We start from the raw sequence: 115,343 nt of genomic DNA, 5'->3' as shown, positions 1-115,343 counted from the left end.
GCATGGGGCTCTTCGCGCCGGAGTGCAGCACGACGTAGTTGCCCTCCGCCTCGCACCAGTCCAGCTCGGCGACGGGCACGACGACCACCTTGCCGTCCGTCTTCACCGCGATGCGCTCCAGGTACTGTCCGGTGTCCGCGGGCGGCGCGTTGGCCGGCGTGTAGCCCGCGAGCAGTGACGACAGTCGCTCGAGGAGCGCCCGCTCCCGGCCCTGCTCACGCTGCTTGCGTGCGCGCGAGAGCGCCTCCTGGAAGCGGGCCGCGCTGAAGGGCTTGAGGAGGTAGTCGAGGGCGTTCGCCTCGAAGGCGCGAACGGCGTGCTGGTCGAAGGCGGTGACGAAGATGACCGGCGGCATCAGCTCGGGCCCGACTTCGCGCAGGACGTCGAAGCCGTCGACCTCGGGCATCTGGACGTCGAGGAACACCAGGTCCGGCCTCTCTCGGAGGATGACGTCCACCGCGTCGCCTCCGCTCTCGCATTCCCAGAGCGCCGTGACGTCGGGGGCACGGGACAAGAGGTGGCGCACGTTGTCGCGGGCCAGCGGCTCGTCGTCCACCACCAGCACCCGCCAGCCTGCCTCGCTCCCCTCACCCATTCGCTGCCCTCCCCTGCGGTGACGGCTCGACCGTGGACACCTGGAACGGAAGCTCCACGCGGGCCAGGGCGCCACCGCCCGGTGCGTCCTCGAGGGTCACACCATAGCCTTCGCCATGGAGTTGCTGGATGCGCTCGCGGGTATTCGCCACGCCGATCCCCGTTCCGGGTGTGCTCCCTGGACGGAGCCCGGGGCCGTCGTCGCGGACCTCGAGCACCAGCCGTTCGCCCTGTCGCAGGGAGCGGACCCAGATGTTCCCTCGGGCCGCGCGGCGGGAGGTGCCGTGCTTGATGGCGTTCTCGACCAGGGGTTGAAGGACGAGCATGGGCACGCGTGCCCCCAGCGTCTCCGGCTCTGCTTCCAGGTGGAAGCGCAGGCGACTGCCGAAGCGGAGCTGCTCGATGCCGAGATAGCGGCGGACCAGGTCCAGCTCCTCGGACAGCGCGATGCCCTGCTCGTTGCGTCCGTCCAGGCTCGCCCGCAGCAGCGAGCTCAGCTCCACGAGCGCGTCCTCGGCCTCCGTGTTCCGTGTCTGTCGGACGAGGGAGACGACGGCGTTCAACGTGTTGAAGAGGAAGTGCGGGTCGAGCTGCGCCCGGAGCGCTTCCAGTCGTGCCTCCGCCAGACGTGCCGCGAGCCGAGACTCCCCCAGCTCCCGCTCACGGGCCCGGCGGAACGCGCCCAGGGTCGCCCAGGCCGCGAGGAACAGCAGGTACTCGAAGGACCCGAGCACGCCTCGCTCCAGCAGGAGCCTCCGGAACCCGTCGGTGAACGCGAGCCCGCGAGCCGACCAGGACTCCAGCACCGAGAGCCCCAACGCGAGGAGCGCCGAATGGGCCAGGACGAAGCCGCCCCCCAGCGCGATGAGCCATCCCCCGGTCCGAGCTTCGAGCGGCGCCTCCCGTGACACCCGCCGGAACGTCGCCAGCAGGAGTGGCGCGAGCAGGGCCCAGACACTGTAGGGAATCAGGGCCAGCACCAGCGCGGAGACGAAGCCTTGCTGGTCACGAACCTGAGCGGTCAGCGCTTGCGGCAACGCCGCGAGCAGGCCGAGTCCCATCCCCAACCACCAGGCTCGGCTCACGGTGCGACCCCCTCTCTGCTCCAGGCTGTGGCAGGGCGCACGCGACTTCACCACACCTCTCGTCGGTTGAAGACGCCCATCGCTCGCGGTGCCCTGGGGGGGCGAGCGGACCTCGTGAGCCGCTCCTCCGAGAAGCGGGCCCAAGCCGCGGCCCTCCTATGATGGAGCGACGCCCCCGGCCTGAGCGTGGCATCCCGCCCGGCGGCCGGGCCTAGGGGCTCGTGACGCGCACGAGGCTCGTCATCGCGTCCACGTACAGCGTGGTGTCGTCGGCATACAGCGGCAGCAACGGGGTGACCGCGACCTGGTTCAGCTTCGTCTTGCGGAGCTGCTGCGTGGTCGGGTCCTTGAACACCGCGAACGGGACGTCCTGGATGACGTAGGGCTCGCCATCCACGTGGCCGATGATCATCAAGACATGACCGGGAACGACGATGAGGTCACCCACCTGCGCCTGGGCCACCGCGCGCAGCCGCTCTGCATGCGAGTCGCTCGCCGTGAAGAGTCGGTGGTTCATCGCCGCGCTCTTCCCTTGCATCCCGGAGTTGGGCGGCAGGAACAAGCCCAGGCTGCGGTACACCTCGCTGGTCAGTCCGCTGCAGTCGCGCGCATTGAACTGGTGCCCCCAGCCGTAGCGCTCGCCGAGGAACTTGAACGCCTGACGGAGGATGTTGGCGCGTGTCAGGGGCAGATAGCCCGGCGCGGTGTCGGCGGTACGGCGCAGCAGCGCGCTCTGGAAGGCCAGCGTGCCGTCCCGCTCGCGCACCGGCAGCAGCACCGGCCACGACGCATAGCTGCTGGCGCCGTTGACGGGCTCGCCGGGAGCCACGTCGGCCCGCGGCAACGCGACCCCCATGTCGAGCTCGAGCTCGGACACGCCGGGGGCTTCCGGTGTGAAGACCGTGCGTACCTGGTCGCCCGTGACGACACGTCCGGGCGCCTTCGCCACGTAGGAGAACACCGCGTCCGCCGTGCCCTCCGCCACGTCCGCGCGCCGGACCCACGCGGGCCCCTGGGTCGTCTGGACGAACAGCCAATGCTGGTCCGCGCTTTGGTGCGCGATGACGACGGGCTCGCCCGGGAACAGGATGCCGGCCTGGAGGCTCTCGTAGTCGCGCAGGTTCTCCGCCGCGAAGAACCGCCGGTCGGACGGCAGTGCCCGCAGGGGCGTGCGCCGCACGCTCAGGCCGTAGCGCGCGGGGGCGGCTTCGGGGATGTGCTCGGTCGCGGCGTTCCGGCGCAGCTCCTCGAGCATCGCCTCCGTCACCGGCTGACCCTGTTCGTCGATGATGGCCTGGATGGGCGTCTGCTGCGCATCCTTGACCCAGCCGGCGACCTGCGACCGCGTCAGCGGGGTCGGCATGCGCTTCAAATCGTTCAGCCCGCCATCCGGACCGAACGCGCGCGTACGCCTGGCCGCCACCTGCTCGGCGTCGAGCAGTACCTCGTCGGGAGAAGGTGCGCGGCGGATCCAGAACTCGGGCGACAGCATGTCTTCGCTGAACGCGGGCACCCCGGATGGAGACACGGCGACCGCGGACGGCGCGGCGCACGCGGTAGTCCCCATCACCGCGAGCGACAGCATCCGCAGGCGCCAGGTGCGTGCGCCAGCCCGGCATGTCGTCGCACGTGGCTGGGTGGAGGGGGATGCCAGGCGGCTCATTCGTTGAACTCCCACAGGGGAAGACGGCTCCGTGTCGCGCCGGGGGCTCACCCTCTGGCACAACGAACGCTCGGCGCGAGCTATTTCGCGGGCGCCCGGCGTTTTCTCCGGAGGGCCACCGAGATGTCACGGTTCCTGCTCTTTCTGGGTGGGCATGTTGCGTGAGACCATCCTCGCCACAGCACAATCGGAGGAGAACGCATGCATCGCAGCCTGTCGCTCACCTGTGTGGCGCTGTTCCTGATGGTGTCCCCGCTCGCCGCGCATGCCCAGACGGCGCCCCCGGGGTACGCGCTGGAGTTGGACGAGCAGTTCACGCCTGGGGACATCCAGGACCTGGAGATGCAGGGCTACAATCGCTGTCTCGGCCAGTGCCAGGGATGGACGCGAGTCTTCACCTTCGACTGGGAGTTCGAGGACGCGCCCACGGTGGAGATGGCCGCGCGCGCCATCCAGGCGATGCCGGGCTTCAATCCCAACCTTGTCAGCGCAGGCACGAACACGTACGAGCAGTTCGCGACGCGGCTCTACTACCCCTTCCAGCCGCTGGCCGACGCCTACCTGAACAACTGGTGGGACGGTGAGGAGGAGGTCTTCGTCGCCGCCTACCAGCACTATCGGCTCCCCCGGTACTACCAGGCCTACGTCATCCTCTTCGCCCATTCGGGGACGGTGCTGTTCTACGAGCAGGCCGACTTCGAGTAGCCGCTGAACACGCGAGGCCTGTCCTGGTCCGCATCCGGGCCTCGCGTGGGTGACGGGGCGTTCGGCTATGCTCCTCCGACTCCGTGAACACGACGCCCCCGGGCTCCGCGCCCGATGACTCCCGCTCCCACGTTCCTGGAACCGCTTCCGGACGAGCGCGCACGCTGCCTGTGACGGAAGCGCCCGCGCCCCGCGGTGGGCTCGCGCGGAGCACGGGGACCGCCCTGCTCATCGCCGTGGGGCTCGCCCTTCCGGGAGCCACGGCCTACCTGCTCCGCCCGCGGCCCCCGGCCACAGCGAGCAAGCCATCGCTTTCCGTGACGAGCCCCGTCGCACGCACGGGCCCGGTGAGCATCTGCGTCCTGAAGTTCCGTGACGTCAACGAGGACACCTCACTCGAGCTCGCCCTCGCCGAGGCCGTCATCACGGACATCGGCGCGCATCCCGGGCTTCGCATCGTCGAGCGCGAGCAACTCGACCTCCCGATGAAGGAACAGGACTTCCACCAGTCGGACCGCGTCGACCCGGAGACACGTGCGCGGTTGGGCCGCCTCATCGGCGCCGAGGTCGTCGTGCTCGGCAGCATCCAACGCGCCGGTCCCCTGCTCCGCGTCGCCGCCCGGTTCGTCCACGTGGAGACCGGCGAGGTGCTCGACACCGCGCGCGTCGAGGGCCCCGCACAGCAGCCCTTCGAGGTGCAGGACGCCCTCACCGCACGGGTTCGCACGCTCCTCCCGGCACTGAACGCAAGGCTGCGCCCGTGAGCCCAGCCCGCGCACTCCTGCTCCTCCTCCTCTGCGCCCAGACCGCGCTCGCGGCCACCCCGTCCAAGCCCCCACCGGGTCCCGCCGCGGTGATGCCGTTCCGCAACCTCAACGGCGACACGTCCATGGACTGGCTCGCGCGCGGCATGACGGAGACGTTGATCTCCGACCTGCGCGCCAGCGGACGCGTCCAGGTCGTCGAGCGCGAGCAGCTCGAAGCGGCACTCGCCGAGCTGAGCGCGAAGGACCGACAACAGCTCACCGAGTCCTCGGCCGTCCGCGTGGGCCGGCTCGTCGGCGCCCGGACCCTGGTCCTCGGCAGCATCCAACGCGCGGAGAATCAGGTCCGCATCAACGCGCGCTTCATCGACGTGGAGACGGGCGTCGTCCTGGACACCGCCAAGGTCACCGGCTCCCTGGAGCGCATCTTCGCCCTCCAGGACCAAGTCTGTGGCCGGCTGCTCCGTGAGCCCGTGAAGCCACGCGCGGGACGCCCCTCGGGCAAGGCGGCCGTGCTCGCGCTCGAGACCTACGGCCGCGCCATGGCCACCACCTCGCCCGAGGAGCGCGCCTGGCTCTTGCGCGCGACGCTGTCCGGCTCGCCGGACTTCGCCTACGCCCAGGAGGAGCTGTCCCGGATGGACCAGCGCCTGGCCGATCTCGCGCGCGAGGCAGAGCCCGAGGTGAAGGACGAAGAGGCTCGCCTGCGTGGCGTCATGGAGGACCCGAAGAGCCCCGCGGACGAGCGCTCGGCCGCGGCCCTCCAGCTCCTCAACCTGTCCCGCGCGCGCGGACGCTGGCGCACGCTCATCCGTGATTCCGAGCGCATCCTCGCGCTCGACCTGTCCGCGCATCTCGGTCGCCATCCGTCCGAGGAGGCCTCGCTCTACCGCTTCCAGGCTTTCGGTTACCTCGACGACTGGGAGGCCCAACGTGTCGCGGGCGAGGACTTCCTGCGCCGCTGGCCGCTCAGCCCCCTGGCGGCCTATGTGGACCTGATGCTGCGCACCACCGCGAGCAACGTGGCGGACGGCCAGCGGGCCTTCGAGAAGATGCGCGCGGACCTCGCCGCGGAGGAACAGGCCGTGGCCCTGCGGATCAGCGAGCTCGAGAAGAAGGGCAAGCCCACGCAGGAGGAGCACCGCAAGATCGCGCTGCGTCGGTGCCTGGAGCACAACAACCACCCGCGCTTCCGCGTCCATGTCCTGGCTCCATGCCGCGCGTACTACGAGACCTGGAGCGCCAGCGCGACGACCCCCGCGCAGAAGAACGACCTGCGCTACGCGAGGGAGGCGGAGCTGACCTCCCTCGTCGGCCTGCGCCGCTACGCCGAGGCCCGTGCGCGTCTCGCCGCCTTCCGCCAGGAGGACCCCGACGGCGAGCGCATCAGCCGCGCCCGCGCCGTGGTGCTCAACATCGGTGCCCACGAAGAGGAGTGAGCCTCAAGGCACGATCGCGGGCAGCTTCGTCACGAACCCGTCCGGATTGCCCAGGAGCGTGTTGCCCTCGTAGTTCCCCTCCAGGTAGCCACCCAGGTACAGGTTGTCGTCCTCGTCCAGCACGACGCCCATCGGGTACACCGGCTTCTCCACGCCGCCGAGCACCGCCGGCGCCGTCTGCCGGATCCACTGGATGGCACCCGCGGTGTCCATCTTGAAGACGAACGGATGTCCCGCGCCTCCCGCCGTGTCCGTGGGCGAGCCCACGTCCCCGTGGCCCGTCCCCGCCACATAGAGGAAGTTGTCGAACGGGTTGCTGAAGAGGCTCCAGGCGAAGTTGCCCGCGCCGGAGTCCAGTTCCTTCACCCACTGCCGCGTGCCCGCCGGGCTGTAGCGCGCGACGAAGGTCGCGACCTGGGGCGTGCCCACCGGCAGCCCATCCATGCCGCCGCCGCTGTACCCCGTCACGTAGAGCTGGCCGTTCGTGTCCACCGCCGCGTCCCGGAGGCTCGCGTTCGTGCCCGGCGCCCCCAACAGCCGCGTCCACTGCTTCACGCCATCCGCGTCGTACTTGATGATGAACGCATCCTCCGGACCGGTCAGCACCTGGCCGTCCAGGTTGCCCGCCGTGATGCCCGCGACGTAGACGTTGCCCGAGTCATCCGCGGCGGCCCGATTGGCCCGCGTGCGCTGCCCCGCGACGCCGAACTGCCGCGTCCACAGCAGCGTGCCCGCCGCGTTGAACTTGCTGACGAACCCATCCGCGATGCCCGTCTTCGTATTGCCCGGCAGCGCCCCGTCCGTCTGCCCCACCAGGAACGCGTTGTCGACGTGGTCGAGGGACACGCCAAGCCCCTCCGTCCCCACTCCGGGAGCGCCCACCTGCCGCGTCCAGCCGTGCACGCCCGTGTAGCGGTAGCGCAGCAGGAACGCGTCCTTGGTCCCGATCAGCGGCGCGCCTTGCAGCGAGCCGCTCGTGTACCCGGCGACGTAGATCTCCTCGAACCGCCGATTGCGCGCCACGCTCTCGCCCACGACGATGCCGTTCGGCACGCCCAGCTGCCTATGGAAGCTGACGTTCCCATTCCAGTCCCTCGCGGTGAGGAACGCGTCCATGCCGCCCACCAGCGGCGAGCCATGCAGCCCCACGTTGGTCATGCCCGTGACGTAGGTCCGCGCCGCCGGGTCGCCCGCCATGTCGTGGATCCGGGTGAAGCCGCCCGTGGCACCGACTGTGTTCGTCCACAGGTCATCCACCGACGGGAAGGCCCGGCACTCGTACATCTCCATCAGGTTGAGCGAGATGGTCTCGATGCCCGCGCGGGCGTCGTTGTCGTCCGTCACGTTCAGCCGGTACTTCTTGTAAGCACCCGGGGAGGCCACGTCGAACTGGCGCCGCTCGACGCCCGCCCACCCCGTCTGCGCCGAGCGCGTGTCCACCACCACCCACGCGCTGCCGTTCCAGCCCTCGAACGTCCAGTTGCGTGGCGCCCGCGAGGTGATGCCGCCGTTGTTGTAGCTGAGCGCGTAGCGCCGAACGATGCGCGGCAGCCCCGGGAACTCGTACGCCAGCCACGCGGGCGCGACGTTCTTCGTGGACAGCCAGAAGGCGCTCGTGTTGTCGAACGCCTTCCACGCCTCGTAGATCGTGGGGTTCGACGTCCACCCGCCGGAGCTGGTGACGATGCCCGAGGGGCTGGTGGCGCTCGTCATCACCGGCAGGATGTTGACGCAGTTGTCGAGGGCCTGTGCCGAGCTCGTCAGCTCCTCCTGGGGCCCGTCGGCAGGTGGCTCCCCACCCTGGCAGCCCCCCAGCGCCAGCGCGCCGAACAACGCCCACCCCGCTACCGCGTTCACGCCTCTCATGGTGTCTCTCCTTCGACCCGCCACGGGCCCCGTTGATGGGGCTCCGGGGGTCCACGGAGATACCGGCCCCCCGGGAAACGACCGGGAGGAGAGTGACGAAACCGCCCCCGGGCGGGACGAAACCGCCCCCGCCGGGGATGAGACCTGAATCAAAGTTCATATTTTCCAGCCCCTTGCAAGCGGGCCTCTTTTCCACGCGCTGCGTCGAAAGAATCGGCCTTGCCGCAGGGCGACCCAACCCATTGAATGGTGCTCATGAAATTCCTGCGTGAGCTGCGCTCGGTCCTGAACCTGACGGTGCTGGTGGCGGGGCTCGGCTACTTCGTCGACCTCTTCGACATCACGTTGTTCGGCGTGGTGCGCGCCGCCTCGCTCCGCGACATCGGCATCACCAGCCCGGAGGAGGTGCTGTCGAAGGGCATCCTCATCTACAACTGCCAGATGGTGGGGATGATGGTGGGCGGCCTGCTGTGGGGCGTGCTCGCCGACAAGCGCGGACGGCTCTCCGTCATGTTCGGCTCCATCCTGCTGTACTCGTTCGCCAACCTGGCCAACGCCTTCGCCTGGGACGTGACGAGCTACGCGGTGTTCCGCTTCCTGGGCGGCGTGGGGCTCGCGGGTGAGCTGGGCGCGGCCATCACCCTGGTCGCCGAGTCGCTCCCCAAGGAGAAGCGCGGCCTGGGCACCACCATCGTCGCGACGCTCGGCATGCTCGGCATCGTCGCCGCGGCCTTCGTGGGGCAGCACCTCAACTGGAAGGTGGCCTACTTCACCGGCGGCATCATGGGCATCGCGCTGCTGTTCGCCCGCTTCAAGGTCTCCGAGTCGGAGCTGTTCACCAAGAAGACGGACCCGTCGCGCGCCAATCCGCTGCTGCTGCTGCAGGGCAACCGCTTCCTCAAGTACATCTGCTGCATCCTCATCGGCGTGCCCATCTACTTCACCACGGGCATCCTCTTCACCTTCGCGCCGGAGCTCACCGCGGGCCTCAACGTCCAGGGCACCGTGACGGCCGGCAACGCCATCCTCTACGGCTCCATCGGCCTGACGATTGGCGACCTGCTCGCGGGCCTCTTCAGCCAGTGGCTCAAGAGCCGCAAGCGCGCCGTGGCGCTCAACCTGGTCGGTGGCTTCCTGCTGATGCTCGTCTACGGGCTGGTGCCCGGGCTCACCAGCACCATGGTCTACATCCTCAGCTTCCTCATCGGCATCATGGTGGGCTACTGGGCGGTGCTGGTGACCATGGCCGCCGAGCAGTTCGGCACCAACATCCGAGGCACGGTGGCCACGACGGTGCCCAACTTCGTCCGGGGCTCCGCCGCCATCGCCGCCAGCGGCTTCGCCGTCCTGAAGGGCCACATCAGCGTGCCCGCCGCCGCCCTCACCGTGGGCAGCATCTGCTTCGGCCTGGCCCTGCTGGCCCTCACCCGCATCGAGGAGACCTTCCACCGCGACCTCGACTACGAGGAGACCGGCCCCGACGCGGCCACCGCGCCGAGCGCTGGCCCCCAGGCCTCCTGAAGCGGCCCCTTCAGCCCTGGCGCGCGCGCACCCGCACGGGCATGCCGCGCTTGGGCACGAAGGTCAGCCGCGTCTGCCACTCCACCGGCGTGCGACCCAGGTACTCCACGTCGCAGCGTTGCAGCAGCAAGGCCAGCGTCTGCACCGTGTCCACCTGGGACATGTGCTGGCCCACGCAGATGCGCTGACCCGCTCCGAAGGGCACGTAAGCGCACTTGTGCTGCCCCACCTGCCGCTCCGGCAGGAAGCGGTCCGGGTCGAACGTCTCCGCGTCCTTCCAGTGGTCCGGGTGCCGGTGGATGGCGTACGGGCACATGAGCAGCTGCGTCCCCTTCGGGAGCATGACGCCGCCCACCTCCACGTCCTCCGCCGTCTCGCGCAGGATGGTCCACGCCGGAGGGCTGAGCCGGTTGATCTCCTGCACCACCCGCGTGGTGTACGGGAGCTTCGCCACGTCCTCGTACTTCGGCGCCTCGTCGCCGCACACCTCCCGCACCTCCTCGCGGATGCGGCGCACCACGTCCGGGTACTGGGTGCACGCGTGCACGGCCCACGTGAGCGACGTGGCGATCATCTCGAAGCTCGCGCCGAAGAGGTTCACGATCTCGTCGCGCACCTCCTTGTCGTTCATCGACTCGCCCGTCTCCCGCGCGCGCGACTCCACCAGCATGGACAGCAGCGTGATGTCGCCGTCGCGGGTGCCGCGCTCCCGGCGCTTGCTCAGCCGGCCGTAGATCCACCCGTTGATGAGCCACAGCGCCATGCCCATGCGCGGGGCCTTGGGGTCGAAGCGGGGCAGGAGCTTGTAGAACAGCACGCCCCACGGCGTGTGGCGCCGGCCGAACACGTCGATGGCGTCCATGATGCGCGCGAAGTGCTCCTCGCGGGGGTTCTCGTCGAAGCACGTGCGCCACATCACCCCGAACATCAGGCGCGCGGCCTCCGTGTACATGTCGAAGGACTCCCCCTTCGCCCCCAGCGCCATCCACCGCTCCACCCCCTTGTGCAGCTCGTCCGAGAACAGCCCGGACCACAGGCGCACCTTCTCCTTGCTGAACAGCGGCTGGACCATGTGCCGCTGGCGCTTCCAGTGGTCCCCCCGGCTCACCGTCAACCCATTGCCGTTGAAGGGGTTCTCGATGCGCGGCTTGGGGAACAGCTGCGGCTCGTCGATGAGCACCCGCTTGACGTCCACGGGGTTTCGCAGGAACGCGATGGGGGTGCCGTAGACCCGGACGAGGGACACGTCGCCGTACTCGGCATGGAGCTTGTTCGCGAGCGCCAGGGGCTCGTTGAGCATGGGGAAGAAGCTCCCCAGGACGGGCAGTCCCCGGGGGCCGGCCACGCGGCGCCCGGAGGATGAGTTCACGGAGGTGTCCATGGCCCGATTTGCGCCGGTCACCTCCGGGCCGTCAAGGTGGCCCCACTGACTTGAACCCGACGTCCGCCCTCGGGCCGGTTGCACCGGGCCCCCCAGCCGCCCTATCCCCTGGACCCAAGCCATGGCTCCCTCTTCCATCCGACCCATCCAGAAAGTGCTGTGCGCCAACCGCGGCGAGATCGCCATCCGCGTGTTCCGGGCCTGCAACGAGCTCGGCATCCGCACCGTCGCCATCTACAGCGACGAGGACCGGACCCACGAGCACCGCCACAAGGCGGACGAGGCCTACCTGGTGGGCCGAGGCAAGCGCCCCGTGGAGGCCTACCTGGGCATCGACGAAATCCTCGACGTGGCCGAGCGCGCCGGCGTGGACGCCATCCACCCTGGCTACGGCTTCCTGTCGGAGAACGCTGGGTTCGCCGAGGCCTGCGAGCGCCGGGGCATCCGCTTCATCGGCCCCACCTCCGCCGTCGTGCGGACCATGGGCGACAAGGTCGCCGCCAAGCAGCTGGCGAAGCAGGTCGGCGTGCCCACCGTGCCGGGCACCACGCTGGAGGGCGACGACGCGAGCGTGCTCGCCCAGGCGCGCCGGTTCTTCCAGGAGCACGGCGGCCCGGTGCTGGTGAAGGCCGCCCACGGCGGCGGCGGGCGCGGCATGCGCGTGGTGCGCGAGGAGAAGGAGCTGGAGGCGGCGCTCACGTCCGCGCGCTCCGAGGCCCAGAGCGCCTTCGGCTCCTCGGCGGTGTTCCTGGAGAAGTTCCTGGAGCGGGTGCGCCACATCGAGGTGCAACTGCTCGGTGACCTCCATGGCGGCCTGGTCCACCTGCACGAGCGCGACTGCTCGGTGCAGCGCCGGCACCAGAAGGTCATCGAGATCGCCCCCGCGCCCAACCTGGCCCCCGCCCTGCGAAGCGCCATCTGCGACGCGGCGGTGCGGCTGGCGCGCGAGGCGGGCTACAGCAGTGCGGGCACCGCGGAGTTCCTCGTCTCCGACAGCCACTTCTACTTCATCGAGTGCAACGCGCGGCTCCAGGTGGAGCACACCGTCACCGAGCAGGTGACGGGCGTGGACCTGGTGCAGAGCCAGATCCGCATCGCGGAGGGCTACGCGCTCGGCTCACCCGAGGTGGGCATCACCTCGCAGGCGTCGCTCCAGCCGCGCGGCTACGCGGTGCAGCTGCGCGTCACCACGGAGGACCCGTCCAACAACTTCATGCCGGACGCGGGCATCATCACCGCGTGGCGCGCGGCCACCGGCTTCGGCATCCGCCTGGACGGCTCCAACGGCTACACCAACGCGCACATCTCGCCGTTCTACGACTCCATGCTGGTGAAGGTCATCGCCTACGCGCCGACCTTCGAAGGCGCGGTGATGAAGGGCCAGCGCGCGCTGCGCGAGTTCCGCATCCGCGGCGTGAAGACCAACCTGCCCTTCCTGGAGAACGTGCTGCGCCACCCCGCCTTCCAGGCCGGTGAGACGTACACGCGCTTCATCGACGAGACGCCGGAGCTGTTCCAGCTCACGCCGCGCAGGGATCGCGCGAGCAAGCTGCTCACGTACCTGGCCGAGGTCATCGTCAACGGCCACCCCACCATCAAGAAGCACCAGCGGCTCAAGCCCACCCAGTTCATGGAGCCCCGCGTGCCGGTGGCGCCGCCCGGCCCCGTGCCGAAGGGCACCGCGCAGATCCTCGCGGAGAAGGGCCCCCGGGGGCTGGCCGAGTGGGTGCTCGCGCAGAAGCGCGTGCTCCTGACGGACACCACCATGAGGGACGCACACCAGTCGCTGCTGGCCACGCGCATGCGCACGCGCGACATCCTGCGCGTGGCGCCGGCCACCGCGCACCTGGCCTCGGAGCTGTTCAGCCTGGAGAGCTGGGGCGGCGCCACGTTCGACACGTCGTACCGCTTCCTCAACGAGGACCCGTGGGCGCGCCTGCGCTCGCTCAAGGCGGCCGCGCCCAATCTGCTCCTCCAGATGCTCCTGCGCGGCGCCAACGCCGTGGGCTACACCAGCTATCCGAACAACGTGGTGGAGGCCTTCATCGACGAGGCGGCCGAGGCGGGCGTGGACGTCTTCCGCATCTTCGACAGCCTCAATGACCTGGGCAGCATGGAGGTGTCCATCCAGCGCGTGCTCAAGACGGGCAAGGTGGCGGAGGTGGCCATCTGCTACACGGGCGACGTCGCCAACCCCAAGCGCAAGAAGTACACGCTGGACTACTACGCGGACCTGGCGAAGCGCATCGAGGACTCGGGCGCCCACTTCCTGTGCATCAAGGACATGGCGGGCCTCTTGCGCCCCCGCGCCGCGGCCATGCTGATGGACCGCCTGCGCGAGGTGACGAAGCTGCCCATCCACCTGCACATGCACGACACCGCGGGCAACGGCGTCGCCAGCTACCTGGAGGCCATCGAGCACGGCGTGCACATCGTCGACGTGGCGCTGGGCAGCATGGCGGGCCTCACCAGCCAGCCCAGCCTCAACGCGCTGGTCAGCGCCCTGCGCGGCCACCCACGCGAGACGGGCCTGGCCAACGCGCGCCTGCAGCCGCTCGCCAACTACTGGGAGGACGTGCGCGAGTACTACGCCCCCTTCGAGAGCGGCCTCAAGAGCACGACGAGCGAGGTCTACTACCACGAGATTCCGGGCGGTCAGTACTCCAACCTCCGGCCGCAGGTGGCGGAGATGGGGCTCTTGAGCCGGTGGAACGACGTGAAGGACGCGTTCGCGCTGGTCAACGTGCTGGTGGGGGACATCCCCAAGGTGACGCCGTCGTCGAAGATGGTGGGCGACTTCGCCATCTTCCTCCTGAAGAACGACCTGATGGTGCGCGCGGCCACGCTCGCGGAGGCCGCCGCGCTCACCCACCAGAAGCTCATCGCCGAGGCGCCCCGGCTCGACTTCCCCTCCAGCGTCGTGGGCTACTTCCGCGGCGAGCTGGGCCAGCCGCCCAACGGCTTCCCCGAGGACCTGCGCGCCGCGGTGCTCAAGGGCCTGCCGCGCGTGGAGGGCCGCCCGTCGGCGAGCATGCCCGCGCTGGACCTGGAGGCGCTGCGCGCGGAGCTGGCGAAGAAGACGGGCCAGCCCATCTCCCACGCGGACGCCATCTCCAGCGCGCTCTACCCGCGCGTGATGGCCGGGTACCTGGACGACGCGGGCCGGTTCGAGGACGTGTCCATCCTCGACACGCCGAACTACTTCTACGGCATGGAGGTGGGCCAGGAGATCTGGGTGGACCTGGAGCCGGGCAAGACGCTGGTCATCAGCCTGTCCGCGGTGGGCGAGCCCGACGAGGACGGCCTGCGCACCGTCTACTTCGCGCTCAACGGCCACAACCGCACGGTGCAGGTGCGAGACCGGAGCCGCGCCGCGCGCGTGGAGGCCCGTCGGCAGGCGGACCGCGCCAACCCCAACCACGTCGCCGCGAGCATGCCGGGCACGGTCATCGCGGTGCACGTGAAGGCCGGGGCCAGCGTGGAGTCGGGCGCGCCGCTCGTCACGCTGGAGGCGATGAAGATGGAGACGGTGGTGCGCGCGCCTCGCGCGGGCACCATCGCGGAGGTGGCCACCACGCTGAAGGCCGCGGTCCAGGGCGGTGACCTGCTCGCGGTGCTCCAGTAGCGGCGCTTCACGAAACCCGGGCGGAACGTTGAGTGTGGGCGCGGCCTTTGACATGGTCGCGCCCCATGAAGCGTTCACTCCTGTCCTTATTGGCACTGACGTCGTGCGCCACCTCCTCGAGCACCACGGCACCGGGCTCGGACTCCACCGCGTCGCAGGTTCCCGCGTTGCCGGAAGAGGTCCGGCTGGCGGACCTGCGGCAGATGACGTTCGGCGGTGAGAACGCGGAGGCGTACTGGTCGTTCGACGGCAAGCAGCTCTCGCTCCAGGCCCGTCACGAGGGCATGGGGTGCGACCGCATCTACCGCATGGAAGTGGACCCGGCGAGCGGCGCGGCCGCCAAGGTGTCCCCCGTCTCCAGCGGCGAGGGCGCCACCACGTGCGCGCACTTCCTGCCCGGGGACCAGGAGGTCATCTACGCGTCCACGCACCTGGGCGGCGCCGCGTGCCCTCCCAAGCCGGACCACTCGATGGGCTACGTCTGGGCCCTCTACGACTCGTATGACGTCTTCAAGTCGAACGCGGATGGCTCGGGCCTGACGCGGCTGACCCAGACGCCGGGCTACGACGCCGAGGGCACGGTCTGCGCGAAGGACGGCTCCATCCTCTTCACGTCCGTGCGGGATGGAGACCTGGAGCTGTACCGGATGGACCGCGACGGGAAGAACGTGAAGCGGCTGACGCACACGCCCGGCTATGACGGCGGCGCGTTCTTCAACGCGGACTGCTCCAAGATCGTCTGGCGCGCGTCGCGGCCGGCGCCCGGCAAGGCGCTGGACGACTACAAGGCCCTGCTCGACAAGGGGCTGGTGCGGCCGACGAAGCTGGAGCTGTACGTGGCCAACGCGGACGGCTCCGAGGCCAGGCAGATCACCTGGCTGAACGGCGCCGCCTTCGCGCCCTTCTTCCACCCCAACGGCCGACGCATCCTGTTCTCGTCCAACCACGGTGACCCGAAGGGCCGTGAGTTCGACATCTGGGCGGTGGACGTCGATGGCTCCAACCTGGAGCGCATCACCCACGCGCCGGGCTTCGATGGCTTCCCGATGTTCTCGCCGGACGGCAAGTGGCTGGCGTTCTCCAGCAACCGCGCCACCGCGCCGGGCAAGAGCGACACCAACCTGTTCATCGCCCGGTGGGTGGAGGACGCGAAGCCCGTGTCCACCACCGCGTCCGCCGCGGACCGCGTCCGTCAGGACGTCACCTGGCTGGCCGCGTCCGAGCGCGAGGGTCGTGGCATCGGCACGGATGGCATCGAGGCCGCCGGCGGCTACATCGAGAAGCGCTTCCAGGAGCTGGGCCTGAAGCCCGCGGGGGACTCGGACTCCTTCCGTCAGGCGTTCCCCGTCGTCACCGCGGTGAAGCCCGTCGTCGGCACCGAGGTGCGCATCGGCAAGACGGCGCTGACGGGCGATGCGTTCAGCGTGCTCGGCTTCTCCGCGCAGCAGCAGGCGCAGGGCGCGCTGGTGTTCGCCAACTACGGAATCGTCGAGCCGTCGCTCTCCGTGGACGACTACGCGAAGCTGTCGGTGAAGGGGAAGATCGTCGTGGTGCGGCGCTTCGTCCCGGACACGGCGGCGTTCGCCGACACGGACAAGCAGCGGCGCTTCGGTGACCTCCGCTACAAGGCGTGGCAGGCGGCGCAGCGGGGCGCGAAGGCGCTCATCGTGGTGGACTGGCCGCAGGCTCCGACGCCCACGCCCAAGGAGTGGCAGATGCCGCCCGAGGCGACCCTGCCCGCGCTGCACCCCGAGGGTCCTGGCGACGCGGGGCTGCCGGTCGTCGTGGTGAAGCGCGCGGCGCTGGAGCCGGTGTGGGCCTCGCTCACCAAGGGCCAGCGCGTGGACGCGGCGGTCGGCGTGAAGCTGGAGGTCGAGCAGCGCTCGGCGTTCAACGTCGCGGGCCTGCTGGAGGCTGGCGAGGGCAAGGCGCCCGGCGTCGTCGTGGTGGGCGCGCACTATGACCACCTGGGCTTCGGGGGCCGTGGCTCGCTGACGCCGGACCGGCACGAGCCGCACGTCGGCGCGGATGACAACGCCTCGGGCGTCGCGGGCCTGCTGGAGATCGCCCGCACGCTGAAGGAGCACCGCGCCGCGCTGAAGCGCGACGTGCTGTTCCTGGCCTTCTCGGGTGAGGAGTCGGGCCTGCTGGGCTCCACGCACTTCACCCGTCAGCGGGGCGACGCGGGCATGAAGCAGGTGGCCGCGATGCTGAACCTGGACATGGTGGGCCGGCTGCGCTCCGGTGGGCTCTCCGTGCTGGGCGCCGAGTCCGCGAGTGAGTGGGCCCCGCTGCTCACCCGCGCGTGCGCCGAGGCGCGCGTCGCGTGCAACCCGAGCGGTGATGGCTACGGCCCCAGCGACCACTCGCCCTTCTACGCGTCGGGCGTGCCGGTGCTGCACTTCTTCACGGGGACGCACACGGACTACCACAAGCCCTCCGACACGGTGGAGGGGCTCAACGCCGTGGGCACCGCGCAGGTCGCGCAGGTCGCGTCCGGGGTCGCGCTGGGCCTGGATGGTGCCACCACGCTGACGTACCGCAAGGTCCCCTCCCCCACGCCGCGCGGAGATATGCGCAGCTTCAACGCGTCGCTCGGCACGGTGCCGGACTACGCGGGCCCACCGAACGGGCTGAAGGGCATGTTGCTTGCGGGCGTGCGCGCGGGTGGCGCGGCGGACCAGGCCGGCATGCTGCGCGGCGACGTCCTGGTGAAGCTGGGCAAGCACGTCATCGGCGGCGTGGAGGACCTGATGTTCGTCCTCAACGCCTCCAAGCCCGGTGAGACGGTGGAGGCCCGCGTGATTCGCGACGGCAAGGAGTTGCCGCTCGAGGTCACGTTCCAGGAGAGCAAGCGCCCTCGCTGAGTCCTCGCGTCACGCGTCGATGAAGGGCCCACGGGCCCGGGCCACGTCCGTGAAAGGACGTCCCGGGCCCGTGTCGTTCCGGGGGCTCAGCAGCCCACGTTGCCCCAGCAGTACGGGACGATGCCCAGCTCGAACTCCACGCCGCCCAGCGGCGCGAAGGCGAAGTTCCAGGGGTTGGAGCCCGCGCCCCACATGAGGCCCGTCAGCGCCACGCCATTGGCGGTGAAGACGTACACGGGAGAGCCGCTGTCACCGCCCGCGCCATTCTGCGCGCCGCTGGTCGCGATGTAGTTGCAGTAGAACGTGTCGGGCACTCCGCCGCCGTTCACCGTGGCGCAGGCCCACTGGATGGTGCCGCTGGTGGTGCCCGAGGTCCGGCCCGTCTTGAACACCGTCTGCCCCTGCGACGGATAGAGCACCTTCCCCGTCACCTCATTCCAGGCGGAGATGTTCAGGTTGAACGCCCCAGGCGTCTGCACCACGCGGGAGCTGATGGCCGCATCCGCGCGGAAGAAGGCGCTGTCGCTGTAGCGGCAACGACGCCCCGCGGGACAGCTGCCTCCCGTCGCGTAGAACGGGTCCGTCGTCTCCGTCCCCACCTGCCACGGGTACACGGCCTGATAGGCGAGGGTCGACTCCACGCCCCCCTGCACCGTGGTGCAGTGGGAGTTGGTCACGAAGCCCAGCGTCCCGCCTTGCAGCGCCGCGAAGCCCAGCGTGCAGTACTTGCCCGGCGTTTCAATCTGAAGTCCGCCCGCCACGGGCGTCCATCCGCCCTGCACGCTGGCGGGACGGACGGGGCCGACCTCGACCACGTCCACCGCGTCGCGGTCCACCGCCAGCCGCCCGAGCGTCCACTCGACGCGGGCACGCGACTCGGCGCGCTCGATGCCGATGGCCACGCGGTTCGACTTCTCGTCCACGTCCGTGAAGACGGCGCCCGGCAGCGCGAGCACCTCCGGCGTGAGTCGCTCCTGAATCGCCTTCAGCTGGGAGAACGTCCGCGTCGCCGGCTCCGTCACCACGCCCGCCGAGGGAATCTTGTCCACGCCGAACACGGAGGTGATGGCGCCGCGCGCCGCCGGGGCCGCGGAGGCATTCACCAGCCGCACCACCAGACGCCCCTTCTCATCGTGGTACATGCCGGCGAAGCCCGGCGCCGAGCGCTCCACCTCGAGCAGCGCCTCATCCAACGTCCGAGGACGCGCGGCACTGCTACTGCTGGCGGGCTCCGCGGTCGGCCCACCGGCCCACGCCGCATCACTGAAGCCTCCCAGGCACAGCGAGGCACTGCCCACCACGACACGAAGAATCGCTTGCTGGCGCATGACGTTCGCCCCCACGACCACGGGTGATTCCCGGCCGGTCGGTCGCGGACACACGCCGGGCGCTGCGACCCGGGACTCCATCACTTCACGCGGAGGACTTGAAGCAGGATTCTGTGAATTTCCGGAAATATCTCAGGCCAGCAGGAGCTCGCGGATGGCCTCGGCGACCAGCCCCTTCGCCTTGTTCGCGGCCTGCTCCAGCGAGTCCCGGATGCGCCCGAGCGTGGCGGACTCCACGCCCTCCAGCGCGGTGAGCGCCGCCGTGTCCTTCTCCGAGTCCTCCGAGGTGAGCAGCGTCGACAGCAGCGTGGCGGCCTCCAGCGGAGGCGCGCCGACCCGCAGCAGCGCCACCGCGGCGCTGGCGGCCACACGAGGGCTCTCGTCCAGCAGATGCCTGCGCAGCGTGGCCACCGTCGCGAGCGAGGACAGTCGCCCCAGTCCGAGCAACGACACGGACTCCAACCGGATGGGCGCCTGCGGGTCCTCGGCCGACTTCAGCAGCACGGGCTCCAGGGCGGCCAGCTCGGGCGCGGCCTGGCCCTCGCGGCGGTCGTCCTCCAGCAGGCTGCGCAGGGACATCAGCGCCAGGTACTGACGCGTGCCCTCGGCGCGCCCCACCTGGTCCACGAGCGCGGGCACGGCCAGCTGCGGCGCCGCGGGTGCGAGCGAACCGAGCGACTCGAGCGCGGCCCCGGCCACCGGCTCCACATCCTCCAACGCGGTCAGCAGGCGCGGCAGCAGCGACACGGCGGACTCGCCCACGCGGCCCACGACGCCGGCGGCCACGCGTCGGACGGAGGGCCGCTCGTGCCCCAGCGCCTGCTCCAGCGCACTCAATGGCAGGGGTGCCATGCGGTACAGGTTCGCCACGAGCAGCGCGGCGTCGTCCAGCGCGGGCGCCTCGGCATCCATGCGGGACACCGCGGACAGCACCGCCTCCATCGCGGGCTGCGTCAGGGACACGGGCGGTGGCCACCAGGTCGTCTGGAGCAGGTGGAGGATGGGGGCATAGGCCTTCGTCGCCTCCGGACGCTCCAGCTCCTTCAGGAGCAGCCTCGCGACCCGCTCACGGACCTGATGGTCCTCCGCGCAGAGCGCGTCGCCCAGCGTCTCCAGTGCCTCCGACACGCCTCGCGGGTCCGAGGAGGAAAGGCGGGACACGGACTCATCCAACGACGGGGCACGGTTCGCCACGGATCCTCACATCTCGAAGGGTGCCCTGGAATCATCCCGCCGGTGCCGATGGATTCCAAGGCGGGGATTCACCCGCGTTCAAGTGCACGCACCCGGTAGGCCCGAGGTGAAATACCGAACGCTCGCGTGAAGCTCATCGTGAAATGGGACAGGTCACCGAAGCCGGATTCCAGTGCGATGTCCGTGACCCGGGTCCGACTTGCCCTGAGTAGATTCGCCGCCAGGCGCAACCGCATGGCGATGACCCACTGCCGGGGCGTCTGTCCCGTCACCGCTCGGAACACGCGCAGGAAGTGGAAGCGCGTCAGCCCCGCGATGCTCGCCAGCGTCTCCAGCGAGCAGTCGTCCGAGACATGGTCCTCGAGGTAGCGCAGCACGCGCGCCACGCTTCGGGCCTGTCGCTCGGAGAGCTCCACCCGTGTCGCGGCGGGCGCACCGCCCAGGCGCAGCGCGACGTCCAGCACGGACAGCACCACCTCGCGCAGCTCCTCCGCGTCGCCCGGCTCCAGGGCCTGCCGCGCCAGGAGGACCGCCTCCAGCGACCCGAGCGACGCGGGGACGCTCGTCCGCTCGAAGGGGCGCGTGTCCTCCGCCCGCGAACCCAGGAGGGCCTCGTCCAGCATCGCGTCCGAGCACTCGATGACGAGCGAGCGATCTCCTCCGTCATCGACGTGGCGGAACTCATACGGCGCGGCGCGATTGCCGAGCAGCAGCGCGCCCGGCCCCACCACCGCGTCCCCTTCGGGGCCTCGCGCGTGGAAGGCTCCGGACAGCACGACGCTGACGCAGACCCGCGCGTGCGCGCCTTCGACCACGGGGCTGTGGCAGCCCGCGCGACAGACGCAGTCGCTGACGTCGAACGCCTCGCCCTCCCCCAGCACGTGGTAGCCGGGGGCGCGCTCGGGGAGCACGGCAAGATTCCCAAAGTTCCGCGTCATGGGCCGATGCTACTCCGACCTCCGAGGGACGGAACCGTCGGTCAGGAGGAATGGCACATGGTGGGGTCGATGCGCGGCGTGCTGGTGACGTTGGGATTGCTGGGCCTGGGGTGCGGCGCGCACCCAGGCGGTGAGCGAATGACCGCGGCGAAGCGCGCCGACAGCTGCACGCCGGAGCTCTACGGCGCGGGCCTCTTCACCACCGGCGCCTGGGACTTCTTCATGGCCTTCTCGCCGGACCAGCGGCGCGTGCTCTTCGGCCGCGCGGATGACGCCTTCGAGCGCTTCACGATGTACGAGACGCGGCTCGACGCCAAGGGACGTTGGTCGCGGCCGGAGCTCCCGCGCTTCGCCAGGGAGTGGAGCAACGCGGACCCGCATCTGTCGCCGGACGGGCGCACGGTTTTCTTCATCTCGGACCGCCCCGAGCCGGGCGAGCCCGGACCTCGTGCCAGTTACGACATCTGGTCCGCGTCCCTGGGCGCCGATGGTGAGTGGGAGGACGCACGCCGACTGCCCGCGCCCGTCAACGACAAGAGCCGTGACGAGTGGTCTCCGGCGGTCGCCGCGAACGGCAACCTCTACTTCGGCGGAGACCTCCCGGGCACGCACGGAGGCAGCGACCTGTGGGTCTCCCGCTGGGTCGACGGGGCCTACCAACCGCCGGAGAACCTGGGGGCCGCCATCAACTCCTCGATGCACGAGCTGGAGCCGTGGATCGCCCCGGACGAGAGCTACCTCATCTTCAGTGCGTTGCGCCGACCCGATGGATTGGGCCGATATGACCTGTTCCTCAGCCGCAAGGTCGACGGCAAGTGGGAGCCCGCGCGGAGGCTGTGCGCGGGCATCAACACGCGCGACAGCGAGTACAACCACAGCGTGTCGCCGGACGGGAAGTGGCTCTACTTCAGCAGCACGCGGCCGTTCTCCGGAGACGTGGGCGAGCGCTTCGACACGCCCAGGGATGACGCCAGCCTCCAGGGCATCGGCAATGGCACCGGGGACATGTACCGCATCCCGATGAGCGCCATCGGCCTTTGACCTCAGGCCCGGAGCGTGGGCGAGCCCGTCTTCCGGACCGCGCCGGGAGACACGCCCATGAAGCGCTTGAAGGCGCGACTGAACGCGGCCTCGGACTGATAGCCCATGCGCGTGGCGAGCTCCCCCAGTCCGGGGCGCTCGTCCTTGAGCGCCGAGTGCGCGACGTACATCCGCCACCGCGCGAGGTAGTGCATGGGCGGCTCGCCGACCCGCTGGGTGAAGCGCGCGGAGAACGCGGAGCGGGACATGGCCACGCTCGACGCCAGCGAGGCCACCGTCCACGGACGCGTGGGCTCGCGGTGGATGAGCGCGAGCGCGCGGCCCACGTCGGGGTCCTGAAGCGCGCCCAACCACCCTGACTTCGCCTGGGAGTCCTGCGCCATCCACTCGCGCAGGGCCTGCACCACGAGCACGTCCGCGAGCCGCGTGATGACCGTCTCGCCACCGGGCCGCAGCTCCTGGGCCTCCGCGGCCATGAAGCGCAGCGTGCTCTGGAGCCAGTCCATGCGCGGTGAGTTGGACGGCTCCACCAGGATGATGCCCGGTAACAGGGACATGAGGTGTCGCGCGGCGGGATGGTCCAGCCGGACGGCGCCGCAGATGAGCGTCGTGGGCGCGCCACCGCCGCCGTGCCGGAGGATGGAGTAGCGCTCGCTCACCAGCTCCTCGGAGAGCTCCTCGAGCCTGCGCGCGGGGCCGCCGCGCTCGTGCACCAATCGATGTCCCGCGCCATGCGGCACGAGCGCGAACGTGCCCGGCTGGAGCAGCCGCGCCTCCACACCTTCGACCTCGAGCCAGCACTGTCCCGTGGTGACGACGTGGAACATGAGGCTCCCCTCCGTCGCGGGCAGATCGAGCCCCCACGGCGCCGTCAGCTCCGAGCGGCAATAGAACGTGCCGCTCATCCGCAGGAAGTGCAGCGCCTCGCCCAGCGCGTCGACCGGGGGTCTGAGTTCAGCCATGTCGTGACGATGCGCCCTGCCCTCCTCCAAGTCCAGCCCCTCCTGGACGAACGAGCATGAACCAGCGACTTGGTGTCATTGAGAGTCCCGGTCCTGGGCCCGATATTGGACTCCAGGCAAGCCAATGCCGTGGGGCCTCGGGCCCCGGGAGAACACATGCTGACCGTGATGGGAGCGACCGGGAACACCGGCAAGAAGGTGGTGGAGCTGTTGTTGGAGGCGGGCCAGGACGTGCTGGCCCTGGGACGCTCGGAGGAGCGCTTGGGCGAGCTGGCGGCGAAAGGCGCCAAGGTGCTCGCGGGCGATTCGGAGGACTCGGCGTATCTGACGCGGGCCTTCCGTGGCGCCGAGGCCGTCTACACGCTGCTCCCCACGGACCGCGAGTCCGCGAGCTACCACGAAGCCCAGCGCCGCAAGGGCGAGGCCATCGTCCAGGCGCTGCGTGACAGCGGCGTGCGACACGTCGTCGCGCTGAGCAGCCTGGGCGCGGACCTGGCCGAGGGTACGGGTCTGCTCGCCACGCTGCATGCGCAGGAGCAGCGTCTCCGGACGCTGAAGGACACGCACGTGCTGCTGCTGCGTCCGGTGTCCTTCTTCGAGAACTTCCTCGACGCGCTCCCCGTCATCGAGCATGAGGGCGTCAACGCGGACTCCGTCACGCCGGACCTCGCCCTGCCGATGATTGCGTCACGCGACATCGCGGAGGTCGCTGCCCGAGCGCTCGTTCGACGCGACTGGACGGGCGTCGTCGTCCGCGAGCTGCTCGGTCCCCGGGACCTGAGCTACCGCGAGGCCACCCGCATCCTCGGGGAGCGACTGGGTCGCCCCGGTCTCGACTACGTGCAGCTCCCGCCCGAGGCGATGCAACAGGCGCTCATGCAGGCCGGAATCTCCGAGACGTTCGCCGGGCTCTATGTCGAGATGACACAAGCCTTCAACACGGGGCGCATCCAGCCTCGCGCGGGCAGGACTCCCGACAACACGACCCCGACGCGGTTCGAGGACTTCGTCGCCACGCTCCGGTGAACACCATGCTCGAAACCCTGCTGCCCCTCCTGACGTGGGCGTCCCTGCTCGGCTGCGGCCTGATGGCGGGCGTGTGCTTCGCCTTCTCCACCTTCGTGATGAAGGGCCTGGAGCGAGTGCCTCCGGCGACGGGCATCGCCGCCATGCAAGGCATCAACACCGCCGTGATGCCGAGCGTGTTCCTGGGGGTGTTCATGGCCACCGCCCTCGCCTGCGCGGGGCTGGTGGTGTGCTCGGTGTTCACCTGGGCCCAGCCGGCCGCGCGCCTGCGACTGCTGGGCGGCATGCTGTACCTGGTGGGCTGCTTCGGGGTGACGGCCGGGTTCAACGTCCCGCGCAACGATGCGCTGGCGAGGCTCTCCGCACAGAGCGCGGAGGCACCGGCGTACTGGGCGCGCTACCAGTCGGAGTGGACGGCCTGGAATCACGTGCGGACCCTGGCGTGCCTGGGTGCGCTGGTGAGCCTGGTGCTGTCGCGGGACTGAGGCGTCAGTCCACCTTCGCCACGCGGTTGCGGTCGCCGAGGAACTCCTCCACGCCGTGCGCGATGGCCTTGGCGACGTCCGTCTGGTACGCGCCCGAGGCCAGCCGCTTCTCCTCCTCCGGGTTGGACAGGAACGCGGTCTCCACGAGGATGGCCGGCATCTTCACGCCGAGCAGCACGTAGAACAGCGCCTCCTTGTGGCCCAGGCCCTTGATGTCCGAGTACTTGCGGGACAGCTCCGTCACCAGGCTGCGCTGCACCTGGTTCGCCAGCCGCGAGGACTCCTCGGTGTTCGCCTTGGTCGCCAGGTCCGCGAGGATGAACTGCAAATCGCTGATGCCCTTCTCCGACGACGCGTTCTCGCGCGCCGCCAGGCGGATGGAGTAGCGGTCCGCGGACGTGTTCAGCGTGTACGTCTCGATGCCGCGCAGCTTCCGGCTGGTGGCCGCGTTGCAGTGGACGGAGATGAACAAATCACCGCGCTCGGTGTTGGCGAACTTCGCGCGGTCCTCCAGGCGGATGAAGCGATCATCCTCGCGCGTCAGCACCACCTCCAGGCCCTTCTCGCGCAGCAGGTCCGCCAGCTTGAGGGAGATGGACAGGGCCACCTCCTTCTCGCGCGTCCCCTCCTTACCGATGGCGCCCGTGTCGTGACCACCGTGACCGGGGTCGATGATGACGCGGCGGACCTTCAGCCCCAGCTGCTCGGCCAGCGTCAGCTCCGCGCGGCGCGACTGCTTCGCCACGGCCTTGAGGCGCGCCTGCGCGACCTCGTCGTCGACGGGACGGGTGATGGGCTTGGGGGGCTCGACCGGGCTCTTCTGCTCGGCCTTCGGGGCCTCGGCGACCTTGACGGGCTCGGGCTCCGGACGGCGCTCCTGCGCGCGAGGCGTCTCCGACTTCGCCGAGGCGACCTCCACCGGCGCGGACGGCTTCACGTCCACCGCGGGCGTGGGCTGCGACGCCGGCTCGGCCGGCTTCGTCACGGAGGCGACCTTGCCCGTCTCCACCGGCTTCGACGTCTGGGACTCCTTGGCGGCCAGCGCCGAGGCGACGGCGGCGTCGAGGCCGCCCTTGCTCTCACCGGACGGCTCACCGCCCACGGGGGTGGTGGGGTCCAGGCGGGGGATGATCGGGGACGGCTCGCGGGCCAGCTTCTCGATGGCGCCGACGAGCGCGGACGCGGGCTTCTCGGCCGGTGACTCGACGTGGGCCACGGCGGTGCCCTTGTCCTCCTTCGCGGGGACGGGCGTGGGGGTCGGCTTGCGCGCGGGGGGCGGCGTGACCTTGGACGCGGGGAGCGAGGCGAGCAGCGCCTTCATCTCCTTCGTCTGGTCACCCTTGCTGTTGACGGCGAGCATCTCGGTCAGGACGCGACGGGCCTCCTCGGGGCGGTCCGTGCGGTGGACGTGGATGCGCGCGAGCGCCAGGGCGGCGTCATCGGCGAGCCGGTGCTTGGGGTATTCGGTACGCAGCTTGTCGTAGTCCGCGATGGCGGCCTTGAGGTCCTCCTCGACGAAGGAGATGCGGCTGAGTTCCTGGAGCAGCTCGCCCGCGGTGAAGAGGGCATCCGGGGCGCGGTCCGACTTGGGGTGGGCCTTGGCCACCGCCTGGAACTTGTGCACGACGTTGAGCCAGTGGTGGCGCAGCTTGCGCCGGGCGGCGTCGTCCTTCAGCGCGTAGTAGGCGCGCCGGGCTCCCTGGTAGGCGTCCTCGGCCTCGTTCCGCTTCGCGGCGCCCACCGTGCCCGGGACGAGCAGCAGGAGGATCAGCGCGAGCAAAAGGCGTGGGGACATGAAGAACCTCCGGCGGGCTGGGAGCTACAGGCGTGTGTCACACAGCCCCACGTCACCGGCAAATTTTCGACCCCCTCCGAGGGCTCGTCAGCGCAGCCACCCGAGCACGCCGGCCAGGTCCTGGTCGATGACCCGCGCCCAGCCGGGCTCCCGGGGCACCACCGCCGCGAGCACCTTGGTGCCGTTGCGCACCGGCGCCCTGCCCGGCCGTACCCGCGCGCGGACCTCCATCTTCACGTCCTGACGGAAGTAGTGCGCGGGGAAGACGACCTCGCCGCCCTCCTCCGGCAGCGGCCCGTCCGGCGTCAGCCACACCAGCGCGCCCAGGCGCAGGGGCTCCACCTCGGAGCGCACGAGCCGCTTCGCTTCGCGGGTGAAGAAGACTCCAGCGAGGAGCAACCCCAGGAGTACGCCCCAGGGGACCAGGTTGGTGCGCAGGGCCTGCGAACGGGCGAAGCGCTCCTCGCGGGGCTGCCCCGGAGCCGCGGGGTCCACCAGCAGCTTCACTGTCGCGCCCTTCCCGAGGCCCTCGGCGTCCTCGGCGAAGGTCCTGACGCCGGAGACGGAGTGCTCCACGTCCTGGAAGGTGTAGAGCACCTCCAGGGTGGCCTCGGCGCCGACGCGGGCATCGACGGGAGGAAGCCGGGTGGAGACGATGGTCCCGTCGACCTCCTCGGCGCGGGAGGTGAAGCCCTGCTCCTCCACGAAGTGGCGGCCGGCCCACAGGGCCACCGCGCCGAGCAGCGCCACGAAGGCCAGCCCGAGCACGGCGTCACGCGCGAGGCGGCCCACCGCGCCGGGGACCTGCGTCAGACGGACCTTCCGAGGTGCATGAGGGATGGCGAGCTGCATGGCGCCACGAGCCTACACGCGATCCGCCTTGGCGCCAGCCGCTCGCGCACGGGCACGAGCAAAGGAGCCTCAGCGAGGTGCTTGGGTCACGCCCTCGATGCGGGACGGTGAGCCCCGCGCGGCTTTTCGTCGACGCGGTCAGCCCTGCGCGGGGAGCTTCACCCAGACGCCGCGGAAGCGCTTCTTCGCCGGGTCCTTCAGCTTCTTGCACGCGGTGCCATCGACAGGGACGGTGCCGTCGTCGCTGAGCAGGAGGATCTCCTCCGCGTCCTCGGGCGTGAAGAACGCCTCCGGGTTGAAGCCCGCGAGGTCGACGGTGCTCGCGAGCACGGGCGCGTCGTCCCCGCCCAGCCAGGTGAACAGGCGCGAGGTGCCCGAGCCATCCGTGCCGCCGCTGATGATGAGGTACCGGCCGTGCCACCAGGACAGCGAGCGGATGCCCATGCCGCCCAGGTCCACGAGGCGGGGCTCCCCCACGCGCGCGGATTGCCCTTCGAGCACCATCTGCACGGGGTTGAGCACGGGCACCAGGAGCGCCTTGCCCTGCGGTACGGGGCTGCGGAAGCCGACGTAGATGGACGCGCCGTCCGCCATCGCCGTCATGCCCTCGATGTTGAGCCCGCCCTCGGCCTTGGGGGCGAGCGGCTCCGCCTCCGCGAGCCGGAGGCCCGACAGCTGCGGCGCCGCCAGCAGGTCATCGAGGAGCTGCGTATAAGGCCGGCCCACGAGCCGGGGTTTGCCGTCGACCTCCTCGGTGGCGAAGAAGCGCAGCCGGCTGGGGGCCTTCTTCCCGGCGCTGTTGCGTCCGTGAGACGTGAGCCAGAACGAGTACGTGCCCAGCCCCGTCGCCGCCTCGATGTCCGCCTCGGGGGGCTTCTTCTTGTGGGCCGGCAGCTCCAGGTCCGGAGACAGGTCCACGCTCTGCACGGGAGCGCCGCCGCGCCGCGCGTCGTAGACGCGGAGGATGTTGTCCTCGTCATCGCCCACGACGAACAGCGAGCCGCCGAGGGCCACGGCCCCGGAGGCATCACACATGCCCTCGAACACGAGGACATCCCGCCCCGAGCCCCCCTCGGCGGGAGCACTCTCGGACGCCGAGGACACACCACGGGCCGCACAGCCCGTCACGCAGATTCCCAGGATGATGGAGGCCAGCCTCATAGACCCCCAGATCTCGTCACGAGCCGGCCGCGCGGGAAGCCCCCGTGAGGTGAGTGTGGGCTGTGCGACAGTCCCCCGTGCCCCCATTGGGCGTCACCGCGTGACGCGTTTGCGTCTACCTGGGACGCAAGTGCGCGTGCGGCGCTCTGCCGGGCCCCACGGGTGCTGAGCCGGTACGCCCCTTGCTCAAGGGGCCCGCCAGGGTCCCGCGGAGGCGTTCTCGGAGGCCCCACCCCTTCCACGTGAGGCGCTCGCAATGAAGATCACCTTCGACGGCATCGACTACGAGACCGACGACACCTCCCAGAAGGACGCCCTCGCGCGAGCCATCGACACCTGCGCGGAGACGTGGAAGCTCGACCAGGCCATCACCGCGCTGCGCTTCAAGTCCTTCAGCAACCCGACCGTCGTCTCGACGGTCATCGCGTACATGGAGAAGCGGCGCACACAGCTGGATACGCCGCAGCTGACGTTCACCCAGGGCTTCGTCTTCCGGGATGATCGCAAGAAGTGCACGGTGTGCACGACGCCGCTGGAGCTGGAGAAGTACGGGACGGGGAGCGACTGGTTCAGCAGCTCGGACTTCAACCAGTTCATCTGCGGCTCCTGCGCGATGAAGAAGCCCACCGACATCAAGACCTGCTCGACGACGGGCTGCGGCCGGCTGTTCTGGTCCTGCACGCCCCAGACGACCTGCGCGGACTGCTACGCGCGGAAGCATTACGAGGGCCTGGCCTCCGGCACTGCCATCACCATGAGCCAGGTCAAGCTCGACGTCCCCCAGTACCATGGCGGCGTCTATGCGGAGACCCTCTTCCGCAACTTCATCAAGGCGCAGACGAACATCGACTCCATCTGCGTCAGCAGGAACAACGGCATCGACCTGGTCTTCATCACGAACGGCGACGACGAATACGACCAGCTGACGAACTGCATCGGCGCGGCCAAGACGGTCCACGTCAGCACCTCGCGCTACCCCTCCCGGGATCGCAAGTCGCGCATCGAGACCCGGCGCGGCCGCGTCATCCACTGCGTCGAGGTGAAGGTGAACGACGCGCAGTGCTCCAAGGCCCAGCGGAACGCCCAGGAGTTCGTCAATGACCGGATCAAGCGGGCGCTGAAGGGCGAATACGGCGACGACGCCCTGGAAGGCGCGGGGGCGGTCGAGCGGGCCATGAACGGGGGCGCCGAGTTCGAACTGCACCTCATCCGCGTGTCGATGCCCCGCTTCGGGAGCGACGAGTACACCCAGGGCGCGCCCATCACCGCGGTCCGCTACCCCTGGGGCGAGACGCGTGTCACCGGCGGCACCCAGATGACGCTCCTGGCCCAGTGCAACAGCATCACCTACATGGACAGCAGCTGGATTGGAGACATCGGCGAGCGCATCGCGATGCAGTTCCTGGAGCAGCTCGGGTTCGACATCCGGGGGCCGGTGCAGAACAACACCGGCAACGGCGTGGACATCACGGCCAAGCTCAAGCACACGCCCACCAGTCCCCGCTGGGCCTTCTTCGAGGTGAAGGCCAGCACCGCGAAGTTCCAGACGTCGCTGGAGCACGCGGAGGAGGAGCAGTGGATGTTCGTGATGGACCGCTGCTCCAAGGCCGTCATGCACATCCAGAACTACAAGGGCCTGGGCGCGTACCAGGGCAGCTCGGTCCACCCCACCGTCGCGACGGTCAGCGACCTGTTCTGGGACTTCCAGTCACCCGAGCACTGGGCGACCCGGGCCCTGTACTTCCGCGTGGCGGTGCGCCTTCCCAACCCGGGTCAGAACGACGCGCCGCAGGTGAAGCTGCTGGCGTGGGACAGCCCGCGCAGCCAGGGGACGAAGGCGCTGAAGAAGGACCCCATCCCCCAGCCGCTGTTCATCGGCTACGGAGGGTCATCGTTCCCCACGCCGACCACCACCGTGGGCAAGGTGTCGATCCAGACGTTCGCGCCCCACCCGTTTGGTGGACGCTACGACAACGTGCACTCCTGCTTCGTCATGGGCTGTGATTGCTCGCAGTTCGTCGCCTCGAGCCCTTTCTCCAAGACGTGCCAGACCTGTCTGCACGACCACGGGAGCTGAATACACAGTGCCCCCGAGGACTGTCTGCCCCATCCGGGCTCAAGACCGACCGAAATCCTGAACCCAATAGTTGTACGTGCTGCCCGGCGCGATGGCGTTACCGACGCCCGGGTGAGTCCTCTTGGAACGAAAGCAGACTAGTCAACTGTTGCAGCTTTTTGACTCCAAGGGGAGGCCCGACACATCTCGGGCACCCGGAACGCACGTGTGTACTATGGGCGCCCCTATGACCCACCATCGACTCTCGTGGCACCTGAGCATCCCCGCCCTCGCCGCGCTGTTCCTCCTCGTGGCCACGCCCGCCGTGGCCCAGAAGTCGATTCCTCCCGAGAAGGCACCTGCCAGCCCCCTCGCGATGACGGCGAAGATGCTGGACGACAACACCTACGTGAAGGTGACGTACCACTCGCCCCGCATCCAGGACCCCAAGACGGGCGAGAAGCGGCAGATCTTCGGCAAGCTCGTCCCCTATGGCGAGGTGTGGCGCCTGGGCGCGAACCAGGCCACGGAGCTGACCACCACCGGTGACATCGAGCTCGCCGGCAAGAAGCTCGCCGCCGGCACCTACTCGCTCTTCACCATTCCCCAGGCCGACAAGTGGACCCTCATCGTCAGCAAGGACGTGGGCCAGTGGGGCGCGTACAAGTACGACAAGACGAAGGACGTGCTGCGCGTGGACGTTCCCACCAAGAAGTCCGCCGACACCTACGAGGCCCTCACCATCACCATCGATGTGAAGGCCCCCGCGCTCAACTTCGCCTGGGAGAACACCCAGGTCTCCGTCCCCCTGAGCGTCGCCAAGAAGAAGTAGCCACCATCGCCGCGGCGCCGGGCGCAGGTCCGCGAACCTCGCCCGGCCCGCTGCTACTCCAGCTCGCGCTGGAGCTTCGCCAACAGGTTGAGCGCGTCCAGCGGCGTCAGGTTGTTGATGGCCGCTGACTTGAGCACCTCCAGCGCCTTCTGATGCGACGCGGGCAGCGCGGGAGCCGGGGCCACGGGCTCACCGAACAACCCCAGCTGTCCCGCCGCCACGGCCGCCTTCTTCGGGTTCTGCCGCACCGCGACCCGAGGCCGTCCCGCGTCGTCCAGCTCCCCGGACTCCAGGTTCTGGAGCAGCTCGCGCGCCCGACCCACCACCTCCGTCGGCAGGCCCGCCAGCTTCGCCACCTCGATGCCGTAGGAGCGACTCGCCCCGCCCGGAATCAGCTTCCGCAGGAAGATGACCTTGCCGCCCTGCTCCTTCACGGCGATGCACAGGTTCTTCACCTTGGACCGCTCACGCGCCAGGTCCACCAGCTCGTGGTAGTGCGTGGCGAACAGCGTGCGCGCGCTCACGTGGTCGTGCAGGTGTTCCGCCACCGCCCACGCGATGGACAGACCATCGAACGTCGACGTCCCACGGCCAATCTCATCCAGGATGATGAGGCTCTTGTTCGTCGCGTGGTGGAGGATGTGACTGGTCTCCGTCATCTCCACCATGAACGTCGACTGACCACGCGCCAGGTTGTCCGCCGCGCCCACGCGCGTGAAGATGCGGTCACACAGGCCGATCCGCGCGGCCTTCGCCGGAACGAACGAGCCCGCCTGCGCCATCAGCGCCGTCAGCGCCACCTGCCGCATCACCGTGCTCTTGCCCGCCATGTTCGGGCCGGTGATGACCAGCAGCTGCGCGTCCTCCGGGTCCATCCGCACGTCGTTGGGAACGAAGGACTCCCCCGCCCCCAGCATCCGCTCCACCACCGGATGCCTCCCGGCGGTGATGCTCAGCACCTCCGACGCGTCCACCTCCGGCCGCGTGTAGCCGTACTCCGACGCGCACCGCGCGAAGGACAGCAGCGCGTCCGCCGTGGCCACCGCCTCCGCCACGGATCGGATGCGCGGGGCCGCCTGCGCCACCTTCGCCCGCAGCTCCTCGAAGAGCTGCAGCTCCAGCGCGCACCGGCGCTCCTCCGCCGTCAGCACCTGCTCCTCGTGCTCCTTCAGCTCCGGCGTGACGAACCGCTCCGCCCCCACCGTGGTCTGCTTGCGGATGTAGTCCGCCGGCACCAGGTGCAGGTTCGACTTCGTCACCTCCAGGTAGTACCCGAAGACCTTGTTGTAGCGGATCTTCAGCGAGCCGATGCCGGTGCGCTCCTTCTCCCGCGCCTCGATCTTCAGCAGCACGTCCTTGCCGGACGTCGACAGCTCCACCAGGCGGTCCAGCTCCGCGTGGTACCCCTGCCGGATGAAGCCACCCTCCTTCAGCGCCACGGGAGGCTCGTCCACCACCGAGCGCGCCAACAGATTCGCCAGCTCCGGCAACGCCGTCAGCGGCCCCGCGAGAGACTGGAGCAACGGCGCCTGACACCGCGCCAGCGCCGCGCCCAACCGCGGCAGCTGCGCCAACGAAACCCCGAGCGCCCGCAGGTCCCGCGCGTTGCCCGCGCCCAGCGACAGCCGGCCCGTCAGCCGCTCCAGGTCCGCCACCTCCTTGAGGATGCCCGTCAGCTCCTCACGCCACACGCTCTTCGCGGACAGCTCCTCCACCGCGTCCAGCCGCGCGTGGATCTCCGGGAGCGACCCCAGCGGCGAGGCCAGCCAGCGCGCCAGCTTCCGCGCCCCCAGGCTCGTCACCGTCCGGTCCAGCACCCCCAACAGCGAACCCTTGCGCCCACCGTCCCGCTGCGAGCGCAGCACCTCCAGGTTCGCGCGAGAGGACTCGTCCATCAGCAGGCTGCCCGAGCGCTCCTGCCGGCTCAGCCGGTCCACGTGCGCCGCGGGCGTCTTCTGCGTGTCCTTCAGATACCGCAGCGCCGCGCCCGCAGCCCCCGTGGCCAGCGGCGCGTCATCCAATCCGAACGCCGACAGCGACTGCACCGCGAAGTGCGAGCGCAGGTAGCCCGCCGCCCGAGCCGGCTCGAAGGCCGCGACCTCCCCCTCCGCCACCGCCGGCACGCGAGGCAGCCGCGAGCACAGCTGCGCCACCTCCGCCGAGTTGCGCTGCCCCGCGGGCACCAGCAGCTCCCGAGGCTCCACGCGAGACAGCGACTCCGCCAGCTCCGCCGCCGAGCCCGCCTCCATCGCGAGGAACTCGCCGGTGGACGCCTCCAGCAGCGCCCCACCAAAGCCCTTCTCGTTCCAGTACACGGCGGCCAGGAAGTTGCTGTCGCGAGGCTCGAGCACCTCCTCGTCCAGCACCATGCCGGGGGTGATGACCCGCGTCACCTCGCGCCGGACGATGCCCGGCCCGCTGCCGGCCTCCTCCACCTGCTCGCAGATGGCGACCTTCAGGCCCTCGCCGATGAGGCGCGCGATGTACCGGCGCGACGAGTGGTACGGGATGCCGCACATGGGCACCTTGTCGGCGCCCTTGGCCCTGGCGGTGAGCGTGATCTGGAGGATCTCCGAGGCCTTCACCGCGTCCTCGAAGAACATCTCGTAGAAGTCCCCGAGCCGGAAGAAGAGCACCGTGTCCGGGTGCAGCGCCTTCACCTCGAGGTACTGGCGCATCATCGGCGTCAGGGACGCGATCTCCCTCGCGCCCGAGCCTTCGCTCGCCTTGTCCCCGTCCGGCGCGACGTCCTGCGTCGGGTCCACGGGAAGCTCCACCGCTGCTGCCTTGGCTGCCTTCATCTGCTGCGTCACGGCCATCCCCGCCCTTCTCTCATGCCCCCACCCCTGGATCAACGAACCGCTGACCCTACCCGCCCGGTTTCCCTATCATCCACCACCGACATTTCCGCTCGCGCCGTCGCGAAAACGGATGCAGCCGTCCATGGGCGAGTGCATCTTCCGCGCCGCCATGGAGTCGCCTCCCCCCTCGACCGCCCCCAGGACACGCAGCCCGACGCCCGTACCCGCGCTCTTCCGGGTGGCGATTGCTCCGCTCCGGGCCTTCTTCCAGCTCCAGACCAGCAGCGGCATCCTGCTGGCCGTGTGCGCCGTGCTCGCCATGGCCTGGGCCAACTCGCCGTGGGCCGCGTCCTATGAGGGCCTCTTCGACGCCCGGCTGTCCTTCGGGGTGGCGAGCACCCACGCGACCTTCACCGTCCGCCAGCTCATCAACGACGGGCTGATGACGCTGTTCTTCTTCCTCGTCGGCATGGAGGTCAAGCGCGAGCTGAGCGCCGGGGAGCTGCGCACGCCGGCCCGCGCCGTGCTCCCGCTCATCGCGGCCCTGGGCGGCATGGTGGTGCCGGGCCTGCTCTACGCCGTCATCAACGCGGGCTCTGCCGCGCAGGCGGGCTGGGCCATCCCCATGGCCACCGACATCGCGTTCTCCATCGGCTGTCTGTCGCTCGTCGGCTCACGCGTGAGCCACGGGCTGGTGGTGTTCCTCACGGCGCTCGCCATCTTCGATGACATCGGCGGCATCCTGGTCATCGCGCTGTTCTACGGCACCGGCGTGCACGGGGGCTGGCTCCTGGCCGCGGGCGCGGTGGTGGCGGTGCTGGTCGCGCTCAACCGCTTCTATGTCCGCAATGGCATCCCCTGGCTGCTGGCCGGCGCGGCGCTCTGGTTCACGATGCACCACGGCGGCATCCACGCGACGCTGGCGGGCGTGGTGATAGGGCTGTGCATCCCCTCGCGGCCCACGAGGCCCGGGCGCGAGGTGCTCGACGACCTGTCCGTCTACATCCGGGACTGCACCGGGCGCGCCGAGGACGAGTCCATGCGGGGCGCGCAGCTGCTCTACATCGAGGAGCGCCTGGAGGAGCTCGAGCCGCCGCTCAACCGCTTCGAGCACCTGTGGAAGGGCTGGGTGGCGTACGGAATCGTCCCCCTGTTCGCGCTGGCGAACTCGGGCATCCCGCTGGCGGGCATGGGCTGGGGAGACCTGCTGTCGCCCGTGCCGCTGGGCATCATCGTCGGCCTCTTCGTGGGCAAGCAGGTGGGCATCCTCGCCTTCACGTGGGGGGCTGTGCGGCTGGGCGTGTCGTCGATGCCGGGCGGCGGGAGCCTCGCGCAGCTGCACGGGGTGGCGGTGGTGGCGGGCATCGGCTTCACGGTGGCGCTGTTCGTGGCGGGGCTGGCCTTCGGGGACCAGCCCGCGGTGCTGAACGAAGCGAAGCTGGGCATCGTGGTGGGCTCGCTGCTGTCGGCGCTGGTGGGGTATGTCCTGCTGCGCTTCGTGGCGAAGCCGGCGGTCGCGGTCTAACGTCGTCGCGAGGAGAAAGCGTTTCCGTGAACCTCCAGGACCTGAACCGTGTGCGGCAGATTACGGTCATCGCGGCCCGGCATGGCTTCGGCGAGGTGCTGGAGCGCGCGGGGCTGTGGCGCATCCTCGGGCGGCAGGAGAAGGTCGAGGTCTCGCCGGAGGCCCAGCGAGCCTCCACGGCCCGGCGCTTCCGGATGCTGCTCAACGACCTGGGCCCCACCTTCGTGAAGCTGGGCCAGGTGCTCTCCACGCGGGCGGACCTGCTGCCCGCGGAGTTCGTGGACGAGCTGGCGCTGCTGCAGGACAACGTGGAGCCGATTCCACTCGAGCAGGTGCACGCGCAGATTCGCGAGTCGCTGGGCAAGGATGCGCGCGAGCTGTTCAAGCACATCGACGAGGCGCCGCTGGCGGCGGCGTCGATCGCCCAGGTGCACCGGGCGGTGACGCTGGAGGGCGACGAGGTGGTGGTGAAGGTGCAGCGGCCGGGCATCGCCGCGAGCATCGACTCGGACCTGGTGGTGCTGCGCAACCTGGCGCGTCTCTTGGAAGCCGTGGTGGAGGAGACGGGCATCTACACGCCCACGGGCATCGTCGACGAGTTCGACCGGGCCATCCACGAGGAGCTCGACTTCATCAACGAGGCCGCCAACGTCCGCGCGTTCCTGGAGAACCACCGGGAGCGCGCGTACATGAAGATTCCGCGCGTCTACGCGGCGCTGTCGAGCCGGACGGTGCTGACGCTGGAGTTCATCCGGGGGGTGAAGATCAGCCAGGCGGAGCTGTCGGACGAGGACCGGAAGACCATCGCCAACCACATCCTGGAGGCGAGCTTCCGGCAGCTCTTCGACGACGGGCTCTTCCACGGCGACCCGCATCCGGGGAACGTGTTGCTGCTGGAGGGCAACAGGCTGGCGCTGCTGGACTTCGGCGTGGTGGGACGGCTGACGCGGCCGATGCAGGAGACGCTGGTGATGCTGTGCCTGGCGGTGGCGCTGAAGGACAGCGACTCGGTGGCGCGCATCCTCTACCGGGTGGGCGTGCCGGACGCGCGGGCGAACCTGGTGGGCTTCCGCAACGACATCGAGAGCATCCTGGGGCAGCACCTGCCCACGACGCTGGGTCAGGTGGACACGCGCTCGCTGCTGAGGGACTTGCTGGATCTGGCGGTGAAGTACCGCATCCGGATCCCGAAGGAGTACGCGCTGCTCAGCCGCGCGTCGGTGTCCACGGAGGGCATGCTGCGCAGCCTGTACCCGGAGATGAACATCGTCGAGGTGGTGCTGCCGTACGCGAAGGAGCTGCTCGCGGGGCGGTATGACCCGATGCAGTTGCAGGGCGGGCTGATGCGCACGCTCCTGCGCATCCAGTCGATGGCGGCGGACCTGCCCACGCAGCTGTCGCAGATCTTGTTGGACATGGAGTCGGGCAAGTTCACGGTGACGGTGCGGGCGGACCAGTTCGAGAAGCTGAACGAGAACCTGCGCAGCGCGTCGGTCATCATGTTCATGGGGTTGTGCGCCTGCGGCCTCATCGTCGGGGCGTTCATCTCCTTCGCGCCCAAGCCGTGGATGTACGGGAACATCCCGGTGCTCGGGGCCCTAGGCATCGCCCTGGCCGCGGCGCTCTTTGGCGCGGCCATCACCTGGTATCTGTTCGGTGGTCGTGGGCTCGGCAAGGTCCGGCTGAGCAAGTACTTGAAGGGGCCGAAGCGGAAGTAGCACTGGCGCGGGCTCATCCATCTTGCGGCCCCGAAGTTGATCGCGGAACTGCCGCCATGGCCAGCGCTTGGAGCACCCCGCCCCGGTGCATTCCAGTCGTGGTTCGCCTCCCACTCCTCGGGCGACGTGGAGGAACGCACCACACGAGCATCGTGCCCGCAGCTCCAGCGCGAGCACCAGGACTTCGAACCTCACGCTCTCCGTCTTCAAGCACTTCTGGGCCGCGCACTTGAGGAAGGGCCCCCGCTCTCCGATCCAGAGCCGTCGCTCTCCCCGACACGACTGGCACAGGAAGTCTTGAGGCGTCAGCAGGCGCCGTAAAGCGGCGGGGAGCGGATCCTTCTCGGCGAGGGGCTTGTCCTGTTCTCGCGGCACCGCCCTCAAGCTCCCCACCCTGGGCCGCCGGGGAGTGACGACTTGCGCCGCGGGGAGTGGTACCTCGAGCGGCAGGAGCGTCGGAATCTGGTCGGGCACCTCTTCTTCTGGAGTGGCCTCGCTCCTCTTCTTGCTCGGCGCACCACCGCGAGGCGGGCGTCCGACACGGGAGGCGCGCGCCTCTTTCGGAGCCCGGAAGCGCTCGGGTGAGGCCTCCCACTCCCGTGCAATGGCCTCGGCACGGCGCACGAGCTCCGCGCGCAGGGCGTCCTCGACCGGAGCGGCCTCCTCCGGTGGAGCTCCCTCTGGAGGAATCTCCAGTTCCTTCAGCCTCGCGAAGACCGGTCGCATCGCGGCCTCGGGGTCCCGGAAGAACGCGCTGCCTCGAATCCTCACGAACCGCCACCCGAGGCGCTCGAGCAGCGCCTGACGTGCCATGTCCTCCGGGAGCTTCTCGAGGGGATGGTAGCGATCTCCATCACACTCCACCGCCAGCCGGCGCCCTCCCCCCTCGACCACCAGGTCGATGCGGTAGTGTCCCACGCGCCACTGCGGCGTCACCCGATAGCCCGCGCGGACCAGGAGCGCGAGCACCTCCTTCTCGAAGGGAGACTCCGTCTTGGGCTCGGCACGCAGGAGCGCCCGCTCGACCCCCTGCGGCTGCGCGCAATGCTCCAACAGCCTGCGCCTCAAATCCCCGGGCTGCAGGTCGATGGAGGGATTGAGCGAGTGCACGACCCAGAGCTGGTCCCGGGCCCGGCTCACCGCGACGTTGAAGCGCTGCTTGAAGTCCTGCGTCTCCCGTCGACTCAGGGGGCCGTCCCCATCGGGGCTGTCCACCATGGACAGGAACATCACGTCCCGCTCGTCACCCTGGAACTGGGCGGCGCTTCCGCACAATACGCGCCGTCGCTCGTACTCGGCCGGAGACAGGTGCGCCTGAAGCAACGAATCCACCTTCAACGCCTGTTCCTCTCCGACGAGCGAGATGACGCCGAAGGTGCGCCCCGCATAGGCGGGGTGCTCCACGGCGGCGGCGATGAGGGAGGCCACCGCGATGGCCTCCCGCTCGTTGACCTTCGCCTGGGCATGCCCCTCGACCCGATGGATGTTCAGGGGAGCAAGTCCCTTGGCGCTCGCCGCCTCCCGAAGCGGCTTGATGCGCCCCTCGTAGGACAGCTGATTGCTGAACTCGATGATGTCCGGGACGCAGCGGAAGTGCTCCAGCAGGCACACCATGCCGCTGAAGGATTGCCGGGCGAGGTCGTAGACCGACATCTTTCCGTCATAGAGCACGGCGTTGGGGATTCCGGCGAGGTGCTCGGCGATGAGCTGCTCGACCATGCCCACGTTCTGCCCCACCGCAGAGGGGCTCACCTGCTCGTGGTCTCCCACGACCACCGCGCGGTCCGCCAGGTACAGGGAGATGAGCCCCATCGCATCGCACTGGCTCGCCTCGTCGATGATGACGACATCGAACCGGGTCGCCGCCGTGAAGTTCTCCACCACCTGCGTGAGCGGCATGATCCACACCGGCACGGCTCGCTGACACTCGCTCATCAACTGCGCCGCCTGCGCACGCAAGCGAGGCGCCCGGACTCCCGTCCCCTTCCCGATGCGCCGCTGGATGTCCAACCAGCCCACCAGCGCCTGCTGTTGCCCCAACGTCGTCCGATGGGCCTGGGAGGCCCAGGCACGACGCTCGATGAGCTTCGCGGTGCACTTGCGCAGCTCCTCCGACAGCACCTCGATGCGCGACTGGAGGCTGGCCAGTTGCACGCCGCCGCGGCGCTCGAGCTCGTCGTGAAGCTGCCGCCAGCACCACGCGGCCTGGGGTGCTCCCGGGGGCCGCTCCCGCGCGTGGACGCCCCGACGCTCGCGAATGGCGGAGGCCCAACCCGGGGCGGCCGCCTTCAGCCTCGTGAGCAGCTCCTGTCGTCGCGTGAGTGCCCGCCGCTTCTCCAGGATCTCCGTGAGCCCCACGAACGCGCGGGCGTAGAGTTCGCCATCCCGCGCTTCCAGCGCCTTCGCGAGGCTCCGGACGATGACGGAACCCGCGGAGATTCCTCCCCACGCCTCGAGCCGGGCCCGAGCCTGTCGCAGCTTCTCGCGGACCCGTTCCAGTTCGATTTCACGTGCCCGCGCACGCAGGGCAGGCGCGATGCCTCGTACCAATGCGTCGCGCCGCCGCTGGAACATCCCATGGGGCGCTGGATTGATGGGCTCCGCGTCCAACCGCTCCTTCCAGCGCATCCCGCTCGTGCTCAGCGCCTTGTCCAACGGACGCCAGACGGACTCCGCCCAGTCCAGGCACCGGCCGAGTTCATCGCGAAACTCGAGCAGCCGCTCCTCCAGCGCTTCTCCCAGCTCGGACGAAAGCGGCGCGCCCAACGCGGCCATCTGACCATCCCAGCGCCGCGCCAGCACCTGCCGCTGCTTGCGGAGCGAGAGGCACGCGGAGAGCGCCGCGAAGTGGACCAGCTCCCGAGGCGCTCCCGCCTCGACCCGGCAGCCCCGAATCACTCGCTTCCACGAGGAGCGCGTGAGCAGCGTGAACGCCCCCAGCGTCCCTCCCGCCTCGAGGTGCCGCTGGAGCTCCGCGAGCACGGAGAGCTGCTCGTCCATGGACAGATCCTGTGCTGGAACAGGGGCATGCTGGAACAAGGACTCCCGGGTCGCCAGCTCCATGGCACGCACGTCGGAGATGGCGTCGATGAGGGACCGCCAGGGAGCCGCCTCCCGGTCCCCCGCCAGACCCGCTGACACCGCCGCGAGCTTCCAGGGCAGACCGTCCTCGAATGGGTCGAAGGCGCGAAGGCAGCGTCTGGCCAGCTCCGTCAGGTCCACGGTGTCCTCCGCCCGGGCAGGCCCCTGCCAGAGATTGGGAAGAGCGCCCTCCGCCTCCACCCGGAGCGACTTCCGCTTCTCCAGCAATCCCCCAAGCTCCCCAGGGGACATGACCTCGTCGAGCCTCGGGAGTGGACACGCCAGCTCTGTCTCGTGTTGAGGCGTCAGAACGGCGTTGCCGCGATACAGCTCCCGGACCTCGTCCTCCGATAGGGGAAGCGCGGCACCGAGCATCACCGGCCCCGGCAGCCAGAGGTGCTGCGTCGGCTCGGCCGCGACCCGTCGGGCCGCCTCCGAGGGAGACCAGCTCCGCCCCGCCACCACCACGTCTCGATACTCGTCGGAGAGTGCCTGGAGCAGCTCCTGTCGGGCCTGCTGAAGCTCATCCTTCAGCCGCTCGCGATGCTCCGCGATGGAGGACGCCTCCCTGTCCAGCCGCGTGCCATTGCTCACGGACAATCGCTCCGCCATCGCGGAGACAGCGCCTTCGAGCTGGGCTCGGCTGTCGAGGTCGTTGTCGAGGACGCTCACACACAGCGGCTGGAGCTCCGGCACCACCTGGCCTCGAAGCACCCGCAGCGCCTTGGTGGTATGGCTGGTCACCAGGACGCTCTTGCCCTCGGCGAGCAGATGACCAATCAGGTTCGCGATGGTGTGGGTCTTCCCTGTCCCCGGAGGCCCCTGGACGAGGACACAGCCGTTCCGAGCAAGCCGGCTGGCAATCTCCTCCTGCTCCGCGTTGGCTTGTTTGCTCAGCAGGACATCCACGACCTCGCCAGCGTGGCCTCGGGTTCCCTTGGAGCCCGCCTCCTCGCGCGGGCTCGGCACGTCACAGCCCACCACCCGGGCCAGCGCGGACGGCAGGTCCGGGCGCTTCTCGAGGGATTCCAGGATGCCCTCGAGGGCTCTGGCGAAACCGAGGCTGCGGCTGCGGAGCAACAGCACGGGCTCTCGCCCCATGCGCGGCGGGTCGGCGTCTTCGCTCGGCCGGCCATGCTCGAGTAGCTCCCCGCGCGCGGACAGTTGGATGAGCAGACGTCGCAAGAAGCTCGAGGTCTGCTCACCGCCCAGGGGCTTCACCCCGCCGGCCTGGAGCTCCTCGCGACACCTCGCCAGAATCCTCCCGTCGAGTTCCTCCAGGTGGCTGAACAGCTCCGAGTAGAGGTCGACGCCACGCCCGCTGTCGGAGACCGTGAACTCGGGGACCCGGGAGTTGAACCGCAACTGGACGCGCTGGAGCAGCACGGGATGGAACAATCCACCCGTCGTCTGGCGCCAGCTCAGGATGCCATCGGCGACCAGCAACTCGAGCCGCTCTCCCTCTCGTTCGAGTCGGCCATGAAGCTCATAGAGCTGCTCGAAGATCCTCAGCGCCGCGCGCGCCTGCCGCTCCTCACTCGCCCAGGCCGCGTGACGGGGCATCCAGCTCGCAAGGGCCTCGACGCGCTCGGGACGCTCGTCGAACGACACCCTGCGTGTGGCGCCCTGGTCATCCACCTCGTCGCGAGACGCCGCCGTCCCGGGCTCCACGAGTGGGTCATCCCAGGGCGTGGTCAGCCACTCGGCGAGAGGAGGAGGCGGAGCTGGGGGAGGCACCAGCCGCGGGCGGCGCACCCGGAGGATGAGGTCCGCGTCGGAGCCCTCCGTCCCTTCAGCCCCCTCACTCGCGGCGCTCGCATCGCGCACGAACAGGATGGAGGGATGCGCGGGCAGCGTCGCGAGGCTCAGGCTCCACGGTTGATCCCGAAGCTGGCGCGGAGCGGGGTTTCGATGACGGTTCAGCGCCTGGAGATACCGAAAGACTCTCGTGGTCCGCTCATGCGCGACACGAAGAGATTCTGGATCCAGCATGTGCCCCCCTCGGTGAACCCATGGCCAACGCCGCATGGGCAGGCATGGACACCTCATTCATCCTGTCCCGCCGCGACCGACATGACAACGCCGGGCCCCCCGCGACACGATACCGAGTCTCTCGCGCCACCATGGGTGGACATCGACTGCCATTCACGGTCAGGCGCCAATACACAGGCGCCAGTCGGAGCGCTTCCCGCGCTTCCTTGATTTGCTGAAAGTAGTCGGTGGCGGGAGGGGCCGGAATACCACTCCAGAGGTATGGATGACCCGCGGCCGTTCGGCAGGGACCGGCAGCAAACGCCGTCGTCGGCCCCTCGCTTGACGCGCCGCGAGATCCTCAGCCACCTGCACGAGGGCGACCGCCTGCATCGCTCGCTGAGGCGAGTCGTGCGAGAGGTCCTGCGGACGCGGCTCAAAGCGCGAGGGCGAGCACCAGGTCGCGCTGCGGGTCTGTCCCGAGCACGAAGCGCATCTCCCCCACTTCGATGAAACCCCAGCGCGCGTAGAAGGCCCGCGCGCGCGTATTGCGTTCCCACACACCGAGCCACAACACGTCGTGCCCCCGCCTCCTCGCATCATCCAGGCAGCGGCGCATGAGCGCGGCGCCCACCTTCGCACCGAGGAAGGCGCGGTCGACATAGAGGCGCGACAGGTTCACCGGGCGCTCGGCCCGCACACTCGGCTCACGGGCGCCGTCGCAAAGGAGCGCGAAGCCCGCGGGGACTCCGTCGACCTCCGCGAGCAGGTACAGGTTGCGAGGCTCCCGCAGCTCCTCCTCCTGGATCGCACGGCTGTAGTGCGAGGCCAGGAACGCCTCCACGTTCTCCGGCGTGTTCTCGGCGGCGAAGGTGTCCCTGAAGGTCCTCTCCCCGAGCTCCGTCAGCGTCGCGGCATCCGCCAGCGTCGCGGGACGGATGCTCACTCGCGGCGAGCGTGGTGCATCGGACGTCGTCATGGTCGCCCTCTATACAGCTCACGGGCCGAGCAGGTCCTTGTAGATCTTCCCGTCCTTCATGATGACCAGGAAGTTCTTCTCGGGGTTGGCGATCAACTCGAAGTTGGCCACCGGGTCGCCGTCCACCAGCAACAGGTCCGCGAGCGCCCCCTCCTCGACGACGCCGAGTCGACCCTTGTAGGGGCTGCGCTTGCCCGACAGCGCCAGCAGCTCCGCGTTGGTGCCCGTGGCCATCCGCAGGGCCTCCGCCGGCGTGTACCACCGCGTCATCTTCACCAGCTGCGCGCCCTGCCTCGCCGCCACCTTCGGGTCGAACAACGAGTCCGTCCCCCACGCCGTCTTCAGCTTGTACTTCTTCGCCAACGCATAGGCCTTGTCCGTGCCTTGCGTCATCTCCAGCTGCTTCTCCCGATTGTCCGAGCCCTCCGGAAAGGGCGTCGCGTCCTCGTCGTCGAGGAACGGCTGCAGGCTCAGCCAGACCCCCTTCTCCGCCATGAGCTTCGCGGTGGCGTCATCCATCAACTGCCCGTGGTCGATGACCTTCACCCCCGCCCGGATGGCCGTCTGGATGGCGCGCGGCGTGTACGCATGCACGGCCACGTACGTCCCCCAGTTCTCCGCGGCCTCCACGGCGGACCGGAGCTCGGCTTCCGTGTATTGCGACACATCCAGCGGATCGTGGTCCGAGGACACACCGCCTCCCGCCGCCAGCTTGATCTGCGAGGCCCCCAGCATCAGCTGCTCACGGACCCGGAGCAGGACCTCGTCCTGCCCGTCCGCGATGGCCGCCCCACCCACGCGCTCCGCGAACGTCAGCGAGGACATCGCCGTCCGCGGGAGCGCCTCCGCCCGGCGGTAGTCCCCATGGCCGCTGGTCTGCGAGATCATCGCGCCCGAGGGCCAGATGCGCGGGCCCTCGATGAGCCCCTCATCGATGCCCCGCTTGATGCTGAAGACCGGCCCGGCCATGTCGCGCACGCTGGTGACGCCTCGCAGCAGCGTCGCCTTCGCCTCACGCGCGGCCACCAACGTGAGGTACCCCTCCGGCCCCGCCAGCGCCACGGTCAGCGGCACCGAGGCCATCATCATGTGGTAGTGCGCGTCGATGAGTCCCGGCATGAGCGTGCGCCCCTTGCCCTCGATGACTCGCACCTCGCCCGTGCGCGCGATGGGGCTGCTCGAGATGCGCGCGATCTTGTTGCCCTGAACCAGGACGTTGACGGGCCCGGACAGCCCCTTCGACTTGCCGTCGAACACGCGCACGCCCTGGAAGAGGACCGCGCGGGGAGGAGGCTCGCTCACGGGAGGCTGCGCCGACGCGAGGCTGGACAGGAGCAACAGCACCGCGCTCGACCCGGCGCGGATGCAGCGGACGACATGACCCAACCTCGAACGCATGGCGAGTCCTCGATGTGACGGGTGGAGGTGCACCGTGGAACGCCGAGCACGCGGAGGACTTCTCCTCGCCCGTCGACGCCTCACGGGAATCGCGCGGCACACTGACTTCGGGGGCCACCCCCGACAAGCGAGTGCTCCGCGCGGCGACGCCTCCTGAACGCGCGCCTGTGCGCCGATGAACGGCTCGGCGCGCCTCTGCGGGCTCGTGAGCATCGAGGGCGCCACCTGCGTCACGTCCATGACGCACGGCCCTGCGAGACGCTCGACACGTTCACCCTCCATCAAAACGACCGCGCGCCCCGAGGTGTGATTCCCCCGGGACGCGCGGTTGCCACCGTGGATGATGAAGACTCAGCGCGGCGTGAGCTTGAGCACCTTGCCGTTGGTCGCATCGGTGAGCAGGTAGAGCGCGCCCTCGGGGCCCTGCACCACCTCGCGGATGCGCTCGTTGCGGTTCTTGAGCAGGTGCTCCTCGCCGATGACGCGGTCATTGCGAACCATCAGCCGCACCAGCGCCTGGGCCGCCAGCCCTCCCACGAAGATGTTGTCGCGCCACTCCGGGAACAGCGTCCCCGAGTAGATGGTCATCCCCGAGGGGGCAATCACCGGGTCCCAGTAGTACACCGGCTGCTCCATGCCTTCACCCACGGGGCTGTCGTGGATGGGCGCGCCCGAGTACTCCTCGCCGTACCCGATGGTGGGCCAGCCGTAGTCCTTGCCCGCCTCGGGCCGGTTCAGCTCGTCGCCCCCCTGCGGTCCCATCTCCACGATCCACAGGCGGTTCTGCCCATCGAGCGCCGCCGACAGGATGTTGCGGTGACCCACCGACCAGATCTCCGGCTTCGCCTCCGGCGTGTTCACGTAGGGGTTGTCCTGCGACACGGAGCCATCCGGGTTGATGCGGACCACCTTGCCGAAGTGGCTCTTCACGTCCCGCGCCTGCTTGCGGCCGTCGAGGATGGAGCGCTCGCCGAGCGTGACGAACAGCTTTCCGTCGGGCGTGAACACCAGCCGTCCGCCCGAGTGCAGCGTCGACTCGAGCGTGGGCATCATGCGGAAGATGACCTGGACGTTCTCCACCGCCGGCTGCGCGCCGTCCACCAGCTTCGCGCGCGCCACCGCCAGCCCGTTGCCGCCCTGCCGCGGCTCGGAATAGGTCCAGTAGATGAGCCGGCTCTCCGCGTAGTCGGGACCGACCTCCACGTCGAGCAGGCCTCCCTGGTTCCGGCCATCCACCGCGGGCAGGCCCGTGACGGCGGCCGACTTCTCGCCCTGCTGGGTGACGATGAAGAGCCGCCCCGTGGGCTTCTCCGTCACCAGCATGCGCTGGTCGGGCAGGAAGGCGAGGCCCCAGGGATTCCGGATGCCGGAGGCCACCTCGGTGACCTGGAACTGCGTCTGCGACTGGACCGCCGGAGCGCGCGTCTGGCCGGGGAAGGCCGGAGGGAACTCGGGCACGTTGGGCGGCCCCTGCGGAACGGGAGGACCGCTGGGCAGGGGCCCCGCGTCCGGCTCCTGCGTGCCCCCGTCTTCCGGCGGATTGCCCGCGTCAGACTCCTGCGTGCCCGCGTCTTCCGGCGGATTGCCCGCGTCAGGCTCCTGCGTGCCCGCGTCTTCCGGCGGATTCCCCGCGTCCGGCTGTGGGGTGCCCGAGTCCTGCTGTGGCGTGCCCGAGTCAGGTGTCGGCGTGGGATCTGGATCGTCACTGCAACCAACGAGGAGGGCGGCGACGATGAGGGGCATCGACAGGAAACGCATGCGTCTCTCTCCTGAGGGGGGATGGTGCGGAGGGGGAAGTTGCCGCCGTGCGCATGGAGGCGCAACCCTCGTTGCCGCCAGGACGCGATTCAATTCGCGGCCCATGCCCGCCCGGTCATCCCACGGTGGAAAGTCACCGTGTCACGGCCCCACTTCGACGGCACGAGCCTCGCCCGGGGTGAGCCCGAAGGCCGCGTCCACTGGTGGACCGGGCGTCTGAAACCCACGTCCGACTCCCGGGATGTTGCTTGCCGAGACCGGCGATTTCGTCCTGTATACCTCGCGGGTCGACCCACCCGGGAACCCCTCCCCACTTTCCTCCTGAAGCGAGCCGAACATGAGCAACCTCTTCGACATCCCCTTGAAGTCCATCGATGGCGCTCCCAGCACGCTGGGCCAGTTCAAGGGCAAGGTCCTGTTGGTGGTGAACGTGGCCTCCAAGTGCGGCCTGACGCCGCAGTACGCGGGCCTGGAGAAGCTCTACGAGGAGAAGCGCGCGAAGGGGCTCGAGGTGCTGGGCTTCCCCGCGAACAACTTCATGGGCCAGGAGCCGGGCTCCGAGGAGGAGATCAAGCAGTTCTGCGACCTCAACTACGCGGTGAAGTTCCCGCTGTTCTCCAAGATCTCCGTCGTCGGCGAGGACAAGCACCCGCTCTACCAGGAGCTGACCCGCGCGTTCCCGGACGCCACCGGTGATGGCCCGATGCGCGCGCGCCTCAAGGGCTACGGCATCGAGGCGAACCCCATCCCGGAGGTCCAGTGGAACTTCGAGAAGTTCGTCATCGGCCGTGATGGTCGTGTCGCCGCGCGCTTCGCTCCGGACATCACCGCGGAGGACCCGCGCCTGGTGCAGGCCATCGACGCGGAGCTGGCCAAGGGCGCCTGACGCGGAGGATCGACGACGGGGAGGTTTGCAAGGGCAAGCCCCCGCGTCCTCGCGTTCTGCCTCATCCGGCAAGCATCGGCGGAGCGCCGGGGAACATGGGGCCCCCGTGGCGTATCCAGGATGACCGCCCGCACCTGCGCGGGCGGCGCCATCTCCGAGGCTCCCATGACGACTCCCTCGCGCGGAGCACGGCGCTCTCTGTGCGTCCTGCTCCCCTTCCTCCTGTCTGCCTGCGGTGAGTCGCACCCACCCGGGGACTCGGGCACTCCCGATGCGGGGCCGCCATGGGACGGCACCTACACGGAGCTGGAGGACCTGGGGTACTGGGTGGACACCGGCCGATATGACGCGTGCCAGTTCATCGACGCCGACAACCTGGACCCGCAGCTCTGCCAGCGCCCCACGAGCTTCGACCTGTCGAGCTGCTCCTCCGCCCAGCTCTCCACCGTGGAGAACCAGGGCATCTATCAGGTCGTCCTCCGCGCGGAGCGGCGCGTGCGCCCGGACAGACCCACCAGCACGTTCGTCTCCGGTGGGTCGATCAGCTTCCGCCTCAGCGCCGACGGCTCCAAGGATGCGCTGAGCTCCGGGCCCCTGCTCACGCGGGACACCGGGAACGGGTCCTTCTTCTTCTCAGGCCGTCGCACGCTCGCGCTCACCACCGGCAACCTCGTCACCACCGCCGCGTTCGCCGGCTGCCACGTCCCCTCACCCGGCGTCATCACCGGCTGCTACGTGTCCTGCGTCGAAAACCCCGTGACCGGTTACTCGAAGACGCTCGGCACCTTCGAGGCCACCCGGATGACGTGGGCCCCCGGTGAGGGCGAGTCCTCCGGCGGCCTCGCTCGCGTGGGCGAAGCCGCCACCACGATGATCCGCCCCGCGGACCTCTACATCGCCAAGGAGCACGCCTATGTCGTCTCGCTGGACCGCCCGCCCCTCTTGGGCGGCCTCTCCGTCTTCGACGTGAGGGACCGCACGGCGCCCAAGCTCGTCAAGACGCTCAGCTTCCCGGGTGACACCTCTTGGAACGGCGTCTGGGCGAAGGGCGACACGCTCTATGTCGCCAGCAACTCCTCCGGGCTGGTCATCCTCGACATCAGCGACCCGGCCAACCCCACGTTCGTGCGCCGCGCCGAGGGCCCCACCACCGTCCACACCGTGCTCGTCGACGGCGACCGGCTCTACGCCAACGCCCCCGGCACCGGAACCTACGTCTACGACATCACGAACGCCGTGGACCCCACGCTGCTGCAGATCGTCCGGCCGACCGCGGAGGGCGGCTACGGCGATGGTCCCCACGATGTCTTCGTGTACGAGGACCGGCTCTATGTCAGCAACGGAAGCGATGGCTTCCAGATCATGGACGTCGCCGACTTGAACGACGTCCGCCAGTTGGGCAGCTACTTCCTGCCTCGGCTCGCCACCTATGCGCACCACAGCGCGGTGGGCACCTTCGCGGGGAAGACCATCGCCTTCGAGGGCGGAGAGTTCCCGGGCTCCCACGTGCGCGTGCTCGACGTGACGAACCCGGCGGCCCACATCCCACTCATCGGCACGTTCCGCATGCGCGCCGCCACGTCCATGCACAACCTGCTGCTCCGCGGGAACCTGCTCTACGTCGCCTGGTACCACGAGGGCCTGCGCGTGCTCGACGTCTCCAACCCCACGCAGCCCAGGCAGGTCGCGCACTACAACACCTTCCGGGAGGACGACCCGGGGCGCGAGCACTCCGTCTTCGAGGGCAACTACGGCGTGCGCATCCCCGGGGACGGCTACGTGTACCTGGTCGACGCGTCCCGCGGACTCATCATCCTCAACGAGCTGTAGGCGTCGCGCGCGACAGGTCCTCAAGGACCCGAGTCATGGTTGCCGCTGTCCGCTGTCCGAAAACAGCGGCAACCCACGATGGAACCAGGAGCCCGCACTCGCCTATTCGGGAAGGCCGCCCGCACTGTCGCGGGTGGCTCCCGAGGCGCTCCATGAAGCCATCGCCGCATCCGTTGGGACCCTGGCGCTGCATCCCCCTCCTGCTCCTGCTGCTGTCCGCCTGTGACGACTCCCCTTCGGGAGATGACGCGGGCTCGCTCCCGGACTCGGGCTCCGACGCGGGCACCGCGGACAGCGGCCCGCCTCCCGAGGACGCGGGGACGCCCGACGCGGGGACGCCCGATGCAGGCCGTCCTCCCTGGGACGGGACGTACACCGCGCTCGAGGACCGGGGTGATTGGATCGACACCGGTCGCCATGACACGTGCCAGTTCGTCACGCCCGAGGACCTGGACCCGCAGCGGTGTGAGCGCATCGCGGCCTTCGACCTGTCGAGCTGCTCCACCGAGCAGCTCTCCGGCGTGGAGAACCAGGGCATCTTCCAGCTCAACCTCCGCGAGGAAGCGTCCTACTCTTCCACCCGGCCTCCATCGGACTCCGTCTACAACTCCTTCGCCGGCCTGCGGCTCAGCGCGGATGGCACCCAGGACGCGTACGGCCCCGCGCCGCTCATCGCCCGCGTCACGGAAGGCGGCACGTTCTTCCTCGCGGCGAGGAGGACCGCCCGAAGCCCCTGGGGAGACAGCGTCACCACCACCGCGTTCGCCGGCTGCCACGTCTTCTCTCCTGGCGTCATCACCGGCTGCTACGTGTCCTGCAACAGCCATCCGATGTACGGCTTCACCAAGTCGGTCGGCACCTTCAGGACCGAGCGGATGGCCTGGGCTCCCGGCGAGAACGAGGCCTCCGGCGGGCTGGCGCTCGTGGCAGAGGCCTCCACGACCGTCGGCATGCCCGTGGACGTCTACGTCGCCAAGGAGCACGCCTACGTCGTGTCGGTGAGCACTGGGCCCCTGCTCGGTGGCCTCTCCGTGTTCGACGTGAAGGACCGGACGAGCCCCACGCTCGTCAAGACGGTCACCATCGCCGGAGATGGCGCGTGGAACGGCGTCTGGGCGAAGGGTGACGCGCTCTACGTCGCCAGCGACAGCTCGGGGCTCATCGTCTTCGACATCACGGACCCGGCCAATCCCGTCTTCGTCCGCCACGGCGAGGGCCCTGACACCGTGCACACCGTGCTCGTCGAGGGGGAGCGGCTCTTCGCCAACTCACCCGGCACGGGCACCTTCGTCTACGACATCACCTCGCCCCTCGCTCCGACGCTGCTCCAGCTCATCACGTGGGCACCCGAGGGCTACACCGGCGGTCCGCATGACGTCTTCGTGCACGGCGACCGGCTCTACATCAGCAACGACACGACCGGCTTCCACGTCATGGACATCTCCGACCTGGACGACGTCCGGCACCTCGGTGACTACCTGCAGCCGGGATTCTTCGGCATCTTCTCCCACCACAACGCGGTGGGCACCTTCGCGGGGCGCACCCTCGCCTTCGTGGGCGGCGAGTTCTCGGCCAGCCACGTGCGCGTGCTCGACGTGACGGACCCGACGAACATCCCGCTCATCGGCACGTTCCGCATGCGCCCCCTCACGTCCATGCACAACCTGCTGCTCCGCGGGAACCTGCTCTATGTCGCGTGGTACCAGGAGGGCCTGCGCGTGCTGGACGTCTCCCACCCCACGCAGCCCCGGCAGATCGCCCACTTCAACACCTACCGGGAGACCGACCCGCGGCGAGGCAACGGCATCTTCGAAGGCGCCTTCGGTGTGCGCATCCCTGGGGACGGTTTCGTGTACCTCGTCGACTCGTCACGCGGCCTCATCATCGTCAACGAGCTGTAGCGCTGGCCCCGGGCCGTGTCGTTGCAAGGACACGGCCCGGCGGGTCCCGCGGGCGGCGTTCACGGCACGTGGCCGCGATTCCGTCGTCATCCGGCAAGCATCGGGAGCGCGCATTGGCGCAAGGAGCGCGCCTCGCCATTCCTGGAGGCACCATTCACTCCTTCCGGGTGGTCTTCCCGAGGCCTTTCATGACGACATCCCCGTGGCGCTTCCTCTGTGTCCTCCTCCCACTCCTCATCGCCTGCGGAGACTCTGACTCCGGCAAGGACGCGGGCACGCTTCCAGACTCGGGGTCACAGGACAGCGGCCCACCTCCCGAGGACGCGGGCACACCTGATGCCGGTCCTCCTCCCGAGGACGCGGGCACGCCCGACAGCGGACCGCCGCCGTGGGACGGCACGTACACCGTGCTGCAGGACCGGGGCGATTGGATCGACAAGGGCCGCTATGACACGTGCCAGTTCCTCGACGCCGAGAACCTGGACCCGCAGCTCTGCCAGAGCCTGTCGACCTTCGACGTGTCGAGCTGCTCCACCGAACAGCTCTCCGGAATCGAAGGCAAGGGCATCTATCAGCTCACCACCCGCTCGGAGCTGCGCGTCCGCCCGGGCCGCCCCAACTCCACCGCCGTCGGCAACGGGAGCAGCGCCTTCCAGCTCAGCCTGGATGGTTCCGCGGACTCGATGAGCAACGCGCCCCTGCTCGCCCGCGTGACGGAGGGCGGCACGTTCTTCGTCGCGGGCCGCCGCACCCTCCGGACCCCGTCGGGCGACAATGTCACCACCACGGCGTTCGCCGGCTGCCATGTCCCCGCGCCGGGCATCATCACCGGCTGCTACGTGTCGTGCTCCGACAGCCCCATCTCCGGCTACACCAAGACGCTCGGCACCTTCGAGGCCTACCGGATGACCTGGGCCCCCGGCGAGGGCGAGTCCTCCGGCGGGCTCGCGCGCGTGGGTGAGGCCTCCACGCCCCTCGGGCTGCCCGTGGACGTCTACGTCACCAAGGAGCACGCCTACGTCGTCTCGCTGGAGCGGGCCCCTCGGCTGGGTGGGCTCTCCGTGTTCGACGTGAGGGACCGGACGAACCCCACGCTCGTCAAGACCGTCAACATCCCCGGGGATGGCGCGTGGAACGGCGTCTGGGCGAAGGGCGACGCGCTCTACATCGCCAGCGACTCGTCGGGGCTCGTCGTCTTCGACATCACGGACCCGGCCAATCCCGTCTTCGTCCGCCGCGCCGAGGGCCCGGCCCACGTCCACACCGTGCTCGTCGACGGCGACCGCCTCTACGCCAACAGCGCGGGCGTGGCCACCTACGTCTACGACGTCACCACGCCGCTCGCGCCCACCCTGCTCCAGCTCGTCACGCCGACACCGGGAGGCTTCAGCGGCGGCCCGCATGATGTCTTCGTGTACGAGAACCGGCTCTACGTGAGCAACGCGGACTCGGGCTACTCCATCATGGACATCACGGACCTGGACAACGTCCAGCACCTCGGCAACTACACGCCGCCCGGGGGCTTCGTGTATGCGCACCACAGCGCGGTGGGCACGTTCGCGGGCAGGACCCTCGCCTTCGAGGGCGGAGAGGGCCCCGGTACCCACGTGCGCGTGCTCGACGTGACGGACCCGACGAACATCCCGCTCATCGGCACGTTCCGGATGCGGCCGCCCACGTCCATCCACAACATGCTCCTGCGTGGCAACCGGCTCTATGTCGCCTGGTACCAGGAGGGCCTGCGCGTGCTGGATGTCTCCCACCCCACCCACCCCCGTCAGGTCGCGCACTTCAACACCTTCCGCGAGGACGACCCGGGTCGAAGGGCCGGCAGCCTCGAGGGCGCCTTCGGCGTGCGCATCCCCGGCGACGGCTACGTGTACGTCGTGGACGGGACGCGCGGGCTCATCATCGTCAACGAACTGTAGCCCCGGATGGAAGGGGCCCGGCCCCGGGGAGGCTCTCCGGGGTCGGGCCCACGGCGGGGCTACACCGGCCGGCGGAAGCTGTCGGCCAGGTCCGCGGGGAGCTGCGAGGCCACCGCGGCCACCTCGTCCTCGGGGATGCGGTCCCTCACGGCGGTGAACACCACCGTCATCACGCGGAACGCCTGGTCCACCTTGATGCCCAGGTGGTCCGCCACGTCGGAGATGAACTCCTCGCGCTTCATGCGCTTCGCGTGCGAGGGGCCGCGCAGGATGGTGCACTCGCCGATGAGCTCGCCGATGTCGTCGCCGAGCGCGCGCATCAGCTTGACGTCCTCACCGTCCGACAGCCTGCGCGCCAGCGTGCACAGCACGGCGTGAGCGGCGGTCCGGCCGTCCAGCTTGTTGACGCGGACCTCCTGGCTGTTGCCGATTTCGTCCAGGAACGCCTGGAGGTCCAGCGACTCGTCGCGCTCCTTCACCGGGATGATGTTGGGAGGAAGCTCCGTCTCCTGCGCCATGGGGTCGTCTCCTTGCTCGCCGTGGACACACGCGCGCTTCACGGGCGTGCCAGTCACGGTGTCCACGGCGCCGGCGGCCTTCAGCGAGGGGCCACGGGCCTCCTCCTCGACCCGCCGGGCATCGCGACGGCGCGACGTCCGGCCTCTCGTCTGCCCGGGAAGGCTCAGTGTGCCGACGGCGACTCGGGCCGAAGGGGCATGCCCCCACAACTGGGGGAACCCTGGAGCCGTTCGCACACACAGAAGCTGTCGTACGACCACTCATGGCAGCAGGGCGTGATCCCAGGCTCGGGGCAGCCCATCTGTCGGACGTCCTCACAGCTGGGCAGCCCGGGGCTGCACTCCAGGACATTGGCCATCGCTCGCTCGTCGGCCACGTCGGTGGCTCCGCCTCCACAACCCAGGCTCAGACTGGCAGCGAGCGCCATCAACCACGGCATCAAGCACTTCATGGTGGATCTCCATTCGTGTGGGTGTCCGAGCAAAGGATGACCGGGCTCCACACATCCTCCAGGAGTCGATGACCCAGCACAAATCAGACACCCTGGGTCAGGTGCACCCCTTGCGTCTTCGACGGAGGAGATGCTCGCGACCCCTCCGCCTGAAAAGCGGAGGGCCGGCACCGGTGAGCTCCGGAGCCGGCCCGCGTCGTCATCTCAGCCGAGCTCAGCCGTGCGTCGCGGGGCGAGGCTCATCGCCGCTCGGACGACCGTGGGCGGCGGGGCTGCCCTCCTCGTCGTCCGGACGCTTGCCGCGCCAGTGGGCCAGCCGCGTCTTCATTCGGTCGGCGACCACGTAGAAGGCGGGCACCACCACCAGGCTCAGCACCGTGGAGACCGACAGCCCCCCCAGCACCGCGATGGACATGGGCGCGCGCGTCTCGCTGCCCGCGCCCAACGCCAGCGCCGCCGGCACCGCCGCCATCATCGTCGCCGTGGACGTCATCAGGATGGGACGCAGGCGCACCGGCCCCGCGCGCTGCATCGCCTCCACCGCGCCCAGCCCCAGCTCCCGCTGCTGGAGCGCGTAGTCCACCAGGATGATGGAGTTCTTCTTCACGATGCCCATCAACAGCAACAGACCAATCATGCTGAAGATGTTCAGCGTGCTGCCCGTGCCGAGCAACGCGAAGGCCGCGCCCGCCACCGACAGCGGGAGGATGGTCAGCACGGTGACCGGATGCAGGAACGAGTTGAACTGCGCCCCCAGCACCATGTACGCGACGCCAATCCCCAGGAAGAGCGCGAAGAACAGGCTGCCCATCGAGTCGCGGAACGCCACGCTCGCGCCGCCTGGCACCACGCGCACGCCGCCCGGCAGGTCCTTCGCCAGCTTCTCCACCGTGGCCAGCGCCTCCTCCTGATTGGAGCCCGGCGCCACGTTGGCGAAGATGCTGATGGCGCGCTCGCGGTCCCGGCGGGTGATGGCCTGCAGCGCCGGGCGCTCCTCCTGCGTCACCAGCGCCGACAGCGGCACCAGCGCGCCGCTGGCCGTGCGCACCTTGAGCAGCGCCAGGTCCTCCGGACGCGAGCGCTGCCCCGCGAGCAGGCGCAGGCGCACGTCGATGCGGCGCCCGCCCGTGCTGTACTTGCCCACGCGCACGCCGCCCACCAGCGCGTTGATGGTCGTCGCCACCGTCTGCATCGGCACACCCAGGTCCGCCGCGCGCGCCCGGTCCGGGGTGATGCGCAGCTCCGGCATGCCGAGCTGGTAGTCGGTGTCCACGTCCACCACCTTGCCGCTGGCCTGGATCTTCTCGCGCATCTCCTGGCTGGCCTTGACCAGCTCGTCCCAGTCCGAGCCGCGCACGCTGAACTCCACCGGGAAGCCACGCTGCGCGGAGAAGCCCTGCTGCGACAGGTCCTGCACCACCGCGCGCAGGCCCGGGTAGCCGTTGAGCTCCTTGCGCAGCACCTGCTGGAACTCCGACTGCGTCATGCGCTGGTCGGGCGGCTTGAGCGTGAGCATCATGAAGCCCGAGTTCACCCCGCCACCACCACCGCCCACCAACGCGAAGACGCTCGTCACCTCCGGCCGCGAGGCGGCGAACGCCTCCGCTTTCTGGAAGAGCTGGTTGGTCTCCTCGATGCTGCTGCCCACCGCCGTCTGCATGCGGACCATCAGCCGGCTCTGGTCCTGCGACGGCACGAACTCACCGGGCAGCGCGCGGAAGGCGAACACGCTCGCCGCCAGGATGACCAGCGCCCCGGCCAGCACCCGCCACGGCCGCACCAGCGCCCACCCGAGCGCCCGGCCATAGGCGTGCTCCAGCTTCGTGAAGGCCTTGTCCACCCACACGCCGACCTTGCTGCGCCCCTCACGGGAGGTCTTCAGGAGCTGCGCGCAGCGGGCCGGCGCCAGCGTGATGGCCTCCACGTACGACAGCATCACCGCCACGCACAGCGTGACGCCGAACTGGAGGAAGAACTTGCCGATGACGCCCTTCATGAAGACGACGGGCAGGAAGATGGCGATGACGGCCGCGGTGGCCGCGAGCGCCGCGAAGGTGATCTCCGCGGTGCCCTCGCGCGCCGCGCTCACCCGGTCCTTCCCCTCCTCCGAGTGCCGGAAGATGTTCTCCAGCACCATGATGGCGTCGTCCACCACGATGCCCACCGCCAGCGCCAGGCCCAAGAGCGTGAAGGTGTTGAGCGTGAAGCCCAGGAAGTAGATGACCGCCACCGTCCCCAACAGCGACATGGGGATGGCCAGCACCACGTTCATCGTGCTCGACAGCGAGCCCAGGAAGAGCCAGCAGACGAAGGCCGTGAGGATGCAGGCCAGCATCAGCTCGAACTCGATCTCGTGGACGCTCTCCTCGATGTACTGCGTGGTGTCGAAGCGGATGGCCACGTCCATCCCCTCCGGGGCGTCCTTCTGGATGCGCGCCAGCTCCTCGCGCACGCCCTGCGCCACGGACACCGCGTTGGCGCCGCGCTGCTTGCGGATGCCCAGGCCCTGGGCGGGCGTGCCGTTGACGCGCGCCATGCGCCGCACGTCCTCGAAGCCGTCCTCCACCAGCGCCACGTCGCGCAGGTACACCGGCTGGCCGCCCTGCTCGCGCACGACGATGTCGCGCAGTGTCTCCAGGTCCAGCGCCTCGCCGAGCACGCGCACGTTGACCTCGCGCCCCTCGGCCTCGATGCGCCCCGCGGGCAGCTCCACGTGCTCACGCTGGAGCGCGGAGGTGAGGTCCGTCACCGTCAGCCCGAGCGCGTCCAGCTTCGCGGAGTCCACCCAGATGCGGACGTTGCGGTCCAGCGAGCCACCGACGGACACCTCGCCCACGCCCGGCACCGTCTGCAGCTTCTCCTTCACGCGGTAGCGGGCGAAGTCGCTCACCACCTGCTGGGAGAAGGGCCCGGACACACCCACCTGGATGATGGGCTGGTCCTCCGGGTTCGTCTTGGTGACGATGGGCGGGTCGATGTCCTCGGGCAGCTGGCGCTGCGCCTGGCTGATCTTCGTCTGGACCTCCTGCAGCGCCATGTCCACGTTGCGCGACAGGTCCAGCTCCACCGTGATGTTGGCGCCGCCCTGGCGCGCGCTGGAGGTGATGCTGGTGACGCCCTCCACCTGCGTCACCGCCTCCTCGATGGGCTCGATGACGTCCGTCTCGACGGCCTCGGGGTTGGCGCCCTCCCACGTCACGCTGATGTTGATGGTGGGGAAGTCGACGTCCGGGAACTGGCTGATGCCGATGCGCTGCGCCGCCACCAGTCCGAAGACGATGGTGGCCGCCATGATCATCCACGCCAGGACGGGCTTCTTGATGCACGCTTCCGTCAGGTTCATCGCCGCGCTCCCTGGCCGCCGTCCTCCGCGCGCGGCTCCGCCGTGAGGGTGGGCTTCTTCTGCTGCACCACCCTCACCGTCACGCCGTCACGCAGGGCCTCGCCGCCGCGGATGACCAGCGTCTCGCCCGCCTTGAGCCCCTCGCGGACCTCCACCCGTCCGTCCGCCGTGCGCATGCCCAGCTCCAGCACCCGCTCGCGCGCCTTCTCGCCGTCCACCACGAAGGCCAGGAAGCCCCGCTCGCTGGCGCGCACCGCCGTCTGCGGCACCACCGGGCTGCCGCCGCGCGTCTCCACCGGCACCGCCACCGACGCGAACGCACCGGGCCTGAGCTTCGCCGCGTCCTCGGCGGACACCTCGGCCGTCACCGGCACCAGGCGGTTGGCCTCGTCCGCGGCCTGCGCCACGTGGGTGATCTTCGCGGTGAACGAGCCGCTCTCCGAGCGCACCGTGAAGCGCGCCGGGAGCCCCGGCTTGATGCGCGCCACGTCCGCCTCCGGCACCGTGAAGCGCAACAGCAGCGGGTCCCGGCGCAGGAGCGTCGCCAGCACCAGGCCGGGCTGGACGTACTGCCCCGTCTGCACCGTGCGCGTCTGGAGCACGCCGTCCATGGGCGCTCGGACATAGGCGTCGCGCTGGTTGAGCTGCGCCTGGTCCAGCAGGGCCCGCGCGGAGGCCACGTCCGCCTCCGCGGTGCGCGCGCGCGCCGTGAAGGTCTCCAGCTGCTCGGCGGGCAACAGGCCGGGGCTGGCCTCGTTGACGGCGGTGCGACGCTCGGCGCCGGCCTGGGCCTCCACCAACGAGGCGCGGGCCTTGGCGAGCGAGGCCTCGGCCGCGCGCACGGCGATGGCGTAGCGGGCGGGCTCGATCTCCGCGAGCACATCCCCCTTCTTCACCGCCTGCCCCTCCATGAAGAGCACGCGCTCCACGGCGCCCGCCACGCGGGCGGTGATCTGCACCCGCTCGAAGGCCTCCACGGAGCCCACCGCGTTCACCACGTACTCGACGTCGCGGGCCTCCACGGGGGCGACCTCGACGGGGAACTGGATGGGGCCCCGGCCGCCACCAGCGCCGGGGCGACCGCCCGCCTTTCCGCCCGCCGCGGGCGCCTCGCCCTTCGACGCCTCCGCGTCCTTCTTGCATGCCCCCATGGCGAGCATCGCCACGGCCAAGGTCAGCGTTCCTGCGCGTCGCATCACCTTCACGGTTCCTTCCCCAAAGGATCGAGTCCGACTGCCGCCCTCAAGCCCAGCAGGGCGACGCCCAGCGAGTACCGGCTCCGGGCCAGGGCCACCTCCGCCTCGAACAGCCGCAGCGAGGCGTCCGCCAGCGTCAACGCCGTGGACAACCCCTGGCGGTAGAGGATGCCCTGCTCCTCCGCGTTCTGCTTCGCCGCGCGCGTCGCCAGCTCGCTCTGCGTGAGCGCCGCCCGCGCGTTCTCCAGCGCCACCCGCGCCCGCTGGATGTCCACGTCCACGCGGCGCGTGCCCTGCTCCAGCTCCAGCCTGGCGGCGCGCGCCAGGGCCACCCGCTCGTGGCGCTCCGCGTACCGCTCGCCGCCGTCGAACAGGTTCCACGTGAGGTCCGCGGCCAGGAAGCCATCTCCCGTGCGGCCCGCGAGGCCCTGCTCGTTGGTGAGCCGGTACGTGGCGGACACGCCGAGCGCGGGCAACAGCCGCGCGAGCGGCTCCCACGCGTTGGCCTCCAGCGACTCCACGCGCAGCTGGCCGGCGAGGATGTCCGGGCGCCGCTCCACCGCGCCGGGGATGATGCCGTCGTGCGTGTCCAGCGGGCGGGCCGCGTCGTCGAGCAGCTGCTGGGGCGCCGCGAGCGCGCCCTCCACCGGGTCCACCAGCAGGAAGCCGAGCTCCAGGCGGCTCGTCTGCGCCAGGTTCCGGGCGCTGATGAGCTCCACCTCCGCGGTGGCCACCTCCACCTCGGCGCGGGTGACGTCGTTGGTGCTGGCGAGCCCTCCCTTGGCGCGGGCCTGCGCGTCCGCGAGCGACTGGCGGGCGAAGGCGATGCGCTGCTCGGCGGCCTGGAAGACCTGCTGCTCCTGCAGCGTGATGAGGAACGCGTTGGCGGCCTCGAACGAGACCTGCCGCCGGGCCTCCACCGACTCCATGCCCGCGGCCTCGCTCTCGCGCTTCGCGGCGCGGTACAGCGGGAAGCCGCGCGCGTCGAAGAGCGTCATCCGCGCGACGATGTTCGCGCCGAAGGCGTTGTAGCGCTGGATGACGACCTGCTGTCCGCCGACCTCGCGCGTCGTCTGGTTGGGGCGGCGCGTGTACGTGCCCGTGGCCGTCAGCTCCGGGAAGAAGAACGCGCGGGCCCGCGACACCCGGGCCTGGGCGGCATTGGCGCGCTGCTGGGCGGCGAGCGCGGACTCGTTGCGCTCGGCCGCCATCGCCACCGCCTGCTCGAACGTCAGCGCCGCGCCCGCGGGGGTGGCGTCCGCGGGTGCGGAATCCGCAGCGGCCGGTGCGGTTTTCGCAGCCCCGGGTGCGGAATCCGCAGCCTCGCGCGAGGAAGTGGGAGCCACGGGAGCGTCGCTCTGGAGCGCCTGGGACTGGGAGGGGGCGAGCACCATCCAGGCACACAGGGGCGCGACGAGGGCGGTTCGGACAGTGGACATGAGCGGGAAGTCGAGGCTCGGGCCGACGGAGTGCGGGGTGTGCGTGCTGGGGCCCGACGAGCGAAACGGCGAACCCGGCGGAGTGGGCTGCTGGACGATGCCAGCACGGCGGTCTAAGGGGGAGTTCCGGATGTCCTGGGGTTTACGACGGGGCGTCACGACAGTGGGCGCCTCGGCGCGCCGGAGAATGCATTGATGATGCGTTTATTCCTGGTGGGTGTAGGGCTGCTGACACTTTCGATGACGGGTTGCAAGAGCAAGACCTCGACCAACGAAGGGGGGCTCCGGGTCTTCATCACGTATGCGACCTTCCGGCCACAGTGCCTGACGCTCGCCGTGGAAGATCGCCGGGAGCCGACGCGCCGGGAGTCGGGCGTGGTGACGGTGAACGCGGAGGCCCGGAGCGACACGCGCGTCGGCGTCATCCTGAAGCAGGCGGGCTGGAGTCCGGACCTCCGGGTGATCGCCGAGGCACACGAGGGCTCGTGCGAGGGTCCCGTCATCGCCCGGCAGTCCGCGGAGGTGCAGTTTCCCGAGGAGAACCTGACGGACCTGAAGCTGGATCTGCGCGCCGAGGACCTGGACGACGACGGCTTCTTCGCCATGAAGGGCGACTACCCGGGCACCGACTGCGACGACGCGCGCCCGGACGTGCACCCCGGCGCCACCGAGGTGTGCGACGGCGTGGACAACAACTGTGTCGCGGGCGAGAGCGATGCGCCCGGAAGTGTCCAGTACTGGGTGGACGTGGATGGGGATGGCTACGGGGATGCGAGCGCCGCGCCCCAGACCGGCTGCGCGGCGCCGGTGGGCTTCGCGACGCGCGCGGGCGACTGCGACGACGAGGACATCCTCGTGCATCCGGGCCAGTCGGAGTTCCGCTGCGACGGCAAGGACGACAACTGCGATGGCACCCCGGACAACGACGCGTTCAACGTGGGCGCGAGCTGCGTCACGGCCCAGCGCTGCGCGGGAACACGGCAGTGTCAGTCCGCGGAGGTGGCGGACTGCGTCAGCGCGCTGGTGCCCGAGGAGTACTTCGCGGATGACGACGGTGACGGCCAGGGTGGCCCCACGCTGGGGTTGAGCTGCACTCCACCCGAGCCTGGCGCGGTGACGGAGTCCGGTGACTGCGACGAGGGCTCGGAGCAGGTGTCCGAGAGCGGCACCGAGGTCTGCGACCGCCTGGACAACGACTGCGCCGGTGGGGTGGACAACGGGCTGCCGAGCTGCGGCGCGGTGTCCTGGAACGAGCGGACGGTGCTCAACGACACGAGCGCGCGGTTCGACGCGGTGGCCAACTATCAAGCGGAACGGGGCTGGCTGGCCGGCAGGAGCGGTCGCGTCGTCCATGTGGCCGGCAACACCTTCACGGCCGCGACGAACTGCGCGGGCGACTGGCGGTCCGCATGGGCCGCGCCGAACGGACGCGTGTTCCTGGGCTCGAGCGACGGACGGTTCGCCACGTCGATGCCCGGCGAGCTCAACACCGCCTGCGAGACCCGCCCCAGTGGCCAGCCGGGCTCCATCAACGGGCTGGTGGGCTTCCCGGACCCGGAGAGCAACGTCTTCACCGTCTATGGCGTCTCCAGCGGGGGGCACGTCGTGTCCTGGAGCTACGACCATGGCGCCTCGGGGAACCAGCCGGACCCGACGATCATCACCCGATTCGCGGCGAACCTGCGGGACATCCACGGCCTGAGCGCCGAGGCGTTGGTGGTGGTCGGCGCGGAGACGGTGAACGGCGAACAGCATCCGGTGGCCTGGAGCTCGCCCCAGACGGGGACGACCTGGACCCGCGAGGCGCTGGGCCTCCCCGAGACCACCACGGGCTACCTCAACGCGGTCCAGGTGCTCACCCCCCACATGCTCTACGTGGCGGGTGATCACGGCCTGCTCCTGGAGAAGGCGCGAGGCACGTGGACCCAGAAGCCGGCGCTGACGGTGAACGGAGGCACGGTGCCGAACCTGCGGGACATCGTCGCGTTCGGCCGCACGGGCATCTACGCGGCGTCGTCGGAGGTGGATGATCTCCACTTCTTCAACGGCGTCGCGTGGAGCACCGTCGCCACCCCGTCGGAGACGGTGAACGCGCTGGGCGGCTTCGGCCCGGGCGAGGTCTGGGCCGCCGGCCACGACGGCCTGCTCACGCGCTGGAAGCCCTGAGCGGCGGGAGCCGGGTTCCACCATGGACCTGCGTGCGGAAGGCCTGACGGTGAGGCATGGCGCGCGCACCGTGCTCGCGGAGGTGGCGTGCGCGCTGCCTCCGGGCACACAGGCGGTGGTGCTGGGCCGCTCGGGCGCGGGCAAGACGACGCTGCTGAAGGCCTTCGCGGGGCTGTCGCCCGCGTTCAGCGGACGCGTCCTGTGGGATGGCCAGGACGTGGCGGGCCTGTCCGCCGCCGAGCGCCGCGCGCGGCAGGCTTCGTTCGGCATGGTGTTCCAGACGGACGCGCTGTTCGACTCGCTGACGGTGCGCCAGAACGTCCTCTTCCCGCTCACGCGTCGGCGCGTGCCCCACGACGAGGCGCAGGCGCGCGCGGACGAGGTGCTCGGCGCCGTGGGCCTGACGGACGCGGCGGACACGCTGCCGGAGCGGCTGTCCGGAGGCATGAAGAAGCGCGCGGGGCTGGCGCGGGCCTTGGCGGCGCGTCCGTCGGTGCTGCTGGCGGATGACCCCTTCGCGGGCCTGGACCCGGGCACGGCGCGGCAGGTGGCGCGGGTGCTGCTGGAGGTCTCGCGCGGAGGCACGCTGCTGGTCGCCGCGCCCGAGGCGCCGGTGGACCTTCCCCTGCCCCGCTGGCTCTACCTGCGAGGCGGGCGGTTGATATACGACGGGGCACCCGCGCCGGAGCTGGAGCGCGAACAGGACGAGGTGCTCCCGTGAGCCCATCGCCGCGCGTCGAGAGCCCCGGGCTGAGGACCGTGCGTGGCGCGGGCGCGGTGGGGCTGGAGGCGGTGCGCGGCGCGGGCGCGCTGGCCCTCGTCGCGGCGCGCACGGTGCTGGGACTGCCGCGGCTGGAGCGACGCGAGCTGGCGCGGGCGCTGGTGCAGTTCGGCTACGACTCGCTGCCCCTGGCCCTGGCCACCGCGGCGCTGGCGGGCGTCATCGTCGTGCTGCAGTCGGGGCTGTACATCCAGCGCTTCGGGGCGCGGGCGTTCCTCGGGTGGGCCGCGGGCTACGGGGTGCTGTGGGAGTTCGGTCCGCTGCTCTTGGGGCTCATCATGTCCGCGCGCATCGGCGCGAGGAACGCGGCGGAGCTGGCCACGATGCAGGTGGGCGGGCAGATTGAAGGGCTGCGCGGCATCGGCCTGGACCCCTTCGCCATCCTCGTGGCGCCGCGCGTGGTGGCGATGGAGCTGAGCATGCTCGCGATGAGCACCTTCACGTTCCTGGTGGCCATCCTGTTCGAGGCCCTGGCCGCGCTGCTCACCCTGGACCTGCCGCTGCGGACGTTCTTCGGGACCTTCGCGCACATGCTGAGCCCGCTGGACATCCTGGGCGGCGTGCTGAAGACGGGGGCCTTCGGCCTGGCCATCTCGCTGGTGTCCACGGCGGTGGGGCTGTCCGCGCGGGGAGGCGCCCAGGCGGTGGGACGCGCGGCGGCGAGCGCGGTGGTGCGCGGGTGCGCGGCCATCTTCCTGCTCGACTTCGTGCTCACGCTCGTGCTCGCCGGGTGGATGACATGAACCGGGTGCTGCGCTTCTTCGGCGCGCCGGTGGTGCTGTTCGCGCGCACGACGCGGGCGGGGCTGCGCGAGGGCGTGTCCTGGCGCGAGTCGCTGGTGCAGCTCCACGAGCTGGGTGGGCGCAGCGTGTGGCTGGTGATGACCGGCATGGCGTTCTTCGGGGCGGTGCTGGTGACCATCGCCAACAGCCAGGCGCGGCGCTTCGTGGGCAACGTGGCCGTGCTGGGGCCCGCGTACTTCGAGCTGCTGATTCGCGAGCTGGGGCCGGTGGTGTCCGCGCTCTTGACGGCGTCCCGCGCCGGGGCGAGCCACGCGGCGGAGCTGTCCACCATGAGCGTCAACGAGCAGGTGGAGGCGCTGGAGATGTCGGCGGGGGACCCCTACTCGGACCTGGTGGCGCCGCGCGTGGTGGCGGGCGTCCTGGGTGTGCCGCTGCTCAGCCTGTTGGGGACGGTGGCCGCGACCCTGTCCGCCGCGGCGGTGGCGGGGCTCGTCTTCGGCGTGGATGGCCGGGCCTTCATGGACCCGCGCTACGTGGATGGCTGGGACGTGCTCGCCGCGGGGCTGAAGGCCGTGGCGTGCGGGCTGTACATCCCGCTGGCGGCGGCCGTCGCGGGCCTGGGCGCGCGAGGAGGCGCGGAGGCCGTGGGCGAGGCGACCACCGACGGCGTCGTCGCCGCGAGCCTGGGGTGTCTGTTGATCGACCTGGCCGTGTCCCTCGCCTTCCACCTCGTGCGCCTGTGATCGCGGACGACGCCCCTCCGGACACGCTGCGCTTCACGGACGTGCGCGTCGCGTTCGAGGGTGGGCGGCGCGTGCTGGACGGCGTGACGGCGGAGGTGTCCACGCGGGGGCTGACCTTCATCGCGGGCGCGAGCGGCTCGGGCAAGAGCGTGCTGTGTCGGATGGCGGTGGGACTGCTGCGGCCGGACTCGGGCAGCGTGGAGCTGTGGGGCGAGCGCGTGGACACGCGGCCGGAGCGTGAACTGGTGAAGCTGCGGCGCCGGGCGCCGTACCTGGTCCAGGGCCCCGCCCTGCTCGACTGGCGCACGCTGCGGGAGAACGTGTGGCTGGCGGACCCGACGACCCCGGTCGAGGCCGTGGAGTCCGCGCTGGAGCAGGTGGGCCTGCTCGAGTGGGCGGACCGGCTGCCGCCCGAGCTGGGGCCCGGGGCGAAGAAGCGGACCGCCATCGCGCGGGCGCTGGTGCTCTCACCGCGCTACCTGCTGCTTGACGAGCCCACCACGGGGCTGGACCGGCGCGCGGCGACGCAGGTGGAAGAGGTCATGGCCTCGCTGAAGGCGCGAGGGCTGGGAGGTCTGGTGGTGACGCATGACTATCGCCAGCTGCGGGGGCTGGCGGACCGGGTGTTGGTGGTGGCCCAGGGGAAGTGCGCGTACCTGGGGCCGCCCGAGGGTTTCCTGGAGTCCTCCGCGCCGGAGCTTCGCGTGCTGACGGCGCCGTTCATGGAGGGTGCGACGGATGGATGAGCGACGGTTGGAATTGAAGGTGGGCGCCCTGGTGCTGGCGGCGGTGATGGGCGTGCTGGTGTTGCTGTGGTTGATGGGCGAGCTGTCGCTCGGCTCCAGCACGGTGCTGCCGGTGGACTTCGGCCACACGGGCAACGTGGTGGAGGGGGCGCCGGTGAAGCTGGGTGGCGTGCAGGTGGGGCGCGTGCAGGCCATCCGGCTGATGCCGGAGCGTCGGGATGCCCAGGGCCGTCCCCTGCCCGTCCGGATGGAGCTGGCGGTGTCGCCGGAGTCGCTCGGCGCGCTTCGCTCGGATGCGCGGGTCACGGTGGCGACGGTGGGCCTGCTGGGCGAGCCCTACCTGGAGCTGAACCCGGGCACGCAGTCGAGCGCGCTGCCCGCGGGTCAGGCCGTGCGCGGCACGGATGCGCCCCGGCTGGACCTGCTGGCGGAGAAGCTCTCGCGCTTCATCGAGATGTTCTCCGAGATGCTGGAGAAGGACCCGGAGGCGGTGACGGGGCTGGTGGCGAACATCTCGCGGCTGACGCGGACGCTGGACGAGGTGCTGACGGAGAACCGGGGCGACGTGAAGGTGCTGGCCTCCGAGCTGGCGGCGGCGTCGAAGGACCTGCGCCAGCTCTCACAGCTCGCGCGCGAGGCGCTCCAGCCGGGCGGCAAGGCGGCGCGACTGCTCGACGACGCGGCGGCGACGGCGGCGGTGCTGAGGGGCGAGCTGCCCGGGCTGACGAAGTCCGCGGGCACGACGCTGGATGGGCTCGCGGCCCTCACCGGTTCCCTGGGGCCCGAGGACGGGCAGCGCGTGAAGCTGGCGCTGGAGAAGCTCACGGCCGCGGCGGGACAGCTCGACAGCATCGCGGCCCGCGCGGACCGGGTGCTGGCCCGGATCGAGGCCGGAGAAGGCACGGCGGGCGCGGTCCTGCAGGATCCCACGCTGTATGACGAGCTCAGAACGCTCGTCACGGATCTGCGCAAGCACCCGTGGAAGATCCTCTGGAAGGACTGACGTGACGCCTTGCCGTGACACGGCGAGAGGGCCCCGGTAGGAACCCAGACCATGTCTCGAAGCTATGAGGACCTGGAGGCGGAAGCCGCGAGCGTTTCGGTGGAGGGCTGGGACTTCTCCTGGCTCGACGGACGCGCGACCGAGCAGCGTCCCTCCTGGGGCTACCAGAAGCAGCTGGGCGCGAGGATGGCCCGAGCCTCGGCGGCGCTCGACATCCAGACCGGCGGCGGTGAGGTGCTCGCGGGCGTGGCGCCCCTGCCCCGCCTCATCGTGGCCACCGAGTCCTGGCCTCCCAATGTCGCCAAGGCCACCCGACTGCTCCATCCCCGGGGTGTCGTGGTGGTGGCGGACCCGGACGAGCCTCCCCTGCCCTTCGCGGATGAGGCCTTCGACCTGGTCGTCAGCCGCCATCCCGTGACGACGTGGTGGCGGGAGATCTCCCGTGTCCTGCAACCGGGCGGGACCTACTTCTCGCAGCAGGTCGGCCCCGCGAGTGTCTTCGAGCTGGTGGAGTACTTCCTCGGTCCGCTCCCGGCGGAGGTCCACCGCAAGCGGCACCCCGACGATGCTCGCGCGGAGGCCGAGGCCGCTGGGCTCGAGGTCATCGACCTGCGCCTGGAGCACCTTCACACCGAGTTCTTCGACATCGGCGCGGTCATCTACTTCCTGCGCAAGGTCATCTGGATGGTCCCGGGCTTCACCGTGGACCAGTACCGCCCCCAACTGCGAGCCCTGCACGAGCGCCTCCAACGAGGTGGCCCCTTCGTCGCGACCACGACGCGCTTCCTCGTCGAGGCGAGGAAGCCGTCATAGCCTTCGATGTCACGAGGCCAGCGCGCCTCGGCGTCAGGGCGAGTAGCTCGACATCCACGCATCGATGTCGTGCCCCGCCGTAGCACGTCCCAGCTCGAATCCCCTCCCGGTGCTCCGACACGTCACGCCCACAGCCCAGGATGATGCTCGCGACGACGAGCGCCACCCACTGCCTCCCGCAACGCATTGAATGGGCCATGCCCTGAGTCTTGGCACACGACAAACCAGACTCCTTGACCGAGGCAATCACTTTCGTCCGGCGCACGACTTCGCGAGGTGGCAGTCTTCCCCTGTCCGACGTGGCCTCCGGAGTTCCTGCTCCCTCGTTCCAGTGACGCCAACCGGGCCGGTTCCCGGCATGATGGCTCCAGGGTCGTCCCGGAGCCGAGCGTCGGTGAAGGCGCGGCCCAGGTCCGTCCCGGGAATCGCGCACCCCATGTTCCGACGTCTGGTGGTCGTCTTCGATGCAGGCTCCGAGTCCGAGCACGTCCTTCACGCGTTGCGGCGACTGACGTCCGAGCCCGAGGCCGTCTATCTGTACGGACTGGTCCCCGAGCGCAGCGAGCTGGAGGCACCTCCGCCCACCAGCCTCACCGTGCTGGACCGGCTCCGGCACACGCTCCAGGACTGGAGCCCCGCCATCCAGGTCACCGGCGCACTGGAGACCCATCTCGACATCAGCGACCTGGTCCAGGTCTCGCGCCGACACGGCGCCGGGCTCGTCGTGCTCGGCCCCCTGCTGGACACGTCTCCCAGGGCCCGGGTGGGCGCGATGCTGCGGCTCGTCCTCCGGGAGCACCTGCCCGTGCTCTCCCTGGGGCGCGCGCCGGACACGGCCAGCACCGAGCCCTCACGCATGGCCCTGGCCATCGCGCCCGATGGCCGGGGACTCGGAGCCGTGGCCAGCTTCCTGTCCCACTGCGCCCAGCCCTCGGAGCTCATCGCGCTCACCACGGGCCTGGCGCCGGAGCAGACCGGAGAGCTCCAGGCGCTCTCGAAGGCGCTGGGCATCACCCAGACGCTGCTCGTCGAGTCCCTCACCGCGAACGCCGCCAGCAGCCGTGCGGAGGCCTTCGACGACGTCGCCCTGCGCTCGGGCGCGGGACTGCTCGTCGTCCCCACCGACTCCCTCGCGGACCTGGAGGCCCTGTACGTCGGGATGACGGGCGCCCGCGCGCTCCAGGAGGCCCGCGTCCCCACCCTCCTCCTGCCGCGAACCCAGACGGGGCTGACGCTCTTCGAGGACCACCCCGCCGTCTCCGATGCGCTGGTGGCTCCCGGCCTGGCCCCGCGCTTCGCCGTCGAGCGCGTCGGCCTCCTGTCGAGCGTCAGCCTCCTGGAGCCGGGCCTCGTGACGGTGTTCGCGAATGGCGCCGCGCTCGGCGAGGTCCGTTACCAGGGAGGCACCGCCATCCTCGACGCCGCGTGGCTCGGGCACCTGCGCGGGCTGCATCCCCTGGCGTTCTCCTTCTCGGACACCTCCGCCTCGCGGGAGCTGGTGCCCGGCTACGTGCTCGCCCCGGACAAGCCGCTGCTGCTGGTCGACAGCCTCGTCGAGGAGGACACGCTGCTCGCCGTCCGCGAGCTCGCCGAGGACCGGTGCCACCTGGTCTTCGTGCGGATGCGGGACAGCGACTCGCTCGACGAACAGCGCGCGCGGCTGCGTGAGCACCTGCCCGACCTGGCGTGGCCCCTGCTGCTCGACGCCAGCGCGTGGCTCGACGATGCGCGGGCGGACGACGTGCCCCGACAGGTCGATGGACAGCGACTCCTGCGCGTCGCCACCCGACTCGCCGCCGCGCACGTCCCCATCGCCGCGGTCATCACCCGCGACACCTACAAGCCCGTCCACCCCGCCATCCGCACGCTCAGCCCCGAGGAGTGCGAGGCCCTGCCCCGGAACACGCCCCTGGAGCCGCTCCCCCTCCCGTCCGAGCAGGATGCCTGGGCCCGGGACCTGACGCTCGCCGGATGCAGCCCGCGCATGGCAGGCCATCACATCGACTTCGAGCTCGACAACGCCCAGGCCCGCGAATCGGTCCTGGCCGCCATCGACGGGGCGCGGACCACCGTCCATTGGCAGTGCTACATCGTCGAGGACGACCCCATCACCGCCCGCATCACCGAGGCGCTGAAGCGGGCCGCCACCCGAGGTGTCCGCGTGCGCTTCCTCGCCGACGCGCTCTACAGCGGGCACGACTCCTTCGGCGCGCTCAACCCCGCCCTCGTCGGTCTCTCCGGGACACCCAACGTCGAGGTGCGCGCGATTGCTCCGCTCGTCGGAGGCCCCAACCTCTACGAGCTCAAGCAGCGCAACCATCGCAAGCTCACGCTCGTCGACTCCACGCATGCGTTCGTCTCGGGTCGGAACCTCGGCGCGCCGTACTACACGGGCTTCGACGAGGTGCCGCTGCGCCGGGATACACACTACCGCGACATCCCCTGGCTCGACTGCGGCGCGAGACTGGAAGGCCCGCTGGTCACCGACCTGGAGCGCGCGTTCCTCGCGGAGTGGACCCGCGCGGGCGGCGAGCCGTTTCCCCTGACGCCCTCCGCGCCGGCGGGGACGATGGCGGCCCGAATCGCCCTGCACGAGGGACTCAAGGACACGCACACCCTGGACACGCAGCTCGCGCTCATCCGCCATGCGCGCTCACGGCTGGTCCTGGTGAACACCTTCCCCCTGCTGCTCGAAATCCAGAACGCGCTCATCGCCGCCCTGAAGCGCGGTGTCCGCGTGGAGGTCCTCTTCGGCAGCGTGCGGCCCCATCACGGCGACGCGCGGACCTACTTCCCCGGGGGCGCGATTCGAGAGGTGGCGGACCGCTACGTCCGCAGCCGCCTGGACGCGGTCATCGCCGAGGGCGGCATCGCCCACGAGCTGGCGCTGCCCTCGCGACCCGGTTGGGAGCCGGAGCTGGAGCGCCTCTTCCCCCACGTCCACGCCAAGCTCCTCGTGTGCGACACCCGGGCCGTCGCGGTGGGCAGCGCCAACCTGGACGTCACCGCCGCCTACTGGGAGAGCGAGGCCCTGCTCGTCGTCGAGGACACCCCCTTCACCGAGCGGATGCTGGCGGCGCTCGAGGCCCTCTTCGCCACCTCGCGCCGCATCGACCGGGAAGACCCGCGGTGGCGCGAAGAGGTCGAACAGCGCGCCTGGGTCGGCCGCAACTGGCCCTCGCTCGTCGGCTGAAGGCTCAACGCCCGGTCAGCCGTCGGCTGCCCACCGCGTCGCTGCGCCGTCCGGCGCGCGGATGCGCCATGCTGGAGTCCCCCATGGCCCCGCCTCCCGACACCTTCTGCTTCGCCGCCGTGGGCGACGTGCACGGCCGGATGGACCGGATGGTGTCCACCCTCCAGTCCTGGGCGAAGAGCGCGAACCGGGAGCTGGCCTTCGTCCTCCAGGTCGGCGACTTCGAGCCGCACCGCGACGAGGCGGACCTGGCGACGATGGCCGCCCCCGCCCGCTACAAGCACCTGGGCGACTTCGCGCACTACCACCAGAAGCGTCGGCGCTTCCCCTGGCCCGTGTACTTCATCGGCGGCAACCACGAGCCCCACGGCTACCTGGACACAGCCCCCGAGGGCTTCCTGCTCACCTCCAACTGCCGCTACCTGGGCCGCGTCGGCGTCGTGGAGACCCGCGGCCTGCGCATCGCCGGCCTCTCCGGCATCCACGACGCCCCCGGCTTCCAGAAGCCCCACCCCGCCCTGTCCCTGCTCGGCACCGTCTCCAACAAGGACTATGCGTGTTTCAACGAGCAGGACATCGAGCAGGCCCTGGGGCTGGAGCGGGCGGACATCCTGCTCGTCCACGACTGGCCCTCCGGCCTCGTCGCCGCCGAGGACCGCCAGGACTTCGAGCACCAGCGCCGCAGCCCCCATGCGGACGCGGTGGGCAATGAGTACGCCCGACTGGTGGCCGAGGCGCTCCAGCCCCGGCTCGTCCTCTGCGGCCACCTGCACAAACGCTATCGGGCCACCTTGAAGTGGGCCTCCGGCGCGGAGTCCCCGGTCTGCTGTCTGGCGAGCGTGGAGCAGGGCGCGGAGGCCTTCGCCCTCTTCCAGGTCTCCCGGGGCGCCATCCAGGAGGTCACCCACCTGGGCACACTGCCTGTCCGCTGAGGCCGACACGCACGCCTGGGCGATAGATGTGGGACAGAACGGCGATTCTTCGAGGCACGAGGGCGGAGGCCGGTGGTACAAGCCCCGCGTGACTTCCGCACCGCCGTCCTCGCCCCCCGACGCCACCTTCGAATCCCTGGGCCTCAAGCCCCAGCTCGTGGAGGCGCTCACCGCCCTCGGATACGAGGAGCCCACGCCCATCCAGAACGCCTCCCTGCCGCCGCTGCTCGCCGGCAAGGACCTGCTGGGCATCGCCGCCACCGGCACCGGCAAGACGGCGGCCTTCGCCCTCCCGCTGCTGCACCACCTGGTTCCAGGAGAGGCCGGCCCCCACGCCACCTCCGCGCTGGTGCTCGTGCCCACGCGCGAATTGGCCATGCAGGTCTCCGAGGCCATCCACCGCTACGGCCAGAAGCTCGGCGCCACCGTGCTGCCCCTCTATGGTGGACAGGTCATCGGCCAGCAGCTGCGCGTGCTCAAGCGGGGCGTGGACGTCGTCGTCGCCACCCCGGGCCGCGCACTGGACCACCTGCGCCGGGGCACGCTGCAGCTCGACAACGTGCGCACCGTGGTGCTCGACGAGGCCGACGAGATGCTCGACATGGGCTTCGCCGATGACCTCGAGGCCATCCTGTCCGGCACGCCCGAGGACCGCCAGACGGCCCTCTTCTCCGCCACCCTGCCGCCGCGCATCGCCAGCATCGCCGAGCGCCACCTGCGCCAGCCGGTGCGCGTGCGCATCGCCAAGGAGAAGGTGGAGCCGGGCGAGCTGCCGCGCATCCGCCAGACGGCGTACATCGTCCCGCGCGCGTTCAAGATCGCCGCGCTCGGGCGCCTGCTCGACGTGGAGTCCCCCACCGCCGCCATCATCTTCTGCCGCACGCGCACGGAGGTGGATGACCTCACCGTGTCGCTCAACGGCCGGGGCTGGCGCGCGCACGCGCTCCACGGCGGCATGACGCAGGAGCAGCGGGACAGGGTCATCAAGCAGCTGAAGTCCCACGGCACGGACCTGCTCGTGGCCACGGACGTGGCGGCGCGCGGCCTGGACATCCCGCGCCTGTCCCACGTGGTGAACTTCGACGTGCCCAACGCCCCGGAGGCGTACGTGCACCGCATCGGCCGCACGGGCCGCGCCGGCCGCGAGGGCGTGGCCATCACCCTGGTGGAGCCGCGCGAGGCCCGGCTCGTGCGCAACATCGAGAAGGTCACCGGCCAGCGCATCCAGGTGTCCACCGTCCCCACCGTGGCGGACCTGCGCGCCAAGCGGCAGGAGCTCCTGCGCGCCACCCTGCGCGAGACGCTGGTGGCGGGCGGACAGGACTCGTTCCGGGGGCTGGTGGAGGACCTGGCCAGCGAGTACGAGCCGCTCGACATCGCCGCCGCCGCGGTGAAGCTGCTCCAGGACGCCCAGGACGAGGGCCGCGCGAAGGAGGAGGAGGACATCCCCGCCGTCGCGCCGAAGGAGGACCGCAAGGAGCGCCCCGGCCGTCCCGGTGCTCCCGCGGGCCGCTCCGGTCCTGGCCGTCCCGAGCGCGGGGGACCGCGCCGTGGAGGCCCGGCCCCGACGTGGGACGTCACCCGCCTGTGGATCGGCGCGGGTCGTCAGGCCGGCATGCGCCCCGCGGACCTGGTGGGCGCCATCGCGGGTGAGGCGGGCCTGGACTCGTCGCAGATCGGCGCCATCCAGATTGGCGACGGCTTCTCGCTGGTGGAGGTGCCGGAGCCGGACGCCAACCGCGTCATCGCCGCGCTGAAGGCGGCGACGATTCGCGGCCGCAAGGTCATCGTCCGCAAGGACCGGGGCTGAGCGGACGACTCAGGGCTCCGCCCATTGGCGGAGCAGGTTGTGGTACACGCCCGTCAGCATGACCAGCGAGGGGCTTGAGGGCACCTCCTGGTGGAGCTGGGTGATGGACGCATCCAGGTCGAACAGCAGCGCGCGCTGGGACACGTCGCGCACCATCGACTGAATCCAGAAGAACGACGCCAGCCGCGCGCCCCGCGTCACGGGTGTGACGTGGTGCAGGCTGGTCGCCGGGTAGAGGATGAGGTCCCCCGCCGGCAGCTTCACGGCGTGGTGGCCGTAGGTGTCCTCCACCACCAGCTCGCCCCCGTCATAGCTGTCCGGCTCCGACAGGAAGAGCGTGGCGGACACATCCGTGCGCACGCGCTGACCGGTGCCCGGGATGCGCCGGATGGCGTTGTCCACGTGCGAGCCGAAAGACATGCTCGCGTCATAGCGGTTGAACAGCGGCGGGAAGATGCGCTGGGGCAGCGCGGCGGAGAGGAACAGCGCGCTCTTCTCCAGCCCCGCCAGCACCAGCTCCCCCAGCTCGCGCGCGGCGGCGCCGCCCTCGGGGAGCTGGAGGTTCTTCTTCACCTGGCCGGACTGGTGGCCGGCCGTGATCCGGCCGTCCGCCCAGTCCGCCTGCTCCATCACCTGACGGCAATGGGCCACCTCGGAGGCGGTCAGGACCTTCGGGATGTGCAACATCATGACCGCGCTCCTGGGAGACTAGAACCGGTACCGCGCCGTCAGCAGGGCCGACATGCCGTCCGCGGGCACGGCGTGACCGCCGTAGTACTGGTCGTAGTACAGCACGTTGGTGAGGTTGTAGACGTTGAGCTGGAGCTGCGCCTTGCCCAGGGCGTAGCTCGCGAACGCGTCGAAGCGCCAGAAGTTCGGCACGAAGCTGGTGGCCGTGTTGGCGTTCGCCGGGTTGTTGACGCTCGTCACGTCCTGGAAGACGGCGCCGCCGCCGAGCGTGAAGTCCTTGAGCGGCGAGTACGTGGTCCACAGCGAGATGCTGTGGCGCGGCGTGTTCGGGAGCCGCTGACCGATGAGGTACTCGTTGGTGTGCTCCAGGATGGCGGAGTCCATCAGGGTGTAGTTGGCGAGCACCTTCCAGCGCTCGACGATGGTGCCGGCGATACCGACGTTGAAGCCCTGCACGCGCTGCTCCCCCTGGAGCACCTGCGGCGGTCCCTCCGGGTCCGTGTTGGGCACGCGCGCGTCCGTCTTGCGCACGCGGAACACGGCGGCCGTCAGGCCCAGGCGGTCCTCGAACAGCTCCGCCTTGGCGCCCGCCTCCAGGATGGCGTTCTTCTCCGGGTCCAGGCTCATCGTGTCGGCGGACACCGAGCCCAGCTCCGCGGACGGGCTGGAGGACGTGCCGTACATGCCGTACACGCTGACCTTGTCCACCGGGTGCAGCACCACGCCCGCGCGCCAGTTGAGCGTGTGGTCGCTGTCGCGCAGGCGCGTCTTCGCGCCCGAGGCGGCCACCTGCGAGTAGTCCGTGTTGAACACGTCCCAGCGCAGCGAGCCCAGCACCTCCACGTACTCGCCCAGCTGGAGCTGGTCCGCGGCGTACAGGCCGAGGGTGCGCTGGATGCTCACGCTGGAGCTGGCGAACACCGGGGACACGGCGGACAGGTCCGGCTCCGCGTCGGGGTTGAACAGGTCCGCCGGGAGGTTGGGGCCGGTGGGCAGGCCCGTGGCGTTGAGGTTGTCACGCGCCTGGCCGCGCTTCTCCCAGGACAGGTCGAGCCCCACGTTGGCGGTGTGCTTGAGGAAGCCCGTCTGGAGTTCACCGCCCACGGTGGCCTGGTTGGAGAGGTAGGAGTTGTCCGTCTCCGTCTGGAAGCGCTGGCGGCCGATGGTCGTCGGGTCCGCGGCGGGCGTGAGGCCGCGCGGCGCGGTGGGGCTGGCGAAGCGGTCCACGCGGCCGAAGCGCAGCGTGTTGGTGAACTGGAGCGAGTCCCCCAGGCCCTGGATGACGCGGGCCGTGGCGACGTGCGCGTCCACCCGCTCCTTGTCGGCCTTCACGCCGTAGAAGTTCTCGCGCGGCACGTCCAGCGTCTCGGGGACGGGGCGGCCGTTGAAGTACGGCACGCCGTAGTCGGGGATGCCGTCCTCGCGCTGGAAGAGGTAGTCGAGCTCCAGCGTGGTGGACTCCGCCATCTTCAGGCGCAGCGACGGGGCGAGGCCCAGGCGGTTGTCGCGCACGACGTCGCGGCCCGCGGTGGAGGCGAGCTGGCCCATGGCGTTGACGCGGACCTGGAGGTCGTCGGACAGCACCTGGTTGACGTCCGCCTCCAGGCGGCCCGAGGGCGCGGTGCCGCCGCTGAGGGCGACCTCCTGGAAGTTGGTGCGCTGGGGCTTCTTCGTCGCCAGGTTGATGGCGCCGCCCGCGGAGCCCCGGCCGAAGAGGACGGCGGACGGACCGAAGTAGGCCTCCACGCCCTCCAGGTTGAACGTGTCGCGCGTGAACCAGCCCAGGTCGCGCGCGCCGTCGCGGGAGATGTCGTTCTGCGCGGAGAAGCCCCGCAGGATGAACGCGTCACCCTGACGGCCCCCCTCGCCGGCGCTCATGGTGATGCCGGAGACGTTGCGCAGCGCGTCCCGCACGGACGTGGCCTGCTGCTCCTCGAGCACGGCCTCCGAGACCACCGTCACCGACTGCGGCGTGTTGACCAGCGCGCGCTGGGCGCGGGGCAGCGAGCTCTCGCGGACCTGGTAGCCCTCCGCCTCCGCCTGCACCTCGACGGTGGGCAGCGTGAAGTGGCCCTCGGTGCCCTGCGTCCCGGGCGCCTCGCCCTGCGCGGGCTGCGCGTCCTGGGGCTGCGCGACGACGGACTCCTCCGCGGCCACTGGCTCCGGAGCGACGGCCGGCTCCTGGGCCACCGCGCCACCCGCGGCCAGCGCGGAGGCGAGCCCCACCGCCGGCCCCCACGGCTTCAGCGCCGCGCGGACGCCTCCGACATGACCGACGCTCGTTCGAATCCCCGGGCTGCGTGACTTGCTGAAAGACATGGCGCTCCCCACTCCCCGACCCTCACGGGTCGTCTCGGATGCATCTTGAGAATGACTGCGATTTTCAAAGTCGGAATTGATGACGCCCGAGGGCATCGCGGGAACCTCGCCCGCCCGGTGCGATGGAACCTAGACGGGGGTCTCCGACGCGCCCGTGGCCACGGGCTCGGTGTGGCGCGGCTGGCGCTTCGGGAAGAAGCGACGCCACGACAGGGCGAAGCCGGTCCACACGAGGAAGACGCCACCGAGCGAGGCGATGGCGGCGATGAGCTGGCCGGGCCAGCCGAGCGCCTCGCCGGTGTGGAGGAAGCGCAGCCAGGTGCGGACCTTGCGGCCGCTGTTGAAGTCGGCGTAGCCCTCGCGCTTGGCGACCTCGCCCGAGAAGGGATTCAGCGCGTACTGCGTGGCGGCGAAGTACGGCCAGCCGTCCTCCACCTTCACGTTGAAGTTGACGGTGTCCACCTTGCCGTCGGACTTGCCCGCATCGTCAGGGCCGCGACGCTGGGGCCTGGCACCGGGAGCGGACTCGTTGCCGGCTCGCTGCGCGACTTCGGCAACCGGAGCCTTGCCCTCACCGTCACCTCTCGGTGCACCCGGCGCATTGCCACCCGCCCCGCGCGGAGGCGACGGCAGCCGGTACGTGATGCTCTCCCACGTCGGGGCCTGCCCCTGCACCACGGCCAGCAGCGAACCAAGGTCCTTGCGCGCGGCGTCCTCGGACGGAGGCGCCACCTTCACGGCCGCCGAGCCCGGTCCCTGCTGCGCCGGAGGGGCGTTGCCCGTCAGCGTGTACACGAAGTCGGACGCCCACTTGTACGAGATGACCATGCCCGACGCCGTGAGGACGATGAGCACGGGCAGCGTCCAGAAGCCGATGACGTTGTGCCAGTTGAAGTCGCGCGGCTTGCCCTTCAGCCCCCGCCGGAACCACAGCACCGGACGCACCGTCTTCAGCGTCCACTTGCGGGGCCACCACAGGTACAGGCCGGAGATCGCCAGGAACAGGAAGCCCGCGTTGCACGCGCCGGTGATGGCCTTGCCCACCGCGCGGTTGTCGCCGCCCAGCGCGATCCACCGGTGCCACTCCACCATCACCTGGAAGAACGAGCGCCAGCCCTTCGCCGAGCTCTCGCGCACCTCGCCCGTGTACGGGTTCACGAACACCACGCCCGCGCGTCCCAGCGCCACCTGCGTCGCCGAGGTCTCCGACGGGAACACCGTCACACCCGACACCTGCGCGTCCGGCTTCGCGTCGCGAACCTTGGCGATCATCTCCTCGAGCGCCAGCCGCGTCGTCCCCGGCCCGGGAGCGGACACGGTGCGCGCCTCGGAGTCCGCCCAGTCGAGCACCTGGTGCTCGAAGGCGATGGCCACCCCCGTCACCGACATGATGGCGACGACGATGCCCACCACGACTCCAACGACGAGATGAATCCAGAACAGCGTCTTGCGAAACGGGAGGGCCATGGGCTGCTTCACTTCAACGAGAACTGAACGGGGAGCTCGAGGATGACACGCACGGGACGCCCCAGTCGGCCGATGGCCGGCGTGAAGCGCCACCGGTTGACGGCGGAGATGGCCGCCGCGTCGAGCGACGGAATCGAGCGGATGACGCGCGTGTGCTCCGTCTCCACCTCGCCATCCGTGCCGACGATGATTCGCACCAGCACCAGCCCCTGGATGCCGTCGCTCCGCGCACGTCGCGGATATTCGGGACGGGGCTGCTTCAACACCACCGGAGCCCGCAGGACCTGCCCAAGCCCCACCGCGTCCCCCGCGCCGCCGGACGCGCCGACGATGCCGCCCTGCATGCCACCCTCCACCCCACCCGCGACACCGCCCGCCACCACCGGCCCGGGCCCCGACTCCGTCCGGGCGCCCGAGTCCGACTCCGGCAACGACTCATCCTGGGCGACGGCCGGCGACTCCTCGGGCTTGGGCGGCTCGACGACCTCCGGCTTCGGCTCCGGCAGGGGCACCACCGCCCGAGGCTCCACCACCGGGCGCGCCACCCGGGCTCGCGCGGGCCGCGAGGCGCGCTCCTTCGCCGCCTGCCGCGGCTGTCCACCCGAGGCCGGCGGCGGCGGCCTGAAGGTCAGCAGCACCAGCTCCGGCTCGGGCTCCACCACCCGCTCCACCGGGTGCGCCGCGAACGCCAGCCCGGCGGCCAGCCCACCCGCGTGGACCGCCACCGCCACCGCCAGCGCACGTCCCCACCGGGACCCGACGCCCACGCCCTCCGACGACTCGCCCATCCGGAAGAGGGTTCCGGACGGAGTCGCGACACCCGAGGTGGGGGCCTCGGCGGAGACTGCGTGAGCGCCGATATTGAGAATCATTCTCATTATCTGAAGTTCCCCAGAAGTACGCCTCTCGGGGAGCGTCGTCAACGCACCGCGCGCGAAGTCGGGAAATTTTCCACACAGGCTGATAGCGCCCGTACCCCGAGCGGAAAGAGCACCCGGACACCCCTCAAAGGCGCGTGTAGCTCCAGCTCACCGCGCGGCCGCCGGAGTACGGCATCACGCCATGAAACACGCGGGGGTCCTCGTCGAAGACGAGCGGCAGGAAGTGCCTGTCACCGTCCCACATGGGCAGCCGAGGCAGCTCGGTGAGGGGAACCCAGGACAGCGTGCCCTCGGCGTTGCGCTCCAGCGGGGTGCCCTCGAAGGCGTCGATGCGGAAGACGAAGCCGAGCCAGTCCTCGCCCTGCTTGCCGAAGCCGGGCCAGGAGAGCGTGCCGCGCAGGACCATGCGGGTGCACTCGATGCCGGCCTCCTCGCGAATCTCGCGGCGCATGCAGGCGGCCACGTCCTCGTCGCGCTCCATCTTCCCACCCAGGCCGTTGTACTTGCCCAGGTGCGCGTCCTCCGGCCTCGCGTTGCGGTGGATGAGCAGCACGCGGCGCTGATCCGGCGACATCACGTAGCCCAGGGTGCCGATGATGGGTGAATAGGGCATGGCGCGCTCCTCATGACGCCGCGCGAGGAGAGCTCGCCCGGGCGGAGCGCTTCATAGCGGATCCGCCGACGGGCCACGGCCCGAGCCTGCGTCCGAGAGGGGCCCCCTGTTGGCACCCTGCCCCACCGCCCCTCTGACGGCCCCCTGCTCCTGCCCGTCTTTACGAGAGTCGACGCGACGCGTTAGCGTAGAGCCACACAGCGATGACCTCCCGCGTCAGGCGGGAAAGGGGAAGTTGATGACCGCGATCCTCCCCGGCCGGTACGGCCTCTATGAGCCCGAGACCGAACACGACGCCTGCGGGGTGGGCTTCGTGGCCCACCTGCGAGGTGAGCGCTCTCGAGGAATCGTCGAGGACGCGCTGGAGCTGCTCAACCGGCTGAGTCACCGGGCGGCGGCGGGGAAGGATCCACGGACGGGCGACGGCGCCGGCATCCTGGTGCAGTTGCCGCACCGCTTCTTCGAGCACGAGGCGCCGGACCTGGGCTTCGAGCTGCCCCCGCGTCGGCAGTACGGCGTGGCGCAGGTGTTCCTGCCCAAGGAGGTGGACGCGAGGGCCGCGTGTGAGGCGGCGCTCGAGGAGGTGGTGGCCGAAGAGGGCCAGCGCGTGCTGGGCTGGCGCGACGTGCCGGTGGCGCCCGAGCACCTGGGGCCGGTGGCGCTGGAGGCCGCGCCAGTCATCCGGCAGCTCTTCATCGCGCGGCGGCGCGTGGTACCCAGCGCCTTCGAGCGCAAGCTCTACCGCATCCGCAAGCTGACGGAGAACCGCGTGCAGGCGCGCGGCGTGGACCCCAAGGGCCGCTTCCACATCGCCAGCCTCTCGTCGGAGACGCTCATCTACAAGGGCCTGCTCCTGCCCGCGGACCTGCCGCGCTTCTTCCTGGACCTGCAGCACACCGAGTTCGTCAGCGCGCTGGGGCTGGTGCACTCGCGATTCTCCACGAACACGTTCCCCACGTGGGAGCTGGCGCAGCCGTTCCGCTTCATCGCGCACAACGGCGAAATCAATACGCTGCGTGGCAACCGCAACTGGATGACGGCGCGGCGCGGGCTGCTCCAGACGGCGCGGCTGGGCGGGAGCCTGGAGCCGCTGTGGCCCATCATCGTCCCGGGCAAGAGCGACTCGGCGCAGTTCGACAACATGGTGGAGCTGCTCTACCTGGGCGGGCGCACCCTGCCCCACGCGATGATGATGATGATTCCGGAGGCGTGGGAGGGCGACGCGCTGATGTCGGACGAGAAGCGCGCGTTCTACGAGTACTCCTCCGCGCTGCTGGAGCCGTGGGACGGGCCCGCGGCCATCGCCTTCACGGACGGGCAGCTCATCGGCGCGACGTTGGACCGCAATGGCCTGCGGCCGGCGCGCTACCTCGTCACCGAGGATGACCGCATCATCCTGGCCTCGGAGATGGGGGTCATCGACGTGCCGCCCGCGCAGGTGCGCCGCAAGGGGCGCCTGACGCCGGGCCGCATGCTGCTGGTGGACACCACCGAGGGACGCATCCTCGAGGACGAGGAGGTGAAGCGGGACATCAGCACACGCTGGCCGTACCGCAAGTGGCTGGAGCGCAACGTCTTCACCTTCGACGACCTGCCCACCGTGGCCGCGCCGGAGCGGCTGCGCGGCGACGAGCTGACGCGGCTGCAGGGGGCGTTCGGCTACACGGTGGAGGACATCCGCACGGTGCTGACGCCCATGGCGGAGACGGGCAAGGAGCCCGTGGGCTCCATGGGCACGGACACGCCGCTCGCGGTGCTCAGCGACCAGGCCCCGAGCCTCTTCTCGTACTTCCACCAGCTCTTCGCGCAGGTGACCAACCCGCCCATCGATCCGCTGCGCGAGAAGCTGGTGATGACGCTGGCCACGGCGCTGGGCCCGGAGAGCAACACCTTCGAGGAGACGCCGGAGCAGTGCCACCGGCTGTCGCTGCCCGGCCCCATCCTCACCAACGGGCAGCTCGCGAGGCTCGCGAGCATCCGGGGCGAGGGCCTGTTCGAGACGCGGCGCCTGTCGCTGCTCTACCCGCTGGAGGGTGGCGAGGGCGCGCTGGAGGACGCGGTGGAGAAGCTGTGCGCCGCGGCGGTGGACGCCGTGGACGCGGGCGCGAGCATCCTGCTCTTGAGCGACCGGGGCGTGGACGTCACGCACGCGGCGATTCCCGCGCTCTTGGCCATGTCGGCGGTGCACCAGCGCCTGGTGCGTGACGGCATCCGGATGTACACGGGCTTGTTGCTGGAGACGGCGGAGGCGCGTGAGGTGCATCACTTCGCCTGCCTCTTCAGCTACGGCGCGGCGGCGGTGAATCCGTACCTCGCGCTGGACACGGTGCGCGCGCTGGCGGACGCGGGCGAGCTGGGCGTGGACGCGGAGAAGGCGCAGGACCTCTACGTCCACGCGGTAGAGGAAGGACTGATGAAGGTGATGTCCAAGATGGGCATCTCCACGCTCCAGTCCTACCGGGGTTCGCAGCTCTTCGAGGCGGTGGGGCTCGAGCGCGGGCTCATCGAGCGGCACTTCACTGGCACGTCCTCGCGGGTGGAGGGCGTGGGTCTGCCAGAGCTGGGACGCGAGGTGGCGGAGCGGCACGCCCGGGGCTTCGAGCAGCCCGAGGGCGAGCTTCCCCTCGGCGGCCAGTACCGGTGGCGGCGCCAGGGTGAGCGGCACAAGTGGAACCCGGCCACCATCGCGAAGCTCCAGGCGGCGGTGCGCGGCAACGACGCGGCGCTGTTCGCCGAGTACTCGCGACTCGCGGACGACGAGACGCGCGAGCACTGCAACCTGCGTGGGCTGTTGGAGATGTCAACGGAGCGTTGTCGCCCTGTACCGTTGGATGAGGTCGAGTCGGCGCTGTCGCTCGCGCGTCGGTTCGTCACGGGCGCCATGTCGTTCGGCTCCATCAGCGCGGAGGCCCACGAGACCTTGGCCATCGCGATGAACCGGCTGGGTGGGCGCTCGAACAGTGGCGAGGGTGGCGAGGAGTCGCGTCGCTACACGCCGGACGACGACGGCAACCTGCGCCGCAGCGCCATCAAGCAGGTGGCGAGCGCGCGCTTCGGCGTCACCACCGAGTACCTGGTGAACGCGGACGAGCTGCAGATCAAGGTCGCCCAGGGCGCGAAGCCCGGTGAGGGCGGCCAGCTCCCGGGACACAAGGTGGACGAGCGCATCGCGCGCGTGCGTTGGTCCACGCCGGGCGTGACGCTCATCTCCCCTCCCCCGCACCACGACATCTATTCCATCGAGGACCTGGCGCAGCTCATCTACGACCTCCAGTCCGCGAACCCATCGGCGCGGGTGAGCGTGAAGCTGGTGAGCGAGGTGGGCGTGGGCACCATCGCCGCGGGCGTGGCCAAGGCGGGCGCGGGCTGCGTCGTCGTCTCGGGCTACGAGGGCGGCACTGGCGCGTCCCCCATCTCGAGCATCCACCACGCGGGGCTGCCGTGGGAGCTGGGGCTGGCGGAGACGCAGCAGGTGCTGGTGCACAACGGCTTGCGCTCGCGCATCCGCGTGCAGGTGGATGGAGGCCTGCGCACCGCGCGCGACGTCCTGGTGGCCGCGCTCCTGGGCGCCGAGGAATTCGGCATGGCCACCGCGAGCCTCGTGGCCGTGGGCTGCGTGATGCTGCGCAAGTGCCATCTCAATACGTGCTCGGCGGGCATCGCCACGCAGGATGGCGCGCTGCGCGAGCGCTTCCAGGGCAAGCCCGAGGACGTGGTGAACTTCTTCCTGCTCATCGCGGAGGACCTGCGCCGGAAGATGGCGGAGCTCGGGGCGCGGAGCCTGGAGGAGCTGGTGGGCCGGGTGGACCTCTTGCGCCAGCGCGCGTCGGTGGACCACTGGAAGGCGCGGCGGGTGGACCTGTCCGCGCTGCTGGCGGCTCCGGCCGCTCCGGAGAGCGAGCCTCGGCACTGCGTCGAGGCCCGGTCCAAGGACGTGTCGGACCACCTGGACCACGAGCTGCTGCGGGACGCGAAGGCCGTGCTGGAGGGCGGCCCGGCGATGCTGCTGACGCGGCCGGTGAGCAACACGCACCGCGCGGTGGGGACGATGCTCTCCGGCGAGATTGCGCGGAGGCATGGCGCGCGAGGGCTGCCGGATGGGCGGCTGCACGTGCGGCTGAAGGGCTCGGCGGGACAGAGCTTCGGTGCGTTCCTGGTGTCCGGCGTCACGTTGGAGCTGGAGGGCGACGCGAACGACTACGTGGGCAAGGGGCTGTCGGGTGGGCGCATCATCGTCTACCCGCACGCCTCGAGCCGGTTCGTGGCCGAGGAGAACGTGCTGGTGGGCAACACGGCGCTCTACGGCGCGACGGCGGGCGAGGTGTACCTGCGCGGGCTCGCGGGTGAGCGCTTCGCGGTGCGCAACAGCGGCGCGCAGGCGGTGGTGGAGGGCGTGGGAGACCACGGCTGCGAGTACATGACGGGCGGCGTGGTGGTGGTGCTGGGGCCCACGGGCCGCAACTTCGCTGCGGGCATGAGCGGCGGCACGGCGTACGTGTTGGACCGGGAGATGGCCTTCCGGCAGCGGTGCAATCTGGAGATGGTGGAGCTGGAGTCGTTGGTGGACGAGTCGGAGATCTGGCTCGTGCACGGGATGATCGAGCGGCACCTGCGGCATACACACAGCTCGCTGGCGCGGCGGGTGCTCGACAACTGGGAGCTGATGGTGCCCCGGTTCGTGAAGGTGATGCCGACGGACTACAAGCGCGTGCTGCAGGCGCGGCGCGCGGCGAAGAAGCCCCCGGAGACCTCGGTGGGTGCGCAGCTCCAACACGTCGTGGGCGGGAGGGGCTGAGCGATGGGCAAGCCGACCGGATTCACTGAGTGGGGCCGCGTCCACGCGCCGAAGCGGGACAAGCAGGAGCGGCTCGGGGACTACCGCGAGTTCACGCTGCCGCTCGCGGCCGAGGAGGCGAAGCGACAGGCCGGACGCTGCATGGACTGTGGTGTCCCCTTCTGTCACCAGGGTTGTCCCCTGGGGAACCTCATCCCGGACTTCAACGAGGCCGTGTACCGGGGCCGCTGGCGCGAGGCGTATGAGCTGCTGAGCCGCACCAACGGGTTCCCGGAGATGACGGGGCGGCTGTGTCCCGCGCCGTGCGAGGCGGCGTGCGTGCTCGCCATCGACCGGGACCCGGTGACAATCGAGCAGATGGAGAAGGAGATCTCCGAGCGGGCGTTCGCGGAGGGCTGGGTGAAGCCTCGGCCTCCGCAGCAGAGGACGGGGCGCACGGTGGGCGTGGTGGGCTCGGGGCCCGCGGGCCTGGCGGCGGCGGCGCAGCTCAACGCGGCCGGGCACACCGTCACGGTGTACGAGCGGGATGCGCACGTCGGCGGCTTGCTGCGCTACGGCATCCCGGACTTCAAGCTGGAGAAGTCCGTGGTGGACCGGCGGATTGCATTGATGGAGGCGGAGGGCGTGGTGTTCCGCACGGGCGTGGACGTGGGGGGCTCGGTGAGCTTCCGCGAGCTGCGCGGGCGGCATGACGCGCTGCTGCTGGCGATGGGGGCGCGAAGGGCGCGAGAGCTGGAGGTGGAGGGGCGCGAGCTGTCCGGGGTGGTACAGGCGATGGAGTACCTGGAGCACCAGAACCGGCTCGTGGGTGGGCACGGCGAGGCGCAGGCGCGGCTGGATGCGTCGGGGAGGAACGTGGTGATCCTGGGCGGTGGTGACACGGGCTCGGATTGTCTGGGCACGGCGCTGCGCCAGGGCGCGAAGAGCGTGCGGCAGGTGGAGCTGTTCCCGGCGCCACCTGTGATTCGCTCGGCGGAGAACCCGTGGCCCCGGTGGCCGGTGGTGTTCCGGACGTCGTCGAGTCAGGAGGAAGGCGGCGAGCGCGCGTTCGCGATGATGACGAAGCGGCTGGAGGGGACGGAGGGGAAGCTGGAGAGACTGCACGCGGTGAAGGTGGAGGTGCAGCGCTCCGTGGGTGGAGGGGCGAGGCTCGTGGAGGTGCCGGGCTCGGAGACGACGCTCGAGGTGGATCTGTTGATCCTCGCGATGGGGTTCACGGGGCCGGAGACCACGGGGCTCGAGGAGCTGGGCGTGGCGATTTCGCCGAGAGGCACGGTGCAGGTGGACTCACGCTTCGCCACGTCGGCGGAGGGTGTCTACGGCGCGGGAGACGCGAGCCGAGGAGCCAGCCTCATCGTCTGGGCGCTGTCAGACGGACGGGAGGCCGCGAAGTCCATCGACGCATACCTGTCTGGCGGTGTCTCCGTGTTGCCGACGCGCGGCGCGGACAGTCCGTTCTGAGCATGATGGGCCTCATGGCACGCACGGACTTCCTGAACGTCGACCTCGATGTCGAGGGGCAGAACCTCGAGGAACTGATTCCGGTCCTCGAGCAGAAGCTCGTGCTCGTGTCCCAGGAGGGACCCCGAGCGACGTTCGAGCTGAATGAGCAGCCCACGAATCCCGATGAGGCCATCCAGGGGCTGTGCGCAGTCGTCGATTCTCTCGAGGGTCGAGCGCGAGACCTCTGGGATGCGTGCACGACCCGCAGCTTCGACATCGGCATCGAGGGTGGGACCGAGCCCCATTCGACAATCTGGCCCCTGCAGGTCGACACCCTGACGAAGATGGCTCGTCTCCGAGGCACTCTCGCAATCACCGTTTATGCGGCTCGACAGGTCCTCGATGAGGGAGAGACCTCGTCAGGGGCTTAGGTCATTACGGCTCGAAGATCTGCAACTCCAAGCCACCCACGACCAGCTCGGCCACCGTGACGCGCTGGTCCAGTCGCTCCACCGGGCAGCCCCATAGCGCGACGATGGCGCGGTCCAGCTTGCGAGCCAGCGCATTCGCGGACCGCACATGCGCGGACAGCTCATCAGCTACCACGGAGGCTAGAGGATGAAGCTCCACCGGCATCCGTGATCGGTCGAGGGTCAACTGATACGGATTCCCCGCGAGAGCCCCCGAGCCGACCTCAGGCAGGCCCAACAGCAGGCCGCGCATCCACCAGGACCGGCCCAGGGCGTCATCCCAGTCGGGCGAGCCGACGATGCCTAACGCCCGGAGCAGCTCGGACCCCGAGGTCAGCTCGCGAAGTGCTCGTCGCTGCGGTAGCGCCCCGAGGCTGAACCGCTCGAACAACACGTCTCCCAGTGCCCGATACCACCCCACGAGTTCATCGTGCTGGCCCGCCTGCATCCAGGCCAACGCCGAGCCGATCGTGACGAGGTCCGCCGGCTCCAGCACCTCCGACTCGAAGAGGAACCGGTAGTCGCGAGGGACGAAGGGCGTCAGGGACGCAGCCAGTGACGCAGGGGACAAGGACATGTCGCGCTCCAAGGCCGACCATCCTCCTTCAAGTCCGCACTCCGCATCACCTGGGTGCCCCCGCACTCGTACTCCTTCGAGCGAACACTTCCCCATCCCCATGGGGTGGCTTCACGCGCGCCTCGAACAAGCCACCTTTGTGCGCCCCATCGCATCGGTGCCCACCATGGACCCGCGGATTCTCCGCTCCTCGCTGTACTTGCTGCTGCTGCTCACGGGCCTGTGCTGCGGGGACCAGGATGCACCATCCCAGTCGACCCAAGGCCTCGCCGGGGCGCCAGAAGTCCAGGACGCACCCTACCCCGTGGATGACCTGGCCGGAGGTCGCCTCAGCTCCAACCCGCACGCGCTGACCGACGTCGGCGGCCTGCTCTTCTTCGTCGCCACGGATCGCTCCCGAGGCACCGAGCTCTTCAAGAGCGACGGCACCAACCAGGGCACCCTGCTCGTCAAGGACCTCCGCCCCGGTCGCCTCGGCTCACACCCCCGCGAGCTCACCGCCCTGGGCAACACCCTCTTCTTCGTCGCCGATGACGGCACCCACGGCGAGGAGCTGTGGCGCAGCGACGGCAAGGCCTCCACCACGCGCCTCGTCACGGACCTCATGCCCGGCCCCGAGGGCTCCAGCCCCCAGGCGCTCACAGTGCTCGAGGACTCGCTCTACTTTCTCGCCACGCAGACCCCGTCCCGCACCGAGCTCTGGCGAACCGATGGCACCCTCTCCGGCACGCAGCTCATCAAGGCCCTCGACAAGCACGCCGAGGACGCCATCCCCACGCACCTCACCCCGTCGAACGGCCACCTCTTCTTCTTCATGGGCAACACCCTGTGGCGCAGCGATGGCTCGCCCCGAGGCACCCACGCCGTCCGAAGCCTCGAAGCCCCGCCCGGCATCATCCTCCACCCCAGCGCGCTCACCGACGTGGCCGGACAGCTCTTCTTCTTCGTGCGCCACGAACGCGAGGACGACCTCCCTTCGCAGCCTCCGCGCCTCTCGCTCTGGACCAGCGACGGCACCACGAACGGTACGAAGCACGTCGCGCATCTCTCACTCCCCATCGTCAATGCCTCACCACGAGCCATCGCCGCGGGCACCCTCTTCTACTTCGTCGCCCATACGCCCACGCACGGCGACGAGCTGTGGCGCAGCGACGGCACACCCCAGGGCACGCTCCTCGTGCGCGACATCGCCCCCGGTCCCGGCAGCGCCAACCCTCGCGAGCTCACCGCCCTGGAGGGACGTCTCTACTTCTCCGCGTGGACTCCCGAGCACGGCGACGAGCTGTGGCGCAGCGACGGCACACCGCAGGGCACCGTCCTCATCAAGGACATCGCCCCAGGCCCCGAGGGCTCGGCGCTCGCGTTCCTCCGCGCGACCCACGGCCGGCTGTACTTCTCCGCCCGTGAGCCAGGGAAGGGCCACGAGCCGTGGACCAGCAATGGCTCCGGACGCGGCACCTCGCGCCTGGAGGACCTCGCCCCCGGCGCGTACTCCTCCTCCGCCCGCGACTTCACCGTCAGCGGCCGACGCGTCTTCTTCACCGCCAACACCCGGGCCACCGGCGCGGAGCTGTGGGCAAGAGACCTCGGCTACGACTTCCGCGTCCTCTCCCGACGCCTCTCCCGCGCCAGCGACGACGAGGACTCGCGCCTGAGCACCTCCGCTCCCGCGCGCCTCATCCAGGACATCCACCCCGGCGCGGGCGGCCCGGAACCCCACGCCTGGGTGACCCGCGCGGGCAACCTCTACTTCGACGCCAACGACGGCAGCGTGGGCCAGGAACCCTGGCGCACCGACGGCACCGCCGAGGGCACCACGCTCATCAAGGACCTCCGCCCCGGCCCGCTCTCCTCCGAGCCCTCCGGCTTCGTCGTCCTCGGCCCCTGGGTCCTCTTCTTCGCCGATGACGGCGTGCACGGCCGCGAGCTGTGGCGCACCGACGGCACCGCCGAGGGCACCACGCTCATCAAGGACATCCGCCCAGGCCTCGGAAGCAGTCAGGGCGCGGGCACTCCCGTGGTGATGAACGGCGTCGCGTACTTCAACGCCCGCGACGCGCTCCATGGCGAGGAGCTCTGGCGCACCGATGGAACCCCGCAGGGCACCATGCTCGTGAGGGACCTCGCCCCGGGTGTCGACAACAGCTCCCCGCGTCACCTCACGCCGTTGGGCTCGCGCATCTTCTTCACCGCCGACATCCCCGACCTGGGCTGGGAGCTGTGCGTCAGCGATGGCACCGAGACAGGCACCCGGCTCGTCAAGGACATCCGCCCCGGGCCCGCGGGCTCGTTCCCCTCATCGCTCACCGTGCGCGGCCAGCGCATCGTCTTCGCCGCGAACGACGGACGCCAGGGAGAGGAGCCCTGGGTCAGCGACGGCACCGCGCCCGGCACCTATATCCTCCGAGACCTCTGGCCCGGCCCCGAGGGCTCGTCCCCCGCCTCCTTCACCGCGACGGGAGATCGCGTCTACTTCGCCGCCACCGAGCCCAGCGTCGGCCGCGAGCCCTGGTCCACCGACGCCACCCGTCCCGGCACCGCGCTCGTGTTCGACGTGCACCCCGGTCCCTCCGGCTCCTACCCCCAGGACTTCACGCTCCTGGGCCCCAGCGTCCTCTTCAGCGCGGAGGACGGGGTCCACGGACGAGAGCCCTGGCGCGCCGACAAGGGGGTTCCGCGCGCCGCCCTCGTGAAGGACCTGAACCCGGGCCCCCAGGGCTCCGAGCCACGCTGGATGACCTCGGTCGGCGCGCTCGCCCTCTTCCACGCCGACGACGGCCGCACCGGCCCCGAGCTGTGGGAGTCCAACGGCACCACGGCGGGCACCCTCCTGCGTCAGGAGCTGGCCCCGGGCCCGACAGGCTCGCTCCCCTACGTGTTCACGCCCACGAACACGCAGACCTTCTTCCTCGCGGACGACGGCGCCCAGGGCATCGAGTGGTGGGTCCTGCGGCTCCCCGCCTCGCGCGAGCGGGAGTGACCCCCCACCCCGCAAGCCCTCTCCGGGCTCGCCGGGAATAGATATTTCTCCCAACCGTTGCCCCAGTGTTCACCCTATCCTCATTTCTTTTTCCCGGAGTCATCGCCATGAGCAGCGAGCAGTCCCTCATCGTGACTGAGACCGACCTGGACCGTCTGCGCCAGGTCATCGACCACCATGGAGGGGGCCGCACGGCCGAGCTCGTGGAGATGCTCGAGTCGGAGCTGGGCCGGGCCCACGTCGTCAGCTCGGAGACGGTGCCCCCCAGCGTGGTGACGATGAACAGCACCGTGCTCTTCGAGGACGAGCAGACCGGCGAGCAGCGCCAGGTGACGCTCGTCTACCCGAAGGACGCGCGCAGCGACGAGGGCCGCATCTCCGTGCTGGCGCCCATCGGCAGCGCGCTCATCGGCCTGTCCGTGGGCCAGTCCATCGTCTGGCCGCTGCCGAACGGCCGCACCAAGCGGCTGCGCATCGTCGCCGTGCCGTACCAGCCCGAGGCCTCGGGCCACTACCACCTCTGAGGGCCCTTGAGGCGCCCGTCCCGTCCGTCGAGAGGGACGGGCGTCGACGATTCCCTCAGCGCAGCCCCACCCGCTTCGCCAGCTCCTGCGCCAGCGAGCGCAGCTCCTCGACCCCCGGCGCCGCGGGGCTCGTGTCGAACACCACCTCGTAGCCCAACCCCGCCTGATTGATGGACTCCGAGCGCGGAATGCGCGCCCGCAGCACCGGCACCGTCGAGTCCCTCAGCGCCTCCTCCATCGCCCCGTTCGTCGCCGGAGTGCGCCGATCCCACAGGTTCACCACCGCCACCAGCTCGCCGCCCTGCGCCTCGCGCACGTCGCGCCACGCCGCCTCAATCTCGCCCAGCCCCTGCAGCGCGAACGCGCCCGTGGGCACCGGCGCCACCACCAGGTCCGCGAACGCCAGCACCGCCTCCGTGTACGCGCCGATGCTCGGCGGCGTGTCGACCAGGATGATGTCCGGCGTCCAGCTCAGCGTCTTGAGCGCCCGTGGAATCGCCTGCAGCCGGTGACCCCACTGGAACAGCTCGCGCTCCAGGGCCGCCATGCGCGGCGCCGCCGGCGCGATGAAGAGCGTGGGACGCTTCGGTGACGCCACCACCACGTCGTCCAGCCGGTACTTCGGCCGCGGCCCCAGCGCCTCCGCGAGGCACGGCCCCTCACGACTCTCCAACCCCAGCACCAGCGACGCGTGCGCCTGCGGGTCCAGGTCCAGCACGAGCACCCGCCGGCCCGCGTCCGCCAGCGCCGAGGCCACGTGCGCGCAGAGCGTGGTCTTCCCCACGCCGCCCTTGATGGTGCAGAACGCAATCAACGCCATGGGCCCGTCCTATACCGGATCTCCCACGCCGCCACCGGCCTCCCGGCGAGCCCCTCCGACGCCCCGGCACCTCCCAGAACACCCATGAATTCCGGACGCTCCGGAATGGTACGGCCGCACCATCCGGGGGCGCTCCAGAATGGTGCAGCGTCCCGGAATGTCAGACCTCTCGCCAATAATTCCAGCCACTTGGCCATGGCATCCCACGTGCTGAAGCACGGGGCATCAGGGCGTCCTCCCGAGGAGGCCCGCCAGCTTGAGGAGGCACATCATGGATATCCGGTTCTACGGCGTTCGCGGCAGCATCGCGGTTTCTGGCTCACGCATCGGCGGCAACACGGCCTGCGTGGAGGTGACGAGCCAGGGCCACCGGCTGATCCTCGACGCGGGCACGGGCCTGCGCGCGCTGGGCGAGTCGATGATGCGCGAGCCGATTCCGCACGACGTGACGATGTTCTTCTCGCACCTGCACTGGGACCACGTGCAGGGCTTTCCCTTCTTCACCCCGGCGTACCTGCCCACGTCGCGGCTGACGATGTTCGGCCCCGGCGCGAATGGCGCGCAGGCGCTCCAGTCGGAGCTGGCGGCGCAGATGCAGCCGCCGCACTTCCCGGTGCCGCTGAGCACCATGCGCTCGAAGATGGACTTCCTGTCCGCGCTGCACGCGAGGACGGTGGAGGTGGGCCCGTTCAAGGTGACGCCCATCGACGTGCCGCACCCGCAGGGGTGCCTGGCGTACCGCGTGGAGGCGGACGGGCACTCGTTCATCTACGCCACGGACGTGGAGCTGCGGCTGGAGGACCTGTCGCCGGAGGTGGCGCGGCTGTTCGAGGGCGCGGACGTGCTGTGTCTGGACGCGCAGTACACGCCCGACGAGTACGACGGGAAGAAGGGCATCCCGAAGAAGGGCTGGGGCCACTCGACGATGATGGACGCGGCGGGCGTGGCGAAGACGGTGGGCGCGCGGCGGCTGTGCCTGTTCCACCATGACCCGGCGCACTCGGACGAGGTGCTGGAGGACATGGCCGAGCAGGCGCGGACGCTGTTCCCGGTGTGCGAGCCGGCGCGCGAGGGCCAACGACTGGTGCTGGGCCGCGCGGCCTGAGAGGTGGGCCGGACGATGCCACACGGATGCTATGGTGACGCTTCGGCCTTCATCCTCCCGCCCCTGCCCACCATGCCCCCCGCCCCGGATGTCACCCAGGTCCTCCTCCCCTTCGGGGCGCTGGTGGGCCGTGAGGTGGACCTCGACGCCTTCCTCCAGACGTTGATGGACCGCATCGCCGCCACAATGCAGGCGGACCGGGGCACGCTGTGGTTGTTGGACCCCGCACGGCGCGAGCTGTTCAGCCGCGCGGCGCACCTGCCGGAGGTGTCCCAGATTCGCGTGAAGCTGGGCCAGGGGGTCGCCGGCACCGTGGCCCAGCAGGGCCAGCCCATCAACGTGCCGGACCCGCGCGGCGAGCAGCGCTTCTTCGCGGACATCGACCGGATGACGGGCTACCGCACCACCAGCCTGCTCGCGGTGCCGCTGCGCGACGTGGACGGCGCGCTGTACGGCGTGCTCCAGGTGCTCAACCGCCGGGGCGCGGACCGCTTCACGCATGAGGACACCGAGCGGCTGGACGCCATCGCGTCGCAGGTGAGCTCCGCCCTGCAGAGCACCAGCCTCTACCAGGAGCTGCAGCGCGCCAAGGACCAGCCCCAGGCGCCGGTGGGCTACTTCTTCAACCGCATCATCGGCGAGTCCCCGCAGCTGCAGAGCATCTACCGGCTGGTGCGCAAGGCCGCGCCCACCGACGCCACCGTGCTGCTGCGCGGAGAGAGCGGCAGCGGCAAGGAGCTCTTCGCGCGCGCCGTGCACGTCAACGGCCCGCGCCGCGACAAGCCGTTCATCAAGGTCGACTGCGCCGCCCTGCCCGCCACGCTCATCGAGAACGAGCTGTTCGGCCACGAGAAGGGCGCCTTCACCGGCGCGGACCACCGGATGCCCGGCAAGTTCGAGGCGGCCGACAACGGCACCGTGTTCATCGACGAGATTGGCGAGCTGCCCCTGCCCGTGCAGGGCAAGCTGCTGCGTGTCCTGCAGGACCGCGAGTTCGAGCGCGTGGGCGGCACGCAGGCCATCAAGGTCGACGTGCGCATCGTCGCCGCCACGCATCGGGACCTGGCGCGCATGGTGGCCGAGGGCCGCTTCCGCGAGGACCTCTACTACCGCATCAAGGTCGTGGAGGTGGTGCTGCCCCCGCTGCGCGAGCGCGGCGCCGAGGACATCGAGCGGCTGGCCCGGCACTTCGTCGCCACCGCCGCGAGGCGCCACCGGCTGGTGACGCCCCGTCTCAGCCCCGCCGCGCTGGAGCGGCTCAAGCGCTACCGTTGGCCGGGCAACGTGCGCGAGCTGGAGAACTGCATCGAGAGCGCCGTGGTGCTGTGCGAGGGGGAGATCCTCGAGGATCACCTGCCCCTGCCGGACCTGGACCGCGTCCCCGGGAGCACGCCCGCCGAGCCCGCGCGCGCCCTGGCGCCCACCGCGTCCGAGACGGGCCTGAGGTCCCTGGCCGAGGTGGAGCGCCTGCACATCCTGCGCGTCCTGGACGCCGTGAAGGGCAACCGCACCGCCGCCGCGAAGGTGCTGGAGATCGGCCGCAACACGCTCGCCCGCAAGCTCAAGGAGTACGGCCTCGCCGACGAGGCGTGAGCGCCGCGCCCCGGTGGGCAGGCGGCCTTCCGCGTCAGTCCAGAATTACCCCTTGGAACCGACAGCACGTGCCTCCCGGTAGAACCTGGAGCATGCTGGAGCGGCCATCCATTCCGTCCGAGGGGAAGCCCATGAAGGTCATCGAGTCGCTGCTCGCCCAACTTCCGCCGGCGCTGGCCGAGAAGCTTCCGGACGTGAAGCTGCAGGACCAGGACATCCGGGTGACGCTCGCGCAGGAGGGCCTCACGCGGGACAACATCCTGCCGCCCAAGCTGAGCCTCGCGGACTTCACGCTGTCGTTCGACGGGGCCGTGGAGGCCACGGTGCGCAACTTCAACTCGCCCGGTGACGTGGACGAGAACGGCGTGGTGGGCGAGCCCGCCGCCGCCAACGCGCCGGCCTCCGACGGCTCCCGGCCCCAGCTGCTGCTGGGAGGAGAGACCGGCTGGATGCGCTACCAGGCCACGGCGCGCATCAAGTCCGCGGGGTCCACCGGCTCGCTGCCGTTCGTGTCCGGACAGGGCAAGAGCGAGGTGTTCGCCACGCTCAGCGACTACCGTGCGCACCCGCTGACGCGGAACATGCGCGAGGCGGCGAAGGAGGACCTGTCGCATCCACGGCTGCTGGTGTTGTCCACGGACCTGACCAAGCTGGGCCCGGGTGACGCGGTGGCGTGGCAGGTGCGCGGGACGCTGGAGGCGGGGCTCGAGCTGAACTGGGCGGACCTGTTCACCACGAACCTGGCGAACCTGGCCTTCGTGCGGACCAGCGAGCTCATCGAGCTGAAGACGGCGCTCGACGCGAAGGTGGGCGCGCGCGTGTCGCTCACGGACGACTACCAGCTCGTCTTCTCCCGCCCCGCCGCGAGCCGCATCCAACTGGCCGTGCGCAAGGCGAAGTCGCGCGAGGCCACGCTGGGCGCGGGGCTCAACCTCCAGGTGGAGCTGGCGGACGCGGAGGCGGTGCGCAAGCGGCTCGGCGAGGTGCTCACGGCCATCACCGGGCAGGCCGAGGCGAAGGTGGAGGAGCTGGTCGACAAGGCCCTCGACAAGGTGCTCAGCGCCGAGGAGCAGGCCCAGCTTCGCGGCATCCTGGAGCGGCTGGGGCTGGACCCGCAGCTGGTCGTCCTCGACCACCTGAAGCAGGAGTGGGCGCAGCTCAAGCAGAAGGTGTCGAGCGCGCTCGACACGTTGGTGAAGGCGCGCGTGGCGGCGTCCTTCCAGTACGAGTACCTGCGTGTGTCCGAGTCCTCCACGCTGCTGGAGGTGGAGCTGGACGAGGCCACCGCGCTGCGCTTCCACGGCTCGCTCCTGCGCGGCAGCCTGGTGGACCTGCTCGCGTGGCTGCGCGAGCCCGCGAACGCGGGGAGCTACACGCTGCGCAACTACCTGAACACCTCCTCCGCCACGCTCCAGTCGACGGTGGGCTTCACGCTCGGCCTGGGCAGCTTCGAGGTGCTCAAGGCGCGCTCCACGCGGAAGCAGACCTGGGTGAACCAGGAGAACCTCCAGGGCGCACGGCGGCAGGCGTTCCTCGGGCAGCGCGCGTACGAGGACTCCTTCCTGGGCCACCGTGGCCGGTGGGTGGTGGACTTCCGCGCGGACATGGAGACGTTCACCCTGGCCCCGACGGCGCCGGACTTCCGCCTGGGCCTGCACATGCTGCTGTGGGGCCAGAAGAAGAAGCTGTCGAAGCAGGAGCTGCGCGAGGCGGTGGACGACGCCGTCGTGTGGGGCGTGCTGGACGCGAACGACGCCGCCACGGTGCTGACGAAGCTCGACGCGCACGTGGGCAGGTCGGACGTGGAGACGCAGCTGGAGCTCAAGGTGTCGGACGACATGCTGCGCGAGCTCTTGCCGAGACTGCAGGGCTTCGACGTCAAGCTGTTCTCCCGCGCGCTCGCCCGGGCCATGCCTTGGAGCGAGCAGACGGCGCGCGTGTCCCCGGAGTTCCGCAAGCTGGTCTATGGGCCCATCTGGGAGTCGTATCTGAACGAGGTGCTCGACAAGGGCAGCTTCCTGTCCGGAGACCTCTCCCCCACCCGCGCCGCGCAGATCGCCCAGTGGTTCATCGAGCGCGACGCGACGGTGAAGCAGCTCGCCTCGGACCTGCTGCTGCGAGAGAAGACGTGGAACGGTATCGGCGGCAGGTTCACCTTCGCGGAGGTGACGCAGGCGAACAGCGGGACGCTGGGCAAGTGCCGCCGGTTCGTGGAGGGCCTCGTGCGGCTGCGTCGCTCCATCGACGAGCGGCGGAGCGGCGAGGAGCTGCGCGCGGTGCACGGTGAGTTGGAGGGGATGTGGAACACGGGGTTCCACCTGCGCGCCGCGGGGGCACTGCTCGCCGAGGTCGCGAAGGCGACTCCTCGCGGGCTCGGCGGCATCGAGCGCACGTTCACCGTGCGGATCGCGAGCAGCCAGGAGCAGCTCGTGTTCTCCACCGCGTGGGGCCCGTCGTCGTCAACGTAGGCAGGGCGCTTGTCGCGTCCGCGCGGCGGCCACGGTTCGTGAGCCCTGTTCATCGCCGACGTCAGGGCGCGGGGCTCAAAGCATGCGCTGCCGCATCCACGCGGCGGCCACGGTTCGTGAGCCCCGTTCGTCGTCAGGGCGCGGAGCTTACAGCGTGCGCGACAGCATCAGCGCGGCGGCCACGGACATCACCCCGGCCGCCGTGAAGTGCGTCCAGGCGCGGCGAGCCAGCGTACCTCGCGTGTCCTGCGCCTCCGGACCCAGGACGACCAGGGCGGGTCCGCCGCCGCGACCGCACAGCTCGTAGGAGCCCTCGCTCGAGCCCCGTCGGAGCTCCCCCACCACGAAGCACGTCTCGCCCGCGGTCCCCACGCGCTCCCAGGACAAGGCCCAGGGCTCGTCCGTCAGCTGGCGAGCCTCGGGCACCGAGGCGCCCTCCGGCGTCACCGGCCGCTCCTCGAGCCACGCGGAGGGCGTCGGCAGACAGACCGTCCTGCAGCGGCGGGGCCGCACGGGCGCCATCAACGACGCGGGCGAGAAGCGCACTCGAGCCCGGATGCGCGCGCCGCGCAACGTCAGCGTCGGGGAATAGGCGCGCTCACGAGACAGCAGCGTCCCCTTGCGCCCATCCGAGGCGACCTCGCGCAGCTCCGCTTCGTAGAACGCGCAGCCCACGCCCCCTGGCGATGTCAGCTCCTCCTGCGCATCGAGCGTGCCCTGGAAGACACCCCAGCTCGTGGAGGCCCCGGCGCGCAGCTCCGCCACGGCGTCATCCAGGCTCTTCGGCGCCGAGTCGCGCAGCAGCTCCGAGCCCGAACGGACCCGAGTGCCCCGCACCGCGAGCAGGGCCGCCGCCACCAGCAGCGCGATGCCCACCGACCTGCCGAACGACTCGGACGACCACACCACGAAGGCCACGTTGCCCAGCCCGGAGACGAGCAGGAAGCCGCCGAAGGCCAGCATGCCGAACCAGACCAGCGGCAGCCGGGGGACTCGCGAGTCCGGCCCCCGCCGTCCCACGGTCAGCACGGCCACCACCAGCCCCGCCAGGAGCGCCGCATAGATGGGCGCCAGCACGGCGCGCCAGAATTCCATCCTGTCCCCCGGCCGCACGAACAGGGCCCGCTCCACGCCAGACCCCGGATACCGAGGGAAGGTGGTACGCCGGACAGGCTCGCGCAAGGTCGCCCGGAGTCTCACCCCGTCCCGCGCCTGACAGGTGCCGCGTGAACCGCCCTCCGTCGGACGGAGTCCGGCCGGGTCGTGCGAGGGAAGTGTTGAGTACGTGAGGATTCCACGACAGGCGCCGACAAGTCGTGAGCCCAGCCCGCTTCGGCGCGCAGGTGCTGGAGAAACAGCTCAGGAAGCAAGAGAGTGCGCTTCAGACGGCCATGGAGTTGCCGCACCCGCACGTTCGCGAGGAATCGCGGAGCTCGATAGATGCTTCGGCTGCTCTCGGACAAGCTGTCCGGGTGAGTGGTAGCGACTGCGCCTTCCGCCCCCCGAGTCGCCTCAGGCCGCTGAACCCACTACTGCTCCTGGCCCGCGGAGGCCCGGCGCAGCGGCTGCTCGCGAAGCTGTCCCTTCACCTTCAGGTCATCGAAGGTGCAAGCGAGGTTGCGGCATCCCACCGCCACCTTGGCGACGCGGTTCTCCAGGCCGGGCAGCAGCTTGCGGGCGAAGCGCTGCCGTCCGAGGAACCCCTCCGCGAGCACGCCGCCCTTCACGCGGCTGAGCTTCAGGCGCACCTGGTAGGGCCCCCGGTCGGGCAGCGGCATCTCGTCCTCGACGAGCCCGTCCGTGTCCTGCGCGCTGTTGCCGACGATCTCCTGTCCGTCCTCGGCGAAGTAGCGCCACGCCAGGCGCATGCCGACCTCCGGAATCGCGAAGGCCGACACCTGGAGGTCCCGGATGCGGAAGGACAGCTCGCCGTAGTGCTGTGAGTCCGGCTCGTCCGGACGGTACTCATCCCCGAGCGGCTTCACGTCCATCATCACCGAGGCGTCGAAGTGGTCCGCCGCGAAGTAGCGCGTCGCCACATAGGCGCGAGGAACCAGTCGCCGGCCACCGGCATCCTGCCCCCCCTGCCATGCGCGGAGCTGTCCGCCTTCGACCTTCCACAAGCCGCTGTGGAGATTGAGCTCCTCGGGGCCCTTGTCGTCGAAGGACACCTCGAAGCGCGCCTCGCCATCCGACGTCGCCGCCTCGACCAGGGTCGCCGTGGAGAAGGCCTCCGCGTACGTGTTCGGCGGGTTCGGCTTCTCGGGCATCCGCCCGTTGACCCATCGCGCGCCGAGCCCCAGCACCGCGAGTCCACCCACCACCGACAGGCCTGCACGCACCCGTCGCCACCCGGTCCGCAGCTTGCGGGTGATCTGACTCGTCGACTTGCGACGCCCCTCGATGGGATGCGTCGGCCGGGTCGTCTGGTTGGGCGCGGACGTCGAGGCCACCAGCAGCTCCAGCGCCTCGCACAGCTCCGTGGCCTTCGCGTAGCGCGCCTCGGGGTCCGTCTCCAGCAGCCGGTCGATGATGTGGTCCACGCGCGGGTCCAGGCCCGGCACCCGCTTGGACGGCAGCTTGAAGCGTCCCAGGGGAAGCTCCCCGGTGAGAAGCTCGTAGAGGACCACGCCCAACGAGAACAGGTCCGCGCGGCCGTCCACGCTCTTCGCGTCGCGCCGCTGCTCGGGGGCCATGTAGTTGAGCGTGCCCATGGCCACCGCCGTCGCGGTGAGCTGCAGCCGGGCCTCGGACTGACGGATGCCGGCGAGACCGAAGTCCGCCACCTTCACGTTGCCGCGCCCGTCCAGCAGGATGTTCTCCGGCTTGAGGTCGCGGTGGATGATGTCCTTGTCGTGCGCGCACTCGATGGCGCGCGCCGCCTGGAGCATCAGCTTCAGGCCCTGCTGCGGCGTCAACGAGCCGGTGGAGATGGCCTCGCGCAGCGAGCGGCCCTCCACGAACTCCATCACGAAGTAGTAGTGCTCGCCGGCCACGCCCCGGTCGATGATCTGCACGATGTTCGGGTGGTTGAGGGCGGCCAGCGCCGTGGCCTCCTTCTCGAACCGCGCCACGAACTCCGGGTCCTTCGCCAGCTTCGGCGGGAGCAGCTTCACCGCCACCGTGCGACCCAGCGAAGTCTGGCGCGCGAGCCACACCTCGCCCATGCCGCCGCGGCCCAGCAGCTCCTTCAGTTCGAAGCCCGGCAGCGTCACCCGCGCCGCCGCCACGAACGTCTCCACCGAGTGGATGTCCAGGTCGGAGTCGGCGTCGCCCCGCCCCGTCGGCCGCGTCGAGCGCACCACCGTCGCGTCCACGGGCACATCCATCCCCGGCGTCGAGGAGGGCAGCGCCACGCCACTCGGGCCAACGCCGCCCGACTCGTTCGAGGACTGCGGGGCGCCCTGAAGACCGTTGCCCGGACCGTCTCCGCCGCCCGATGCGCTCTGCACGGGCACCTCGCCCGCGCGAACGCCCGGGAGGGGCACGCCAAACGGTGCACCCGGAGAGGCCCCGCCATGCCCGGGAGCATCGCCCCCCGCAGCGTTCGGAGACGCGGCGACACGCGCCAGCGCATCACCCGCTGCGCCCACCCCTGGCACCGCCACTCCGAACGGCGCGCCTGGCGACACGCCGCCACGGACGGAGGCCTCGCCTCCGGCAAGCCCCGAGGCCACCGGAGCCTCGCCGCCCACGCTCACGCCCGGCAGCGCGACGCCGCCCGGTGAGGAATCGATGGCGGTCCCCGTCACCCGCAGGCCGGGCACGTCCGTGTCCCCGAAGGACACCTCCACACCACTGTCGCGCGCCGCGTCCCCCGCCGCTTCCACGTCTCTCATGTCGGCCACACCCGAAGACGCGTCCACGCGCGCCACCGGGCCCACTGACGCGGCGTCACCACCCGCGCTCACAGCGGCGCCCAGGCGCGCTCGCGCCTCGGAGCCCGACGTCACGCCGGCCGCGGACGTCCCACCCACCCACGAGGCACCCGCCCTCGCGATTCCACTCGGAGCCGCGCCGACCCTCGACGAGCCGGGCTCCCGCTCCTCACTCCAGTCGATTCCGCTCGACCCCGCGGACGCATCCCGCAGCGCTCCGCCGTTCGCATAGCTGGGGCTGCGCGACGCGCGCTCCTCCCCCCCCAGCCCCGGGACCACCGTGTCGCGCGTGTGCTCGTTCAACGGCTGCGCCCGGTGCGGCGCGAACGTGATGTTCGAGTTGCCCGCCCCCACCGGCTTCACACCGCCCACGTCCTGACGACGCACCTCGAAGCGGATGCCGCAACGGCACGTCAGCTTCTGCCCGCTGACATAGACCCGGGTGTCATGTTGGGTCCCGCAGTTGGGACACTCCTGGGTCGTCGTCATCGGCGCGGGGAGGCGGCGGTCGTATGTTCCACGCCATGGACGCGGTAGGTGGGGACGGCCTTCTCCTTGCCCTTGACCTGCAGCGCCGGCAGCTCCTCCACGTCGAAGCCCGCGCCGGACCTGCGCACCGTCGACTCCGACGCGAGCACCTCGCCGCTCTTGGCCATGCCACACAACCGCGAGGCCGTGTTCACCGTGTCGCCGATGGCCGTGAACTCGTGCCGCTCCGCGCTGCCCATGTAGCCGACGACCGCCTGGCCCGTGTTGATGCCGATGCCCACCTCGATGGGCGCCTTGCCGGCCGCCACGCGGTTGCGGTTGATCTGATCCACCGCCTCCTGCATCTCCAGCGCCGCCCGCACCGCCCGCGCCGCGTCGTCCGGATGCGACAGCGGCGGACCCCACACCGCCATCACACAGTCGCCGATGAACTTGTCCAGGTTCCCCTCGTAGCGGAACACCACGTCCGCCATCGCCGTGAAGAACGTGTTGAGCATCGACACCACTTCCTGCGGCGACTCGTTCTCGGAGATGGTGGTGAAGCCGCGGATGTCCGCGAACAGGCAGCTCACCTCCGCCAGCCGGCTCTGCCGCAGGTCCTCCGTCTCACCGGAGATCACCGCGTCCGCCACCGCCTTGGACAGGAAGCGGCTCAGCTCCGCGCGCGTCACCGCCTCCGCGCGGATCTGCTCGCCCAACGCCGCGTTCTCCAGCGCGATGCTCGCCTGCGAGGCGATGCCGGAGAGGATGTTCAGGTCCTTCTCCGAGAAGGCGTTGATCTGCTGGCGGCTGTCCAGGAAGAGCACCGCTTGAATCTTGGAGTTCACCATCAGCGGCACCGCCATGGCCGAACGGATGCCCTGCGCCACGATGCTCTCCGCCGCGGAGAAGCGCTCGTCGATGATGGCGTCCGCCGTCAGCACCGCCTTGCCCGTCTCCACCACGCGCTTGAGCACCGTGTCGGACAGCATGACGTTGACCGGCTTGCCCGTGCGGTGGTGCACCGCCGCCGGGATGAACTCCCCGTCCCCGGCCACCTTCAGGATGACGCCGTGGTCCGCCGCGAGCAGCTGGAAGGCCACCTTGAGGATCTGCTCGAACAGGCCCGTCTGGCTGCCCTGCGTGCTCACCTGCCGGTGGAACTCGTGGGCGATGCGCAGCTTCTCGTAGTCGCGGCGCAGCGCCTCGCCGTCCGTCATCTGGTCCACCGGACGGAAGTTCTGCGGCACCTGGTCCATCTGCGCCAGGAACGCGGGCATGGACACCGACTGCGCCACCACCGTCACGCCGGGCGCCGCGGGCGCGGGGACCGCCGGCTGCTCGCCGCTGTGGAAGATGAGCCGCGAGGAGCCCAGGGCAATCTCGTCCCCGTCCTTCAGCCGCAGCTCCTTCACCCGCTTGCCGTTGACGAACGTCCCGTTCGAGGACCCCAGGTCCTTGAGGACGAAGTCCTTGCCCACCTTCTCGATGGTCGCGTGCTCCTTGGAGACCTCGCGGTCCACCAGGCGCAGCGTGTTGGACGGATGACGGCCGAGCGACGTCAACGGCCCCAGGGGGAACTCCCCCAGAGTGCCGTCCGCGAAGCGCCCGGTCAGCCGGGGGCCTCGGAGCTGTTGCCCGGATTTCGGAGCGAATGGGGCGGGAACCTGGCTCACGCGCGAATCCTCACCGGCCCGGACACTACCAGAGCCGCCTGGGAAGCGGGGAACGTCTGGTGGCGCTGGCCGACCAGGGCCCCCTCCGGAGGGCTGCACGGCCGGTCAGGGTCCCGCTCCTGGGACGGCGCGTCAGCTCCGTCCACCCCCCTCCCCCTGGTCCCCCGTCCTCCGCCCCGCTTCTCTCCCAGGGCCCACACTGGTAAGGGGGGCCCGTGCGAATCAAACAGAAGCCCGAAGACTTCAGCGTCAAGGAATCCTACCGCTTCGATGAAGTCGCCTCCGGGCGTTTCCGCGTCTACCTGATGGACAAGCAGAAGCTGTCCACGTTCGACGCCGTGGCACGCCTGCGGGACGCGTTCGGTCTCAAGCCGGGCTCCATCAGCTATTGCGGCCTGAAGGACAAGCAGGGCCGCACCGAGCAGCTCATCGCCGTGGACGGCGCCGACGTGGACATGCAGGAGCCGGACCTCCGCCTGAAGTACCTGGGCCGGACGAACAAGGCCCTGTCCTCGGCGAACATCACGTCCAACCGCTTCTCCGTGACGGTGCGCGCCCTGGAAGAGTCCTCCCTGGGGCCCCTCAACGTGGCGGCCGCCGAGGTCAACCGCCTGGGCGTCATCAACTACTTCGACAGCCAGCGCTTCGGCTCGCTCAAGCACGGGCAGGGCTTCATCGCCAAGGACCTCATCCGGGGCGACTTCGAGGCGGCGCTCCACAACTACCTGGCCAAGCCGTCGGAGCTGGACCGCTCCGAGGACGCCAAGGTGAAGGCCTTCTGGCGCGACAACTGGGGCCACTGGGACGCGCGCGTCCCCTTCGAGGGCACCAAGAAGTACCACCGCGTCCTGCGCGCGCTGCGCGAGGAGCCCAAGAACTTCACCCGCGCCTTCCTGCAGATCGACGCGGACTACCGCGCGATGCAGCTGTTCACCTACCAGAGCTACCTCTGGAACGAGGGCGTGCGGCGCTACCTGCAACTGCTGTTGCCGCGTGAGTCGCTGTTCCCCATGCGCTACCAGGCCGGCTCGCTCCTGTTCCACAAGGACGCGGATCCGCAGACGCTGCGCGTGCTGCGCGACGCCACCTTCCCCCTGCTCGCGCCCAACAGCACCTTCACGGATCCGAAGATCGAGGACGCCGTGCGCTGGGTGCTCGGCCGCGAGAAGCTCAAGCTGTCGGACCTGGTCATCCCCGGGGCCGAGCGCATGCTCTTCTTCAAGCACGAGGAGCGCCCGGTCCTCTCCTTCCCGCACAAGCTGGTCATCGGCCGCACGCAGCCCGACGAGCTCAACCGGGGCAACATCAAGGTCAACGTCGCCTTCACCCTGCCGCCGGGCGCGTACGCCACGCTCGTCGTCAAGCGCCTGTTCCACTTCGAGTACGCCGAGGACACCGCGGAGGAGATCCGCGCCTCCCAGCGCGCGCACCTCGTCGAGCAGGAGCAGGCCGAGGGTGCCCCCTCCAGCCGCCGCGGCCCTCCCGTCCGTGAGGAGCGGGGCACCGGCCGCCGGGCCCCCGCCGCCCGTGGCGCCGCCGGCCGCCGGGCCGAGACCACCTTCGACGAGGAGCGTCCGCGCGCCTCGGACCGCCGTGCGCCCGCGCGCGGCGAGGCCCCCAGCCGGCCCGGTCGGCGCACCACCTCCGAGGTCGAGGCCCCCGCCCGTCCCGGACGCAAGAGCACGGCCGAGGTCTCCGAGACGCCCACCCGGGGCAGCTCGCTCGCCCAGCAGGCGGAGCCCAAGCCCAGGCAGGAGCCCGCCGCCCCGCTCGGCTTCCGCGAAAAACAGCGCCAGCGCAAGGCCGCCCGCGAGGTCGCCCGGGCGGAGACCGAAGCCAAGCGCTCGAAATCACGGAAGAAATAAGTCTGCAACGGCGATGAAACACCTGGACGCAATGGGGGAGCGCGCACACCGTAGACCCAGGTGTGAACGCTCTTGCCCTCGACGACGCTCCCGGGACCCTCGCCCACGCCATCGGGATGCTGATGGCTGACGACGCCGTCCCCCTCCCCTGGAAGGCCGACGTGCAGGCGGCCCGCCGTGGAGATCCGTCCGCCTTCGAGTCCCTGGTGCGCAGCGTCCAGCGCCAGGTCTACGGCCTGGCGCTCCGGCTGCTGCAGAGCGAGGCCGAGGCCGCGGAGGTGTCCCAGGAGGCGCTCCTGCGCGCGTACCAGAACCTGCACCGGTACGACGACTCGCGCCCGTTCGACCTCTGGGTGCTGGCCATCACCCGCAACCTCTGCCTGGACCTGCTCCGCCGCCGCACCAAGGTGCGCACCGAGGAGCTGGAGCCCATGAAGGAGGTGCTCCCCAGCAACGAGGCCTCCCAGGAGGAGGGCGCCATCGCCCGCGAGGAGCGCCAGTCGCTGGAGGAGGCCATGGCCACGCTCTCCGTCGATGATCGTGAAGTCCTCGCGCTCTACTACGTCCAGAAGCGCACGACGAAGGAGATCGCCCAGATCCTCGGGTGCGCCCCTGGCACCATCATGGCCCGGCTCTTCAGGGCCCGAGAGAAGCTTCGCAAGAAGATGAGCACGGAGGAGGCCCCCCGATGAGCGCGCACCCCTGCCCCGACCTCGAGGTCCTCTTCGCCGAGTTGGAGGAAGGTGAAGGCCCCGCGCTGGACCACGCCGCCGAGTGTGACGCCTGCGCGGGGGTCCTCGAAGAGCACCGGCTGATGGAGAACGACCTGTACCGGCTGGCGGATCCCCTCCCGCCGCCGACCCTGGTCGCCAGCGTCATGGCACGCGTGGCGGCGGAGCCCGTACCTCAGCGTCGCGAGGTCTGGTCCGGGCTCGCCATCCTGCTGACCTCGTTGCTCGGTGGGCTGGGCTACCTGGTGATGAACGACCAGGCGCTCGGCCGGCTGGGCACGGGCGTGGCGTCCTTCCTCGTGGAGGGGCGCTTCCTGGCCGAGGGCGTGCTGAGCGGCGCCCGCGCGTTGTGGTCGACCGAGGGCCTGGCCGTGGCCGCATTCCTCGCGTTCCTCCTCCTGACGTCGCTGGCCGGTCTCAAGCGGCTCGCGGGCAGCGCCCCCACCCCCTCCGAAGCCTGAGCGACCCATGAAGATCTCCTCCCGATTCCTCATCCCCGCGTTGCTCCTGGGCGCCCCCCTCGCGCTCGCCGAGTCCGCGCCCGCCGCCCGCGCCGCCGAGTCCGCGCCCGCCGCGAAGAGCATCGACGTCTCCTTCCGCGGCAGCCTGCGCGACGCGCTGAAGACCATCGCCGACAAGGGCGGCCTCAACCTGGTCGTCACCGGCGACCTGGACGTCCCCGCCGAGGTCCACCTGCGCGGCATCTCCGCCGACCAGGCCCTGCGCACCGTGTCCCGCGCCTACTCGCTGCGCATGGAGCAGGACGGCTCCATCATCACCCTGCGCCCCATGACGCCCTCGGAGAAGGAGGCCGCGGCCCAGGGGCTCGCCGAGCCGGCGCCCGCGCCCCAGGCGGTCCCCGCGCCCGTGGCCCCGCCCGCGCCACCCGCTCCGGCGGCGCCCGCGGTCGCCTCCGATGGCTCCGAGCACGAAGAGGACTCCGCCACGGACGCGGAGACGATGCGCGAGGTGCGCGAGCAGATCCGCGAGCAGATGCACCGCACCCGCGACGAGCTCAAGCGCTCGCGCCGCTCGGGGGCCCGCAACGTGGTGGCGCGCGGTCAGTCCCTGGAGGTGAAGGAGGGACAGACGGTGGAGAGCGCCGTGGTGTACGGCGGCAACCTGGTGGTGAAGGGCAACGTGGAGAAGGACGCGGTGGCCTTCGGTGGCAACCTCATCGTCCACGGCCACGTGGAGGGTGACGCGCACGCCTTCGGCGGCAACGTGGTCCTCAAGCCCGGCGCCTCCGTGGAGGGCGACGTGTCCTCCTTCGGCGGCAACGTGGACCGCGAGGACGGCGCGAACGTGGAGGGCAGCATCAACACCTTCGGCGGGGCCAACATCGGCCGCGTCGTCGCGAAGGAGCTCAACAAGGGCCTCCAGGAGTCCAGCGACGAGGGCGAGGAGCGGCGGCGCAACCGCGACGACGACGACGGGGGCGGGCTCGCCGGGTTCATCCTCACGTTCGCGGTGCTCTTCGGGCTGGGCTTCCTGGGCCAGATGTTCTTCCCCTCGCGGATGAAGCAGCTGGGGGATGAGATCCGCGCGCGGCCGGTGCAGAGCGGCCTGACGGGCCTGCTCGGGGTGGTGGCGATGATTCCGCTCACGGTGGTGCTGGCCATCACCATCATCGGCATCCCCGCGGCGCTGGTGCTGTGGATGGCGGCGCCCCTGGCGGCGGCCCTGGGCTTCGCGGCGGTGGCGAGCGAGCTGGGCACGCGGCTGCCGGTGATGCGCGGACGCAAGACGCAGGCGGTGGTGCTCGCGCTGGGGTTGCTGGTGTTGCTGGTGGTGGGCGCCATCCCCGTCTTCGGCGCCATCGTCTCCTGCCTGGTGGTGCTCATCGCCCTGGGCGCGGTCATCCGGACCCGCTTCGGCTACCGGCCGCGCGGCATGGGCATCCCCGAGCCCATCCACACCCACGGGGAGCAGCCGCTCTGACGCACCCGCGCCGGGATTTGCCCGGCGCGTCAAGGACCACGGCCTGCACGGCCGCCCGCTCCACCCACCGGGGATCGCCACGAGGCCTGAGACGGCCCGTCGCGGTCCCCGGTGACGTTCTGCGGGAGTCTTAGAGAAGTTCCAGCGCGCCATCACCTCGACTGTCGGCTGGGCCTCATGACCGGGGTGCGTCATGCGCCGACAGGCTTTGACCACCCGCGGGCGTTACGCCATTTTGCGCGGCACCCATGCGACGTCTCCCAGATGCCTCGTTGCGCGGCAGGGCCATCACCGTGGACCTCGAGGGCGAGAGCATCCCCGCCATCGAGGGCGAGCCGGTGGCATGTTCCCTCGTCGCCGCGGGCGAGCCCATGCTCGCCCGTTCCGTGAAGTACCACCGCCCTCGCGGGCCCTACTGCTTCGCCGCCGCGTGCTCGCAGTGCCTGATGCGCGTGGACGGGCTGCCCAACGTCTACACGTGCCGCACGCCCGCGCGCGACGGCATGAAGCTGGAGCGGCAGAACGCGTACCCCTCCGCGAAGGTGGACGTGTTCGAGACCATCGACTGGTTCTTCCCCAACGGCCTGGACCACCACGAGATGTTCGCCGGCGTGCCCGTCGCGGAGACGGTGATGGCCAAGGTGGCCCGGCAGCTGGCGGGCCTGGGCCTGCTGCCCAAGGACGCAGCCCCCGCTCCCCCGCCGTCTCGCACGCTGCGCACCCGCGTCGCGGTGGTGGGCGCGGGCGCCGCCGGGCTCGCCGCCGCGAGGGAGCTGACCGGACGAGGCATCCCCTTCCTGATGTTCGAGCGCGAGGACCACGTGGGTGGCCGGCTGGCGCACGGCGCCCCGGAGGCGGACGCGCCCGCCATCGACGACGTGGCCACGCTCGCGCGGGACAGCGTCGTCACCCGCGCCACGGCGCTGGGCCTGTACGACGACGAGCAGGGCCGCTACCTCGCGGTGGGCGCCCGGGAGAACGGCGAGGCGCGGCTGCTCAAGGTCTACGCGGAGCGCTTCCTGCTGACGCCCGGTGGACACCCGCCGATGGTGCCCTTCGAGAACAATGACCTGCCCGGCGTCTACGCGGGCCGCGCGGCCAGCCTGCTGTTGCGTCGGCACGCGGTGGCGCCGGAGCGCGCGGCGCTGGTGGGCTGGGGCCAGGAGCTGCAAGGGCTGGCGCGGCTGCTCGAGGAGCACGGCGTGAAGGTCGCTGTCGTGGTGGACCTGAAGGGCGCGCCGGGCGCGGGAGCGCATCCGACGACGGTGGAGGGCTCGGAGCCCAAGGCGCACGGCCTCCGGCACGTGAGCGGGTTCAGCTTCACGCCGCGCCAGGGGGGACGGCGCAAGGTGGACTGCGACGCGGTGCTGGTGTCGGTGCCGGTGACGCCCAGCTTCGAGCTGGCGCGGCAGGGCGGCGCCAAGGTCTCGTTCGAGGCCTCGCGCGGACTGTTCCGGGTGGAGGCGAGCGCCGAGGGCCGCACCGACGCGGCGGACGTGTTCGTGGCCGGAGACGTGACGGGCGGTGGCAGCGCGAAGGAGGCGTCCGATGCGGGCCGCCGCGCGGCCCAGGCGCTGGTGGAGGGACTGTCATGAGCAAGTCGATGATCTGCTCCTGCGAGGACGTCACCGCGGACGACGTGCGGCACGCCGTGTCGCGGGGCTACTGCGACGTGGAGTCGGTGAAGCGCTACACGGGCTTCGGCACGGGCATCTGCCAGGGCAAGAGCTGCCTGTCCGCCGTGGCCGCGCTCCTGGAGCAGGAGAAGGCGCTCAAGGCCGACGCGGTGGTGCCCTTCACGCCCAGGCCTCCGCTCTACCCCACCGAGCTGCGGCTGCTCGCGAGCGCCCCGGTGGACGAGTCCCAGCCCCCGGTGGGCGGCGTGCCCCAGGAGGTGGATGTCTTCCCCAAGGGCCTGCGCCCCACCGAGCCCCTGCCCGCCAAGGCCAAGGTGGTCATCATCGGCGGCGGCATCATGGGCCTGGCGCTCGCGTACAACCTGGCGCGCGAGGGCGAGACGGACGTGGTGGTGCTGGAGCGCGGCTACCTCTGCGCGGGCGCGTCCGGCCGCAACGGCGGCGGCGTGCGCATGCAGTGGGGCACCCCGGCGCTGGTGGAGCTGGCCAAGCGCTCCATCGACCTGATGAAGGGCTTCGCCCGGGAGATGGGCATCAACGTGTGGCTGCGCCAGGGCGGCTACCTGTTCCTCGCGCGCACCGACGCGGTGGCCAGGCGGCTGGAGCGCAACGTGGCGCTGCACAACCGCTTCGACGTGCCCACCCGGCTCGTCACGCCGGACGCCGCGCGCGACATCGTCCCGGGCCTCACGATGAAGGGCTGCGTGGCCGCGTCCTTCAACCCCGAGGACGGCGTCATCTTCCCCTGGCCCTTCCTGTGGGGTTACGCGCAGGGCTGCCGCAAGAAGGGCGTGCGCGTGGAGACGTACACGGAGGTGACGGGCTTCGACGTCAGCGGCGGACAGATCCGCAAGGTGAAGACGGACCGCGGCGACATCGCCTGTGACACCGTGGTGCTCGCCTCCGGCGCGTGGAGCCCCGAGGTGGCGAAGCTCGTCGGCGTGCAGCTGCCCAACGAGCCGCACCGCCACGAGATCCTCAGCACCGAGCCCCTCAAGCCCTTCCTGGGGCCGCTCGTGTCCGTGCTCGACTCGGGCCTGTACTTCAGCCAGTCCATGCGCGGCGAAATCGTGGGCGGCATGGGTGACCCCAAGGAGCCCGCCGGGCTCAACATGGGCAGCACCCTTCGCTTCGTGTCCCGCTTCGCCCAGGCCCTCATGGAGCAGCTGCCCCACGTGGGCCACGTGAAGGTGCTGCGCCAGTGGGCCGGCTGCTACGACGTGACGCCGGACAACAACCCCATCCTCGGGCGCACCCCGGGCCTGGACAACCTGCTCCAGATGTCCGGCTTCGTCGGCCACGGCTTCATGATGGCCCCCGCCGTCGCCGAGCGGATGGCGAAGTGGATGCGCACCGGCGAGTCCGACGAGCTCTTCACCCGCTTCAACCTGCGCCGCTTCTCCGAGGGCACGCTGGAGCGCGAGGACATGATCATCGGCTAGGCGCCCGCGCTCCGCTCACCGCGCCCCCGGGCCGCGTTCCCCCTCTTCAATGAGCGAACGGAACGCGGCCCGTGGATTTTTCCGTCGCTGTCCGGGACCACGACACCCGACGCCGGGAGCGTCCCATTACAGGACAGCTCCGGAATTAATTGTAAATCACGAATATCATGAAGACTCTCGGCGGCGACGCGAAGGGGCTTTACAACCGCCGGTGACGGAGCGGAGCACGCGCGCACCACCCGGGGCCCGGCGCGAGGAGGGCTGTCGAGTGGAAGTGTCCCGCGCGGAACGCTGGCATGGAGAGTGCCTTGGGCACGCCGCGCGCAATCCCGCGTGTGGAGGAGACCCGATGTTCGCCAAGAGCCTGCGTGCGTTGTTCGTGATGGGTGCCCTGTCGGCCTGCGGTACCGAGCAGTCCCCCGATGTCCCGGACCAGGAGGCGAACGAGCCGCTGCAGTCGCAGGAATCCAACGTCATCGTCGGCTCGGTGAACTGGGTGAGCTCCACCACGCTGACGGGCGCGCAGGCCACGGCGGCCAAGGCGGTGGGCTACCTGTCCATCCCGGCGGTGGGCAGCCGCTGCACCGCGTGGCTGGTGTCACCGGATGTCATCATCACCAACAACCACTGCGTGGGCAGCGCGTCCGAGGCCGTGGGGGCCCGGGTGTCCTTCAACTACATCGACGGCGTCGCCTCGGCCAGCCGCGTCTGGTACTCCTGCGCCACGTTCATCAGGACGTGGTCCACCGACGACATGACGGCGCTGCGCTGCTCGGCGACCAACGGCCAGCTCCCCGGCAACGTGCAGGGCTACCTGACGGTGGCCAGCGCCAACGCCGCCACCAACGCGAGCATCTACGTGGTGCACCAGAACTGCGACTACTACACGTCGTCGGGCTGCTCGCCGACGAAGAAGCTGTCGCCGGGCGTGGTGAAGAACGCGAACTACTCCACCACGGACCTGTCCTACGACGCGGACACGCTGGGCGGCTCGTCGGGCTCGCCGGTGCTGTCGACGGGCTCCAACCAGGTGGTGGGCCTGCACCACATCGGCCTGGGCGGCAACTCGCAGGGCCGCGGCACGGCCAACACCGGCGTGAAGGCCACCCGCGTGAAGGCGCGTCTGGCGGAGATCGGCCTCTAGGCCGTCACGCCGGATTGGGCTCGCGCGCCAGCAGCACGGGCGACGCGAGCCCCACGGGCAGGGCGTCGGGCGCGGCCAGGGCCTCGCGGCGGACACCGCGCAGCGCCAGCCGCCCCAGGCTCCGCTGGAGCCCGCGTGGCAAGAGGGGCAACAGCCGCATCACCCAGCGGTGTCCCCAGCCCGGGTACACCAGCGCCTCGCCCCGCTCGAAGGCCGCCAGCGCGGCGCGAGCGCAGCGCTCGAGCGACATCTGGAAGAAGGGCGCGCGCCCCGCCTCCTCGGCGCCCGAGTCCCCCACCGGTCCCGGAGCCACGCGGGTGATGACCACGCCGCGCCCCTCCACCTCCAGCCGGAGCGACTCGGTGAAGCCGTCGAGGAAGCGCTGCGTGGCTGCGAACATCGCGGAGCCGGGCAGCATGAGCTGCGCCGCGCCCGAGCCGATGTTCAGCACCCCGCCCCGCCCCCGCTCCAGCATGGGCGCGAGCAGCCGGTGCGTCAGCAGCGCGGGCACCCACACGTTCGAGCGCAGGAGCTCCTCCAGCCCTCCCCAGCGCGCCTCCGCGTAGAGCCCCCGCAGGCCCAGCGTGGCGGTGTTCACCAGCACGTCCACCCGGACGAACTGCGCCTCCAGCGAGGCCACCATCGCGTCGACCTCGCGCGGCTCGCACACGTCGCAGGCGTGGAGGAGGACGCCCAGGGTGGGATAGCGCGTGAGCAGCTCCTCACGCAGCGGCTCCAGCCGCGCCACCTCGCGGTCCACCAGGACCAGCGTGCGGACGCGCCGGGACAAAAGCCGGGCAAGCTCCCGGCCGATACCCCCGGCCGCGCCGGTGATGAGGACCGTGGCCTGATCGATAGGAGGTCGCATGGGGGCCATCCTGCGCACGAATCGCGGGCCGCGCTCGCCTCCCCGCAAGCTTTGCGCGTCGCGGTGGCGAACGGGCGGGCAGGCGCTGGCACGCAACTTCCATCTGAGGACGTTCGGCCCCACCCCAAGAGAGGGCCTTTCACCTCAGCGAGGAGCCGACCATGGCAGCGCCATCCCGAATTCTCGTCCCCGTCGACCTGAGCGAGGGCTCTCGCTCCATCGTCGACTACGCCCTCCAGCTCGCCCGTCCCTTCAACGCGTCGGTGGAGGTCCTCCACGCGTGGGAGCCCCCTCAGTACGTCGCGCCGGATCTGCTCGTCGCCGCCCCCGGATGGAACCCGCTCTCGCTGGAGCAGGTCGCCCTGGACACGGCGGGCAAGGAGCTGGCCACGCTGCTCAAGCAGATGGAGCCGGCCTCCGTCCCGCTCAAGCACCGCGTGGTGGTGGGCGAGGCGGCCTCCACCATCCTGGAGCTGGTGGAGAAGGAGGGCTTCGACCTCATCATCATGGGCACCCACGGCCGCCGGGGGCTGTCGCGCATGCTGCTGGGCAGCGTGGCGCAGAAGCTGGTCTCCCGCGCGCCCTGCCCCGTGCTGACGCTGCACGTCCCGCAGGACACCCAGAAGTAGGCGTCAGGGACTCAAGGCCCGAGCGCCGCCTTCAGGGCGGCCTCGCGCCGGCGCGCCGCGAGCACCGTGGGCACCGCCAGCACCGTCATGGCCACCATGACCAGCGCCGCGCCCAGAAGCTCGCGCGGCCCCACGCCCGGTAGCCCCAGCCACAGCGACAGCCCCAGCGTGGCCACCACGCCCGCGAGCACGCTGGAGGCCCGGTTCACCGGCACGGAGAACGCGTTCTCCCGCGCGTCCAGCAGGATGAGCCCACCGAAGATGCCGGTGCCCTGGGACAACAGCCCCACCAGCATCTCCTCCAAGAGCCGCCCGCGGGCGAACATGCCGGTGAAGCCCTCGCGGATGTCCAGCGCCGGCCCCGCGCCGCCCCACACCGCCACCAGCCCGAGCACCAGCACCAGGAAGGGCGTGGCCACCATCTGCTCCTCCACGAAGTAGCGGATGGACAGGCTCTTGTCCTCGGACTTGGCCAGCCGGCTCATCGCGCGCAGGCGGATGAAGTAGCTCAGCAGGTACACGCCGACGTCCAGCGCGGCCACCCACGTCAGGGTGGCGCGCGCGTCCTTCCCCGACGCGACGAGCACGGCGGCGAAGCTCAGCCCCAGCGCCACCCACGAGGGCCAGCGCACGTGCCTGCGGCTGAGCACGTCCACGATGGGCGCCAGCACCAGCACCCCGCCGCGCATCAGCAGCATCATGAAGACGATGGAGGTGCCCTCCAGCGTGTACGCCAGCGTCGTGGTGCCGATGATGGCCGCCGAGCACATCCCCGACAGGAACGTCCACGCCCCCGGCGCGGGCACCCGCAGGCCCAGCACCTGGCGGTGCGCCGCGAAGCGCCACCAGCGCTTGAGCGAGAGGAAGACGAACATCCCCACCATCGACGTCGCCGCGCTCACCGGCAGGAGCGTGAAGCCGACGATGCCCTCCTCCATGCCCGGCAGGGAGCCGCTCGACAACGCCTTCGTCAGCGCGCTGTACGGGGCATACGCCGCGAAATAGCCGAAGGCATAGGCCCAGATGGTCAGGTCATGCGAGGAGGAGTCTTGCTGCGTCGACGATGTGACCAGGGGAAACCTCGGGGCGTGCGGGCCAGGGCCTCCCCCACCCTACTGCAAGCCGCGCGCCCCGACCTGCCTCCCGGGAGGGAAACAAACCCATGCAATGGGTGTGGGCCTGCCGCGTAGACCTCTCAACCCGGTCGTCCCCAGGAGCCGTCCATGCGCTCACGCTTCCTTTCCACTCTGGCCCTCGCGTCCACCCTGGCCCTGCCCGCCTTCGCCGGCGATGACGCGGCCAGGAAGTCGACCTCCCCGGTGAAGGTCGTCTGCGACACCACGGCCAAGGACGGCAGCCGCGTGGTGCAGGGCACGGACCTGGTCATCGAGGCGGGCGAGAAGGCCAAGGACGTGGTCGCCGTGGAGGGCGACATCATCATCCGCAAGGGCGCCACCGTCGACGACGCGGTCGCCATCCGGGGCCGCGTCATCGTGGAGGCCGGCGCCGTGGTGAAGGGCGACGCGGTGTCCATGGGCGGCGAGGTCCGCCTCCGGGGCAACGCCCGCGTCGAGGGCAGCGCCGTGGCCCTGGGCGGCAAGCTGACCACCGACAAGGACGTCCACATCGAGGGCGACCGCATCAGCCTGTCCTTCGAGATCGGCGGGAAGGACCTGCTGCGCGGCTTCATCGAGGACGCGCTCGACGAGGAGTCGGGCTGCCACATCATCGACAACGAAGTCACGGACGCCTGAGCGGCGTGCCTCGTCGAAGCCGCTACGCGGCGCTGGGAGTCCCCGGCGTCGCGGCATCCTGGGTGAGCGGCTGCAGCGTGGCGCGCAGGGCGAGGATCTGCTCGCGCACCAGCGTCTTGAGCTTCTCCACGTCATCGAGCGTCATGCCCTTGGTGGAGATGGGCGTGCCCACCGTCACCAGGCCGCGCGAGGTGGAGAAGCGCCAGGAGTGCTTGGGCAGCGCCTTGCGCGTGCCGCTCACCGCCAGCGGGAGCACGTCCGCCTGCTGCTCGATGGCCAGGCGGAAGGCGCCGTCCTTGAAGGGCAACAGCTCGTCCGTCTTCGAGCGGGTGCCCTCCGGGAAGATCATCACCGGCATGCCCTTGCTCATCCACTGCTTGCAGCGCGCCATGGCGCCCGTGGCGGACTCCTTGTCGCCGCGGTGCACGGGGATGTCCCCGGCGATGCCCATCATCCACCCCACCACCGGCACCTTGAACAGGCTCGCCTTGCCCAGCCACTTCATCTCCCACGGCAGGCGGGAGATGAGGAACGGGTCCGCGTTGGACTCGTGGTTGCTGACCACCACCGTGTTGGGGGCCACCTGGTCCGGCACCGGCCCGTGGATGCCGAAGCGCCAGTACGGCGTCAGCTTCGCGGCGGTGACGCCCACCATGCGGAAGCACCGCCCCACCGCGTAGCGCTTCTTGTCGAACGGCAACGTGAAGACGGCGATGACGAGCTGAACGAAGAAGCCGACCAGCGCGACGATGCCAATCTCGACCCAGGTCCAGATGGAGAGCAGTGCGTTCATTGAGAGCCTCGAGGGGGATCAGCGGACGGCGGAGTCCAGGTCCACGCTCACCGGGCAGTGGTCGGAGCCCGACACGTCGGGGTGGATGGCGGCGCGCTTGACGAAGGCCATGGCCGCGGGGGACGCCAGCACGTAGTCGATGCGCCAGCCGATGTTCTTCTCGCGCACGCCGAAGCGCTGGCTCCACCACGAGTAGTGGCCGGCGCCCTTGTGGAAGTGTCGGAAGCTGTCCACCCAGCCGGCGCGCAGCCAGCGGTCCAGCTCCTCGCGCTCCTCGGGACGGAAGCCGCTCGTCTCGCGGTTCTCCCGGGGCCGGGCCAGGTCGATGTCCTGGTGCGCGGTGTTGAAGTCGCCCACGACGAGCAGCCGCTCACCGTCGCGCAGCGGCTTCTCCAGCTGGTCGAACAGGCGTCGGTAGAAGGCGAGCTTGAACGGGATGCGGCTCAGGTCCCGGTCCTTCCCGTTGCCGTTGGGGAAGTAAACGTTGGCCACGGTGAGCTTGCCGAAGCGGGCGAGCTGCAGCCGCCCCTCCGCGTCCATCTCCGGGACTCCCAGCCGGGTCTCCACCGTGTCCGGCTCGTCGCGGGAGAACAGCCCCACTCCGCTGTAGCCAGGACGCTCCGCGGCCGAGAAGTGCGTCTTCCACCGGGCCGGAGCACGGACCTCATCCGGCAGTTGCTCGGGGCGCGCGCGCACCTCCTGCAATGCCACCACCTGCGCCCGGGCGCCCGACAGCCAGGGCAGGAAGCCCTTGGTATGGGCCGAGCGCAGCCCATTCACGTTCCATGAGACGACTCGCACGGGAACGCTTATGACCCGGCCGCGCCGGGTTTTCCAGCCCCTACCGGTTGATGGACCCGGTAGGGGCCGGAAGGCCCTGAGTCAACTACTCCGTGGGACTGGCGCTGTTCTGCGGCTGGCGCTGCGTCCGGAGGATG

General features: G+C 70.4%; 80 protein-coding genes (2 of these 80 cut by a window edge). 44 read left to right on the top strand and 36 right to left on the bottom strand.

Going from position 1 to position 115,343, the window contains the following annotated elements; translation table 11 throughout:
- From K8625_RS16730 to K8625_RS16720, 3 genes are all read right to left on the bottom strand, one after another.
- Window positions 1-595, bottom strand: the 5' portion of a protein-coding gene (locus tag K8625_RS16730; RefSeq protein ID WP_223748635.1) for a LytTR family DNA-binding domain-containing protein. 212 nt of this gene lie to the left of the window's left edge; only the first 595 of its 807 coding nucleotides appear in the window; its start codon is at window positions 593-595; the stop codon falls past the left edge of the window.
- The gene (locus tag K8625_RS16725) at window positions 588-1,679 is read right to left on the bottom strand and encodes a histidine kinase (RefSeq protein WP_223783275.1); all 1,092 of its coding nucleotides are present in this window, start codon (window positions 1,677-1,679) and stop codon (window positions 588-590) included. The genes K8625_RS16730 and K8625_RS16725 overlap by 8 nt, the downstream gene beginning before the upstream one ends.
- 211 nt (window positions 1,680-1,890) lie before the next feature.
- Entirely contained in the window at window positions 1,891-3,342 is a 1,452-nt protein-coding gene (locus tag K8625_RS16720) for an SH3 domain-containing protein (RefSeq protein ID WP_223783274.1), read from the bottom strand.
- Between the two features lie 201 nt (window positions 3,343-3,543).
- Here K8625_RS16720 and K8625_RS16715 point away from each other — a divergent pair, with 201 nt between their 5' ends.
- The 3 genes from K8625_RS16715 (at window position 3,544) to K8625_RS16705 (ending at window position 6,250) form a co-directional block, all read left to right on the top strand.
- Window positions 3,544-4,047: a hypothetical protein gene (locus tag K8625_RS16715; protein WP_223783273.1), complete on the top strand. Its 504-nt coding sequence runs from the start codon at window positions 3,544-3,546 to the stop codon at window positions 4,045-4,047.
- Between the two features lie 317 nt (window positions 4,048-4,364).
- Entirely contained in the window at window positions 4,365-4,811 is a 447-nt protein-coding gene (locus tag K8625_RS16710; RefSeq protein ID WP_223783272.1) for a CsgG/HfaB family protein, read from the top strand.
- Window positions 4,808-6,250 carry a FlgO family outer membrane protein gene (locus tag K8625_RS16705; protein WP_223783271.1) on the top strand — a complete coding sequence of 481 codons (1,443 nt, stop codon included), beginning with the start codon at window positions 4,808-4,810 and terminating at the stop codon, window positions 6,248-6,250. The genes K8625_RS16710 and K8625_RS16705 overlap by 4 nt, the downstream gene beginning before the upstream one ends.
- A gap of 3 nt (window positions 6,251-6,253) precedes the next feature.
- Here K8625_RS16705 and K8625_RS16700 read toward each other — a convergent pair whose 3' ends face one another.
- Window positions 6,254-8,116: an SBBP repeat-containing protein gene (locus tag K8625_RS16700; protein ID WP_223783270.1), complete on the bottom strand. Its 1,863-nt coding sequence runs from the start codon at window positions 8,114-8,116 to the stop codon at window positions 6,254-6,256.
- A gap of 255 nt (window positions 8,117-8,371) precedes the next feature.
- Here K8625_RS16700 and K8625_RS16695 point away from each other — a divergent pair, with 255 nt between their 5' ends.
- On the top strand, window positions 8,372-9,637 hold the full coding sequence (locus tag K8625_RS16695; RefSeq protein WP_223748642.1) for an MFS transporter: 1,266 nt from the start codon (window positions 8,372-8,374) through the stop codon (window positions 9,635-9,637).
- A gap of 10 nt (window positions 9,638-9,647) precedes the next feature.
- Here K8625_RS16695 and K8625_RS16690 read toward each other — a convergent pair whose 3' ends face one another.
- Complete coding sequence (locus K8625_RS16690) at window positions 9,648-11,006, bottom strand: cytochrome P450 (protein WP_194869111.1); 1,359 nt, start codon at window positions 11,004-11,006, stop codon at window positions 9,648-9,650.
- Window positions 11,007-11,139: 133 nt separating this feature from the next.
- Between K8625_RS16690 and K8625_RS16685 the strand changes: the two genes are divergently transcribed.
- The gene (locus K8625_RS16685; RefSeq protein ID WP_223748644.1) at window positions 11,140-14,643 is read left to right on the top strand and encodes a pyruvate carboxylase; all 3,504 of its coding nucleotides are present in this window, start codon (window positions 11,140-11,142) and stop codon (window positions 14,641-14,643) included.
- Window positions 14,644-14,708: 65 nt separating this feature from the next.
- Window positions 14,709-17,510, top strand: a complete 2,802-nt coding sequence (locus K8625_RS16680; protein WP_223783269.1) for a M20/M25/M40 family metallo-hydrolase — start codon at window positions 14,709-14,711, stop codon at window positions 17,508-17,510.
- Window positions 17,511-17,596: 86 nt separating this feature from the next.
- Here K8625_RS16680 and K8625_RS16675 read toward each other — a convergent pair whose 3' ends face one another.
- The 3 genes from K8625_RS16675 to K8625_RS16665 form a co-directional block, all read right to left on the bottom strand.
- Window positions 17,597-18,838 carry a S1 family peptidase gene (locus K8625_RS16675; RefSeq protein ID WP_223748646.1) on the bottom strand — a complete coding sequence of 414 codons (1,242 nt, stop codon included), beginning with the start codon at window positions 18,836-18,838 and terminating at the stop codon, window positions 17,597-17,599.
- Window positions 18,839-18,970: 132 nt separating this feature from the next.
- Window positions 18,971-19,999, bottom strand: a complete 1,029-nt coding sequence (locus tag K8625_RS16670; RefSeq protein ID WP_223783268.1) for a hypothetical protein — start codon at window positions 19,997-19,999, stop codon at window positions 18,971-18,973.
- Window positions 20,000-20,100: 101 nt separating this feature from the next.
- Window positions 20,101-20,970, bottom strand: a complete 870-nt coding sequence (locus K8625_RS16665; RefSeq protein ID WP_223783267.1) for a helix-turn-helix domain-containing protein — start codon at window positions 20,968-20,970, stop codon at window positions 20,101-20,103.
- 57 nt (window positions 20,971-21,027) lie between these two features.
- On the opposite strand from K8625_RS16665, the gene K8625_RS16660 reads away from it, so the two are divergent.
- A complete protein-coding gene (locus K8625_RS16660) occupies window positions 21,028-22,011 on the top strand; it encodes a Xaa-Pro aminopeptidase (RefSeq protein ID WP_223783266.1) in 984 nt (327 codons plus the stop codon).
- Between the two features lie 2 nt (window positions 22,012-22,013).
- Here the strand turns inward: K8625_RS16660 and K8625_RS16655 are convergent, their stop codons facing one another.
- Window positions 22,014-22,973, bottom strand: a complete 960-nt coding sequence (locus tag K8625_RS16655; protein ID WP_223748650.1) for an AraC family transcriptional regulator — start codon at window positions 22,971-22,973, stop codon at window positions 22,014-22,016.
- A 156-nt stretch (window positions 22,974-23,129) separates the two neighbouring features.
- On the opposite strand from K8625_RS16655, the gene K8625_RS16650 reads away from it, so the two are divergent.
- The gene (locus tag K8625_RS16650) at window positions 23,130-23,999 is read left to right on the top strand and encodes an NAD(P)H-binding protein (RefSeq protein WP_223748651.1); all 870 of its coding nucleotides are present in this window, start codon (window positions 23,130-23,132) and stop codon (window positions 23,997-23,999) included.
- Between the two features lie 5 nt (window positions 24,000-24,004).
- Complete coding sequence (locus K8625_RS16645) at window positions 24,005-24,484, top strand: DUF1772 domain-containing protein (protein WP_223783265.1); 480 nt, start codon at window positions 24,005-24,007, stop codon at window positions 24,482-24,484.
- A 4-nt stretch (window positions 24,485-24,488) separates the two neighbouring features.
- Here the strand turns inward: K8625_RS16645 and K8625_RS16640 are convergent, their stop codons facing one another.
- From K8625_RS16640 to K8625_RS16630, 3 genes are all read right to left on the bottom strand, one after another.
- Window positions 24,489-26,279 carry an N-acetylmuramoyl-L-alanine amidase gene (locus tag K8625_RS16640; RefSeq protein ID WP_223783264.1) on the bottom strand — a complete coding sequence of 597 codons (1,791 nt, stop codon included), beginning with the start codon at window positions 26,277-26,279 and terminating at the stop codon, window positions 24,489-24,491.
- Window positions 26,280-26,366: 87 nt separating this feature from the next.
- On the bottom strand, window positions 26,367-27,131 hold the full coding sequence (locus K8625_RS16635; protein ID WP_223783263.1) for a DUF3592 domain-containing protein: 765 nt from the start codon (window positions 27,129-27,131) through the stop codon (window positions 26,367-26,369).
- Between the two features lie 138 nt (window positions 27,132-27,269).
- The gene (locus K8625_RS16630; protein WP_223783262.1) at window positions 27,270-28,292 is read right to left on the bottom strand and encodes a DUF3616 domain-containing protein; all 1,023 of its coding nucleotides are present in this window, start codon (window positions 28,290-28,292) and stop codon (window positions 27,270-27,272) included.
- A gap of 256 nt (window positions 28,293-28,548) precedes the next feature.
- On the opposite strand from K8625_RS16630, the gene K8625_RS16625 reads away from it, so the two are divergent.
- Both K8625_RS16625 and K8625_RS16620 read left to right on the top strand, forming a co-directional pair.
- Window positions 28,549-30,369 (top strand): hypothetical protein, encoded by a 1,821-nt coding sequence (locus K8625_RS16625; RefSeq protein ID WP_223783261.1) that lies wholly within the window; start codon window positions 28,549-28,551, stop codon window positions 30,367-30,369.
- 226 nt (window positions 30,370-30,595) lie between these two features.
- The gene (locus K8625_RS16620) at window positions 30,596-31,180 is read left to right on the top strand and encodes a DUF2911 domain-containing protein (RefSeq protein WP_223783260.1); all 585 of its coding nucleotides are present in this window, start codon (window positions 30,596-30,598) and stop codon (window positions 31,178-31,180) included.
- A gap of 53 nt (window positions 31,181-31,233) precedes the next feature.
- On the opposite strand, the gene mutS is transcribed toward K8625_RS16620, so the two are convergent.
- Window positions 31,234-33,999, bottom strand: coding sequence for a DNA mismatch repair protein MutS (gene mutS / locus K8625_RS16615; RefSeq protein WP_223783259.1), 2,766 nt, complete (start codon window positions 33,997-33,999; stop codon window positions 31,234-31,236).
- 151 nt (window positions 34,000-34,150) lie between these two features.
- On the opposite strand from mutS, the gene nhaA reads away from it, so the two are divergent.
- On the top strand, window positions 34,151-35,506 hold the full coding sequence (nhaA, locus tag K8625_RS16610) for a Na+/H+ antiporter NhaA (RefSeq protein WP_223748780.1): 1,356 nt from the start codon (window positions 34,151-34,153) through the stop codon (window positions 35,504-35,506).
- Window positions 35,507-35,532: 26 nt separating this feature from the next.
- Window positions 35,533-37,224, top strand: coding sequence for an AarF/ABC1/UbiB kinase family protein (locus K8625_RS16605; protein ID WP_141324077.1), 1,692 nt, complete (start codon window positions 35,533-35,535; stop codon window positions 37,222-37,224).
- Here K8625_RS16605 and K8625_RS16600 read toward each other — a convergent pair.
- From K8625_RS16600 to K8625_RS16585, 4 genes are all read right to left on the bottom strand, one after another.
- Window positions 37,105-42,297 carry an AAA domain-containing protein gene (locus tag K8625_RS16600; protein ID WP_223783258.1) on the bottom strand — a complete coding sequence of 1,731 codons (5,193 nt, stop codon included), beginning with the start codon at window positions 42,295-42,297 and terminating at the stop codon, window positions 37,105-37,107. The genes K8625_RS16605 and K8625_RS16600 overlap by 120 nt on opposite strands.
- A 415-nt stretch (window positions 42,298-42,712) precedes the next feature.
- Window positions 42,713-43,255, bottom strand: a complete 543-nt coding sequence (locus tag K8625_RS16595) for a GNAT family N-acetyltransferase (protein ID WP_223783257.1) — start codon at window positions 43,253-43,255, stop codon at window positions 42,713-42,715.
- Between the two features lie 18 nt (window positions 43,256-43,273).
- Window positions 43,274-44,653, bottom strand: a complete 1,380-nt coding sequence (locus K8625_RS16590) for an amidohydrolase family protein (RefSeq protein WP_223748666.1) — start codon at window positions 44,651-44,653, stop codon at window positions 43,274-43,276.
- Between the two features lie 351 nt (window positions 44,654-45,004).
- Complete coding sequence (locus K8625_RS16585; protein WP_223783256.1) at window positions 45,005-46,411, bottom strand: PQQ-dependent sugar dehydrogenase; 1,407 nt, start codon at window positions 46,409-46,411, stop codon at window positions 45,005-45,007.
- Between the two features lie 337 nt (window positions 46,412-46,748).
- On the opposite strand from K8625_RS16585, the gene K8625_RS16580 reads away from it, so the two are divergent.
- From K8625_RS16580 to K8625_RS16565, 4 genes are all read left to right on the top strand, one after another.
- On the top strand, window positions 46,749-47,297 hold the full coding sequence (locus K8625_RS16580; RefSeq protein WP_223783255.1) for a glutathione peroxidase: 549 nt from the start codon (window positions 46,749-46,751) through the stop codon (window positions 47,295-47,297).
- A 165-nt stretch (window positions 47,298-47,462) separates the two neighbouring features.
- A complete protein-coding gene (locus K8625_RS16575; protein WP_223783254.1) occupies window positions 47,463-49,127 on the top strand; it encodes an LVIVD repeat-containing protein in 1,665 nt (554 codons plus the stop codon).
- A 152-nt stretch (window positions 49,128-49,279) separates the two neighbouring features.
- Window positions 49,280-51,028: an LVIVD repeat-containing protein gene (locus K8625_RS16570; protein ID WP_223783253.1), complete on the top strand. Its 1,749-nt coding sequence runs from the start codon at window positions 49,280-49,282 to the stop codon at window positions 51,026-51,028.
- 188 nt (window positions 51,029-51,216) lie between these two features.
- Window positions 51,217-52,956 carry an LVIVD repeat-containing protein gene (locus tag K8625_RS16565; RefSeq protein ID WP_223783252.1) on the top strand — a complete coding sequence of 580 codons (1,740 nt, stop codon included), beginning with the start codon at window positions 51,217-51,219 and terminating at the stop codon, window positions 52,954-52,956.
- Window positions 52,957-53,015: 59 nt separating this feature from the next.
- Here the strand turns inward: K8625_RS16565 and K8625_RS16560 are convergent, their stop codons facing one another.
- From K8625_RS16560 to K8625_RS16545, 4 genes are all read right to left on the bottom strand, one after another.
- Complete coding sequence (locus K8625_RS16560) at window positions 53,016-53,540, bottom strand: DUF2267 domain-containing protein (RefSeq protein WP_223783251.1); 525 nt, start codon at window positions 53,538-53,540, stop codon at window positions 53,016-53,018.
- A gap of 600 nt (window positions 53,541-54,140) precedes the next feature.
- On the bottom strand, window positions 54,141-57,269 hold the full coding sequence (locus K8625_RS16555; RefSeq protein WP_223783250.1) for an efflux RND transporter permease subunit: 3,129 nt from the start codon (window positions 57,267-57,269) through the stop codon (window positions 54,141-54,143).
- The gene (locus K8625_RS16550) at window positions 57,266-58,465 is read right to left on the bottom strand and encodes an efflux RND transporter periplasmic adaptor subunit (RefSeq protein ID WP_223748674.1); all 1,200 of its coding nucleotides are present in this window, start codon (window positions 58,463-58,465) and stop codon (window positions 57,266-57,268) included. The genes K8625_RS16555 and K8625_RS16550 overlap by 4 nt, the downstream gene beginning before the upstream one ends.
- A 5-nt stretch (window positions 58,466-58,470) precedes the next feature.
- Window positions 58,471-59,904 (bottom strand): TolC family protein, encoded by a 1,434-nt coding sequence (locus K8625_RS16545; protein ID WP_223783249.1) that lies wholly within the window; start codon window positions 59,902-59,904, stop codon window positions 58,471-58,473.
- A 195-nt stretch (window positions 59,905-60,099) separates the two neighbouring features.
- On the opposite strand from K8625_RS16545, the gene K8625_RS16540 reads away from it, so the two are divergent.
- The 10 genes from K8625_RS16540 (at window position 60,100) to K8625_RS16495 (ending at window position 72,834) form a co-directional block, all read left to right on the top strand.
- Window positions 60,100-62,070 carry a putative metal-binding motif-containing protein gene (locus K8625_RS16540; protein WP_223783248.1) on the top strand — a complete coding sequence of 657 codons (1,971 nt, stop codon included), beginning with the start codon at window positions 60,100-60,102 and terminating at the stop codon, window positions 62,068-62,070.
- Window positions 62,071-62,092: 22 nt separating this feature from the next.
- Window positions 62,093-62,791 (top strand): ABC transporter ATP-binding protein, encoded by a 699-nt coding sequence (locus tag K8625_RS16535; RefSeq protein WP_223783247.1) that lies wholly within the window; start codon window positions 62,093-62,095, stop codon window positions 62,789-62,791.
- A complete protein-coding gene (locus K8625_RS16530; protein WP_223748678.1) occupies window positions 62,788-63,594 on the top strand; it encodes an ABC transporter permease in 807 nt (268 codons plus the stop codon). The genes K8625_RS16535 and K8625_RS16530 overlap by 4 nt, the downstream gene beginning before the upstream one ends.
- Complete coding sequence (locus K8625_RS16525) at window positions 63,591-64,337, top strand: ABC transporter permease (protein WP_223748679.1); 747 nt, start codon at window positions 63,591-63,593, stop codon at window positions 64,335-64,337. Before K8625_RS16530 ends, K8625_RS16525 begins: the two co-directional genes overlap by 4 nt.
- Entirely contained in the window at window positions 64,337-65,083 is a 747-nt protein-coding gene (locus tag K8625_RS16520; RefSeq protein WP_370641925.1) for an ABC transporter ATP-binding protein, read from the top strand. Before K8625_RS16525 ends, K8625_RS16520 begins: the two co-directional genes overlap by 1 nt.
- Window positions 65,076-66,086, top strand: a complete 1,011-nt coding sequence (locus tag K8625_RS16515) for an MlaD family protein (RefSeq protein WP_046713709.1) — start codon at window positions 65,076-65,078, stop codon at window positions 66,084-66,086. The genes K8625_RS16520 and K8625_RS16515 overlap by 8 nt, the downstream gene beginning before the upstream one ends.
- 51 nt (window positions 66,087-66,137) lie before the next feature.
- Window positions 66,138-66,899 (top strand): class I SAM-dependent methyltransferase, encoded by a 762-nt coding sequence (locus K8625_RS16510; RefSeq protein WP_223783245.1) that lies wholly within the window; start codon window positions 66,138-66,140, stop codon window positions 66,897-66,899.
- A 436-nt stretch (window positions 66,900-67,335) separates the two neighbouring features.
- The gene (locus K8625_RS16505; protein ID WP_223783244.1) at window positions 67,336-70,092 is read left to right on the top strand and encodes a phosphatidylserine/phosphatidylglycerophosphate/cardiolipin synthase family protein; all 2,757 of its coding nucleotides are present in this window, start codon (window positions 67,336-67,338) and stop codon (window positions 70,090-70,092) included.
- A gap of 83 nt (window positions 70,093-70,175) precedes the next feature.
- On the top strand, window positions 70,176-71,024 hold the full coding sequence (locus tag K8625_RS16500; RefSeq protein ID WP_223783243.1) for a metallophosphoesterase: 849 nt from the start codon (window positions 70,176-70,178) through the stop codon (window positions 71,022-71,024).
- An 88-nt stretch (window positions 71,025-71,112) separates the two neighbouring features.
- Entirely contained in the window at window positions 71,113-72,834 is a 1,722-nt protein-coding gene (locus K8625_RS16495; RefSeq protein ID WP_223748685.1) for a DEAD/DEAH box helicase, read from the top strand.
- Window positions 72,835-72,843: 9 nt separating this feature from the next.
- Here K8625_RS16495 and K8625_RS16490 read toward each other — a convergent pair whose 3' ends face one another.
- The 5 genes from K8625_RS16490 to K8625_RS16470 form a co-directional block, all read right to left on the bottom strand.
- A complete protein-coding gene (locus K8625_RS16490) occupies window positions 72,844-73,524 on the bottom strand; it encodes a Fe2+-dependent dioxygenase (protein WP_223783242.1) in 681 nt (226 codons plus the stop codon).
- Window positions 73,525-73,542: 18 nt separating this feature from the next.
- The gene (locus tag K8625_RS16485; RefSeq protein WP_223783241.1) at window positions 73,543-75,843 is read right to left on the bottom strand and encodes a TonB-dependent siderophore receptor; all 2,301 of its coding nucleotides are present in this window, start codon (window positions 75,841-75,843) and stop codon (window positions 73,543-73,545) included.
- A gap of 129 nt (window positions 75,844-75,972) precedes the next feature.
- The gene (locus tag K8625_RS16480; RefSeq protein ID WP_223783240.1) at window positions 75,973-77,310 is read right to left on the bottom strand and encodes a PepSY domain-containing protein; all 1,338 of its coding nucleotides are present in this window, start codon (window positions 77,308-77,310) and stop codon (window positions 75,973-75,975) included.
- Between the two features lie 8 nt (window positions 77,311-77,318).
- Window positions 77,319-78,182: an energy transducer TonB gene (locus K8625_RS16475; protein ID WP_223748689.1), complete on the bottom strand. Its 864-nt coding sequence runs from the start codon at window positions 78,180-78,182 to the stop codon at window positions 77,319-77,321.
- Window positions 78,183-78,315: 133 nt separating this feature from the next.
- On the bottom strand, window positions 78,316-78,804 hold the full coding sequence (locus K8625_RS16470) for an 8-oxo-dGTP diphosphatase (protein WP_223748690.1): 489 nt from the start codon (window positions 78,802-78,804) through the stop codon (window positions 78,316-78,318).
- A 238-nt stretch (window positions 78,805-79,042) separates the two neighbouring features.
- Between K8625_RS16470 and gltB the strand changes: the two genes are divergently transcribed.
- From gltB to K8625_RS16455, 3 genes are read left to right on the top strand one after another with little or no spacing between them, the layout of a single operon-like run.
- Window positions 79,043-83,599, top strand: coding sequence for a glutamate synthase large subunit (gene gltB, locus K8625_RS16465; RefSeq protein ID WP_223783239.1), 4,557 nt, complete (start codon window positions 79,043-79,045; stop codon window positions 83,597-83,599).
- 3 nt (window positions 83,600-83,602) lie between these two features.
- The gene (locus K8625_RS16460; protein ID WP_223783238.1) at window positions 83,603-85,060 is read left to right on the top strand and encodes a glutamate synthase subunit beta; all 1,458 of its coding nucleotides are present in this window, start codon (window positions 83,603-83,605) and stop codon (window positions 85,058-85,060) included.
- A gap of 14 nt (window positions 85,061-85,074) precedes the next feature.
- Window positions 85,075-85,473: a hypothetical protein gene (locus K8625_RS16455; protein ID WP_223748693.1), complete on the top strand. Its 399-nt coding sequence runs from the start codon at window positions 85,075-85,077 to the stop codon at window positions 85,471-85,473.
- Window positions 85,474-85,477: 4 nt separating this feature from the next.
- Here K8625_RS16455 and K8625_RS16450 read toward each other — a convergent pair whose 3' ends face one another.
- Window positions 85,478-86,089 (bottom strand): hypothetical protein, encoded by a 612-nt coding sequence (locus tag K8625_RS16450; protein WP_223783237.1) that lies wholly within the window; start codon window positions 86,087-86,089, stop codon window positions 85,478-85,480.
- A 166-nt stretch (window positions 86,090-86,255) separates the two neighbouring features.
- On the opposite strand from K8625_RS16450, the gene K8625_RS16445 reads away from it, so the two are divergent.
- On the top strand, window positions 86,256-89,069 hold the full coding sequence (locus K8625_RS16445; RefSeq protein WP_223783236.1) for an ELWxxDGT repeat protein: 2,814 nt from the start codon (window positions 86,256-86,258) through the stop codon (window positions 89,067-89,069).
- A 107-nt stretch (window positions 89,070-89,176) separates the two neighbouring features.
- The gene (gene rnk / locus K8625_RS16440; protein WP_223748696.1) at window positions 89,177-89,593 is read left to right on the top strand and encodes a nucleoside diphosphate kinase regulator; all 417 of its coding nucleotides are present in this window, start codon (window positions 89,177-89,179) and stop codon (window positions 89,591-89,593) included.
- A gap of 55 nt (window positions 89,594-89,648) precedes the next feature.
- Here the strand turns inward: rnk and K8625_RS16435 are convergent, their stop codons facing one another.
- Window positions 89,649-90,413 (bottom strand): ParA family protein, encoded by a 765-nt coding sequence (locus K8625_RS16435; RefSeq protein ID WP_223748697.1) that lies wholly within the window; start codon window positions 90,411-90,413, stop codon window positions 89,649-89,651.
- 271 nt (window positions 90,414-90,684) lie between these two features.
- Here K8625_RS16435 and K8625_RS16430 point away from each other — a divergent pair, with 271 nt between their 5' ends.
- The 3 genes from K8625_RS16430 to K8625_RS16420 all read left to right on the top strand — a co-directional run bounded on the left by K8625_RS16430 (window position 90,685) and on the right by K8625_RS16420 (window position 95,579).
- The gene (locus tag K8625_RS16430; protein WP_223783235.1) at window positions 90,685-91,518 is read left to right on the top strand and encodes an MBL fold metallo-hydrolase; all 834 of its coding nucleotides are present in this window, start codon (window positions 90,685-90,687) and stop codon (window positions 91,516-91,518) included.
- Window positions 91,519-91,533: 15 nt separating this feature from the next.
- Window positions 91,534-93,111, top strand: coding sequence for a sigma 54-interacting transcriptional regulator (locus K8625_RS16425; protein WP_223783234.1), 1,578 nt, complete (start codon window positions 91,534-91,536; stop codon window positions 93,109-93,111).
- Window positions 93,112-93,242: 131 nt separating this feature from the next.
- Entirely contained in the window at window positions 93,243-95,579 is a 2,337-nt protein-coding gene (locus K8625_RS16420; RefSeq protein WP_223783233.1) for a hypothetical protein, read from the top strand.
- Window positions 95,580-95,726: 147 nt separating this feature from the next.
- Here K8625_RS16420 and K8625_RS16415 read toward each other — a convergent pair whose 3' ends face one another.
- The 3 genes from K8625_RS16415 to K8625_RS16405 all read right to left on the bottom strand — a co-directional run bounded on the left by K8625_RS16415 (window position 95,727) and on the right by K8625_RS16405 (window position 101,601).
- Window positions 95,727-96,674, bottom strand: coding sequence for a hypothetical protein (locus K8625_RS16415; RefSeq protein WP_223783232.1), 948 nt, complete (start codon window positions 96,672-96,674; stop codon window positions 95,727-95,729).
- Window positions 96,675-97,108: 434 nt separating this feature from the next.
- Complete coding sequence (locus K8625_RS44465; protein ID WP_370641920.1) at window positions 97,109-99,946, bottom strand: protein kinase; 2,838 nt, start codon at window positions 99,944-99,946, stop codon at window positions 97,109-97,111.
- A complete protein-coding gene (locus tag K8625_RS16405) occupies window positions 99,943-101,601 on the bottom strand; it encodes an adenylate/guanylate cyclase domain-containing protein (RefSeq protein ID WP_223748702.1) in 1,659 nt (552 codons plus the stop codon). Before K8625_RS16405 ends, K8625_RS44465 begins: the two co-directional genes overlap by 4 nt.
- A 215-nt stretch (window positions 101,602-101,816) precedes the next feature.
- On the opposite strand from K8625_RS16405, the gene truD reads away from it, so the two are divergent.
- The 7 genes from truD to K8625_RS16370 all read left to right on the top strand — a co-directional run bounded on the left by truD (window position 101,817) and on the right by K8625_RS16370 (window position 110,361).
- Window positions 101,817-103,466 (top strand): tRNA pseudouridine(13) synthase TruD, encoded by a 1,650-nt coding sequence (gene truD, locus K8625_RS16400; protein ID WP_223783231.1) that lies wholly within the window; start codon window positions 101,817-101,819, stop codon window positions 103,464-103,466.
- A 122-nt stretch (window positions 103,467-103,588) separates the two neighbouring features.
- Window positions 103,589-104,158, top strand: a complete 570-nt coding sequence (locus K8625_RS16395) for an RNA polymerase sigma factor (protein ID WP_174816812.1) — start codon at window positions 103,589-103,591, stop codon at window positions 104,156-104,158.
- Window positions 104,155-104,658, top strand: a complete 504-nt coding sequence (locus K8625_RS16390; protein ID WP_223748704.1) for a hypothetical protein — start codon at window positions 104,155-104,157, stop codon at window positions 104,656-104,658. Before K8625_RS16395 ends, K8625_RS16390 begins: the two co-directional genes overlap by 4 nt.
- Before the next feature lie 7 nt (window positions 104,659-104,665).
- The gene (locus K8625_RS16385) at window positions 104,666-106,138 is read left to right on the top strand and encodes a polymer-forming cytoskeletal protein (protein WP_223783230.1); all 1,473 of its coding nucleotides are present in this window, start codon (window positions 104,666-104,668) and stop codon (window positions 106,136-106,138) included.
- A gap of 248 nt (window positions 106,139-106,386) precedes the next feature.
- Window positions 106,387-107,733, top strand: a complete 1,347-nt coding sequence (locus tag K8625_RS16380) for a 2Fe-2S iron-sulfur cluster-binding protein (RefSeq protein ID WP_223748706.1) — start codon at window positions 106,387-106,389, stop codon at window positions 107,731-107,733.
- Window positions 107,730-109,217 (top strand): FAD-dependent oxidoreductase, encoded by a 1,488-nt coding sequence (locus K8625_RS16375; protein ID WP_223783229.1) that lies wholly within the window; start codon window positions 107,730-107,732, stop codon window positions 109,215-109,217. Before K8625_RS16380 ends, K8625_RS16375 begins: the two co-directional genes overlap by 4 nt.
- 349 nt (window positions 109,218-109,566) lie before the next feature.
- Entirely contained in the window at window positions 109,567-110,361 is a 795-nt protein-coding gene (locus tag K8625_RS16370; RefSeq protein ID WP_223748708.1) for a serine protease, read from the top strand.
- 4 nt (window positions 110,362-110,365) lie between these two features.
- Here K8625_RS16370 and K8625_RS16365 read toward each other — a convergent pair whose 3' ends face one another.
- Entirely contained in the window at window positions 110,366-111,229 is an 864-nt protein-coding gene (locus K8625_RS16365; protein WP_223748709.1) for an SDR family oxidoreductase, read from the bottom strand.
- Between the two features lie 161 nt (window positions 111,230-111,390).
- Between K8625_RS16365 and K8625_RS16360 the strand changes: the two genes are divergently transcribed.
- Complete coding sequence (locus K8625_RS16360; protein WP_223748710.1) at window positions 111,391-111,858, top strand: universal stress protein; 468 nt, start codon at window positions 111,391-111,393, stop codon at window positions 111,856-111,858.
- An 11-nt stretch (window positions 111,859-111,869) separates the two neighbouring features.
- Here the strand turns inward: K8625_RS16360 and K8625_RS16355 are convergent, their stop codons facing one another.
- Window positions 111,870-112,820: a hypothetical protein gene (locus K8625_RS16355; RefSeq protein ID WP_223748711.1), complete on the bottom strand. Its 951-nt coding sequence runs from the start codon at window positions 112,818-112,820 to the stop codon at window positions 111,870-111,872.
- Window positions 112,821-113,081: 261 nt separating this feature from the next.
- Between K8625_RS16355 and K8625_RS16350 the strand changes: the two genes are divergently transcribed.
- Window positions 113,082-113,612: a hypothetical protein gene (locus K8625_RS16350; RefSeq protein WP_223748712.1), complete on the top strand. Its 531-nt coding sequence runs from the start codon at window positions 113,082-113,084 to the stop codon at window positions 113,610-113,612.
- Window positions 113,613-113,634: 22 nt separating this feature from the next.
- Here K8625_RS16350 and K8625_RS16345 read toward each other — a convergent pair whose 3' ends face one another.
- The 3 genes from K8625_RS16345 to K8625_RS16335 form a co-directional block, all read right to left on the bottom strand.
- Window positions 113,635-114,405 (bottom strand): 1-acyl-sn-glycerol-3-phosphate acyltransferase, encoded by a 771-nt coding sequence (locus K8625_RS16345; RefSeq protein ID WP_141327203.1) that lies wholly within the window; start codon window positions 114,403-114,405, stop codon window positions 113,635-113,637.
- 18 nt (window positions 114,406-114,423) lie between these two features.
- A complete protein-coding gene (locus K8625_RS16340; RefSeq protein WP_223748713.1) occupies window positions 114,424-115,206 on the bottom strand; it encodes an exodeoxyribonuclease III in 783 nt (260 codons plus the stop codon).
- Between the two features lie 85 nt (window positions 115,207-115,291).
- Window positions 115,292-115,343, bottom strand: partial view of a lamin tail domain-containing protein gene (locus tag K8625_RS16335; protein ID WP_223783228.1) — the final stretch only. The gene runs 4,157 nt beyond the window's last position; only the last 52 of its 4,209 coding nucleotides appear in the window; the start codon falls outside the window, past its right edge; it ends in the stop codon at window positions 115,292-115,294.

The sequence above is a fragment of the Myxococcus sp. AS-1-15 genome, assembly GCF_020037055.1.
GTDB lineage: Bacteria > Myxococcota > Myxococcia > Myxococcales > Myxococcaceae > Myxococcus > Myxococcus fulvus.
This window is presented reverse-complemented; position numbering and strand designations above follow the sequence as displayed.

Bases quoted from the DNA above. Each gene is read 5' to 3' on its own strand.
- K8625_RS16720 (WP_223783274.1), bottom strand. From the start codon at position 3,342: ATGAGCCGCCTGGCATCCCCCTCCACCCAGCCACGTGCGACGACATGC.
- K8625_RS16715 (WP_223783273.1), top strand. From the start codon at position 3,544: ATGCATCGCAGCCTGTCGCTCACCTGTGTGGCGCTGTTCCTGATGGTG.
- K8625_RS16700 (WP_223783270.1), bottom strand. From the start codon at position 8,116: ATGAGAGGCGTGAACGCGGTAGCGGGGTGGGCGTTGTTCGGCGCGCTG.
- K8625_RS16695 (WP_223748642.1), top strand. From the start codon at position 8,372: ATGAAATTCCTGCGTGAGCTGCGCTCGGTCCTGAACCTGACGGTGCTG.
- K8625_RS16685 (WP_223748644.1), top strand. From the start codon at position 11,140: ATGGCTCCCTCTTCCATCCGACCCATCCAGAAAGTGCTGTGCGCCAAC.
- K8625_RS16680 (WP_223783269.1), top strand. From the start codon at position 14,709: ATGAAGCGTTCACTCCTGTCCTTATTGGCACTGACGTCGTGCGCCACC.
- K8625_RS16675 (WP_223748646.1), bottom strand. From the start codon at position 18,838: ATGCGCCAGCAAGCGATTCTTCGTGTCGTGGTGGGCAGTGCCTCGCTG.
- K8625_RS16665 (WP_223783267.1), bottom strand. From the start codon at position 20,970: ATGACGCGGAACTTTGGGAATCTTGCCGTGCTCCCCGAGCGCGCCCCC.
- K8625_RS16660 (WP_223783266.1), top strand. From the start codon at position 21,028: ATGGTGGGGTCGATGCGCGGCGTGCTGGTGACGTTGGGATTGCTGGGC.
- K8625_RS16655 (WP_223748650.1), bottom strand. From the start codon at position 22,973: ATGGCTGAACTCAGACCCCCGGTCGACGCGCTGGGCGAGGCGCTGCAC.
- K8625_RS16650 (WP_223748651.1), top strand. From the start codon at position 23,130: ATGCTGACCGTGATGGGAGCGACCGGGAACACCGGCAAGAAGGTGGTG.
- K8625_RS16645 (WP_223783265.1), top strand. From the start codon at position 24,005: ATGCTCGAAACCCTGCTGCCCCTCCTGACGTGGGCGTCCCTGCTCGGC.
- K8625_RS16640 (WP_223783264.1), bottom strand. From the start codon at position 26,279: ATGTCCCCACGCCTTTTGCTCGCGCTGATCCTCCTGCTGCTCGTCCCG.
- K8625_RS16635 (WP_223783263.1), bottom strand. From the start codon at position 27,131: ATGCAGCTCGCCATCCCTCATGCACCTCGGAAGGTCCGTCTGACGCAG.
- K8625_RS16630 (WP_223783262.1), bottom strand. From the start codon at position 28,292: ATGAGGCTGGCCTCCATCATCCTGGGAATCTGCGTGACGGGCTGTGCG.
- K8625_RS16625 (WP_223783261.1), top strand. From the start codon at position 28,549: ATGAAGATCACCTTCGACGGCATCGACTACGAGACCGACGACACCTCC.
- K8625_RS16620 (WP_223783260.1), top strand. From the start codon at position 30,596: ATGACCCACCATCGACTCTCGTGGCACCTGAGCATCCCCGCCCTCGCC.
- mutS (WP_223783259.1), bottom strand. From the start codon at position 33,999: ATGGCCGTGACGCAGCAGATGAAGGCAGCCAAGGCAGCAGCGGTGGAG.
- nhaA (WP_223748780.1), top strand. From the start codon at position 34,151: ATGGAGTCGCCTCCCCCCTCGACCGCCCCCAGGACACGCAGCCCGACG.
- K8625_RS16600 (WP_223783258.1), bottom strand. From the start codon at position 42,297: ATGCTGGATCCAGAATCTCTTCGTGTCGCGCATGAGCGGACCACGAGA.
- K8625_RS16595 (WP_223783257.1), bottom strand. From the start codon at position 43,255: ATGACGACGTCCGATGCACCACGCTCGCCGCGAGTGAGCATCCGTCCC.
- K8625_RS16590 (WP_223748666.1), bottom strand. From the start codon at position 44,653: ATGCGTTCGAGGTTGGGTCATGTCGTCCGCTGCATCCGCGCCGGGTCG.
- K8625_RS16585 (WP_223783256.1), bottom strand. From the start codon at position 46,411: ATGCGTTTCCTGTCGATGCCCCTCATCGTCGCCGCCCTCCTCGTTGGT.
- K8625_RS16580 (WP_223783255.1), top strand. From the start codon at position 46,749: ATGAGCAACCTCTTCGACATCCCCTTGAAGTCCATCGATGGCGCTCCC.
- K8625_RS16575 (WP_223783254.1), top strand. From the start codon at position 47,463: ATGACGACTCCCTCGCGCGGAGCACGGCGCTCTCTGTGCGTCCTGCTC.
- K8625_RS16570 (WP_223783253.1), top strand. From the start codon at position 49,280: ATGAAGCCATCGCCGCATCCGTTGGGACCCTGGCGCTGCATCCCCCTC.
- K8625_RS16565 (WP_223783252.1), top strand. From the start codon at position 51,217: ATGACGACATCCCCGTGGCGCTTCCTCTGTGTCCTCCTCCCACTCCTC.
- K8625_RS16555 (WP_223783250.1), bottom strand. From the start codon at position 57,269: ATGAACCTGACGGAAGCGTGCATCAAGAAGCCCGTCCTGGCGTGGATG.
- K8625_RS16550 (WP_223748674.1), bottom strand. From the start codon at position 58,465: ATGCGACGCGCAGGAACGCTGACCTTGGCCGTGGCGATGCTCGCCATG.
- K8625_RS16545 (WP_223783249.1), bottom strand. From the start codon at position 59,904: ATGTCCACTGTCCGAACCGCCCTCGTCGCGCCCCTGTGTGCCTGGATG.
- K8625_RS16540 (WP_223783248.1), top strand. From the start codon at position 60,100: ATGATGCGTTTATTCCTGGTGGGTGTAGGGCTGCTGACACTTTCGATG.
- K8625_RS16535 (WP_223783247.1), top strand. From the start codon at position 62,093: ATGGACCTGCGTGCGGAAGGCCTGACGGTGAGGCATGGCGCGCGCACC.
- K8625_RS16525 (WP_223748679.1), top strand. From the start codon at position 63,591: ATGAACCGGGTGCTGCGCTTCTTCGGCGCGCCGGTGGTGCTGTTCGCG.
- K8625_RS16515 (WP_046713709.1), top strand. From the start codon at position 65,076: ATGGATGAGCGACGGTTGGAATTGAAGGTGGGCGCCCTGGTGCTGGCG.
- K8625_RS16510 (WP_223783245.1), top strand. From the start codon at position 66,138: ATGTCTCGAAGCTATGAGGACCTGGAGGCGGAAGCCGCGAGCGTTTCG.
- K8625_RS16505 (WP_223783244.1), top strand. From the start codon at position 67,336: ATGTTCCGACGTCTGGTGGTCGTCTTCGATGCAGGCTCCGAGTCCGAG.
- K8625_RS16500 (WP_223783243.1), top strand. From the start codon at position 70,176: ATGGCCCCGCCTCCCGACACCTTCTGCTTCGCCGCCGTGGGCGACGTG.
- K8625_RS16490 (WP_223783242.1), bottom strand. From the start codon at position 73,524: ATGATGTTGCACATCCCGAAGGTCCTGACCGCCTCCGAGGTGGCCCAT.
- K8625_RS16485 (WP_223783241.1), bottom strand. From the start codon at position 75,843: ATGTCTTTCAGCAAGTCACGCAGCCCGGGGATTCGAACGAGCGTCGGT.
- K8625_RS16480 (WP_223783240.1), bottom strand. From the start codon at position 77,310: ATGGCCCTCCCGTTTCGCAAGACGCTGTTCTGGATTCATCTCGTCGTT.
- K8625_RS16475 (WP_223748689.1), bottom strand. From the start codon at position 78,182: ATGATTCTCAATATCGGCGCTCACGCAGTCTCCGCCGAGGCCCCCACC.
- K8625_RS16470 (WP_223748690.1), bottom strand. From the start codon at position 78,804: ATGCCCTATTCACCCATCATCGGCACCCTGGGCTACGTGATGTCGCCG.
- gltB (WP_223783239.1), top strand. From the start codon at position 79,043: ATGACCGCGATCCTCCCCGGCCGGTACGGCCTCTATGAGCCCGAGACC.
- K8625_RS16460 (WP_223783238.1), top strand. From the start codon at position 83,603: ATGGGCAAGCCGACCGGATTCACTGAGTGGGGCCGCGTCCACGCGCCG.
- K8625_RS16455 (WP_223748693.1), top strand. From the start codon at position 85,075: ATGGCACGCACGGACTTCCTGAACGTCGACCTCGATGTCGAGGGGCAG.
- K8625_RS16450 (WP_223783237.1), bottom strand. From the start codon at position 86,089: ATGTCCTTGTCCCCTGCGTCACTGGCTGCGTCCCTGACGCCCTTCGTC.
- K8625_RS16445 (WP_223783236.1), top strand. From the start codon at position 86,256: ATGGACCCGCGGATTCTCCGCTCCTCGCTGTACTTGCTGCTGCTGCTC.
- rnk (WP_223748696.1), top strand. From the start codon at position 89,177: ATGAGCAGCGAGCAGTCCCTCATCGTGACTGAGACCGACCTGGACCGT.
- K8625_RS16435 (WP_223748697.1), bottom strand. From the start codon at position 90,413: ATGGCGTTGATTGCGTTCTGCACCATCAAGGGCGGCGTGGGGAAGACC.
- K8625_RS16430 (WP_223783235.1), top strand. From the start codon at position 90,685: ATGGATATCCGGTTCTACGGCGTTCGCGGCAGCATCGCGGTTTCTGGC.
- K8625_RS16425 (WP_223783234.1), top strand. From the start codon at position 91,534: ATGCCACACGGATGCTATGGTGACGCTTCGGCCTTCATCCTCCCGCCC.
- K8625_RS16420 (WP_223783233.1), top strand. From the start codon at position 93,243: ATGAAGGTCATCGAGTCGCTGCTCGCCCAACTTCCGCCGGCGCTGGCC.
- K8625_RS16415 (WP_223783232.1), bottom strand. From the start codon at position 96,674: ATGGAATTCTGGCGCGCCGTGCTGGCGCCCATCTATGCGGCGCTCCTG.
- K8625_RS44465 (WP_370641920.1), bottom strand. From the start codon at position 99,946: ATGACGACGACCCAGGAGTGTCCCAACTGCGGGACCCAACATGACACC.
- K8625_RS16395 (WP_174816812.1), top strand. From the start codon at position 103,589: ATGGCTGACGACGCCGTCCCCCTCCCCTGGAAGGCCGACGTGCAGGCG.
- K8625_RS16390 (WP_223748704.1), top strand. From the start codon at position 104,155: ATGAGCGCGCACCCCTGCCCCGACCTCGAGGTCCTCTTCGCCGAGTTG.
- K8625_RS16385 (WP_223783230.1), top strand. From the start codon at position 104,666: ATGAAGATCTCCTCCCGATTCCTCATCCCCGCGTTGCTCCTGGGCGCC.
- K8625_RS16380 (WP_223748706.1), top strand. From the start codon at position 106,387: ATGCGACGTCTCCCAGATGCCTCGTTGCGCGGCAGGGCCATCACCGTG.
- K8625_RS16375 (WP_223783229.1), top strand. From the start codon at position 107,730: ATGAGCAAGTCGATGATCTGCTCCTGCGAGGACGTCACCGCGGACGAC.
- K8625_RS16370 (WP_223748708.1), top strand. From the start codon at position 109,567: ATGTTCGCCAAGAGCCTGCGTGCGTTGTTCGTGATGGGTGCCCTGTCG.
- K8625_RS16365 (WP_223748709.1), bottom strand. From the start codon at position 111,229: ATGCGACCTCCTATCGATCAGGCCACGGTCCTCATCACCGGCGCGGCC.
- K8625_RS16360 (WP_223748710.1), top strand. From the start codon at position 111,391: ATGGCAGCGCCATCCCGAATTCTCGTCCCCGTCGACCTGAGCGAGGGC.
- K8625_RS16350 (WP_223748712.1), top strand. From the start codon at position 113,082: ATGCGCTCACGCTTCCTTTCCACTCTGGCCCTCGCGTCCACCCTGGCC.
- K8625_RS16345 (WP_141327203.1), bottom strand. From the start codon at position 114,405: ATGAACGCACTGCTCTCCATCTGGACCTGGGTCGAGATTGGCATCGTC.